The organism is Falsiroseomonas ponticola (assembly GCF_016805305.1).
In the GTDB taxonomy this organism is placed as follows: Bacteria; Pseudomonadota; Alphaproteobacteria; order Acetobacterales; family Acetobacteraceae; genus Falsiroseomonas; species Falsiroseomonas ponticola.
This window is the reverse complement of sequence record NZ_JAERQN010000008.1, coordinates 221,847-316,576: the sequence shown is the minus strand read 5'-3', so window position 1 is coordinate 316,576 and position 94,730 is coordinate 221,847. Positions and strand designations below refer to the sequence as shown.

Below are 94,730 nucleotides of genomic sequence, written 5' to 3'. Positions count from 1 at the left end.
ATCCCGAACTCGGCCGTGAAACACTCCAGCGCCCATGGTACTGCATCTCAAGATGCGGGAGAGTCGGTCGCCGCCGGGCCACCACGCCGGATCGTACTCCTCACCGTTTGAACACACACACACCACCGCGGGGTGGAGCAGCCCGGTAGCTCGTCAGGCTCATAACCTGAAGGTCACAGGTTCAAATCCTGTCCCCGCATCCCATGAATTAAGCCCTTAGATCATCGATCTAAGGGCTGTTTCGCGTCCACAACCCAACAACACAAACACGCTCTCACCCAGGCGCAAACACCCCGATCAGCTTGTAGCTCAGCCCCAACCCGTGCAGCCGCGCCGCACGCGCCGCCCGATCAACCCCGGCCCACGCCTCGCCAGGCCGCAGCCGCGATACCACCGCCTGCTGCGCCGCCAGCGGAAACGCCTCGATGCGGTCCGCCTCGCTCACCACCGTCTCCACATGCAGGCAGCGATAACCCGCCCGCGCCAGCAGCGCCGGCAGCGTCGCCGGGCTGAAGTGGCTCCAATGGCCGGTGCAGATCACCGAGCTCGCCTTGCCCTCCAGCTGCACCAGCAGGCTGTCCCAGTTGGGCACCTGCACGAAAAGCCGCCCGCCCGGCGCCAGGTGGCGCGCGATCACGCGCAGGAAGCCGATCGGATCCACGAAATGCTCCAGCACGTCGAGGATGGTGATGGCGTCGAAGCGCCGCTCCCCGGCGGGCAGATCGTCCGGGAAATAGCCCTCGATCACCCGGTCCCGCCCGGCCTCGCCCAGCCTTTCCCGCGCCACCGCGGCCGCGGCGCGGCCCGGCTCCAGCCCCAGCACCCGCCAGCCCCGGGCCTGCGCCTCGACCAGCGTCGTCCCCGTGCCGCAGCCGATGTCGAGCAGCGTGCCGGGCGCGCCCGCATGCTCCGCCAGGCGATCGAGGTAGTAGCGCGCGCGGGCCGTCTCCAGCTCCAGATAGGGGCCGGAACAGCGCAGGCGCATCGCCTCGATGTCCAGCTCCGAGGCCTGGTAGCGCGCCGCATCGGCGCTTTCCTCCATGACCTGCCGCGCATAGGCCAGCCCGCAGCCCGGGCAGCCGACGATGTCGATGCCGTGGTTGGTCAGGATCGCCTCGGCCGGGGCGGCCGTGCCGCAGGCGGGGCAGTCACGGTTGCGGTAGCGACCGAGCGAGCCCCCGGCCTCCGGCGGCGCGGCCTGCGCGATGGCGCGGGCCTCCGCGGCGCGGAACCGCGCATAGCCCTCCGCCAGCCTCTCCCGCATGCCGGGGATGAGGGCGGCGTCGAAGCTGTCTCGCGCGCTGGCCATGTCCGCAACCACTCCCATTCAGCGTCTCCCCAGGCCCAGCAGGCCCCTGACCCCCGCCAGCATGCGCCCGAGGCCCGGGCGCCGCTGCCGCGCATGCCGGATCGCGAGGTGCAAATCGGCTTCCAGCTCATCCTCGAAGGTCTGCACCGCGCTGAGGCGCCGGACCAGCGCGCCGGCGCGCGCCGAGGCCGCCGCATAGGCGCCCGCGTCCTGCAGCAGATGGACGGCCTTGTCCACGAAGCCGTCCCAATCCGCCGCCACCAGCTCCGCATCGCGCTGGCGGTGGATGGCCGGCATCTCCGCGCTGTAGCAGGTGATCACCGGCTTCGCCTTGGCCAGCATCTCCCGCGCGGAGACGCCGCCCGTCACGGGCCAGGTGTCCAGCAGCATCTCCAGGATATGGCCCCAGACATGGCCCGCGACCCAGCGTTCCTGGATCGCCATGCGGCCGCCGGCGGGGCTGGCCGCGATGAAGGCCTTCACATGCGCGGCATCCCCCGTGCCGCCCAGCACGAAGGTCACGCCGGGGCAGCGGAGCAGGATCCGTTCCACCGCCTGGAGGTAGGGGATCGTGACCTTGGAGAAGCGGCCATAGCTGCCGACCAGCCGCGTGCCCTGCGGCAGCAGCGCGCGTTCGGCGGCGATGTCGGCCTCCGGCACCGGCGGGTTCAGCGCGGCGGCGTCCCAGGGCGCGTCGATGCGCAGCATGGCGGCATCGCCCCAGCCGGCCTGGGCGGGGTCGAAGCCGAAGCTGTTGAAGACGGCATCGAGGTGCCGGACCGGCCAGGCGGGCATGCCCGCCTGCAGGAACACCTGCACCGGCGCCAGGCGGCGGGAGAAAAGCGCCGTCGGCACGCCGTTGTTCATGTCGGAGACGACGATGTCGGGCGGCACCGACCGCGCCTGCGCCTCGATCGCCCCGATGGTGTCGAGCGGCACGCCGCCCGTGAATTCATGCAGCGTGGCGCCGGAGGCCGCGAGATGGGCACGCATCGGATCGTCGATGAAGCGCCAGGCATAGACATCGAGGCGATGGCCCCTGGCCCGCAGCGCCGGCGCCACGGCGCGGAGCGCGATGCTCATCGGGTTGTCGCTTTGCGCGAACATGCCAAGCCAGGCGACGCGCAGCGGCCTTCCCTCCGCCGGCAGCGGCAGCTCCCGCCGCGCCGTCGTGCGGGCCAGGCCCTCGGAGGCCGCGCGGAGCGGGCCGACCAGGCGCGCGCATTGCCCGGAACTCGATTCCTCGAAGCACCAGACGAGGAAATAGACGAAATCCACCAGCTCGCAGAGCAGGCTGACGGGGGGCTGCGGCTCCGCCGACCAGCGCGCGATGGCGGCGGCCACGGGGTCGTAGAGCGCCGTGCCGCGCGGGTCCCACTTCCAGTAGTAGTAGGCGAAGCCGTGGCTGAGCGCGGCCTGGTGGCGCGCGAGGTCCGGGATGGCCGCGGGATCGGCCTGCAGCAGCGTCACCAGGCTGGCGGAGAACTCCGCATGCCGTTCCCGCGCCGCATCGCCGCCGAGGCTCGTCAGCGTGGCCAGCGCCACCTCAAGCGGCGCGGTCATGGCGTCCCCGCGGCGCGGGGGATGGTGAAGAAGGCATAGGCGGGCCCCGACGGCACGAACCCCATCGACAGCGCGGTGCGGATGGAGGGGAGGTTGTTGGTGAAGGCGTCCCAGACCGGCTCCAGCCCCGCGGTGCCGCAGGCGGCGATGAAGGCGCCCACCACCTGCCGCGCCAGGCCCTGGCGGCGGCAATCCGGGTCGGTCAGCACATCGATCTCCGCCCGGCCGCCGCCGGTCGCGGCGGCGTAGCAGAGGGCGGCGATCCGGCCCTCCCGGTGGATGAGCTGCGCCTGCGCGCCGCCGATGAAATCGGCTTCGCTGCGCCAGAAGCGCGTCACGATGCCGAAGCGGGCCTGCAGTTCGGCGGCATCCGCCGCGGTGGCGGGGCGGGCCTCCCCCGGCGCGGCCGTGGCGGCGGGCGCGGCCAGGCGGTAGCGCTGCCGTTCGGACCGCATCGGCTGGAAGGCGGGCGCCGCCAGGCAGGCGGGCAGCAGCGGCGTGTAGAGCCTGACCTTCTCGACCGGGAAGGCGCGGGCCGTGAGGTAGCCGGCCAGGGCGGCCTCGAATTCCGGGTTCGGCGCGCCGAAGGCCTGGGCGAAGCCGAAGCGGTGCTCGACATAGGCCTGGCGGGGATCGGCGGGGTCATCCGCCCACACCACGCCGTCCTGCCGCCCTTCCAGCACCGCCGCGACCAGCGGGAAGAAGGCGGGCTCCGCCAGGTAGCGCGGCAGCAGCCTGCGGGCATCGGCGGCGGGAAGCCTGTGCATGGTCAGATCGACAGCCCGCCATGCACGTCGAGCACGATGCCGTTGACGAAATCGTTCTCGACGAGGCTCGCGACGGCCTGCGCCACCTCCTCCGCCCGGCCGAGGCGACGCAGCGGCGTGCTGATCTCCACATGCTTGAGATGGGCGGGGGCGAGGGCGCTGCGGGTGGAGGGCGTGTCGATGAAGCCGGGTGCCACGGCGTTGCAGCGGATGCCGAAGGGGCCCCATTCCTTGGCCCAGGTCACGGTCATGGCGTTCACCCCCGCCTTGGCCGCCGCATAGGCCGTCTGCCCCGCATTGCCGCGCGCGCTGATGGAGCTGATGTTGACGATGAGGCCGCGCACGCGCTTGCGCGCCATCTGCTCCACCACGCCCGATGTCATGATGAAGACGGATTCCAGATTGGCGGCCAGGCAGCGCCGGAAGCGGCCGAGGTCATGCATCATCGCGTCGGGCCGCATGATGTCGATCATCGGCTCCGAATGGATGGCGCCGGCATTGTTCACCAGCACGTCGATGCGGCCATGCCGCGCCCAGATCGCCTGCACGCAGGCGGCGACGGCGGCCGGATCGGTGATGTCGAGCGTCGCTGCCTCGATCCCCTCGGGAAGGTTGGCCAGCGCGGCGGCGTCGATGTCGGCGGCGATGACGGTGGCGCCACGGCCCTGCAGATGCGTGGCGATGGCGAGGCCGAGGCCGCGCGCCGCGCCGGTGACGAGGACGATGGCGCCCTCAATCCGCAAGGTCGACTCCCTTGTCGGCCAGCACGGCGACGATGTTGGCGATGGAATCCAGGCGGATGATGTCCGCCAGCTCCAGCTCGATCCCGTATTCGCGTTCGAGCGAGGTGACGAGGTCCATCTGCTTCAGCGAATCCCAGCTCGCGATCGCCGATCGCGGCAGGTCGATCCGGATCTCGCTGGCGCGGAGGCCGAGCACATCCGACAGAAGGGTCCTGAGGCGCTGGTTCATGTCAGAATCCGAAATGGCGGGCATAGTCCTGGGCGCCGAAGCGGAACTTCTCCGCCGAGCGAGCCAGGTGCACCGTATCCGGCGCCACGTCCCGGGTGATGAGGGCGCCGGCGCCCACGATGGTGGCCGCGCCGACGGTGACCGCGTTCACGATGGTGGCGTTGACGCCGATGAAGCACTGGTCGCCGATCACGGCCTTGCCGGAGATGACGGCGCCGGAGGCGATCCAGGCATGGTCGCCGACCGTCGCGTGATGCGCGACGGTGACGTTGCCCCAGACCATGGTGTCGGCGCCGATCCGCGCCTCGGGCTCCACCAGCGCGCCGGGCAGGATGACGCTGCCCTCCCCGATCGGGTGGCTGGTGTGGATCAGGGCGTGCGGGTGCAGGTAGGTCTCGATCGCGTAGCCCATGGCCTTCAGCCGTTCGAACATGGACCGGCGATGCCCGTTCACCCCGCCATAGCCCATGGCCATGACGATGGCGCAGTCCGCCGCCGGGAAGGCCGCCGGGAGGCCCGAGAGGCCCACCACCGGCAGGCCGAAGGCGCTGCCGCCCCCGACCCAGGCGTCATCGACCGTCAGCCCCACCACCGTGTAGCGCGGATCGGCGCGGAGATAGGGGACGAGGATCTCCGCCGTGACGGCATTGCCCGCGAGCACGATGCGCTTCATGCCAGCCCGGCCCCCTCCCCGGTCCCCGCCTCGTCCAGCACCGCAAGGCCGAAGCCGGTCCTGCCGTAGCCGTTGCCGTTGTAGAGCATGTAGGTCCGATTCCCATGCTCGAAGACATAGGGGTAGCAGATCATCTCGCTGTCCCAGCCATCGGGCGAGACATCGATGCCGGCCAGGTCGTCCCGCCGCGTCCAGCTCATCCCATCCCGCGAATGGGCGAAGCCGATGCGGTAGGTGGGGATGCCCGGGGAGGCGCGGTGGGCGAACCACATGAACAGGATGCCGTCGCGCCGGATCACGGTCGGCCGGCCGAAGGCGTATTCGTGTTCGTCCTTGAAGGGCAGTACCAGGCCGGGGTCGCAGGTCCAGTCCACGCCATCGGCCGAATGGGCGTGGTGGATGCCGTAATGGTGCAGCCAGCCCGCTTCCGTCCGCGTCCAGCTGATGCCGGAATTGTACCAGGTTCGCCAGCGTCCATCCTCCACCAGGATGGCGGTGGCGGCGGCGAAAAGCGGGTTCGACTTGTCCCGCCCCAGCACGGGGCCCTGGAATTCGCGGGTGCAGGTCAGGTTGTCGAGGTCGAGGATCGCGCGCCCGGTGTCGCAGATCCACATGCCCTCCGGCAGGTTCTGCCAGCCGACGTAATAGAGGTAGGTCCGCCCGCCCTGCGGCACGATGCAGACGCCGATGACGCCGTCGCAATCGAAGGTGCCGGGCGCGCCATGCGTCATCACCAGCCTGGGCGTGCCCTCCAGCACCATCGCCCCGTCGCGGATGGTGGCGTGGGACAGGAAGGCCTGGGATCGCTGCTGCGCATCCCGGCAGGTGAAGGCGATGACGAAGCGGTCGCCCGCGTGGTGGATGGCGCAGGGATGCGATCCATGGGTGAAGCCGGGCATGTCCGGCGCATAGACGCGCCCCGCCTTCCGCCAGGCGAAGGGCCGCCCCGATTCCAGCGACCGCCGCAGCGGATGCATGCTCAGCGCCCCAGCGCGGCGCGCAGCGCCGTCTCGAGGAACTCGACCCGGCTGACGCCCTGGCGCTCCGCCTCCCGGTACAGCGCCTCCTTCAGCGCGGGATCGACGCCTTCCAGCTGCCCGGCGAAGCGCTTGCGGATGCTGCCGCCGCGGCGGCCGACATGCGGCACGTCGAGGTCGATGGGCAGCGGGCCGTCGCCCCGGGTGAAGTCGATGACGTAGAAGCAGTTGTGCAGCTCGAAGGAGAGGGTGACGTCGCGCGCCGTCTCCGGCAGCAGCGCCAGCGGCGCCTGGTGGGCATAGAGCGCGTTGTTGGCGATCAGCGCGCGGCCGAGTTCCGACTTCAGCAGCCAGGCGCCCATGCCTTCATCCGCGATGACGATGCGGCCGCCGGGCTTCACCACGCGGTCCATCTCCGCGATGCCGCGCTCGATGCTGGAGAAGAGGTTGATGCCGCCATAATGGTAGGCGGCGTCGAAGACGGCATCGCCATAGGGCAGGCGCGTGGCGTCGCAGACGGAGAAGCGGATGTCGATGCCCATGGCGGCGATCGCATCCCCGCAGCGCTCCGCACCCGCCAGCAGCATCTGGCTCGCGATGTCCTGCGCGTGGATGCTGCCCTGGCCGCCGAGCTTCTCCGCGATATGCGGCAGGTCGTTGCCCGCGCCCGCGCCGGTGACCAGCACGGATTGGCCGGGGCGCAAACGCAGCCGGGCGACCAGGCGTTCGCGCAGCGTCGCCTCATCCGTGCCGAAGGTGGCGAAGAGCCAGCGCAGCGCGTTGTCGTGGATCGCCGCGGCATCGACGATGGAGTATTCGCTGCTGCCGGCGGGCGCGTCCTCGAAGACCGGGATGCGCGTGCCGGGCGCGAAGGGGAAGGCATGGCCGGCGGCGCACACCAGGCCCGTGCCATCCGCGCTCTCCGCCAGGCTGGCGCCGCAGCCGGGATGGGGGCAGCGGAAGGCGATCATGGTCGGCATCGGCACGGTCCTATGTTCTGCGGCAGACGATCCAGAACAGCTTCTCGCCGATTCCGAAATAGTCGTTGCTGGCATGGCCGAAGGAGAAATCCTGGAAGGCCGGGCTGAAATAGGCCTCCAGCCCCGCGCGGTCCGCGAAGCCGTGCAGGCGGTAGCCGACGCGGTTGCCGTAATGGTCCTGCGCGATGCGGCAGGACCCGTCGGGCAGCGGCTCCGCCCCCTGGAAGATGTAGGAGGCGCGGTCGGCGACGGAGGCGATCAGCGTGCCGCCCGGCTTCAGCACGCGGGCGTATTCGCGCAGGTTGTCCTGCATCGTCTCGCCCTCGTCGCAATAGTAGCAGCAGGCGCAGGCCAGGATCACGTCGAAGCTGGCATCGGGGAAGGGGATGCTGGTGTTGCGCCCGACGCGGAGGTCGGCCTTCAGTCCGTGGGAGGCCAGGCGCGCCGTGGTCTGGTCCACGATGCCCTGGGTGATCTCGATGCCGGCGACGTCGAAGCCCTGCTCGCAGAGGAAGCCCGTGTTGCGCCCGTCGCCGAAGGCCACGTCCAGGATGCGCGCCCCCGGCGCGGGCTTCGCGAAGCGCAGCCCCGGATACTGCGCCAGGAAGATGCGCACGACGAATTCGGTGGGATAGGTCCGCGCCCCCGCGCGCTTCGCGTAGAAGCTCTCGAAATTCGCGTTGATGGCGGGTTCGTCAGCCATGCGGGCCTCGCATCCTCTGCCCGGCGCCGGTCAAACGGCCTGCTCCGCCAGCAGCGCCGCCAGATGCTGCCGGTCCACCTTGCCGTTCGGGCTTTTCGGCAAATGGTCCACCGGGATGATCCGGCTCGGGATCATGTAGTCGGGCAGGTGCTGGGCCAGCTGCCGGCGCAGCGCCGCTTCCTCCGCCGTGGCGCTGCCGGCGACGAAGCCGATCAGCTTGCCATAGGCCGCGTTGCTGCGGTGGTAGACCACCGCCGCCTGCACCACGCCGGGCAGCCGGGCCAGGCCGTGCTCGACCTCCTCCAGCTCGATCCGGTAGCCCATGTGCTTGACCTGGTTGTCCTTGCGGCCGACGAAATGCAGCCGCCCGCCTTCCTGCCGCACCAGGTCGCCGGTGCGGTACATGCGCTTCATGAAGCGCGCGGGCTCCGTCAGCGTGACGAAGGCGCCGGCGGTGCGGTCCGGGTCGTTGAAGTAGCCGGCGGCGACGTTGGGGCCGATCAGGCACAGCTCCCCCTGCGCGGCGGGCTGCCCATCCTCGTCCAGCACCAGATGGTCGAAATTGGGGTTCAGCCGGCCGAGCGTCGGCAGCCCCGCCATGTCGGCGAAATCGGCCTCGGTGATGTCATGCGCGCTGCAGATGCAGGTGCATTCGGTGGGGCCATAGACGTTCACCAGCGTCGCCTGGCCGCCATACATCCGGTGCAGCTTCACCAGCTCCGTCTTCGGGTAGCCTTCGCCGCCGAAGATGATGCAGCGGATGGCGGGCAGCGCCGCGGCGGTCAGCGCCTTCATCGTGGTGACGTAGATCAGCAGCGAGGGGACGGAGAACCAGATGGTGCAGCCCATGCGCGCGACATGGGCGATGAGGGCGGCGGGCGCCGTCAGCAGGCTGCGATGCACCGGCGCCAGCGCCGCGCCGTTGAACAGCCCGACATAGAAGTCGAAGACCGAATTGTCGAAATACATCGGGCTGAGATTGGCGAAGACGTCGCCCTGCCCGATGCCGAAGCGCTGCCTGCCCCATTCGATGAAGTGCAGGACGTTCTGGTGCGTCACCGCCACGCCCTTGGGCAGGCCGGTGGAGCCGGAGGTGAACATGATGTAGGCGATGCAGGCGCCATCCACCGCCGCCATCGCTTCCTGCTGCGCCGCGCGCTCCGCCGCCGTCGGCGCGGGCGCTTCCTCCGCCAGCATCAGGGCCGGGATGCCGGCGCTGTCCGCCAGCTCCCGCATGGCGGGCCCATGCGCCTCCTCATCCACGAACAGCGCGCGGGCGCCGCTGATGCGCAGGATATGGGCGTTGCGCGCGGCGGGGGAGGCGGTGTCGATCGCGACATAGGGGATGCCGAGGCGAAGCGCCCCCAGCATCAGCGCATAGGAGGCGGCGGCCTTGTTGTGGGCGATGGCGATGACATCCCCGCGCCCCAGGCCCTGGCGCAGCAGCAGGGCGGCATGCGCCTCCGCATCCCGCAGCAGGCGGGCATGGGCGATGTCGCCCCCGGGGTAGCGCAGCGCCGGGGCATCGGCGGCCAGCACCGCCCGTTCGGCGAACAGCGCGCCGAGGTTGTAGTGATAGCCGCCCATCCATCGCCACCCGGTGCCGTCCGCCGGGGCCATTCGGGCCGGCCGGCGGGGCGGCCAGCTTTACCGGCGGCCCGCCCCCAGCGCAATGACGGCGACCCCCCCCCGCCGGGCTGCAACCTTCGATTGACGGCCCATGACGGCTCCTCCATGTGTGCGGCGGCCGCGCCACGGGGTGGCGGGGGGTGCCTTGGGACCATGGACGGCTCGATGAAGGCCGCTGGACAGGATGGAGGAACTTCATGATCTCGCTCACGGTCAACAACCGCGCCGTCACGGTGGCGGCGGAGCCTGAGACGCCGCTGCTCTGGGTGCTGCGGGAGCATCTCGGCCTGACCGGCACCAAATATGGCTGCGGCGTCGCGGCCTGCGGCGCCTGCACCGTGCACCTGGATGGGGAGGCCGTGCGCTCCTGCTCCATCCCGGCCTCCGCCGCGGCGGGCAAGGCGGTGACGACGATCGAGGGCCTGCCCGGCGGCGCCAACCACCCGCTGGTGCGCGCCTGGGTGGCGGTGGAGGCGCCGCAATGCGGCTACTGCCAGACCGGCCAGATCATGCAGGCCGCCACCCTGCTGGCGCGCACCCCGCGCCCGACGCGGGACGAGATCCTGGCACATATGGACGGCAACCTCTGCCGCTGCGCGACCTACAACCAGATCGCGGACGCGATCGAGCAGGCCGTGGGGAGCGCCTGAGATGACCGACGGCATCACCCTTTCCCGCAGGGGCCTGCTGGGCACCGGCCTGGCCTTCAGCTTCGCCTTCGCGGGCCCCGGCACGGCGGAGGCCCAGTCCGCGGCTTCCGGCCCGGCCACCCTCAACGCCTATGTCGGCATCGCCCCGGACGGCACCATCACCATCCAGGCCCCGGTGCCGGAGATGGGACAGGGCTCCAACACCGCCCTGCCGCTGATCGTGGCGGAGGAGCTGGACGCGGATTGGGCCCGCGTCCGGATCGAGACCGCGCCGGTGCGCCCGGCCTATGACAGCCCGGTCTTCCGCAGCCAGTTCGTCGTCGCCAGCCTGTCGGTGCGCGGCTACTGGATGCCGCTGCGCATCGCCGGCGCCCAGGCGCGCCGCGTGCTGCTGGATGCGGTTGCCGCCCGCTGGGGCGTGCCGGTGGACCAGCTGACGACGGAGCCGAGCGTGGTGGTGCACGCCGCCTCCGGCCGCCGGATCGGCTATGGGGAGGTCGCCGCCTTCGCGACCGTGCCGGCCACCCTGCCGGAGATCACCCCCGCCGCGCTGAAGCCGGTCTCCGCCTTCCGGCTGGTCGGCCACGACGTGGCCCGCTTCGACGTGCCGGCCAAGGCGGCGGGCCAGGCGGTCTTCGCCATCGACATCCGCCTGCCGGGCATGCTGCACGCGACCGTCGCGCGCTCCCCCGGCCTCGGCGCCCGGCCGCAGTCGCATAACGGCGCGGCGCTGCTGGCCCGGCCGGGCATCACCCATGTGCTGCCGCTCGACCAGGGCGTCGCCATCGTGGGCGAGAGGGTGGAGGCGGTGCTGGCCGCGCGGCGCGACCTGGCCGTCACCTGGACCCCCGGCGAAGGCGCCACCCATTCCTCCGAACCCGCGCTGGCCAGCTACCTGGCCGATGCGCGGGACACCGCCAAGGCGGGCGTCGCCGTGGTCCGGGCCGGGGAGGCCGCGCAGGCCATCGCCGGTGCCGCGCGCGTGCACACCGCCGAATTCACCAGCGACTACACCTACCACGCGCAGATGGAGCCGCTGACCTGCGTCGCCCATGTCACGGCGGAGGCGGTGGAGGTCTGGGCCGGCACGCAATGGCCGAGCCTGGTGCGGGACGAGGCCGCGAAGATCGCCGGCATCCCGGCGGAGCGCGTGAAGGTCAACATGCTGACCATGGGCGGCGGCTTCGGCCGGCGCGCCGCCATCGACTACGCGATCGAGGCCGTGACCATCGCCAAGGCCGTCGGCCGCCCGGTGAAGGTGATGGCGACGCGGGAGGACGACATCGCCAACGCCCATGTCCGGCCGATGACCGCGCATCGCATCGATGTCGGGCTGGACGGGGCCGGGAAGATCACGGGCTGGCGCCACCGGCTGGCGGCGGATCTGGTGGTGCCGATCCTCTATGGCCGGGCGCGGCTGGATGCCCAGCGCGGCGTGGACCACATCGTCACCTACCACGCCAATGTCGCCCATTACGACGTGCCCGCGGCGCTGACCGAGCATGTGTACCGGGAGCATGGCGTGCGCACCGCCCCCTGGCGCGGCATCGGCGCCGGGCCCAACGCCTTCGCGGTGGAGGCGGTGATCGACGACCTGGCCCGCCAGGCCAATGCCGACCCGCTGGCCTATCGCGTCGCCCTGCTGAAGGACGCGCGCGCGAAGGCGGTGGTGGAGGCCGTGGGCGCCATGGCGGAATGGGGCCGGCGGCGTGAGGGGACGAGCCTCGGCATCGGCTTCGCCAAGCTCGGCCTGCCGCAGCTCGGCGAATCGCTGGCCGCCACGGTGGCGGAGGTGGCGGTGGACCGCGCCGATGGGCGGCTGCGCGTGCTGCGCCTGTGGTGCGCCGCCGATATCGGCCTGCCCGTGCAGCCCCGCAACGCGATGCGCCAGATCGAGGGCTCGCTGCTCTGGGGCGTCTCCAGCGCGCTGACGGAGCGCCTGACCTTCAAGGACGGCGCGGTGGAGCAGACCAATTTCGGGGATTACGAGGTGCTGCGCGCCGGCGACACGCCGCGGGTCCAGGTCCGGCTGATCCGGAGCGGCGAGACGCCGCTGCCGGCGGGCGAACTCGGCCTCGGCACCGTCGCGCCGGCGATCTCCAACGCCGTGCTGGCGGCGACGGGGCGGCGGCTCTCCGCCATGCCCTTCACGCGGGACCGGGTGCGGGCGGCGCTCGGCGCATAAGCCGGGGGCTTGCCCCGGCGGCGGCGGCGGGGCATCCGCTCCGCTCCGCCAGGGGACGCCTTTCCGCATGGACCAGACCGCCATCGACCTCACCCGGGTCCTGCCCGCCCGCATCCAGGGGGTCGGCACCAGCCAGATCGGGCTGGTCGCCGACCGGGGGCGGGACGACCCGGAGGTGGTCAAGCTCTGGATCGGGGAGGGCGACCTGCCCACCCCCGATTTCGTCGTGGAAGCCGCGCACCGCGCCATGCTGGCGGGGGAGACGCGCTACACCTATTCTCGCGGCATCCCCGCCCTGCACCGCGCCCTGTCCGACTACCACCGCCGCCATTGGGGGGTGGAGGTGGCGCCGGAGCGCTTCGCCATCACCGCCGGCGGCATGAACGCCATCATGCAGGCCTGCCAGGCGTTGCTGGAGCCGGGGGAGGAGGTCATCATCCCCGTCCCCGGCTGGCCCAACCTGGGCGAGGCGGTGCGCGTGACCGGCGGCGTGCCGGTGACGGTGCCCTACCGCCAGGGCGCCCATGGCCGCTTCAGCCTGCCGCTTTCCGACATCCTGGCCGCCGTCACGCCGCGCACGCGGATCATCGTGGTGAACTCCCCCTCCAACCCCACGGGCTGGGTGATGCCGATGGGGGAGATGGAGGCGCTGCTGGCGGCGGCGCGGGAGAGGGGGCTCTGGATCATCTCCGACGAGGTGTACAACCACTTCACCTACGGCAACGCCATCGCGCCGTCCTTCCTGCAGATCGCCACGCCGTCGGACCGGCTGATCGTCACCAACACCTTCTCCAAGAACTGGGCGATGACGGGCTGGCGGGCCGGCTGGATCGTCTATCCGGACGGGCTGGCCGCCACCTTCGGCAAGCTCGGCCAGTACAACACCACCTCCATCCCCACCTTCATCCAGCACGCCGCGGTGACGGCGCTGGAGGAGGGGGACGGCTTCATCCGCACCATGGTCGGCCGCTGCGCGGAGGCCCGCGCCATCATGGTGGAGGGCCTGTCCCGCCTGAAGGGCGTGACCGTCTTCCCGCCGGAGGGCGCCTTCTACCTGATGGCGCGGGTGGAGACGGGGGAGAAGAGCCTGGACCTGGCCTTCCGCCTGCTGCGGGAAGCCAAGGTCGGCGTGGCCCCCGGCACCGCCTTCGGGCCGGAGGGCGAGGGCTTCATCCGCATCTGCTTCGCCATCAGCCCGGAACTGGCGCGCGAAGCGGTGGCGCGGCTGGCGCGGGTGCTGGGCTAGACCGCGTCGCGCCGCTGGGCATACAGCGCCAGGCGCCGCGCCGCCGCGGGGCCGGGTGGCGCCTGGGGCGGTGGCAGCCAGGCCGGCAGTTCGGCCGCGCGCCAGCAGGCGGTCAGATGGCCGGGGGCACCGGGCAGGGGTTGCAGGGCGGGTTCCTCCCGCCGGCAGGCCTCCACCGCCAGGGGGCAGCGCGGGTGGAAGCGGCAGCCCTGGGGGATGGCGAGCGGGCCGGGCAGGTCCGCGGCGGCGGGCGCGGCGCCGGGCAGGTGGCGCTGGGCGGGGTCCGGCCGCGGCACGGCGGCCAGCAGCATGCGGGTATAGGGGTGGCTGGGACGGGCATAGAGGTCCTCCACCGGCGCGATTTCCATGATCCGCCCCAGCACCATCACCGCCACCCGGTCCGCCACATGCCGCACCACCGCCAGGTCATGCGCGATGAAGAGGTAGGAGAGGCCGAGCCGCGCCTGCAGGTCCTTCAGCAGGTTCACCACCTGCGCCTGGATGGAGACATCGAGCGCGCTGACCGGTTCGTCGCAGACCACCAGCGATGGCTCCACCGCCAGCGCGCGGGCGATGCCGATGCGCTGGCGCTGGCCGCCGCTGAATTCATGCGGCTTGCGGTCGGCGTGGTGCGCCGCCAGCCCCACCAGGGGCAGCAGCGCCTCCACCCGGGCCCGGCGCTGGCGGGCATCGCCCATGCCATGCACCAGCAGCGGTTCCGCCAGGATCTGCGCCACCGTCATGCGCGGGTTGAGCGAGGCGAAGGGGTCCTGGAAGACCATCTGCATGCGCTGCCGCAGGCGGCGCATCGCCTCCCCCTCCAGCCGCGTGATGTCCTGGCCCTCGAAGCGCAGCGTCCCGGCGATGGGATCGATCAGCCGCAGGGCGAGGCGGGCGAGGGTCGATTTGCCGCAGCCGGATTCACCGACCAGGCCCAGCGTCTCCCCCTTCGCCAGCGAGAAGGAGACGCCATCGACGGCGCGGACCAGGCCGGCGGGCCTGCGGCTGAACAGCCCGCCGCCGATCGCGTAGTGGCGGGCCAGGCCGGTCGCCTCCAGCAGCGGCGTCGTCATGGCGCATCCTCCACCGGGGCGCGGAAGCAGGCGACGCGCTGGCCCGGCGCGATGTCCCGCAGCGGCGGGGGCGCCGAGGCGCAGGCGGCATCCGCGAAGACGCAGCGGGGCGCGAAGCGGCAGCCCGGCGGCAGGGCGAAGGGGGGCGGGACCGTGCCCTCGATCGCCGGCAGCCGGCCGGGCCGGGCCTCGATGCGGGGGATGCTGCCGAGCAGGCCGAGCGTGTAGGGGTGCTGCGGGTCGTTGAAGATGGCGGCGGTGCTGGCCTGTTCGGCGACGCGGCCGGCATACATCACCGCCACCTCATCGGCCATGCGCGCCACCACGCCGAGGTCATGGGTGATGAGGATGATCGCCATCCCCGTCTCCGCCTGCAAATCGCGCAGCAGGTCCAGCACCTGCGCCTGCACGGTGACGTCCAGCGCCGTGGTGGGCTCATCCGCAATGAGCAGGTCCGGCGCGCAGGACAGCGCCATGGCGATCATCACGCGCTGCCGCATGCCGCCCGAAAGCTGATGGGGGTAGTCGTCGATCCGCCTTTCGGGGGCGGGAATGCGCACGCGCCGCAGCGCCTCGATCCCCCGGGCGCGGAGGTCGGCGGCGGAGGCGCCGCGGTCATGCGTGCGGATCGCCTCCGCGATCTGGGCGCCGATGCTGGCCAGCGGGTTCAGGCTGGTCATCGGTTCCTGGAAGATCATGGCGATGCGCCGCCCGCGGACCTGCCGCATCGCCCGCGCCGGCAGCGCCGCCAGGTCCTGCCCGCCGAACAGGATGCGCCCCGCGGCGATGCGGCCGGGCGGCGGCAGCAGGCGCATGATGGACAGGCTGAGGACGGACTTGCCGCAGCCGCTCTCCCCGACGATGCCGAGCGTGCGGCCGCGCGCGACCGTCAGGTCCACGCCATCGACGGCCGCGATCTCCGGCAGCCCGGCGGCGCCGAAGACCGTGCGCAGGCCCTCGATCTTCAGCAAGGGTGCTCCGGCGTCACTCAACGCTGCGGCCCACCAGGTAGAAGCCCAGCACCGTCAGCGCGACGGCGGCGCCGGGGGCCAGGCTGAGCAGCGGGTTGAGCGAGAGGTAGTCGAAGCCCGATTGCACCATGCTGCCCCAATCCGCCGCCGGCGGCGGCAGGCCGAGGCCGAGGAAGCCGAGGCTGGCCGCGGTGAAGATCGCGGCCGAGACGGCGATCGCCATCTGCGCCGCGACGATGCGCATGATGTTCGGCCAGATGTGCCGGAACAGCACGCGATGCGGCTTGCAGCCGATGGCGCGCGCGGCCTCGATGAAGGGGGTCTCCCGCAGGCTCATCACCTGGCCGCGCACCAGCCGCGCCATCTCCGGCCACATGACCACGCCGAGCACGAGCACGATGTTGAGCAGCGTGGCGCCGACCATGACGGTGATGATCAGCGCCAGCACCAGGTTGGGCAGCGCGATGAAGAGGTCCATGACCTGCACGAGGAACTGGTTGAGCCGCCCGCGCGCATAGCCCGCCAGCAGGCCGAAGGGCACGCCGATGATCGCGGCCACCAGCGCCGCGAGCGGGCCGACGAGGAGCGAGATGCGCGCGCCATGCAGCACGCGGGACCAGACATCGCGGCCGAGGTCGTCCGTGCCCATCCAATGCGTCGCCGTGGCGCCCGAGAGCACATCCGCGCCGGAGGCATTCGGATCGAAGGGCGCGATCCAGGGCGCGAGCAGCCCGGCCAGCGCGATGATCGCCACCAGGGCGACGCCCAGGCCGAGGCGGAAGCGCCGCGCCGTCACAGCCGGATCTGCGGGTTCATCGCCGCCAGCGCGAGGTCGGCCAGCAGGTTCGTCACCATGACGCCGACCAGGATGATGCTGCCGACCGCCAGCATCACGGGATAGTCGTAGCTGCCGATGGCCGTGACGAAGAGGCGCCCGAGGCCGGGGATGGAGAAGACCGTCTCCGTCACCACCGCGCCGCCGACGAGCTGGCCGAGGGTGAGGCCGACATAGGTGATGACGGGCAGCACCGCGCTCGGCAGGACATGGCGGAAGGAGACGGCGCTGTCGGACAGCCCCTTGGCGGCGGCGACGCGGACGAAGAGCTGGCGTTCCACCGCGCGGTATTCCGCGCGATAGACCATGCTGAAGGAGCCGAAATAGAAGGCGAAGAGCGTGACGACGGGCTGGATGAGGTGCTTGAGGTGGAGGCCCGCCCCATCCTCCCACGGTACCCAGCCCGTGGTCGGCAGCCAGCCCAGCCAGACCGAGAAGATGGTGATCAGCGTGGCGCCCAGCATGAAGTTGGGGATGGTGACGCCGATGATGCTGAAGCCCGTGCTGACGGCGCCGATCAGGCGCCGCGCCACCACCAGGCTGTTCAGCCCGACCGAGGTGACGACGGCGAGCAGGATGGCCCAGAAGGCGAGTTCGATGGTGACGGGAAAGGCCGGCGCGATCATCGCGGCCACGGGCTGCTGCGTGCTGTAGGAACGGCCGAATTCGCCGGTCAGCGCGCCGCCCGCCCAGCGGAGATACTGCACCACGATCGGATCATCGAAGCCGAAGCGGGCATTGAGTTCCGCGATGGCGGCGGGCGAGGCATCGGTGCCCAGCATCATCGCGGCGGGGCTGCCGAGCCAGCCGCTGGTGGTGGCGAAGAGCAGGAAGGTGAGGATGACGATGTTCGGCAGCACCCAGGCCAGGCGCCGCAGCGCGAAGCCGATCATGGCGCGGAATGGCCCGGGCGCTGCCGCAAGGCGTCAGGACGCCCGCCAGGCGTAGCGGAAGCGGGGGATCTGGTCCGGCGTCCAGACCCAACCCTGGATGCGGCGGCTGACGGCCGCGTATTCCGCCGCGAAGTAGAGCGGTACATAGGGCAGGTCCGTCACCACGATCTCCTTGGCGCGGGCGTAGAGACGCTTGCGTTCCTCCACATCCGTCGTGGCGCGCGCGGCATCGAGGGCGGCATCGAGGTCCGGGCTGTTGTAGCCCGTGGAATTGGCGAAGCCGCGGCTGTGGAACAGGATGAAGAACAACCCGTCGGGGTCGGCGCGCTGCGTCCAGGCCATGGGGGTGAAGTTGATCGCGCGCTGCACGGTGCGGGCGTAGTATTCGGACTGCGCGACGGGGGCGAGCGCCACGCGCAGCCCGACCGCGCCCAGCTGTTCCGACACCAGCTGCACGATCTGCCGCAGCAGCGGGTCGGAAGGCGCGGCCAGCGTGATCTCCGTGCCCGGCGCGATGCCGGCTTCCGCCAGCAGCTGCCGCGCGCGGGCGGGATCATGATTGTGCACGACGCTGTCGGGGGAGGACCACCAGAGCCCCGGCGGCACCGGCCCATTCGCGATGGTGCCGCGGCCGCCCATGGTGATGGCGTTGATGCGGTCCCGGTCCAGCGCATGGGCGATGGCGCGGCGCAGCAGCGGATTGTTGAAGGGGGGCTTGTCCACCTGCCATTGCAGCGAATACCAGCGCCCGACGCGGGCCTGCTGCACCACGATGCCGTCCCGGCCCTCCACCTGGCGGATATGCTCCGGCGTCAGGCTGTCCACGTAATCGACCTCGCCCACGATCAGGCGCTGCATCCCGATGATCTGGTTCGGGATGCTGCGGAAGACGACGCGGTCGAGATAGGGCCGGCCCGGTTCCCAGTAGTTCGGGTTGCGCTCCAGCGTGATGGAGGTGCCCTGCACCCATTGGCGGAAGGTGAAGGCGCCGGTGCCCACGGGGTTGCGGCCGAAATCCTGGCCCAGCCGCTCCGCCGCGGTGGGGGAGACCATGAGGCCGGCGCGATCCGCGAGGTCCGCCAGCAGGCTCGGATAGGGCGTGCGGAGATTGATGGCGACGACATGCGGCGCCACGACCTCGACACTCTCGATCACCGGCCGCAGCACGCTGCGCTGGGGCGAGTTCACGCGTTCGTCGAGCCGCCTGTCGAGATTGTACTTCACCGCCTCCGCGTTGAAGTCAGTGCCGTCATGGAACTTCACGCCTTCCTGCAGGCGCAGCACGTAGCGCCGGCCGGCATTCTCGATCGTCCAGCTGCGCGCCAGCTCCGGCTGGATGGAGAAGTCCGTGCCGATGGTGGTCAGCGTGTTGTAGATCAGGAACAGGACCTGGCGTTCGGAGAACTGGATGGAGAAGGTCGGGTCCATCGTGCGGGCATTGTCGTCGAAGCCCACGGTCAGCGTGCCGCCGCGGCGCGGCTCCGGCGCCTGGGCGGATGCCGGCAGCGCGGCGGCGCCCAGCAGCGATGTCCCGCCCAGTAACAAATGACGCCTGTCGATGCTCGTCATGGTCCCGGCTCCCTTGCTTCGTGGTTCGTTCAGCCCTTCGGTGTCGCGCGGATGTTCTCCCGCAGGGTGCGCCCGCGATACGCCTTGCGGAAGATCCCGCGGCGCTGCAGTTCCGGCACCACGGTGCGGCAGAACTGTTCCAGCGAGGCGGGGAAGACCATCTGGGAGACGACGAAGCCGTCGCAGGCGCGGCTTTCGAACAGGTCCTGCATCTGGTCGGCCACGGATTGCGGCGTGCCGTAGATCATGTCCCGGTGCGACTTCTGCACGGCCTGCTTGAAGCTCAGCCCTTCCTTCTCCATCACCGATTTCAGCCGGTCCATGGAGCCCTGCATGCCCTGCGTGCCGCGCTTCTCCGCGGCCTCGGCCACGTCTTCCACCTTCGCCGCGAGATCGACGCCGAGCGCGCTGGACTGCGCGGCCAGCACCAGTTCGGGATCGACGAGGGATTCGAGGAAGGAGGCCTTCTCCTCCGCGATCGATTCCGTCTCCCCGATCACCACCTCGATCTGCGGCATGATGACGCAATCCTCCGCCTGGCGGCCGAGCGCCGCCATGCGGGCATGGATGTCGGCATAGAAGGACTGCATGTCCGACTTGGTGTGCTGCGGGCAGAAGATCATCTCCGCCCAGCGCGCGGCGAAGGCGCGGCCGCGGGGGGAGGAGCCGGCCTGCATCAGCACGGGCCGGCCCTGCGGGCTGCGCGGGATGGTCAGCGGGCCGCGGGTGCTGAACCACTTGCCCTTGTAGTCGGCGTAGCGGACCTTGCTGGAATCGACCAGGATGCCGCGATCCTTGTCGGCGACGATGGCGCCTTCATCCCAGCATTCCCACAGCGCGCAGCAGGCTTCCACCACCTCATCCGCCATGTCGTAGCGGAGGTCGCGCGGCGGCAGTTCCGGCATGCCGAAATTGCGCGCTTCCTCGTTGCGGGTGGAGGTGACGATGTTCCAGGCGACGCGCCCGCCGGACAGGATATCCAGCGAGGCGAGGGTGCGCGCCAGGTTGTAGGGCTGGTGGAAGGTGGTGGAGAGGGTGGTGCCGATGCCGAGATGCGTCGTGGCGCGGGCCATCAGCGGCAGCACCATCATCGGGTCGAGGAAGCTGATCTGCCCGCCGAGTTCGAGGCGCGTGTGGAAGCCGCCCTTGTAGATGTCATGCAGGCCGAGGCCATCGGCGAAGAAGAGGCCATCGAAGAAGCCCGCTTCCAGCACGCGGGCGATGTGTTCGTAGCGCGCGGGGTCCAGCATGTCCCGCAGGTCCGAATCCGGGTGGCGCCAGGCGCCCATGTGGTTCGCGGTCGGCCCCGTCTTCAGATAGGCGAGGAGATGCATCTCACGCATGGACGGTCTCCGATACGGCGCTACGGGTCACGCGGGCAGGCCGGCGAGGCTGGGCGGCAGGGCGCTGCCGGTCGCGAGGCGCCCGAGATAGGCGAAGTTCGCGAGGATCATGCCCGGTGCGGACTGCGCCTCCCGCAGCAGCGCCACATCCTCCGGCGGGTATTCGGGGGCGGCGCCGCCCGCGGCCTCGATCAGCAGCTGGATGCGGCAGGCTTCCTCCAGCATCACGGTGAAGACGATCGCTTCCTCGATGCTGGCGCAGGCCATGACGAGCCCGTGGGACTTCAGCGAGACGGCCATGTGCGGGCCGAGGGCGCGCGCGACGGCGGCGCCCATGGCGGGGTCGCGGATCAGCTGCATGGTCGCGTCGAAGACCGGCAGGCGATCGGCGAAGATGGCGCCGCCCTGGCAATGCGGGCGGAGCGGCTTGCCGGTGGCGGACAACGCGATGAGGTGGACGGGATGCGTGTGCACCACGCAATTCACGTCGGGCCGCGCCTTCAGGATCTCCGAATGGATGAAGACCTCGCTGTGCTGCCGCGCCTGGCCGCGCTGCGCGACGCCATCGAGGCCGGTGAGGAGGATGTTCTCCACCGTCATCTCCTCCATCCCGATGCCGTTGGGCTTCATCAGGAAGAGGTCGTCGCGCCCCGGCACGCGGACGGAGACATGGCCGCGCGTCATGTCGCCCTGGCCCTGGTGGACCAGGATCTTCCCGGCCAGGATCAGCTTCTGCACGGCCTGGTCATGCGTCATCGCGGTTCCATTCCCCCTCACGGCAGCAGCACGAGCCGCCCGGCCACCTGGCGCGTGGCGAGCCGGCCGAGCGCTTGCGCGACATCCTCGAGCGGCATGGTCTCCATCGGCATCGGCCGCACCTTCCCCGCGCCATGCAGCGCGAAGATCGCGGCGAAGCAGGCGGCGACATCGGCGGGGCGGCGCTTGCGGTAGTCGCTGATCTGCAGGCCGCTGACCTCGATGTTCTTCACCAGCAGGTAGTTGGCCTTCACCTCCGGGATCCGCCCGCCGGCGAAGCCCACGACGACGAGGCGCCCGCGCCAGGCGAGCGCGCGCAGCGCGGCCTCGAAGTAGAGATCGCCCAGCATGTCGATGACGACATCGGCGCCGCCGCCCGTGGCTGCCTTCACCTGGTCCCGCAGGTTGTCGCGAAGGTCCGGCGCCGCGAGGTCGATGATGGCATCCGCCCCGGCATCCACCAGCATGGAGGCCTTGGCGGGATTCGTGATGCCCGCGAGCACGGTCGCGCCGGCGGCCTTGGCGAGCATGACGGCCGCATGGCCCACGGCGCCGGAGGCGCCCAGCACCAGCACCGTCTCCCCCGCCTGCAAGCGGCCACGTTCATGCAGCGCGAACCAGGCGGTGTCATAGGCCAGCGCCATGGCGGCGGCATCGGCGAAGGGCATGGCATCCGGCAGCGCATAGCACTGGTCGGCGGGCGCGAGGGCGTATTCGGCATAGCTGCCGATCTCCGCCATCGCCAGCACGCGGTCGCCGGGCTTCCAGGCCGTGACGCCCTCGCCCACGGCCTCGATGATGCCCGCGGGCCCCTTGCCCGGCGTGAAGGGCAAAGCGGGCTTGAACTGGTAGCGGCCGCTGATGACGACGAGGTCCACATAGTTCAGCGACACCGCCTTGACCCGCAGCAGCACCTCGCCCCTGCCGGGGATGGGACGCGGCAGCTCCGCCATCGCCGTCACCTCGGATGGCGTGCCGAAGTGGCGGACGATCGCGGCGCGCATCAGGCGCTGGCCTTGAAGCGCACCGGCACGGGCGAGAGGCGCCCGGCCTCCAGCTCCGCCTGCACCGCGCGCTTCAGGATCTTGCCGCTGGCCGTCAGCGGAATCTCCGCGACCGGCAGCCAGTATTCCGGCATGTCGTAGCGCGACAGCCCCGCGGCATCGAGATGCGCGAGCATCGCCTCCGCCTCCAGCGCCGCGCCCGGCTTCAGCATGACGGCGAGGCAGACGCGCTCCCCCAGCCGCTCATCCGCCACCGGCATCGCGGCCGCGCGCGCCACGGCCGGGTGCTGCATCGCGAGGCCCTCGATCTTGGCGGGGAAGATGTTGTGCCCGCCGCGGATGATCACGTCCTTCTTGCGGCCGGTGATGCGGATGTAGCCCTGCTCATCCACCCAGCCGAGGTCGCCCGTCATGAACCAGCCGGCGCGGTTGAAGCTGTCCTCCGTCGCGGCCTGGTCGTCGTAGTAGCCGAGCATGAGGCTGGTGCCGCGCCCGCCGATCTGCCCGACCTCGCCGGGGGCCAATTCGCGATCCGGATCGTCGCGGGAGAAGACGCGCACCTCATAGCCCGGGGCGCAGCGGCCGGAGGATCCGGTGATGAGGGCGGGCGGATCGCCGGGCAGGGTGTAGTGGGTGGAACAGGCCTCCGTCATGCCATAGCCGCTCTGCGGCGTGACGCCATGCGCCAGCAGGTCGGCCACCACCTTCTGCGGCGCGGCGGCGCCGGAGATGCGGAAGCCGCGAAGCGCGCCGACGCGGTTCTCCCCGCGCTTCCGGATCTCGGCCAGCAGGTCGATCGCGTGGGTCGGCACGCCGACGAGGAAGGTGGTGCCGGTGGCGATGACGCGGTCGAGCAGCGAGGCGCCGCGCGGCAAATCGGGCAGCACCAGTTCGCAGCCTGTCTCGCAGGCCATCACGATGCAGCCGAAGCCAAGGTTGTGCGACAGCGGGCTCAGCGTGCAGATCACGTCGCGGTCGGTCAGCGACCAATCCGCGATGATGGCGCGCGCATTGGCCAGCACCGTGTTGTCGCTGTGCATCACGCCCTTCGGCGCGCCGGTCGTACCGCTGGTGAAGGCGAGGTAGAGCACGCCATCCGGCGCGGCGATGGGCGCGGCATCCGGCGCCTCTTCCAGCACGGGCCCGGCCCAGGCACCTTGCGCGCTGTCATCCAGCGGCGCCAGGCGATGCACGCGCCGCAGCGTGGCGATGCCTTGCGCCACCGCGAAGATATCGTGGCGCTGCGCATCGGCGCCGTAGCCCGCCTCCGCGATCAGCGCGGCGGCGCGCATGCGGGTGCAGAGTTCCACGACCTCCCCAACCGTGTGGTCGCGATGCAGGGAGGGGCAGCAGACATAGCGGTCGCGCGAACAGGCGAGCAGCGCGACCAGCGTCTCCACCCGGCTCGGCAGCCAGACCGCCACGCGGTTGCCCGCGCGCAGCCCGGCGGCGCGGAGATCGGCGGCCAGCGCATCCGCGGCGGCGACCAGCGCGGCCCAGCTGATGGCGCGGCGGCGGTCGCGGATGGCGATGGCGCCCGGCGCGCGCGCGGCCTGCGCGGCGGCGCGGGCGTAGAGCGTCTCCTTGCGCCAGAAGCCGGAATCATAACCCTGGCGCAGCCGATCCGGGTCCAGCAATGTAAGCATTGTGTGGGCCATGCCGGTGGGTGTGCCGCCTGGGTTTCCTGAATGTCAGGACAATAGCGAGAGAGCGGGCAGGGCTGTCAACAGCCGGTTTCACCGCTTGACCACCCAGGATAACCTCCCTTCTAATGTCAGGACATTAGCCGGCAGGCCGGGAGACGATCATGGCGCCGCCGCGGCGGAGCAAGCAGGCGTGAAGGCGCCGCCCTTCGAATGGCATCGCCCCGCCACGCTGGCGGAGGCCATGGCGACCCTGGCCGAGGTGGCGCCGCTGGATGGCCGCATCCTCGCCGGCGGGCAGAGCCTGCTGCCTGCGATGGCGCTGCGCGTCGCGCGGCCGCCGCACCTCGTGGACATCAACGGCATTGCGGAGCTCGGCGATTTGCGCGTGGAGGATGACGCGCTGCGCATCGGCGCGCTGGTGCGCCACGCCGCCTTCCATCGCCCCGTCGCGCCAGGGCCGCTCGGCGCGCTGATGGCAGGCGTGGTGCGCCACATCGCGCATTGGCCCATCCGCACCCGCGGCAGCTTCGGCGGCAGCCTCTGCCACGCGGATCCCGCTTCCGAATGGCCGCTGGTGGCCGTCGTGCTGGGCGCGACGATGCAGGCGGTGTCGGTGCGCGGTGAACGCCTGATCGATGCCAGCGCCTTCCTGCGCGGCCCGCTGGAAACGGCGCTGGCGCCGGATGAGATGCTGCGCGCCGTGACCCTGCCCCTGCTGCCCGATGATGCGCGCTGGGGGTTCGAGGAAGTGGCCCGCCGCGCCGGCGACTTTGCCCAGGCCATGGCGCTGGTCGTGCTGCGGCAGGATGCGCTGGGCCGCATCAGGGACGCGCGGATCGGCATCGGCGGCGTGGAGGCGGTGCCGCGCCGCCTGGTGGCCGTCGAAGCACTGGTCGAGGGCCGCCTGCCCTCCCCTGCCCTGGCCGAGGAAGCCGGCCGCGCCGCTGCCGCCGCCTGCGATCCGATGGAGGATGCGCCCTATCGCCGCGCCCTGTTGCGCGCCGTCATCTCCCGCGCGCTCGCCGCCGCCACCATGACGCAGGCGCTGGCGGCATGAGCGACACGCTGCACAAGGTCCGCCTCACGGTGAATGGCCGCGCCGCGACCATCGCGGTGGAGGCGCGACGCACCCTGGCGGAGGCGCTGCGCGAGGATCTCGGCCTGACGGGCACGCATCTCGGCTGCGAGCACGGCGTCTGCGGCGCCTGCACCGTGCTGATGGATGGCGCGCCGGTGCGGGCCTGCCTGGTGCTGGCCGTGCAGGCGGAAGGTTGCGCGATCCGCACGGTGGAGGGCCTGGCCGCGCCGGATGGCACGCTGCATCCGCTGCAGCAGGCCTTCGCCGACCACCATGCGCTGCAATGCGGCTACTGCACGCCGGGCTTCCTGATGCTGGCGACCGCGATGCTGGAGGAGAACCCGGCGATGGAGGAGGCGGAGATGGTGGAGCGCCTCTCCTCCAACCTCTGCCGCTGCACGGGCTATGCCGGCATCCTCGCCGCGGTGCGGTCGGTGATGCGGCGATGAGCGTCATCGGCCGTTCCGTCCCGCGACTGGAGGATCCGCCGCTGCTGCGCGGCGAAGGCGCTTTCGCGGCCGACATCAGCTTCCCCCGGCAGCTGCATATGCGCGTGGTGCGGGCGGAGATGGCGCATGCGCGGCTCCTCGCCGTCGATGTATCCGCCGCACTGGCGCTTCCGGGCGTGGTCGCGGCCTGGAGCGGCGAGGATGTCGCGACCATTCCCCCCATTCCCTTCCGCGCGACGAAGCTCAAGGGGCTGGAGCCCTATTGCCAGCCCATCCTGGCGCGCGGCCGCGTGCGCTATGTCGGCGAACCCGTCGCCGTGGTCTTCGCGGAGGATGCCGCGCTGGCCGAGGATGCTGCCGACCTCGTCTTGGTGGAGCTCGAGGAACTGCCCGCGCTGCTCGATGCCGCGGAGACGCCGCGCGATTTCGACGCCGCGCATGCGACGGAGCCCGCCATCGTCCGCAAAGCCTATGGGGAGGTCGAGACCGGCTTCGCCGCGGCGCATGCCGTGCTGGAACTGGACCTGTCCATCGGACGCCATTCCGGCGTGCCGCTGGAGACCCGCGGCGCCATCGCCCGCTACGATGCGGCGACGGATACGCTGGAACTGCACGGCACCGCCAAGAAGCAGCACTGGAACCGCGACGAGATCGCGCGGCTGCTCGGCCGCTCCCCCACCTCCGTCCATCTGTTCGAAGGCCATGTCGGCGGCGGCTTCGGCGTGCGCGGCGAACTCTATCCGGAGGACCTGCTGGTCTGCCTGGCGGCGCTGCGGCTGCGGCGGCCGGTGAAGTGGATCGAGGACCGGCGTGAGCATCTGGTCGCGACGAATCATTCACGCCAGCAGCGGCACAGGCTGCGCGCGGCGGTGGACGGGGAAGGCCGGCTGCTCGCCATCGACAATGTGTTCTTCCACGACCAGGGCGCCTATGTGCGCACCCATGGCGCGCGCGTGGCCGACATGTCGGCGGGGCTGCTGCTCGGCCCCTATGTCGTGCCCGCCTATCGCGCCACCGGCCATTTCCGCCTGACCAACAAGACCCCCGCCGCCACCTATCGCGCGCCTGGCCGCTATGAGGGCACCTTCGTGCGGGAGAGGCTGATGGATACCATCGCCGCACGCCTCGGCATCGATCGCGTGGAAGTGCGCCGTCGCAACTTCGTGCCGGCCTCCGCCATGCCCTATGCGCGGCCGCTCGATGCGCTCGGCACCGATGTGGTGCTGGATTCCGGCGACTACGCGGCGCTGCTCGACAAGGCGCTGGCGCGCTTCGGCTGGGAGGCGCGCACCGCCGATGTCGCGCGCCGTCGCGAGGCCGGCGAATGCGTCGGCCTCGGACTCGGCTTCTTCGTGGAGAAGAGCGGGCTCGGCCCCTCCGATGGCGTGCGCATCTCCGTCGATCCGACGGGGGTGGTGGAACTGGTGACCGGCGCGGCCTCGGTCGGGCAGGGGGTGGAGACGGCGCTGGCGCAGATCGCGGCCGATGCGCTGGGCGTGGATTACCGCCGCGTGCGCGTGGTGCGCGGCCAGACCAACCGGATCGAGTTCGGCTCCGGCGCGCATGCCTCCCGCGTCACGGTCATGTCGGGGTCGGCGACGCACCTGGCGGGCCTCGCGCTGCGGGACCTGGCGCTGGAGACGGCGGCGACCTTGCTGCAGGCGCCGAAGGAATCGCTCTCCATCGCGGATGGCATGGTGTGCCGCGCGGATGGTCCGGCGCTGCCGATCGGGGAGGTCGCGCGCGCGCTTGCCGCCGGCACCAAGCTCTCGCGCGAACGCGCGGTGCCCGGGCTGACCACCGAGGGCTGGTTCCATTCCGACCACATGACCTACCCCTATGGCGTGCACCTGGCGCAGGTGGCGCTGGACCGCATGACGGGTGCGGTGCGCGTGGAACACTACCTCATCGCCTATGATGTCGGCCGCGCCGTCAACCCGAAGCTGGTGGAGGGCCAGATTATCGGTGGCTTCGCCCAGGGCCTCGGCGGCGCGCTGTTCGAGGAGTTCCGCTACGACGAACGCGGCCAGCCGCTCTCCACCACGCTGGCGGATTACCTGATGCCGAGCATCGCGGAAATGCCGCCACTCGACGTGCTGGTGACGGAGGATGCGCCGAGCCCGCTGAACCCGCTCGGCGTGAAGGGCGCGGGGGAGGGCGGTACCAATGCCGTCGGCGCCGCCATCGCCTCCGCCATCGATGATGCGCTGGGCAACAAGGGCCTCGTCACGCGCCTGCCGGTGACGCCGCGGGAGGTGTTGCGCCTGCTCGGGGAGATCGAGGCATGAAGCCGCCGCCCTTCGCCTATCACGACCCCGCGACGCTGGAGGAGGCGATCACGCTGCTGGCGACGCTGCCCAATGCAAGGCCGCTGGCGGGCGGACAATCAATGATGCCGATGCTGAACATGCGCTTCGCGCAGCCTGACCACCTGGTCGATCTGAATCGCATTGCCGGGCTGGATGGCGTGACGGTGGAAGCGGATGGCGCGCTGACGATCGGCGCCATGGCCCGCCAGCGCGTGCTGGAACAGCATCCGGAGGTGGCGCGTCGCTGTCCGCTGATGGTGGAGGCGCTGGCGCAGGTGGGTCATCGGCAGACGCGCAACCGCGGCACCATCGGCGGCTCGCTCTGCCACCTCGACCCCGCCGCGGAACTGCCGCTGGTGGCGGCGGCGATGGAAGCGGTGGTCCGGGTCGCCGGCCCGAACGGGCAACGTGACATCGCCTTCGCCGATTTCGCGCAGGGCTACATGACGCCGGGGATGGAGGCGGAGGAGTTGCTGGTTGCCGTGCGCATCCCCGCGCAGCTCGCCGGCGCCGGCCACTGCTTCCTCGAATACGCGCGCCGCCATGGCGACTTCGCCATCGCCTCCGTCGCCGTGATGCTGGTGCCGGATGCGGCGGGGCGGATCGCGGAGGCGCGCGTGGCGCTCGGCGGTGTCGGCGCCGTGCCGCTGCGGCTGCCGGAAGCCGAGGCCGCGCTGCGCGGCACCCCCGATATCACCCGCGCGGTGGCGGCCACGAGATCCCTGGAACCGATGGAGGATGCGCTGGTGCCCGCCTGGTATCGCCGCCACCTCGCCGGCGTGCTGCTGGGCCGTGCCATCGCGACGGCCCTGTCGCGGATGGGGCGCGCATGAGCATGGATCGAAGCCTGGCGCGCGAGGTCGCCTGCACGGTCAACGGCACCGCGCGATCGGCGACGGTTTCCGTCCGCCGCACGCTGGCGGATTACCTGCGCCAGGACCTCGGCCTGACGGGCACGCATCTCGGCTGCGAGCATGGCGTCTGCGGCGCCTGCACCGTGCTGGTGGAGGGCCGCGCCGTGCGGTCCTGCCTGATGCTGGCGGTGCAGGCGGAAGGCTGCGCGGTGACGACGGTGGAGGGCATCGCGCCCGATGCCGCCACGCTGCATCCCCTGCAGGCCGCCTTCGCGAAGCACCATGCGCTGCAATGCGGCTTCTGCACCCCGGGAATCCTGACGACGCTGCTGGAATTCCTGGGCGAAGTCCCGGCGCCGACGGCGGAGGAGGTGCGCATCGCCATCTCCGGCAATCTCTGCCGCTGCACGGGCTATGAGCCGATCGTCGCCGCCACGCTGGAAGCCGCTGCCGTCATGCGGGGCGCGGCATGAGCGGCGGCACCGCCTTCCGCGACGTGGCGCGGCTGGAGGATCCGCCCCTGCTGCGCGGCCGCGCGCGCTTCGTGGACGATATCCGCCCCGAGGGCGCACTGCACGCCGCCTTCCTGCGCAGCCCCTTCGCCCATGCGGCGATCCGCGCCATCGATGCCAGCGCCGCGCGCGCCCTGCCCGGCGTGCGCCTGGTGCTGACCGCGGCCGATCTCGACCCACACCTCGCGGAGACGCGGTTGAAGGTCGCCCTCCCCAGCCCCGCCTTCCGCCAGACGTTGGATCGCCCCGTGCTGGCGTCGGGCGAGGTGGTTCATGTCGGGGATGCCGTCGCCATCATCGTCGCGGATGACCGCTACATCGCGGAGGATGCGCTGGCGCTGGTGGAGGTCGATTACGATCCCCTCGATGCCGTGGCCGACTGCGTCGCCGCGCTGGCGGATGGCGCGCCCACGGCGCACCAGGGCGCACCGCACAACCTCGTCGGCGACTTCACCCTCGGCTTCGGTGATCCCGACGCCGCCTTCGCCAACGCGGCGGTTGTCGTGCGGGAAACCCTCTCGCAGCATCGCGGCGTCGCGCATTCCATGGAATGCCGCGGGCTGGTCGCCATCCCCGATCCCATCGAGGATCGCCTCACGGTCTGGTCCAGCACCCAGACGCCGCATGTCGCGCGGCGCATGCTCTGCGACATCCTCGGCCTCGCGGAAGATCGCGTGCGCGTGGTCACGCCCGATGTCGGTGGCGGCTTCGGCCCGAAGCTGGTCTTCTATCCCGAGGAAGCGGCGGTCGCCGCCGCTTCGCGGCTGCTCGGCCGGCCGGTGAAGTGGATCGAGGACCGGCGGGAACACTTCATCGCCGCGACGCAGGAACGCGACCAGGTCTGGGATGTCGAACTCGCAGTGGATGCGGAAGGCCGCATCCTCGGCGTGCGGGGCGAGATGATCCACGACCATGGCGCCTGGACGGCGCGCGGGCTGAACGTCGCCTATGGCGCGCTCTCCGCCATGCCGCTGGCCTATCTCGTGCCCGCCTATCGCATCCGCTCGCGCTCCGCCGTGACGAACAAGGTGCCGGTCACGCCGATCCGCGGCGCGGGGCAGCCGCAGGGCGTCTTCGCGATGGAGCGGCTGCTGGACCGCGCGGCGCAGCAGCTCGGCCTGGACCGCGCGGAGATCCGGCGCCGCAACCTCGTGCCCGCCGACCGCATGCCCTATGCCACGCCGCTGAAGACCCGTGGCGGCATGCAGGTCGTGCTGGATTCCGGCGATTTTCCCCGGTGCATGGCGGAAGCCTTGCAACGCGCGGATTGGGACGGCTTCGCGCAGCGGCAGGCGGCGGCGCGGGCGCAGGGCCGCCACCTCGGCATCGGTGTCGCCAACTATGTCGAGGGCACCGGGCGCGGGCCCTTCGAGCATGTCTCCGTCCGCCTCGAACCCTCGGGCCGCATCTTCGTGGCCACGGGCGCGGCGCCGATGGGCCAGTCCACGCGGACCATGCTGGCGCAGCTCGTCGCGGAGCAGCTCGGCGGCGACATGGCGAATGTGGAGGTCTCCGCGGGCGATACCGCGACCTCGCCCCTCGGCCTCGGCGGCTTCAACAGCCGCCAGGCGGTGATGGCCGGCACCTCCGCGCATGTCGCCTCGCTGAAGGTGCGCGACCGCGTGCTGCAGGTGGCGGCGACGCTGCTGGAGGTCTCGGAAGCGGACCTCGAGATCGCGGGCCGTGCCGTGCGCGTCACCGGCACGGGCATGCAGGTGACGCTGGCGGAGGTGGCGCGCGCCGCGGCCGGGCTGCCGGGCTTCGCGCTGCCCGGTGGCAAGGCGGGCATCGCGGCGGCGGAGGAGGTGGTGATCGACCCCATGACCTACGCCAATGGCAGCTGCGTGGCGGAGGTCGAGGTCGATGCCGGCACCGGCAACGTCGCCATCGCGCGGCTCAGCTTCGTGCATGATTGCGGCCGTGCGCTGCATCCGCGGATCGTGGAGGGCCAGGTGCTGGGCGGCATCGCGCATGGCATCGGCAATGCGTTGTTCGAACGGATGGGCTTCGATGACCAGGCGCAGCCCGTGACCACCAACCTCGCGGAATACCTGCTGATGAGCGCGACGGAGATGCCGCACGCCCTTTCCATCGGCCATCTGGAGAGCCCGACGCCGCTGAACCCGCTTGGCATCAAGGGCGTCGGCGAATCCGGCGTGATTCCCGTGGCGGCGGCCATCGCCTCCGCGGTGGAGGATGCGCTCTCGCCCTTCGGCGCGCGCATCAGCCGCGTGCCGATCGCGCCGCATGACGTGGTGGCGGCCATGCTGGGGGATGCCGCGCGATGAAGTTCGACAACAGCTTCGAGGTGCCGCTGCCGCCCGCCGAGGCCTGGGCCCTGCTGCGCGACGTGCAGCGCATCGCCCCCTGCATGCCGGGCGCCGAACTGACGGAGGTGATCGACGAGCGCAGCTTCAAGGGCCGCGTTGCCGTCAAGCTCGGCCCCGTCGCCCTGACCTTCGCCGGCACGGCGCGGTTCGAGGAACTGGACGATGCGACTCACACCGCGAAGGTCAAGGCGCAGGGGACGGACCAGAAGGGACGCGGCGGCGCCAATGCCGTGGTGGGCTTCGCGCTGCTGCCCGTGCCGACGGGCACGCGCGTGGACATCACCACCGATGTCACCCTCTCCGGCGCCGTCGCGCAGTATGGCCGCGGCGCGGGCATCATCCAGGCGGTGGCGGCGGAGCTGATCGGGCAATTCGCGGAACGGCTGCGCGCGATGATCGCGCGGGACGCGCCGGCGGCAGGGCCCGCGCCCGAAGCGTCGCCCGCGCCGCCACCGCAGGCGGCACCCATCGGCGGCTTCGGCCTGGTCTGGCGCGCGCTGCTGTCCTGGCTTCGATCCATCCTCGGCCGGCGCTGACGCGGCCGCACCGCACGGCACCACAAGCACGAAGAAAGCAGGGTTCGGCGACACAACCATCGGGGGCTTCCACCATGACGCATTCCATCACCCGCGCGGCCTTCCTGGCTGGCCTGGCGGCGCTGGCCGCGGCGCCGGCACGCGCGCAGCAGCGGCCGCTGCGCCTCGTGCTGCCCTACGCGCCGGGCGGCGTGGTGGATACGCTGGGGCGCGTCGTCGGCATGGCGCTGGCGGAGACCGCCGGCATCGCCGCGGTGGCCGACAACCGCCCCGGCGCGGGCGGCATGATCGGCACCGACCATGTCGCGAAGTCGGCGCCGGATGGCACCACGGCGCTGGTGATGGACCCCGCGGTGGTCATCAACCCCTCCCTGCAGGCGAATGTCCCCTACGACCTGTTCCGGGATCTCACCTGCGTCTCCATCATCAGCTCCTCGCCCCTCGTCGTCGTCGCGGCGCCGAACCAGCCCTTCCGCACGATGCGGGAGATCGTGGAGTTCGGCCGCACGCGCCCCGGCGCGCTGACCTTCGCCTCCGCCGGCGTGGGCACCACGCCGCACCTGGCGGGTGAGTTGCTGAACCTCCGCACCGGCATCGCCGCGACGCATGTGCCCTATCGCGGCATCGCCGCCGCCATGCCGGATGTGATGTCGGGCGCCGTGCCCTTCACCTTCAGCAGCATCGCCGGTGCGCGGGGGCTGATCGCGGATGGCAGGCTGCGCGCCATCGCCACCACCGGCACCACCCGCCCCTCCAGCCTGCGGGACGTGCCGACCATGGCGGAGTCGGGCTTTCCCGATTTCGTCGTCGATCTCTGGCTCGGCGTCTTCGTGCCGTCCGCCACGCCGGCGGCAACCGTCGCCTCGCTCCACGCCGCGCTGCAGACCGTGCTGCGCCGGCCGGAGACGGCGAATGCCTTCGAGCGCGCCGGCGCGGAGGTGCGCTTCACCACGCCGGCGGAGGCCGAGCGCACCCTGCGCGCGGAGTTCGAGATGTGGCGCAACCTCATCACCACCCAGCGCATCACCGCGGGCTGAGGAGACGGCCATGACCCTCCGCCTTCCCCGCCGCGCCGCGCTGGCGCTGCTGGCGCTGCCCGGCATCGCCCGCGCGCAATCCACGCGCGCCATCCGCCTGCTGGTGGGCTTCGCGCCAGGTGGCGCCGCCGATACCGTCGCGCGGCTGATCGCGCCGCGCCTCGGCGAGCATCTCGGCGCCTCCGTGGTGGTGGAGAACCGCGCCGGCGCCAGCGGCACCATCGCGGCATCGGCGGTGGCGCAGGCGGCGCCGGATGGCGCGACGCTGCTCTTCACCACGCTGAGCCACGCGACCAACCCCTTCCTGCTGAGTGGCCTGCCCTTCGACTATGCGACCGCCTTCGCTCCCGTCAGCCAGGTGGTGCTGTGGCCGCAGCTGCTGGCGGTGAAGAACGGCTTCCCCGCGCGCGACGTCGCCGCCTTCCTGGCGCATGCGCGCGCCAACCCCGTCAGCTACGGCACGCCCGGCAATGCCACGGCGCAGCACCTGGTGGCGGAGATGCTGCGCATGCGCACCGGCGCGCGGCTGGAACACATCCCCTATCGCGGCGGCGCGGATGCGGCGAGGGACCTGGCGGCGGGCGTGCTGGACGCGGCCTTCATGACCACCTCCACCGCGCTGCCGCTGCTGCAGGCGAACCGCGTGCAGATGCTGGCGGTCTGCACGCCCGAACGCCTGCCCTCCTACCCCGAGACGCCGACCATCGCGGAATCCGGCGTGCCCGGCTTCGCGCTCTCCGACTGGTGCGCGATGTTCGCCCCCGCCGGCACGCCGGAGGCCACCATCCGCCGCATCCATGCCGGCATCGCCTTCGCGCTGGCGCAGCCGGAGGTGCTGCGCCGGCTGGACGATCTGTCGAGCCCGCCGCTCGGCTCCCCGCCCGAGGCCTTCGCCGCCTTCCTGCGGGAGGAAGGGCCGCGCCTCGGCGAGGTGATCCGCAGCGCGGGCATCCGCGTCAGCTGAGCATCTCGGAGCCCGGCACGATCCCCTTGGGCAGCCCCGCCACATGCGCCGCCAGCGCCGCCGGCCGCGTGATCCACAGCCGGTCGCGATGCGCCAGGATGTGCTTCAGCGCATCGCGCAGCGGGCGCAGCCGGAAGGGCTGGCCGACGACGAAGGTGTGCAGCACGATGCTCATCACCAGCGGGCGATGGCGGGACTGGTCCAGCATCTCGTCGAACTGGTCCGTCACCATCTGCGCGAATTCGCGCCCCGTGTGATGGCGGAACACCATGGCGGGGCTGTCGTTCAGCTCGATGCTGTAGGGGATGGAGAGGATGGGGCCGGACCGCGTCGCCATCCAGAAGGGCTGGTCATCCGCCGGCCAGTCCATCATGTAGTCGAAGCCTTCCTCCTTCAGCAGGTCCAGCGTGTGCGCACCCTGGGACAGCCAGGGGCCGAGCCAGCCGCGCGGCGCCACCCCGGCATGGCGGGCCAGGCCGTCGCGGGATTGCTGGATCAGCCGGCGCTCATCCTCCTCCCACATCCCTTCCTGGCGTTCGGCATTGGTGCGGCCATGGCCGATGAATTCGTCGCCGCGCGCCACCAGGGCGCGGCCGATCTCCGGCATCAGGTCCAGCGCGGCGGAATTGCAGTTATGCGCGGCGGGCAGCCCGAGCTCATCCAGCATCGAGAGGATATTCCAGATGCCCACCCTGTTCCCGTAGTCTCGCCAGGCGTAGTTGCGCTGCGTCTGCGGCGAACCGGGCACGGTGCTGTCGCTGCCCAAACCCGTGCGGAAGGCATGATGCTCGATATTGGTGAAGATCTGCACGGCAAGCCGGCGGCCATCGGGCCAGCTGTAGTCGGGGCGGGAGACGATGGCGCTGGGCGCGTAGCGGGTCTGGTCGGGCAGCTTCATCGGACGGTCCTTCGCGACGGGTTGGCGGCATGATGCCCCCGCGCCGCGCGGCAGGCGAGGGGCGGGACGCCGCGCCACCGGCCCTCGTGCTGCAGCAATTGCCGCCGCTCGATCCCGCCGGCGCGCTGCCGCTGCACCAGCAGCTGGCGGAACGCCTGGCGGCGCCGATCCGGGGCGCGCAGGCGGCGCTGGCGGGCTTCGCCATGCCGACGGAAGCGCAATGCATGACGCATTTCGGCGTCAGCCGCCCGACGGTGCGCCAGGCCATGGCGCATCTCGTCGCCGCGGGCCTGGTCACGCGCGGGCGCGGCCGCGGCACCTTCGTGGCGCCGGAACGGCTCAACCACGATGTCAGCATGGCCTTCGAGGATGAGATGCGCGCCGCGCGCCGCAGCATCCGCTTCCAGGTCCTGCTGCGGCGGCAGGTCGCCGCGCCGGAGCGGGTGCGCCAGAAGCTCCAGCTGCCGCTCGGGCAGCAGGTGGAATATGTGGAGCGCCTGCGCTTCCTGGATGAGGAGGTCTTCGCCTTCGAACAGCGCTGGTTCCCGCCCGCCGTGTCCCGCCACGTGACGCAGGCGATGCTGGAGGAGATGGCGATCATCTCCCTGCTCGGCGCCGCCATGCGCGAACCGCCCGCCCGCATCGTCAACACCGTGCGCTGCCTGCCGGCGGATGCGCGGGTGGCGAAGCTGCTCGGCGTCGCCTCCCGCACCTCGCTGCTGGAGACGGAGCACAGCTACTACGCGGCCTCCGGCACGCCGCTGCTGCATGGCGCCGTGCGCTTCCATGGCGAACGCTTCGAATTCACGCTGGAATCGGCGCTGCGGCTGCCGGGGCGGGAGGGGGAATGAGCATCACCGGGCTGGACGCCGTCACGATCGCCGCGCGCATCGCGCAGGGATCGCTGCGCGCCGCGGATGTGGCCGGCGCGCTGCTGGACCAGGTCGCGGCGCGGGACCCGGTGGTGCGCGCCTTCGCGGCGATCGATCCGGATGCCGTGCTGCGCGCCGCGCGGGCGCTGGATGCGGGGCCGCGCCGCGGGGCGCTGCATGGCGTGCCCATCGCGGTGAAGGATGTGCTGGATACCGCGGACCTGCCGACCGCGATGGGGTCGGCCATCTTCGCGGGCCACCAGCCGCGCGCCGATGCCGCCTGCGTGGCGCTGGCGCGGGCAGCGGGGGCGCTGGTCCTCGGCAAGACGGTGACGGCGGAATTCGCCTATGTGGAGCCGGGGCCGACGACCAACCCGCATCACCCCGGGCATACGCCGGGCGGCTCCTCCTCCGGCTCCGCCGCCGCGGTCGCGGCGGGGATGGTGCCGATCGCGATCGGCACGCAGACCGGCGGTTCCGTGCTGCGCCCCGCGGCCTTCTGCGGCGTGGTGGGCTTCAAGCCGAGCTTCGGGCTGATCCATCGCGGCGGCCTGAAGCTGATGGCCGAAAGCCTCGACACCATCGGCCTCTTCGCGCGCGGCGTCGCCGATGTGGCGCTGGCGCTGCCGGTGCTGGCGGGCCTGCCCGCGCTGGCCACGGCCATGCCGCGCCCGCCGCGCATCGGGGTCTGCCGCGTGCATCCCTGGGCGCTGGCGGCGCCGGAGGCGCGCGCGGTGGTGGAGGAAGCGGCGGCACGCCTGGCTGAAGCCGGGGCGGAGGTGCAGGCGGTGACGCTGCCCCCCGCCTTCGACGCCCTGCTGGAGGTGCGTCGCACGATCAACGATTTCGAGATCGGGCGCGCCCTGGCCTGGGAATACCACGCGGAGCGCCCGCGCCTGAGCCCGCGCCTGGCCGCGGCGATCGAGGCCGGGCGCGCCACCCCCTTCGCGGATTATGCCGCCGCGCAGGCGGCCGCGACGGCCGCGCGCGCCGCCTTCCCCGCGGCGATGGCGGGCTGCGACGCGCTGCTGGTGCCCGGCGCGCAGGGGGAGGCGCCGGCCGGCCTCGCCTCCACCGGCGATTCCCGCTTCCAGGGGTTGTGGACGCTGCTGCATGGCCCTTCGCTCGGCCTGCCGGTGCGGCGCGGGCCGCCGGGGCTGCCGCTCGGCATCCAGCTGGTGGCGCCGGCGGGGCGGGATGCGGCGCTGCTGGCCTGCGGCGCCTGGGCCGAAGCGGCGCTTCAGCCCCTGAGCGCGGCGTCGCGGTAGGAGAGGTCGATGTAGCGGCCGGCATCGCTCAGCAGCCGTTCCGGCCGGGCATAGGCGGAACGCAGCCGCAGCACCGTCCCGATCCCCGCGGGATCGATGGACAGGTCGCGGCGCAGGCCCCGCCCGGGGTCGATGAACAGCGCGCAGGCCGCATCCGCGATCGCCGCCGCGCCGCCCATGCGGGCGCGGAACAGCGCGCCCACCGCCTCCCGGTTGCCGGAAGCGCCGATCCAATCGACCGCGTCGCGCCAGGCGCGGATGAAGGCCAGCAGCGTCCCGCGATTCGCCGCGGCCCAGGCGCGGGATGCATTGCCCGTCACGCCGGCATAGGCGCCGATCATCTCGGTGGCGCGCGCCAGCCTGCGGAAGCCCCGCGCTTCCGCCACCAGGTCGGGCGGCGTGGTCAGCAGCGTCGCGGCGGTGCGGCCTTCCAGCAGCGCATCGAGCCGCATGCCGTGGCCGCCAACGCGGAAGAAGGGCGTCTCGGCCTCCGTCAGGCCGGACAGGCGCAGCATCTCCCGCAGCACGAAGGCGTAGCCGGTGGTCAGCGCATCCACCGCCAGCGCCTGGCCGCGCAGGCCCGCGATGTCCGTGACGCCCGGCGCCGCCATCAGGCTCAGCACCGCGTCGTCGATGCCCATGAAGGCGAAGAAGTCGGTGCCGCCCTCGATCCCCGCCTCGCCCTGTCCCTCGACATAGGTGACGACGTTGTCGAAGGCCGTCAGCGCCACCTGGCGCCGGCCCGTGTGCAGGTCCCGCGCCAGTTCCACCGAATTCGGCGTGATGGAGAGCGTGACGCGCAGCCCGTGCCGCGCGAAGAAGCCCTGTTCCTCCGCCACCCACATCGGCAGGTTGGACGCGCCCTGGAAGGCGACCACGTCGAGGGTCTTCATCCTGCGTCGCTCTCCACTGCCGTCTTCTGCTCCAGCGCATCGCCCAGGACATTCGCGGTGTGCCGGTAATGCTTCTCCAGCAGCGCCGCGGCGTCCTCCGCGCGGCGCGCCAGCGTCACCTCGCACAGCGCCGCATGTTCCGCGGCGACGTCGCGCTGCGGATAGGCAAGGCTGTTGGAGAGGTTGCGGAAGCGCGTGCTGCGGTCATGCAGGTCCGCGCAGAAGGCCAGCAGGCTGGGCGCGCCGCAGGGTTCCAGCAGGGCCAGGTGGAAGTCCCGGTGCAGCGCATCCCAGGCGGGGTTGGGCACGAAGGCATCCGCTTCCAGCGACCGGGATGCGCGCGCCAGGCGGTGATGCGCGACCAGCACGCGTTCCTCCCACGCCGCATCGCCGCGCGCGATCGCGGCGCGCAGCGCCGCCGTCTCCGCCAGGCAGCGCGTCTCCACCAGATCGGCCAGCGCCGCCTGGTCGGCGCCCGCCACGCGGAAGCCGCGCTGGTCCAGGCGCTGCACCAGCCCCTCCGCCGCCAGGGCCGCGAGCGCTTCGCGCAGGGGCGAAGCGCCGACGCCATAGCGTTCCCGCAGCGCCTCCAGCCGCAGCTTCGCGCCGGGGCGGTGCACGCCATGCAGGATATCCGCGCGCAGCCGCGCTTCCACCAGGCGGGCCAGGGTCAAGCTGCTGTCCATGCCGGCAATTTAGCGATGTCGCGCCCTGAGGCAAGATTTTCACCGATTTGCCGGTTGCCTGATCCGGGAATTTCGACAAAATGCCCCGAACATCCAGAAGAAATATGCCGCTCCCCTCCCTTCCCGGGGTGGCGGTGCCTTGAGGGAGTGACGAGCCGATGAGCCATCCCAAGCCCCGCATCCTGCGCCCGCAGGCCGATTTCCGCTTCCCCGGCGGCGCGCGCGTCGGCGTGATCTTCAACATCGCCTATGAGGGATGGTCCCCCGGCGTGGTCCCCGGCATCGGCCCGATGGGCAACCCGCTGAAGCCCGGCTTCTACGATGCCAATGCGGCGTCCTGGGGCATGTTCGGCGCGGTGCGCGGCATCTGGCGGGCGCTGGAGATCGCGGCGCGCAACGGCGTGAAGGCCAGCGTGATGACCAACGGCGTGCTGGCGGAACAATGGCCGGACACGATCAAGGCCATCCACCAGGGCGGGCATGAGATCATCGCCCATTCCTACGGCATGGACATCATCCCCGTGTATCTGGACGAGGCCGGGCAGCGGGAGAACATCACCCGCACCACGGGCCTGATCAGCGACCTGACGGGCGAGAAGCCGATCGGCTGGATCAGCCCGCGCGGCACCGGCAGCCCGATCCATGTGCGCCTGCTGGCCGAAGCCGGCTACACGCATCACGGCGACTGCAACGACGACGACATGCCGCACCTCGCCATCGAGGCCTCGGGCCATGAGATCATCGGCATCCCGCTGATCATGGACATCAACGACCTGCCGAGCGCCATCCGCTACGGCAACAATGCCCGCGCGATGCTGGAGCAGTTCCAGGACGCCTTCGCGGCCTGCCTGGAGCGCGAGACGCGGCCCGTGACGCTCGACGTCACCATCCACACCCATGTCTATGGCCGCCCCGCCGGCGCCTGGGTCTTCGATGAGATCATGAAGATCGTGAAGGCGACGCCGGAGGCCTGGACGGGCACGCGCGCCGAGCTCGCGGCGCATATGCAGGCGCATCGCGCGGCGCTGGTCACCTGCGAGGGCAGCAGCCGATGATCGCGCGCCGGCTGCTGCTGGGCGGCGCGCTGGCGCTGCCCGCGATCGGCGCGCGGGCGCAGGCCGCCTGGCCGGACCGGCCCGTGCGCTTCGTCGTCGCCTTCGCGCCCGGCGGGCCGGCGGACATCATCGCCCGGCTTCTGGCGCAGGCGCTGAGCGAGGTCTGGCCGCATCCCGTCGTGGTGGAGAATCGGGGCGGCGCGGGCGGCAACATCGCGGCGCAGGCCGTGGCGCGCGCGGCGCCGGATGGGCTGACGGCGCTGCTGACCACCAGCGCCTTCGCGGTCAATCCGAGCCTGTCGCGCAATGCGGGCTACCGGCCGCAGGAATTCGCCGTCGCCTCCGTCGTCGCGGGCACGCCGAACCTCTTCGCCGTGCGCGGCGATGGCGAGGTGCGGACGCTGCGGGACCTGGTGGAGATCGGGCGGCGGCGTCCCGTCAACTTCGGCTCCGCCGGTATCGGGTCCACACCGCATCTCTCGGCGGAGAACCTGCTCAAGACCATCGCGAAGGTGCAGGCGGAGCACATCCCCTTTACCGGCGCGGGGCCGGCCATGACGGCGGCGCTGGGCGGGCAGATCGACATGGCCTCCGTCGCGCTGCCGGCGGCGGTGCAGATCGTGCAGTCCGGCCGCGCACGGGGCCTCGCCGTCACCAGCGCGCGGCGCGTGGCCGCGCTGCCGGATGTGCCGACGGTGGCGGAGGCGGGCTTCGATCCGATCGTCGACCTCACCTGGTGCTGCGTGCTGTTCCCGGCCGCGGTGCCGGAAGCGGTGCTGGAGAAGGTGAACGCCGACGTGAACCGACTGCTGGCGACGCCCGCCTTCCAGGCGCGGCTGGCCGCCACGGGCTTCGACCCGATCGGGGGTTCGCGGGCGGAGAACAGCCGCTTCGTCGCGGATGAATTGCAGCGTTGGGGCGAGGTGGTGCGCGGGCTGAACATCTCGCTTGACTGAGCCCGCGCGACGCGCGGGTTGCCTGGGAGGATAACAAGAATGACCATGATGTTCCCGCGGCGCCGGGCGCTGCTCGGCGCTGCGCTGATGATGCCCTTCGTCGCGCGGGCGCAGCCGGCCTGGCCGGACCGGCCCATCCGCTTCGTCTGCGGCTTCGCGCCGGGCGGGCCGGCGGATGTGGTGGCGCGCATCATGGCGCAGGCGCTGGGGCCGAAGCTGCCGCAGCCCATCATCGTGGAGAACCGCGTCGGCGCCGGCGGCAACATCGCGTCACAGCAGGTGGCGCGCGCGGCGCCGGATGGCCACACCATCCTCTTCGCCACCACCTCCTTCGTCGTGAATCCGGCGCTGTCGCCGCGCGCGGGCTACCGGGTGGAGGATTTCGTCGGCGCGGCCGTCGTCGCCTCCACGCCCCACATGCTCGTCACGCATCCCCAGGCGGGGCCGCCGGATCTGGCCGCGCTGATCGCACTCGGCAGGCAGCGGCAGCTGAACCTGGCGGTGCCGGGCGTGGGCACCACCGGCCATCTCTCGGCGGAGCGCATCCTGAGCGTGCTGGGCGGCGCGGATGTCCAGCCCATCGGCTTCCCCGGCGCCGCGCCCGTGGTCACCGCCGTGCTGTCGCGCCAGGTCGATGTCGGTACCATCGCGATGAACACGGGCGTGGAGCAGGTGCGCGCGGGCAGCGTGCGCGGCGTGGTGGTGACGGGGGCGCAGCGATCCGCCGCGCTGCCGGATGTGCCGACCGCGGTCGAGCTCGGATTCCCCGAAGCCGTCGATGCCACCTGGATCGCGGCCCTTTTCCCCGCCGCGACGCCGCGCCCGATCCTGGCGCGCATGAACGCCGAAGTGAATGCCGCGCTGGCGGAGCCCGAGGTACGCGCGCGCCTGCAGGCCACCGGACTCGATCCCGTCGGCGGGCCGCAGGAGGAAGCGGCGCGCTATGTCGGTGAGGAATTCCAGCGCTGGACTGGCATCGGCCGCGCCACGGGCATCCAGGTGGATTGATCGCATGACGATGATCGTGGAACGGGACGTGGCGATCCCCATGGCGGATGGCGTGGTGCTGCGCGCCAATGTCTTCCGTCCGGAGGGACCGGGCCCGTTCCCCGTCATCATGTCCATGGGCATCTACGGCAAGGACATCCACTTCGCCGATGGCTACACGCCGCAATGGGCGGTGCTGACGAAGCTCTATCCCGGCCTGGCGACCGATGGCAGCACGGGCCGCTGGCTGCGCTGGGAAGTGCCGGACCCCGAGCGCTTCGTCCCCGACGGCTTCGCGCTGGTGAACGTCGATTCGCGCGGCAGCGGCAAGTCGCCCGGCTACCTCGACCCCTTTTCGCCGCGAGAGACGCAGGATTACGCGGAGGCGATCGACTGGGCCGGCACGCAGCCCTGGTCGAACGGGAAGGTCGGTCTGCTCGGCGTCTCCTACCTCGCCATCAAGCAGTGGCAGGTGGCCGCACTTCGGCCGAAGCACCTGGCGGCTATCGTGCCGTGGGAGGGTGCCACGGACCTCTACCGGGACTGGAGCCACCATGGCGGCATCCTGTCCAATTCCTTCACCGAGGCCTGGTGGCCGCGCCAGGCGCTGGTGAACCAGCATGGCAGCGCGGAGACGCCGCACCGGGACCGCGAGACCGGCGAGCGCACGACCGGCCCCGCCGCCTTCAGCGCCGATATCCTGAAGGGCAGCCGGTCGGAGCATCCGCAGCAGATCGCGGAACATCCCCTCGACGATGGCTGGATGCGCGAACGCACGCCGGACCTCTCGCGCATCACGGTGCCGGTGCTCTCCGCGGGCAATTGGGGCGGCCCCGGCCTGCATCTCCGCGGCAATACGCTGGGCTTCGAGCGGGCGGGCACGCCCGACAAATGGCTTTCGATGCATGACGGCACGCATTACGAGAGCTTCTACCTGCCCGACTACGTCGCGATGCAGAAGCGCTTCCTCGGCCATTTCCTGCGCGGCGACGCGAATGGGTGGGAGAGCGAGCCGCGCGTGCAGCTCTCCATCCGCCATCCCGGCCGCCCCAGCCTGCGGCGCATGGAGCGGGAATGGCCGCTGGCGCGGACACACTGGACGAAGCTGTACCTGGGTGACCGAAGCCTGGGCTGGACGGCGCCCGGCGATGACGCCGTGCTGGACTACGACGCCTTCGGCGAGGGCATCGATTTCACCACCGCGCCCTTCGACACCGCGATGGAATTCACGGGCCCGCTCGCGCTGCGGCTCTGGGTCGCATCCAGCACGGTGGACATGGATGTCTTCGCGACGCTGCGCTGCTTCGCGCCGGATGGGCAGGAGGTCGTCTTCACCGGCGCGCATGAACCCGTGCCCGTCGCGCGCGGCTGGCTCCGCGCGTCGCATCGCGCGCTGGATGAGGCGCGATCCACCCCCTGGCGCCCCTGGCATCCGCATGACCGCGTGGAGCCGCTGGAGCCCGGCACCTTCGTGAAGCTGGACATCGAGATCTGGCCGACCTGCCTCGTCGTGCCGCTGGGCCATCGCCTGGTGCTGACCGTCGCGGGACGGGACTTCGAATACCCCGGCAGGCCCGGCCGCATCCTGCACAACCACCAGCGCGACCGCGACGCCACCATCTTCGGCGGCCGCAACAGTATCGCGACGGGTGGTGCGCGGGAGAGCTTCCTGCTGATGCCGCTGATCCCGGAGCGATGACGCCCGGGCAGTAACGAAACCAGAGCCGCGATAGCGGCCGGGAGGAGATGGCCATGACGAACCGTCGTTCCCTGCTGGCGCTGGCCGGCGCGGCACTCGCCCTGCCGGCCCGCGCGCAGCCCGCCTGGCCCGATCGCGCCGTCACGCTGGTGGCGCCCTTCACGCCGGGCGGGCCCGTCGATGCGCTGGCCCGGCTGCTGGCCGCGGGGCTGCAGGCGAAAATCGGCGTGCCGGCGGTGGTGGAGAACCGGCCCGGTGGCGGCGGCAGCATCGGCATCGCTTCCGTCGCCCGCGCGGCGCCGGATGGCACCACGCTGCTGGTCGCCGCCGCGGGCAACCTGACCATCAATCCAAGCCTGATCCGCAACGCGCCCTTCAATGTGGAGCGCGACCTGGCGCCGGTCGCGATCCTGGCCAGCTCGCCCAACGTCATCGCGGTGGGGCCGAACGTGCCGGCCGCGACGGTGGCGGAACTGCTGGCGCTGGCGCGGCGCACGCCAGGCGGCCTCTCCTACGGCTCCCCCGGCGCGGGATCGCAGCAGCATCTGGCCGGGGAGCTGATCGCCAGCCGCAGCGGCGCGGCGCTGACCCACATCCCCTATCGCGGCAGCTCCCATGCCGCGACGGACCTCGTCTCCGGCCAGATCCACTTCGTCATCAGCAACCTGCTGGCGGTGCAGCCGCTGCTGGCGGCGGGGCGGGCGCGGGCCATCGCGCAGCTCGCCACCACGCGCAGCGCCATGCTGCCGGAGGTGCCGACCCTGGCGGAGGCGGGGGAGCCGCCACTCGATGTCCGGTCCTGGTTCGGCGTGCTGGTCCCGCGCGCGACGCCGGCGCCGCTGGTCAACGCCATCCACGCCGCCTGCGGCGCCGTGGCGCGCAGCGAGGCGACGCAGGACGCCTTCCGCCGCCAGGCGCTGGAAGCGATGGATGAAAGCCCCGACGATTTCGCGACCCGATTGCGGGAGGAGACGTCCCGCTGGGCCGAGGTGATCCGCACGGCCCGCATCCAGCTCGACAACTGAGGAACGACGGACATGCACAGCTTCGACCTTCGCGCCGAACAGGTCTGGAACCCGCAGCGCCATGTGGAGAAGATCCTCGGCCGCAGCGCCGGCGGCGACTTCACCGTGGCCTGCTGGGAACCTGGCCAGGTCAGCCCCAACCACTGCCACCCCTGGGCGACGGAGATCTATTTCTGCTTCGAGGGCGGCGGCGTGATGTGGACGCCGGAGGGCAGCGTGGATGTCACGCCCGGCCGCTTCGTCGTGCACCCGCCGGGCGAGGTGCATGAATACACCAACGGCCCGCAGCGGACCTTGCTGTTCCGCGTCCGCTACGGCGAGGATGTGGCGACGCGCTTCGTGGACTGGCCGACCAATCCGGACTGGAAGCCGCGGCCCGTCGATACGGAATACTTCGCCGCCCATCCGGTCGGCGCAACGCCGCCGCGCTGACGGCGCAACAGGGGGGAACGGGAATGAGACGGGTATCGATCACGCTCGGCCTGCTGGCGCTGCTCGCGCAACCGGCCGATGCGCAGCCCACGGCGCTGCAGCGCTGCGAGGAGCTGGCGGGCCTCGCCATTCCCGCCGCCGCCATCGGCCTGCCGACCGGCGGTGCCGCCGTCACCACGGCGCGGCGCCTGGCGGAAACGCCACCACGCCCGCATCCCGATGGGGAGTTCGCGCAGGCGCTGCCCGTGCATTGCAACGTGCAGGGGGAGATCCGGCCCGTCGATCCCGCGGCGCCACGCATCCTGTTCAACGTCAACCTGCCGCTTTCCTGGAACGGCCGCGCGCTGCAATCCGGCGGTGGCGGGCTCGGCGGGTCCGTCATCACCGCGCCGGGCCAGAAGGCCTCCGCCCGCTTCGATCCCGTGCCGCTGACCGCGCCCTATCCCATCGCGCTGGGCTACGCGACCTTCGGCGGCGATGGCGGCCACCAGGGCAACGACGTCGCCTTCATGCGCAATGACGAGGCGATGCGGAACTGGGGCGTCGAGTCCATGAAGAAGACGCGCGACGTGGCGCTGCGCGTCATCGAGGCCGCCTATGGAAGCGCGCCAACCCGCGTGATCTTCAACGGCGAATCAGCGGGGGGGCGCGAGGCGCTGATGGTCGCGCAGCGCTTCCCCGATGACTATGACGGCGTCATCGCCGTCTCCCCGGTGCTGAGCTGGTTCTACATCCACCTGGCCGACAACCACATCCGTTCGCTCATGGTGTCCGGCTGGCTGGATGCGGCAGCGGTTCGGCTGGTGGCGGAGCGCACGCGGCAGAGCTGCGACGAGGCCGATGGCGTCAGGGACGGCATCATCGCCCGCTACCTGGAATGCCCGAACGATGTCGCGACGCTGCGCTGCCCCGATGGCGCGCGCGGCCAGGGCTGCCTGAGCGACGCGCAGATCGCCGTGGTGAACGCGATCCGGGAGCCCTGGTCGATGCAGGTGCCGCTCGCGCATGGCATCACGCGCTACCCCGGCTTCGGCGTGACGGGGGATGAGGACGCGCCGCGCTACCAGTGGCCCTTCTACGTCACGGGCGCGGAGCCGCCTTCCTTCCCGCTGCCGCCGGGGCGGGGGTTCGAGCCGCGCCGCGGCGCCGTGCTGAACTTCGCCGCCATCCTGGTGCGCCACGCCATCGTGCAGGACGAGGCCTTCGACCCCTTCCACTTCCAGGCCACGCGCCACGCCGCGCGGCTGCAATACCTCTCCACGCTCTTCGACGCGACGGACCCGGACCTGACGCGCTTCCGCGCCCGTGGCGGCAAGCTGATCCTGCTGCAGCCCGCCGCCGACAATGCCGTCGGCACGCCGATGGTCGCGGAATACTACCGCAGCGTGGTGGCGCGGATGGGCCAGGCGGAGACGGACAGCTTCCTGCGCTTCTACGTCACGGCTGGCAGCGGCCATAATGTCGTCGGCCCCTCCCAGTTCGACACGCTGTCGATCCTGGAGGGCTGGCTGGACGGCACCGCGCCGCCCGATGCGCCGGCCGCCTTCGACATCCATCCGGAGACGCTGCAGACCGTCCGCTCCATGCCGGCCTGCCGCTACCCCGCCTATGCCCGCTACAGCGGCAGCGGCGATCCCAACCGGGCGGAGAGTTTCACCTGCACCGCCCGGCCGGACCCGCTGGGGTTCGCGCCTGCGCGTTAGGCCTTGGCGTCGGGGGAGGGGGCCTCGTCCTCCTCCTCCGCCAGCTGCAGGATCTCCGCCGTGCTCAGCATCAGGATGCGGCGGTGGTCCAGGATCTGCGGCACCTGGTGCTGCAGCGTCTCCCACCGCGCCTCCACGGCATCCAGCGCGGCATCGAGGTTGTCGAAGCGCTCCTCCTCCGGCTGGGGGCGCCCGGCGCGCCAGCGCAGATAGACCGGGTTCTGTTGGGTCATGCGTGATCCTCCGGCATTGGTGGCGCCTGCTTACCGTGCCGGGCGCGAAGCGTCAGCCCTCATGGATCTAGACCGGCTCCGCCGGATGGATCGAGACCGGCTCCGCCAGCGTGGCCCATTCCTCGTCATCCGCGGTGGTGCCGGTGGTCCACATCAGCACGGCGAAGCGGCCGGGCCGGTCCAGCACCCGGACGGGGTGGTGCCAGGTGCCGGTGCGGTAGTTCACGGCCTGGTCGCCGCGGGCGAGGAAGGCGCGCAGCCCCGCCTCCGCCGGCCTTCCGCCGGCATCGGGCGCGACCAGGATCACCCAGCGCGCCACATCCATGGGCGCGAAGCATTGGGAGGAGCGGTTGTGCCGCTCCATCCGCGTCGCCTCCAGCGGCAGGGCCCAGGGCTCCGAGCAGCTGAAGGACAGGCGCGGCTGCGTCGCGCCATCGGTGCCGCCGATGGTCTGGTCGAGCAGGAAGCGCGCCCCCGGCGGCGGGGCTTCCACCACATCGCCGAAGGGGGCGAAGGCCGCCTGCGTCAGCGGTTGCAGCACCAGGCGGCGGGTCATGCGGTGGTCCTTCCAGCGAAGGCGCCAGCATGGCGGAAGCGCGCGGCCGCTCCAATGGCTGGCGCGGCGCGCGGCTTGCGGCATGATGGCGGGATGACCACGGAGCAGCGCCCATGTCCTCCGCCCTGACCGGCCCCTATGCCCGGGACCTCATCGGCTATGGCCGCAACCCGCCGCATCCCCGCTGGCCCGGCGGCGCGCGCATCGCGATCAACTTCGTCATGAACTACGAGGAAGGGTCCGAATACTCGCTGATGGATGGCGACGGATTCTCCGAGGCCACGCTGACGGAGAGCGCGGCCAATGTCGTGCCCGCCGGCGGCCGCGACCTGGCGGCGGAGGGCATGTTCGAATACGGCGTCCGCGTCGGCTTCTGGCGCATCATGCGGCTTTTCGCGGAGCGCAACTGGCCGATGACGATCTTCGCCTGCGCCCTGGCGCTGGAACGCCACCCGCCCGCGGCCGAGGCGATCCGGGAGGCCGGGCACGATATCTGCTGCCATGGCTGGCGCTGGATCGAGCACTACAAGCTGACCAAGGAGCAGGAGCGCGAGCATATCCGCCTGGCGGTGGAGAGCCTGCAGCGCACCATCGGGTCGCGCCCGCTCGGCTGGTATTGCCGCTATGGACCCAGCGTGCACACGCGCGGGCTTCTCGTGGAGGAAGGCGGCTTCCGCTACGACAGCGACTGCTACAATGACGAGCTGCCCTACTGGGTGCTGCAGGACGGCAAGCCGCAGCTCATCGTGCCCTATTCGCTGGTGACCAACGACAGCAAGTTCGGCCGCGGCGTCTTCGCGACCTCGGAGGACTACTTCCAGTTCCTCAAGGACCAGTTCGACATGCTGTATGCGGAGGGACGGACGCAGCCGAAGATGATGTCCTGCGGCCTGCATCTCCGCTCCATCGGCCATCCCGCGCGCGCGGCGGGGCTGATGCGCTTCCTCGACTATATCGGGAAGTTCGAGGGGGTCTGGGTCGCGCGTCGGGCGGAGATCGCGGAGCATTGGCGCGCGACCTTCCCGTACCAGCCGGGCATGGAGCAGATCGCGAAGGTCGGGCCCTAGGCCGCGAGGCTCATCAGGCTGGCATTGCCGCCAGCCGCCGCGGTGTTGGTGCTGATGGCGCGCTCCGCCACCAGCATGTCGAGCGAGGCGGCATCGCGGAGCGCCAGGACGGGTCGGACCGGCCCATCCAGCGCGGCGATGTGCTGCGCGAGCGTGACCAGTGCCGTGCCCTCCGCTTCCGCCAGCACGGCGGCACAATCCTCCGCCTGCACGGCCTCCACGCGCTCCACCAGGCCGGGCGGCAGGCGGAAGGAGGCGGGTGCCACGACACGCACCGCATTGCCGGCGGCGAGCGCGGCGGCCGCGAGACACCAGGCGCCATCTTCCGTGACGGGCACGCACAGGACGCGGCCGCGCGGTTCCACACGGTAGCGGTTGCTCTCGCCGACCGGGCCCGGCAGCAGCCGGTCCTCGCCGAGGCGCGAGGCCGCGATGGCATCGGCGCAGAAGGCGGCGGCCTCGTCATGGCCGGCGGCCTGAAGCCAGGCGAGAAAGCTCTCCGCCGCCGGTGTCGCCGCCGCACTGCGCGCATCCGGCGCGGCGCGCATCAGCCGCCGCAGATAGAGCGGCCCGCCCGCCTTGGGCCCGGTGCCGGACAGGGCATGCCCGCCGAAGGGCTGCACGCCGACGACGGCGCCGATGATGCTGCGGTTGACATAGACGTTGCCCGCCGGCGCGGCCTCCACCAGGCGGTCGATGGTCTCGTCGATGCGCGAATGAACGCCGAAGGTCAGCGCATAGCCGGTGGCGGCAATGTCGCGGATCAGCGCCTCCATCCCGTCGCGCCGGAAGCGCAGCACATGCAGGACAGGGCCGAAAACTTCCTTCGTCAGGGCGCTCACGTCGTCGATCTCGATCAGCGTCGGCGCGACAAAGTGGCCGTGGTCGCAGTCCGGCGGCAGGGCCAGCGCATGCATGGCGTGGCCGGCCTCGCGCATCGCCTCCACATGCGCCAGCAGCCCCGCCTTCGCCTCGGCGGAGATCACCGGCCCCACATCGGTGTCGAGGCGATCTGGCCGCCCCACACGCAGCTCCGCCATCGCGCCCTTCAGCATGGCGATGACGGTTTCCGCCACCTCCTCCTGCACACAGAGCAGCCGCAGCGCGGAGCAGCGCTGGCCGGCGCTGTCGAAGGCGGAGGCCAGCACATCCGCCACCACCTGTTCCGGCTGGGCAGAACTGTCCACCACCAGCGCATTCTGCCCGCCCGTCTCCGCCACCAGCGGCACCGGCAGCCCATCCCGCCCGAGGCGTTTCGCGAGTTCACGGTTGATGAGGCGCGCGACCTCCGTCGATCCCGTGAACATCACGCCCTGCACGCGCGGGTCCGCGACCAGCGCCGCGCCGACCGTGCCATCGCCCAGAACGAGGTGCAGCACGTCCCGCGGCACGCCAGCCTCATGCAGGATCGCGACGGCTGTTCCGCCGATCAGCGGCACTTCCTCGGCCGGCTTGGCGAGCACCGTGTTCCCCGCGGCGAGCGCGGCGGCGACCTGCCCCGTGAAGATGGCGAGGGGAAAATTCCACGGCGCGATGCAGGCGATGGGCCCGAGCGCACGTCCCGCCAGCCCGCGCGATTCCGCCGCGTAGTAGCGCAGGAAATCGACGGCCTCCCGCACCTCCGCGATGGCGTTGGGCAGGGACTTCCCGGCTTCCCGCACGATCGGGCCGAGCAGCGCCGGCATGCGCGCCTCCATGAGGTCGGCGGCGCGTTCCAGCATCGCGGCGCGGGTCGCGGCGGGTGTCGCTTCCCAGCCGGGCGCGGCGGCATCGGCGGCGGCGATCGCGGCCTGCACGGCATCGGGCGTCGCGTCGCGCACCGTGCCGACGATGTCGCGCGTGTCGGCGGGGTTCAGCACGGGGCGTGCTTCGCTGCCGGCATCCAGCGTGCCGGCGCGCAGCGTCGCGGCCAGCGCTTCCAGCCTGTCCTCATCCGCCAGGTCCATCCCCGCGCTGTTGGCGCGCGACGCGCCGAGGATCGCGCGCGGCGCCGCGATACCGTCATGCGGGCGTCCCACCGGGGTCAGCGAGGACGCCACCGCGACGGGATCCTCCAGCAGTGCTTCCACCGGCACGGCCGGGTCATGGATGCGGTTGACGAAGGAGGAATTGGCGCCGTTCTCCAACAGCCGCCGGACCAGATAGGCCAGCAGCGTCTCATGTGTGCCGACCGGCGCGTAGATGCGGCAGGCGCGGCCGAGCCGCCCCACCACCGCCTCATAGAGCGGCTCCCCCATCCCGTGCAGGCACTGGAATTCGTAATCCGCATCGGGCCCCGCCATGGCGTGGATGGCGCCGACCGTCATCGCGTTGTGCGTGGCGAATTGGGGAAAGATCGCATCCGGCGCCGCCAGCATCCGCTTCGCACAGGCGAGGTAGGAGACATCCGTATGGACCTTGCGCGTGAACACCGGGAAGTCCGCCTGGCCGTCCAGCTGCGCGCGCTTGATCTCACTGTCCCAATAGGCGCCCTTCACCAGCCGCACCATCATCCGCCGCCCGGTCCGCCGCGCCATGTCGGCGACGACGTCGATGACGAAGGGCGCGCGCCGCTGATAGGCCTGGATGACGAAGCCGATGCCGTTCCAGCCCGCCAGCGCCGGGTCCGCGCAGAGCGCCTCCAGCAAATCGAGCGACAGCTCCAGCCGCTCGCTCTCCTCCGCATCGATGTTCAGTCCGATGTCATGGCGCCGCGCCAGCCGCGCCAGGCCGAGCAGCCGCGGCAGCAGCTCCGCCATCACGCGGCCCCGCTGCGCGCGGGAATAGCGCGGATGGAGCGCGGAGAGCTTGATGGAGATGCCCGGACCCTCCATGATCCCGCGCCCGGCGCTCGCCTGGCCGATGGCGTGGATCGCGCCCTCATAGGCGCTCAGATACCGGGCGGCATCCGCCGCCGTCATCGCCGCCTCGCCCAGCATGTCGAAGGAATGGCGAAAGCCCTTCGCCTCCATGGCGCGGGCGCGCCTCAGCGCTTCCTCGATCGTCTCGCCGCGGACGAACTGCTCCCCCATCATGCGCATGGCCATGTCCATGCCGCGGCGGATCACGGGCTCCCCGGCCCGCGCCACCAGCCGGGTCAGCGCCGCGCCCAGCCCGCCCTCGGTCGCCGTCGCGCTCAGCCGCCCCGTCACCACCAGGCCCCAGGTGGCCGCATTGACGAAGAGGGAGGGCGAATGGCCGAGATGCGCCGCCCAGTCGCCGCCGCCGATCTTGTCGCGGATCAGCGCATCGCGCGTCGCGTCGTCGGGGATGCGCAGCAGCGCCTCCGCGAGGCACATCAGCGCGACGCCCTCCTCCGAGGAGAGCGAGAATTCCTGCACCAGCGCCTCCACCCCGCCGCGGCGGGGGCGGGCGCGGAGCGTCGTGACGAGGTCCCGCGCCAGCGCCGTCGCCTCGGCCTGGGCAGCGCCGTCGAGCCGCGCGGCCTCGATCAGCGGTGGCAGGCAATCCGTCTCCGCACGTCGCGTGGCGGCGGTGACGGTGCGGCGCAGCGCTTCGCGGGCAGGCGCATCGGCCAGCAGGTCGGCAAAGGGCGGGGTCATGGCGGCGGCTCCGTCTCGGCGCCCGAAGGCTAGGGGCCGCGACGCCGGATCACCATCTGGCGTTTTGTGCCGGTGGCCATAGGATCAATGGCCAGAAGCCCATAAACCCGAAGGATCACCGGTGCTGGACAGGATCGACCTCCGCCTGCTGGACATCCTCCAGCGCGACGGCCGCATCACCGATGCGGAGCTGGCCGAGCGCATCGGCCTCTCCCCCGCCGCCACCAGCGAGCGCTTCCGCCGCCTGGTGGCCCAGGGCTACATCCTGGGCTTCAGCGCCCGGCTGAACCCCCAGAAGCTCGGCCTCGGCCTGCTGGCCTTCGTGGAGGTGCTGCTCGACAAGACCACCCCCGACGCCTTCGCCCGCTTCGCGGAGGCCGTGACGCGCGCACCGGAGGTGCTGGAATGCCACATGGTCGCCGGCGGCTTCGACTACCTGGTCAAGGCGCGGCTCGCCGACATGGCCGCCTATCGCCGCTTCCTGGGCGAGGTGCTGCTGAGCCTGCCCGGGGTGAAGGAGACGCGGACCTACGCCGTGATGGAGGAGGTCAAGAATGATGGCCCGCTGCGCCTCCTCTGATTGCCCTCAGACGCCGGGCGCGGCCTCCGGCCGCTTGGCTTCGCGGCACATGCCGCGGGCCGCATTCCGGGACCCCATGCACGTTGTGAAGCAACGTGCATGGGCACCCGTCGCGGCCTCGGCCGGCTTTGCCGGCCGCAGGTCACTCCGCGCGTGCGGTGGAATCACTCCGCCGCCTTCGCCCCCGCATAGGTCCAGCCGCTCGCCCCGATCTTCGCCCCCGCGCTGGCAGCGACCGAGGCCTGGTCGATGGCCAGCTTGCCGGGGTTCAGCAGATTGTAGGGGTCCATCGCCCGCTTGAAGGCGATCTCCGTCTCATCGACCGGCTTCATGCCGTTCTCCCGCACCAGGAAGGTGTGGTTGTTGGCACCGATCGCGCCGTCTTCCTGCATCCCCGCCGTCACCGCGGCCAGCTGCGCCTCATCCTCGTAGCGGAACAGCGGAGAGCCCTGGAAGGACAGCGTGCCATCGAGGCGCTTCGCCTCCAGGTGGAAGGGGCCGAGGCCCGCGAAGCGCTTCACGGAGCGCGCGATCGACTCCACCAGGCCCGGATCGCGGTAGAGCCCGATGCAGTTCACCAGGCTGCGGTCCTGCTTGTTGACGTGGAAGCGCGTGTGCCCCCAGGCGAATTCATAGGCCGGCGCGCCATAGCTGCCCTGGCCCTCCGCCGCCGTCGCCGTGATGGTGCCGCCGAAATCCCGCGCCAGGCTTTCGAAGGATTCGAAGAATGGCGCGGCGACCATGCAGATCGCCATGTGCTGCCCCTCCCGCATCGCGCCCGCCAGCGGCGGGATGAGCGAGGGCAGGGGCCATTGGTGCAGGCAGATCAGCTTCTTGATGATGCCGTCGCTGACCGCCAGCGCATGGCCGAAGCGGACCGCCTGCATGAAGTCGGGGAAGCAGACCATCGCCTCCTGCCACGCCCAGGCGGGGGCGAGGGGCATCTCCGCCTCCAGGATCAGCCCGTTGGCGCCATAGGCGTGGTGCACCAAATTCACGTCCGGACCACGCAATTCGACGATGCGCGGCTCCTCCTCCACGCTCACCACCTGCAGCGCCAGGATGTTCCCGCGGTCGCGCAGGATGCCGTATTGGCAGCTGCCCACCCCCGCATGCCCGCCGCCGAGATAGCCGCCGAGCGTGGAGGCGCGGCGCGTCGAGGGATGCATCCGCAGCTCATACCCCGCCGGCTTTGTCGCGGCATCGAGGTCGATGAGCCGGATGCCGCATTCCGCCCGCACCACGGGGCCGCGATGCCACACCACGCTGTCCAGCGCCGTCATGTCCAGCAGCGCGCCGCCCCGCAGCGGGATGCCCTGGCCGAAATTGGCGGTGCCGGCGCCGCGCGCGATCAGCGGGACCTTGGCGCGCGCGGCGGCGGCGGCGATGCGCAGCACGTCCTCGCGGTTCCGCGGCCGCAGCAGCACATCGGCGCTGCGGTCCTTCGCTTCACGTTTGAGCACCGGGCTGAAGGCGCCGCTCATGTCCCGGCTGCGCTGGCGGACCAGCACGGGGTCGGTGATGGCCGGGATGTCGGCCAGCGCATTCAGGAAGGCGGGCAGGTCGGCTTGCATGGGCGATCTCCTGACGCCAGGAAGCATCGGCCGCGCGCGCCGGGAAGCAGCACTTTGCGCGCGGGGCGTTGCCTTCCGGGCAGCACCCCGGCAGGCTGGCGCCATGCGATCCCTGCACGGGCGGATGCTCCGCTACCTCGATGAGGTCGCGCGTCACGGCTCCATCCGGGGCGCCGCCGCGCGGCTTTCCGTCTCCGCCTCCTCCATCAACCGGCAATTGCTGGCGCTGGAGGCGGAGATGGGCGTGGCCCTCTTCGACCGCCTGCCGAACCGGCTAAGGCTGACGGCGGCCGGGGAGGCGCTGGTCGCCCATATCCGCCGGACGCTGGCCGACCACGAGCGCACGGCCGCGCTGATCGAGGAGATGCGCGGCAGCCATGGCGGAACGCTGACGGTCGCGATGATGGGCGGCCTCGGCCCCGAACTCATCGCCCGCACGGTGCTGGCCGCCCGCGCGGCGCGGCCGCGGATGCGCCTGGTCTTCCAGCGCCTGTCACTCGCGGACATCCTGGCCGCGGTGCGAGAGGGCCGTGCCGATCTCGGCCTGGCCTATGGCGCGGAGGGGCAGCGCGGGATCGCGACGCTGATGGCCTGGGAATGCCGCCTCGGCGCCGTCATGCCGCCGGACCATCCGCTGGCCGGCCACGCCTCGCTGCGCCTGGCGGACCTTCTGGCCGCCCGGCTGGTGCTGCCGGCGGAGGGCATGTCGCTCCGCCCGCTGGTGGAAGCCGGCCTCGCCCGCGGCGGCCTGCGCCCCGACCCCATCGTGGAGGCGAATGAGGTGGAGGTGATGAAGCGCATCGCCGTCCTCGCCCAGGGCGTGACGCTGCTGAACCGCCTGAACATCCAGCCGGAGGAAGCGCGCGGCGACCTCGCCTTCGTGCCCATCGAGGATCGCGCCCTGCCATCCCAGACGCTCCGCCTCTTCACCGCGGAACGCGCCGCGCAGCCCGTGCTCTCCGGCGTCTTCGCGGAGGCGCTGCGCGGCGTGATCGAGCCGATGCTGGCGTATCAACCCAGTTCGAACAGCGCCTCCACCTCGATCGGGATGTCGGAATAAAGCTCCGCCACGCCGATCGCGGAGCGGCAATGCCGCCCGCCCTCCCCGAAGACATCGACCATGAGGTCGGAGAAGCCGTGCAGCACCTCCGACGGCCGGTTGAAGCCGGGCGCGCAGTTGATGAAGCCCATGACGCGCACGCAGCGCACCACCGGATCCAGCGTGCCGAGGTAATGCCGCAGCGTGGAGAGGCAGCAGAGCCCCGTGATCCGCGCGGCTTCCCGCCCCTGCTCGATGGAAAGCTCGCGGCCGAGCTTGCCGACGACGAGCGGCACATTGCCCTCGCCCAGCGGGCCGTGGCCGCTCATATAGACATGGATGCCGGATCGCAGCGCGCGCACGCGATTCGCCTCGTCCCGGAAGGGCGGCGGCAGCGTGACGCCGAGTGCGGCCAGGCGTTCTTCGTTGGTGGCCATGCTCAATGCTCCTCCAGCAGCCGCCCGCAGCCCGCGATGCGGTCCGTGATCCCGTGGCTGCGCAGCGCGTGCCAGTAGGTGACGGCATTGATGGCCAGCACGGGCTTGCCGAGCCAGGCCTCCGCCTGCGCCGCCAGATGCATCATCGGCAAATTGGCGCCGAACTGGATGATGGCGCGGACTTCCGGCCGGTTCACCTCGTTGATGGCATCCCGCAGCGTGGCCAATGGCGTCAGCCCGATGCCGACCGGGGAGGGGCGCTGCAGATGCTTCGCGGCCACCACTTCGCAGCCGATCTCCGCGAGGTAGTTGACGAGGTGGCTGTGGGCCACGGGGAAGTAGGGCGTCACCAGCCCGACCGGCCCGGTGATGCCCAGCGCCTTCAGCGCGGCGGGCAGCGCATCCGCCGCCTGGGTGAAGGGCAGGCCGCCGGTCATGCGGTCCACCCGATCCTGGATGGCGCGGGCGGCGGCCAGGCCGCCGCCCCAGATGCTCTCGGCGGAGATGCCGAGCACGATGCGGTCGGGCTGCGCCGTCAGCACCCGTTCCAGTGCGGCTTCCAGCGCCGCATCGATGCGGCTGATCAGCGTGTCGAAATCCGCATCGCTGTTCAGCGGATCATTGGCGATATGCATCCGCGCGACATGGTTCGTGATGCCGCGCGGGCGCATCGTGTCGTATTCCGGCTGCACCACCGTGTTGGTGGAGGGCGTGACCACCCCGAAGCAGCCGCGCCACCCCAACACGTCCGGCATGTCAGCGCGGAACCCGGCCGGAGGCGACCAGGTAGGCGCGCTCGGCTTCCGCCATCTGCGCCACCGCGGCGTTCAGCTTCTCCGGCGTGTCCAGCGCCGGGTCGGGCAGCGCGCCGAGGGTGCGGAATTCCTCCACCAGCGCGGGGTCGGCGACGGCGGCGCGGAAGGCCGCGGCCAGCCAGGCCTTGCGATCCGCCGGCACCGCCTTCGGCACCGCGATCCAGCGGCTGACGCCCCAGTTCACGTCATCCCGCCCGATCACGCTGTTCACCGTCGGCGTTTCCGGCAGGAAGGCGGTGGGCTGGCGGCCCGTCACCGCGATGGGCAGCAGGCGGTTGCCCTGCATGTGGCCGCGCACCTCCGCGAAGAAGCCGAAGGCGAGGTCCACATTGTTGCCGAGCAGCGCCGTGATGCCCGGGCCGCCACCCTGGAAGGGCACCTTGAGGAAGCGCGACCCGCTGGCCTGTTCCAGCTGCTCGATCAGGTATTCGTAGTAGCCGCCGACGACGTTCGCGACGCGGATGGTGCCCGGCCGCGCCCGCGCCGCCTCCAGCAGCCCGCGCAGCCCGCCCGTCTTGAAGGGGCCTTCCGCATTGACCATCAGGTTCAGCGGCTCGGCGTTCAGATGCGCGATGTGGTCGAGGTCGCTGACCTGCCAGCGGCCCTGGGATCGCGCGGCGTCGGAGATGACGAGGTTCGCGATGATGCCGATGGCGTGCCCGTCATGCGGCGCCTGGGTCGCGAGCCAGGTATGGCCGACCAGCCCGGCGCCGCCGGTGCGGTTGTTCACGAAGCTGCGCTCGCCGGTCACACGCTCGAAGAAGCGCTGCACGACGCGGCCGGTGATGTCCATGCCGCCGCCGGCGGGATAGACGACGACCATCTCGATCGGCTCCCGCGGATAGCCCGCGGGCTTGATGGCATTGAGCGCGGCGCGCGCGGGATGCGCATCCTGCGCCAGGGCCGCGCCGGCGAAGGGCAGGGCGGCGCCGGTGGCAAGCAGGCCGCGTCGGGTGATGGTCATGCTGTTCCTCCCACAAGGGTTGTTGTTTTGCGCTTGAAGACGACCAGCAGAAGGATCCCGACGGCGGCGGCGATCATCACCGCCGCCAGCGGGCGCTGGAGGAAGATCATCGCCCCGTCGGGCGACATCACCATGGATTGGCGCAGCGACTGTTCCAGCAGCGGCGCCAGCACGAAGGCCAGCACCAGCGGCGCCAGCTCATAGCCCAGCTTGCGCAGGAACCAGCCCACCACGCCGAAGCCGAGCATGACCCAGAGGTCGAAGAGGTTGCGGTTGGCCGAATAGGTGCCGACCAGCGCCAGCAGCAGGATGGCCGGGAACAGCACGGCATAGGGCACGCGCAGCAGCTGCACCCAGAGCCCCACCAGCGGCAGGTTCAGCACCAGCAGGAAGACATTGCCGATATAGAGGCTGGCGATCACGCCCCAGAAGACATCGGCGCGGTCGATCATCATGGTCGGGCCGGGCTGCACGCCATTGATGATCAGCGCGCCCATCAGCAGCGCCGTCACCGCATTGCCGGGAATGCCGAGCGAGAGCAGCGGGATCATGCCGGAGGACACCGCCGCGTTGTTCGCGGCCTCCGGCCCCGCCACGCCTTCGATCCGCCCCTTACCGAAACTCTCCGGGTTCTTCCCGACGCGCCGCTCCACGGCGTAGGAGAGGAAGGACGCCGTGACGGGCCCGCCCCCCGGCAGCAGCCCGATGGCGAAGCCGAGCCCCGTGCCGCGCAGGATCGGTGCCCAGGACGCCTTCCAATCCGCGCGATTGGGCCAGAGGTTGGACAGCTTCGCCTTCACCGCCATGCCGCGCGCGGATTGCTCCACATTCAGCAGGATCTCCGACACGCCGAACAGCCCGATGACCACCGCCAGCAATTCGATACCGGCGGAGAGATCGACGCTGCCCGCGGTGAAGCGGAACTCGCCCGTGACGATGTCCATGCCGATCGCGGCCAGCCAGGCGCCGAGCCCGATCATGATCGCGCCCTTCAGCGCCGATCCCTGGATCATGAGGATGGTGCAGGCGAGGCCCAGCAGCATCAGCGCGGCGTATTCCGGCGGCCCCATGCGGATGGCGAAGGCGCCCAGCATCGGCGCCGCCAGGCACAGCACCACGATGCCGACCGTGCCCGCGATGAACGACCCCAGCGCCGCCATGCCCAGCGCCGCGCCCGCGCGCCCCTGCTTCGCCATCGCATAGCCATCGAGGCAGGTGACGACGGAGGCGGCCTCTCCGGGGATGTTCACGAGGACGGAGGTGATCGATCCGCCATACATCGACCCGTAGAAGATGGCACACAGCATCGCCACCGCGCCCACCGGCGGCAGCGCCACCGTCGCCGGCAGCAGCAGGGACAGCGCGGCCAGCGGGCCGATGCCGGGCAGCACGCCGATCAGGGTGCCGATGACGCTGCCGATGAAGATGAACTGGATGTTCTGCCAGGTCAGGATGACCTCGAACCCCGCCAGCAGGCCGACGATCGGGTCCATGCCTCAGAACCCGAGGGGGCCGCGCGGCAGCGGCGTGCCGAGGGCCACGGCGAAAAGCAGGTGCATGCTGCCCGCGGCCACGATGCCGGTGACGATGGCGGAGACCCAGGATTTCTCCGGCGCGATGACGCGGAACAGCAGCGGCAGGCCGAGCACGCCGGCCAGCGCGAAGCCGAGCCACGGCACCGCCAGGATCATGCCCGCGACGACGACGACCAGCACGAGGACACGGAAGGGCGCGCCGGGCGCTTCCCAGAATTGCGGCGCGATCTCCTCACCCGGCGCGGGTCGGCCGCCCGTGGCCACATGGCGCAGCAGCAGCCCGACGCCGCCGCCCAGCACGAGCACCCCCGCCAGGAAGGGGAAGAGGCCGGAGCCCGGGCCGCTCGGGTCGCTCAGGCCGAGCGAGCGCGAACTCCAGCACAGCGCGATGCCGAGCATGACCCAGAACAGGCTGACCGCTGCGTCGAGACGCGCCATGGCATTCCTGGTGTCGTTTCTTCCCGCTTCCAGCATCGCGCGATACGCACCGGTCGCGCAAGCTACCTTGTCCGTACAACCCGATGGCCATAGGGTAGCCCCAATCGGGAGGACATCCGGCGCATGGACGGCGGACACGTTCAGGCTTTTCCACGGCTGTTCACGCCGGTGCGGATCGGGCAGGCGACGTCGCGCAACCGCGTCATGCGCGTCGCCACCACCTCCAACCTCGCGGAGATGAACCGCGTGGGCGAGCGTATGCTGGCCTTCTATCGCAGCGTTGCCGAAGGTGGTGCGGGCGTCGTGGTCAGCGAAGCCGCGCGCGTGCATCCCGGGGATGCGGTGACGCCGCAGGCCATCCCGCTGTTCGACCGCGGGCCCATCCCGGGGCTGCGCAAGCTGGTGGGCCAGGTGCATGATGCCGGGGCGCTCTTCGTCTTCCAGCTCAACCATGGCGGCCGCCAGCATCTCGGCCGGCGCGTCGGCACCTTGATCGCGCCCTCCGCCATTCCCTGCCCGCGTTCCGGCGGCACGCCGCATGCGCTGACGACGGTGGAGGTGGAGCAGATGGTGGAGGCCTTCGTCTCCGCCTCCCTCAACGCCATGGAGACCGGCGCCGATGGCGTGGAGATCCATGGCGCGCAGGGCCATCTGATCGGCCAGTTCGTCTCGCCCTACACGAACAAGCGCGACGACCGCTATGGCGGCAGCCTGGAGAACCGGCTGCGCTTCCCGACCGAGATCCTGCAGGGCGTGCGCCGGCGCATCGGCCACCGCGCCATCATCGGCTATCGCCTGGCGGTGGAGGAATTCACAGCCGGCGGCATCGATGCCGACCAGGCCTGCGAGATCGCGGCAAGGCTCGCGCGGGAGGGGCTGTGTGACTACGTCTCGCTCAGCCAGGGCAACTTCAACACCATCGATACCCACCTGCCCGACCGCCACTGGCCGCAGGAGGCCTATCGCGGCATCCAGGCCGCGGTGAAGCGCGCGGTGGGCGATGACTGCGTCGTGGTGCAATCCACGCGCGTGCAGACGCCCGACCAGGCGGAGAGCATCATCGCATCCGGCGACGGGGACATGGTCGGGCTCTGCCGCGCGCTGATCGTCGATCCCGACTGGGCGAACAAGGCGCGGACGGGACGTGCCGCGGAAATCCGCCGCTGCATCGCCTGCAACCAGTGCTGGGACTGGATCAGCAGCGGCGAGCCCATCGGCTGCTCCACCAACCCCGTGGCGGGGCGGGAGCACTTCTTCGGCAAGCTGAAGCGGGCCGTCAGCAACACCGTCGTTGTCGTCGGTGGCGGCCCCGCGGGCATGGAGGCCGCGCGCATCGCGGCGGAGCGCGGCCACCGCGTGGTGCTGTTCGAACGCGATGCCGTCCTCGGCGGCAAGTTCCGCGACGCCAGCCACTTCCCGCTGGGCGGCGAGGTCCGGCACCTGACGCTGTTCCAGGAAGGCGCCTTGAAGCGCGCGGGGGTGGAGGTGCGCCTCAACGAGGAAGCGACACTTGCGACGATCATGGCGGAGCAGCCGCATGCCGTGATCGTCGCGGCCGGCGCGCAGGCGATCGCACCCTCGCTGCCCGGCGATGGCAGCGTGCCGGTGCTGGCGCCGACCTCCATCGGCGAATTGGCGTCGCTGCGTGGCGGGTCTGCGAAGCGCATCCTGCTGATGGATGAGGATGGCTACTACTGGGCCGCCGCCATCGCGGAAGCGGTCGCGCCGCTCGGCAAGCTCATGGTCACCACGCGCTTCTTCGAGCCCTTCCGCGAATTGCCGATGGTATCGCGCATCGCGACCTTGCGCGAACTGGACAAGGCCGGCGCGGAATACCGCACCTCCATGGCCCCCGTGCGGATCGAGGGCGGCGCCGTGGTGCTGCGCCACTACCTCACGGGGCGTGAGGGCTGGGTGGAGGATTGCGCCGCGCTGCTCTGGATCGGCCAGGCGCAATCGCGCAACGGCCTGGTGGAAGCGCTGAAGCGCGCGGGGGTGGAGCGCACGCATCTGGTCGGTGATGCCTATGCGCCGCGCCGCGTCGCCGTCGCGCTGGTCGAGGCTCAGATCGCCGCGCGGGCGGTATAGGGGGAACGCCAATGTCCATCATCAAGCGCAGCATCGATGGCGACACCGCGCAGCGGATGATCGAGGCCGCGGTCGCGAAATCGCGGGAGCTGAAGAAGGCGATGTGCATCGCCATCGTCAATGAATGCGGCCAGCTCAAGGCCTTCCACGCCATGGACGGCGCCGCGCACCTCGCCATCCAGATATCGCAGGACAAGGCGTGGACGGCGTCCTCCTTCGGCATCGCCACGCATGTCTGGTGGGACTTCATCAAGAACGACCCGCCGCTGCTGCACGGCATCACGCATACGCCGCGCCTGACCATCTTCGGCGGTGGCTATCCCGTGATGGAGGAAGGCCAGATGATCGGCGCCATCGGTGTCTCCGGCGGCCACTATTCCGATGACATGGAAGTGGCCCGCGCGGCGCTGGAGGCAGTGGGCGCGCCGGTTTCCTGAACCGGCTCCGGCGCCTCCTCCTCCTCATCCTCGATCGCCTCGGCGCGCAGCCCCTGCGCGTCGGGGCCCATGCAGAACCAGCACATCGCGATCAGTTCCTGAACAGGCGGGCGGAGGCGATCTCCGCGCCCTGGCGCATCGACTTCAGCTTGGCCCAGACCACGTCATTCGCCACGCGGCCGCGGCCCGCGGAGGTATCGAAGCCGCAATCCGTGCCGGCCTGCACACGCCGCGGATCGCCCATCACCTGCGCCACGCGCTCGATCCGGTCGGCGATCACCTCGGGGTGCTCGATGAAGTTGGTGGTGGTGTCGAGCACGCCGGCGACCAGGATCTGGTCCTCCGCCAGCGGGTGCTTCGCGAAGACCTTGTATTCATGCGCGTGGCGCGGATTGGCGAAGGGCAGCACGAAGCCGCCGACATTGGCCTGCGTGACGATCGGCAGGATGTCCTCCAGCGGCACGTCATGGTCATGCGGGCCCTCGTAATTGCCCCAGCAGACATGCAGCCGCACGCGGTCCCGTGGGATGGCCGCGATGGCCCGGTTGATCGCCGTGATGACGCGTTCGCAGAAGCCGAGGAAGTCACTCAGCGGCCGGTCGCGATAGGAACAATGCCGTTCCAGTGCCAGGTCGGGGCAATCCAGCTGCAGCAGGAAGCCCTGCGCGACGATCGCCTCATATTCCACGCGCAGCGCATCGCCCAGCGCCGCCAGATAGGCTTCCTCGCTGTCATAGTGCCGGTTCTGCACGATGGATCCGATGATGCCGGGGGAGGGCGCCGTCAGGAAGGCCTCCGCATAGCTGCCGGAATGCGCCGCCAGTGCCTGGCGGAAATCCGTGCATTCATCGTTGACGGCGGCGGGGTCGAGGTAGCGGACCTCCCCGATCGCGGCGGGCAGGAAATCCGTGTTGGTCACGGCCTCCTGCTTCCCCGCCAGCTCCTTCACCTGCTGCTTGTAGTCGGGATAGGCATCGAGGTCCGCCCAGCCCGTGCGGCTGCTGCTGTCGCCAAGGCCGCTGAGCCGGTGGCGGAGATACAGCACGAAGCTTTCCCGCTGCTGCTCGCCATTGTTGATGATGTCGAGCCCGCTTTCGATCTGCTTCGGGATCACGCCGAGCAGCGCCGCGCGGCCCTCCGCCTCGATCGCCTTGGGGTCCACCGCCTCCCCCCGCACGCGCCGCGCATAAAGCTTCGTCAGCGCCGCCGGGCGCGGCAGGCTGCCGGTATGGGTGGTCAGGATGCGCGTCTCGCTGTGCTTCATGGTCACGTTCCGTCCCGGGTGCTTGGGGACGACGCTACCGGATCGCGCGATCCTGTCGAGTAGGTCTGGACCCCCGCATGCCGGCACCCCACAACTATCGCATGACCGAGAACCCGCTCCTCGCCCCCTGGACCACCCCCTTCGGCGTGCCGCCCTTCGACCTGATCCGGGCCGGGCATTTCGCGCCGGCCTTCGAGGCCGCGCTGGACGCCCATCGCGCGGAGATCGCCGCCATCGGCGACAACCCGGCCGAGCCCGATTTCGCCAACACGATGGAGGCGCTGGAGCGGTCGGGCGCGCTGCTGACCCGCATCGCCTCCGTCTTCTTCAACCTGACGCTCAGCCAGGCGACGCCGGAGTTGCAGGCGGTGGAGCGGGACTGGGCGCCGAAGCTGGCCCGCCACCGCTCCGCCATCGCGCTGGATCCCGGCATCTTCCGGCGCGTCGCCGCGCTGCATGTGCGGATCGATGCCCTGGGCCTCGCCCCCGACCAGCGGCGCCTGCTGGACCGCCGCTACCAGGGCCTGCTGCGATCCGGCGCGGCGCTGGACCAGGCGACGCGCGACCGCCTGACGGAACTCTCCACGCGCCTTGCGACGCTCCACACCGCCTTCGGCCAGAACGTGCTGGCCGACGAGAATGACTGGACCCTGGCGTTGGCCGAGGACCAGCTCGGCGGGTTGCCGGACAGCCTGGTGCAGGCGGCGCGGGAGGCCGCGAAGGAGCGGGGGCAGGAGGGCTACGTCATCACCCTCGCGCGCTCCTCCGTCGAGCCCTTCCTGACCTTCTCGACGGAACGCGCGCTGCGGGAGCGTGCCTGGCGCGCCTGGGTCGCCCGCGGGGCGCTGCATCCCGACCGCGACAATGCATCCCTGGTGCGGGAGATCCTGGCCCTGCGGGCGGAACGCGCCCGGCTGCTCGGCCACACGGATTTCGCGGAGTACCGGCTGGTGGACACCATGGCCCGCACGCCGGAGGCCGCGGAGGGCCTGCTGCGCGCGGCGTGGGAGCCCGCCAAGGCCCGCGCGGCGGCGGAGCGCGAGGAGTTGGCCGCCATGGCCCGCGCCGCCGGCCACAACGACCCCATCGAGGCCTGGGACTGGCGCTTCTGGGCGGAGCGCGCCCGCCAGGCCAAGCACGAGATCGATGCCGGAGCGCTCAAACCCTATTTCGCGCTGGACGCCATGCTCGCCGCCGTCTTCGACACGGCGAAGCGGCTGTTCGGCATCCGCTTCGAGGAACGCGCCGACATCCCGCGCTACCACCCCGATGTCCGCGCCTTCGAGGTGACGGAGGCCGACGGCACGCATCGCGGCGTCTTCCTCCTCGACAATTTCGCCCGCGCGGGCAAGCGGTCCGGCGCCTGGATGAGCAGCTTCCGTGTGGCGGATGCGCTGGATGGCCGCGTCTCGCCCATCATCGTCAACAACAACAACGTGGCGAAGGCATCCCCCACGCTGCTGTCCTTCGACGATGCGCGCACGCTGTTCCATGAGTTTGGCCACGCGCTGCATGGGCTGCTCTCGACCGCGCGCTACCCGTCGCAATCCGGCACCGCGGTGCTGGGCGACTTCGTCGAATTCCCGTCGCAGGTGATGGAGAACTGGCTGAGCGTGCCGGACGTCCTGCGCCGCTATGCGAGGCACGTGGAGACCGGCGAGCCCCTGCCGGAGGCGGTACTGGAGAAACTGCTGGCGGCGCGGAATGAGGGGCAGGGCTTCGCGACGGTGGAATACGTCTCCTCCGCCCTCATCGACCTGGCGCTGCACCGCGTGGCGGCGCCGGAAACGCTCGACCTCGCCGGCTTCGAAAGCGACTTTCTCCAGTCGATCGGCATGCCGGAGGCGATCGGGCTCCGCCACCGCCCGATCCATTTCGGGCATCTGTTCGCGGGCGGCGGCTATGCCGCGGGCTACTACTTCTATCTGTGGGCGGAAGTGCTGGACGCCGACGGCTTCGAGGCCTTCGAGGAAGCGGGCGACCCCTTCCACCCGGACCTGGCCGCGAAGCTGCGGCAGGTCTTCGAGGCCGGGGATACGCGGGACCCGATGGAACTCTATGTGGGCTTCAGGGGGCGCAAGCCGGCGGTGGATGCGCTGCTCAGGAAACGGGGGCTGGCAGCGTGATTGATGGGGAAGGCTTTGCCTTCCCCATACCCCATCCACCAGGGGGCAGAGCCCCCTGGACCATCGTCAAAACAAGGGTTCCAAGGGCCCGCTGGCCCTTGGCAAAGGGGGTACGGGGGAAACGGCGTTTCCCCTGGGCAACAGGCTACACGTTGAACCTGAACAGCAACACGTCGCCGTCCTTCACGACATATTCCTTGCCCTCGACGCGCATCTTGCCGGCTTCCTTGGCGCCCTGCTCGCCGCCCAGCGTCGTGTAGTCGTCATAGGCCGTGGTCTCGGCCGCGATGAAGCCGCGTTCGAAATCGCCATGGATCACGCCCGCCGCGCCCGGCGCCTTGGTGCCGCGCACGATCGTCCAGGCCCGCGTCTCCTTCGGCCCCACCGTGAAATAGGTGATCAGGCCCAGCAGCTCATACCCCGCGCGGATGATGCGATCGAGCCCGCTATCGGCCAGGCCCAGCGACTCCAGAAACTCCGCCCGGTCCGCATCCGCCATCTGGCTGATCTCGGCCTCGATGGCGGCGGAGACGATGACGGCCTTGGCCCCCTGCGCCTTCGCCATCTCGAACACCCGCGCGCTGAAGGCATTGCCGCTGGCGGCGGAGGCTTCCTCCACGTTGCAGACATAGAGCACGGGCTTGGAGGTCATGAGCTGGAGGCGGCGCACCGCCTCCTCCTCCCCCTTCGGGATCGCCGTGCGGGCGGGCCTGCCCTCCTGCAGCGCGGCCAGGATCGGCTCGATCAGCGCCAGCTGCGCGCCCGCTTCCTTGTCGCCGCCGCGCGCGCGCTTCTGCAGCCCGATGCTGCGCTTCTCCAGGCTGTCGAGGTCGGCCAGCATCAGCTCCGTCTCGACCGTCTCCGCATCCCGCACCGGATCGACGCTGCCCTCGACATGGGTGATGTCGTCGTCCTCGAAGCAGCGCAGCACATGGACGATCGCATCCACCTCCCGGATGTTCGCCAGGAACTGGTTGCCCAGCCCCTCGCCCTTGGAGGCACCGCGCACCAGGCCGGCGATGTCCACGAATTCCAGGCTGGTCGGCACGATCTTCTGGGACTTGCCGATCTTCGCCAGCACGCCGAGCCGCGGATCCGGCACCGCCACGCGGCCCACATTCGGCTCGATCGTGCAGAAGGGGTAGTTCGCGGCCTGGGCGCTGGCGGTGGCCGTCAGCGCGTTGAACAGGGTGGACTTGCCGACATTGGGCAGGCCGACGATGCCGCAGTTGAAACCCATGGGAGATCAGCCTTCCTGAGCAAGCAGCGCGCAGAGATCGGCTGCCAGGGTGGAGGCGGCGATGCGCGCCGCCGCGTCGTCGGTGCGGAAATCCAGCGCCGCGGCGCGCAGCAGCGGCGCCAGCGTCGCCGGCGGCAGGCCGACGCGCTTGGCGGCATCGGCGATGCGGATGGCGTGTTCCTGCGGGCTGCGGTTCTCCGCCAGCAGGGCGGCCGCATCCAGCGCCAGCGCCGCGCGCAGCGCGGCCTCGCCGGCGGTGTGCAGCACCATGCGCAGGCGGCGCACGTCGGAGATCGGCTCGGCTGCCGCCACGCCGGGCGGGTTGGGGTTGCCGGTGGCGCGCAGCGCGGCGGCGGCGCCGGCCAGCGCCTGCGCTTCCCGGATCAGCCCCGCCGCCAGCGCCGCGGCGCCATTGGCGAAATCCTCGGGGCCGGGGCCGCCGAAATCGCCCCCGAACATGCCGTCCTCATCCTGCATCACGCCGGTCCCTGCTGCGTCAGAAGTGCGATGCGCGTCATGAAGTCCTCGGCCTTGCCCGCGGCCAGCAGCGGCGCGGCATCGGCCACCGCGTCCAGCAGCGGCTCCACCCAGGTATCGACCTTGGCGAAATTGCCGAGCACATGGCCATGGACGCGGTCCTTGTGCCCGGGATGCCCGATGCCGAGCCGCACGCGCCAGAAATCCGGGCTGCCGAAGGCGCGCTGCATGTCGCGCAGCCCGTTATGGCCCGCGGCCCCGCCGCCCTTCTTCACCCGCACCTTGCCCGGCGCCAGGTCCAGCTCGTCATGGAAGGCCCAGACATCGGCCGGCGCCAGCTTCAGGAAGGCCGCGGCCTGCTGCACGGAATCGCCGCTGGCATTCATGTAGGTCTCGGGCTTCAGCGCCAGCACCTTGGTGCCGCCGATGCTGCCCTCCGCCACCTGGCCCTTGAAGCGCTTCCGCCAGCTGGAGAAATTGTGGCGGCGGGCGATGGCGTCCATCGCCATGAAGCCGATGTTGTGGCGCTGCTTCGCGTGTTCCTGCCCCGGATTCCCGAGGCCAACCCACAACAGCGCCACGACATCCTCCGCAGCCCTGCGCAAGCCGGGCAGCACTGCCGCGCGGCCCGGCCCGGGCATCGATGATGGGGGCCGGCGCCGCTTCCCCGGGGGGAGCGGCGCCGGCGGTCACTCACTTCTTCTTGGCGGGCGCGGCGGGGGCCGCGGCAGCCTTGGCCGGGGCGGCGGCCTTGCCGCCCTTGCCCTTGGCCTTGGGGTCCGGCGCCGGGGCCGCGGCCACGGGGGCCAGCGACTCATCCGTGGTCGGCGCGGCGATGGTCGCCACGACGAAGTCGCGGCCGACGATCACCGGGCGGGCGCCGAAATTGTCCTTGATGGCGGACCAGCGCAGGCTCTCGCCCACCTTGGCGGCGCCGAGGTCGATCTGGAAGCCATCCGGCACCTTGTCGATCTCGGCCATCACCTCGACCTCGCGCCGCACCACGTTCAGCACGCCGCCGGCCTTGATGCCGGGGGAGGTGTCTTCGTTGAGGAAGGACACCGGGACGCGGACGCGGATACGCGCGCCGGGGGCGACGCGCTGGAAATCGACATGGACGGGGCGGTCGGTCACCGGGTCGAACTGCACGTCGCGCATGATGGTGCGCTCCGTCGGGCCGTCCTTCACCGCCACCTCATAGAGGTGCGACTGCCAGCCGCCCTTGGTCAGTTCCTTCATGACGTCGCGCGGGTCCAGCGCCACGAGGGTCGCTTCCTGCTTGGCGCCATAGACGACACCGGGGACAAGCCCCGAACGGCGGGTCGCGCGTGCTGCCCCCTTACCTGCGTGCTCGCGCGCCACAGCCTCGATCCGAACAGTCTGGACCATTGCCAGGCTCCTTTGAAAAGAAAAGCGCCGGCCTCCAGGGGTGCCGACGCGGGGCGACGCCTAGCGGATAGGGCGCCCGGACGCAAGGCTCCGCGCGGAAAACCGGCCTCGCGGGCCGGATTCAGCCCCCCTCCTAGCCCACCGTGACCCGCGCCTGGGCCCGGGCGCTGCGCCCCTGCTCATCCGTCCAGGTGAAGACCAGCTCGCTGGTCCGGTCCAGCTTCAGGAAGAAGACGTGGTAGGGGTTGGCGGAGGTGCCGTTGCGGAACTCCGCCTGGAAGGCCAGCGCCCCGTTCACGGAAACGGTCAGGCGCTGCAGCATGTCCCGCGGTGCGGCGCGCCCGCCTTCCTGGCGCAGCCCCGTCTCCATCGGGTGTTCCATCAGGGCGCGGATTTCCACCGCCTCGCCCGGCCGGGCGCTGCGGAGGACGCGGATGCGGGGGGTCGCGAGCGTCACGACAGGCACCCCCCGGTGGTCACGCGCAATTCGGCCACCGTCCGGCGCACCGTGCCGTCGCTCAGCTGCGCCACGGCGATGATGCGCTGGTCCTCCGCCAGGCGGATGCGCGTCTGCACCTCCGCCCGCGCCATCACCGGCGTCAGGCGGAAGCTGGCGACACCCGGCGTCGGGTTGCGGGTGGCGAAGACATGGATGGCGGTGACGTGGGCCTCCGCCGTCTGCGGGCTTTCCACCAGCACGGTGATGGGGACCTGGCCGCCATTCTCCGCGACGGGCGGCGCGCGCAGCGTGATCCCGCCCTCGGTCGCCGGCGTGTCGCCCACCTGCTCCCGGATCGCGGCCGCGACGGCGTCTTCCTGTGCCAGCGCGCCGCCCGGCAGCGCCAGCAGCAGCAGGCCGAGGCCGGCGCGACGGGTAAGGGCAGGGGCCATCAGGCGAACATGTCCTTCGTGATGCTCTCATACCAGCTATCGGCATAGGTCGCCTCCAGCCGCCGCTGCTCCGGCAGGTCGCCGCGGGGGGAGACGCCGCCGGAATTCGGCACCTCGACGATCGCCGTCCCCTCCGCATTCGGGCGGAAGATGCCGACGATGGAGATCCCGTAATCCTCCCCCACATGGCTGTAGCAGGTGTTGTAGTAAAGGGCCTGGGGAGGCGCCTCGCCCCGCAGCGACGCCACCGCGCTCGCCACCGCCTGCTTGGCCGTGGAATTCGCGATGTAGCCGGATTTCGGCATGGGGCCGGGGATGTTGGCGTCGCCGACCACATGGATGCCCGGTGCGGCGCGGCTCTCGAAGGTCACCGGGTTCACCGGCACCCAGCCGGACTGGTCGGTCAGCCCGGCCTCGATCGCGATGCGGGCGGCGGATTGCGGCGGGATGACGTTGGCGACCGCCACCCTGTGCCGCGTGCCGAATTCCGTCTCCAGCACCCGCTCCGCCGCATCCACCCGCGTCACGCGGCCATCGCGGTTGGCCGGCACCCATTCGATCAGGCCGGGATAGAGGGCGTTCCACCCATCCTGGAACAGCCCCTGCTTGCTGAAGGCATCCTTCGCATCCAGCGCCAGGATCTTGGACCGCGGCTTGTGGCGCTTCAGGTAGCCCGCGATCATGCTGATGCGCTCATAGGGGCCGGGCGGGCAGCGGAAGGGGTTGCCGGGGATCGCCAGCCCCACCACGCCGCCATCCGGCATCTCCTCGAGCTGCCGGCGCAGCAGCAGGGTCTGCGCGCCATCGCCGGGGACCCAGGCATGGGGCAGGCGCTCGGCGGCGGCCTCGTCATAGCCCTCGATCGCGCCCCAGCGCAGCGCGATGCCCGGGGAGAGGATCAGCCGGTCGTAGTCCAGCGTCTCCCGGCCACCCAGCCGCACGCGCTTTGCGTTGGCGTCGATCCCCGTCGCCCAGTCATGCACCACGCGCACGCCCCTGGCGCGCAGCCCGTCATAGCCATGGGTGATGTCACCCATCTGGCGCACGCCGCCGATGACCAGATTGCCATAGGGGCAGGTGACGAAGCGCGTCTTCGGCTCCACCAGCGTCACCGCCAGCTCCGGGTAGCGCCGGCGGGCGAAGGCGGCGGCGGAGGCGCCGCCGAAGCCGCCGCCGACCACCAGCAGCCGCGCCTGGCCCTGCGCGCGGGAAAGGGACGGGGTGGCGAGGATGGCGGCGGCGCCCAGCAGCGCGCGGCGGGAGAGGGTCATGGCGTGCATCCTCAGCGCGGCAGGCGGGCGAAATGGTCGGCGGCGGCGGCGATCTCGGCCTCCGTATAGCCGCGGGCGACGCGGCCCATGATGGTCGCGGGGCGCTCATTCGCCCGGAAGGCGGCCATCAGCGCCACCAGCTCCGCCCGGTCCCGCCCCGCCAGCGCCGGCACCCCGCTGGCACCCGCGCCGTTCGGGCCGTGGCAGCCGATGCAGCCTTCGGCCACCAGCGGTGCCTGCGCGCGGGCCCCGCCCAGCGGCAGCCCGGCCGCGAGCGCGGCGGCGAGGAGTGTCATGCGCATCATCGTTCGTTCCCCGGCGACATCAGGCGTCGTTCCGTGGATGTTGCTACAATGCACGAAATGATGGTGTCAAATGCCGCGAATCACGCGCGCCCCAGGCCGAAGAGCGGCCTGAGCCGCAGCCCCACCGCATTGCCCAGCAGCGCCGGCACGATCCAGACCCAGCCATGCAGGCTGCCGGAGGCGATGCCGCCGAGATAGGCGCTGATGTTGCAGCCCGAGGCCAGCACCGCCCCCACCCCCAGCAGCAGCCCCCCGATGACGGAGGCCGCGGCCTCCCCCGCCCGTGGCCAGCGCCAGCCCGCCATCCGCCCCGCCAGCGCCGCCGCCAGGAAGGCCCCCGCCATCAGGCCGAGATCCATCACGGTCGTGCGGTCCGCCAGCACGGGGCGCAGCAGCGCCTCCGTCCGGGTCGGGTCCTCCCAGAAAGGCCAGAAGGCCGGATCGTCCCAGCCCAGGGCCTCCACGATCTTGGAGCCCCAGAGGGGAAAAGCCGCGGTGATGGCCCAGGGCCGCCCCGCCAGGAACAGCGTCGCCACCGACAGCAGCGCCAGCCCCAGCGCCCCCCAGGCCATCGGCCAGGGCCCGCGCCAGAGGATGGCGGGGAAGGGGCCGCGCGGCCGCCAGCCCATCGGCTCCACCGCGCCATGCCGCGCCTGCTCGATGACGCGGGATGCGCCGAAGACCAGCGCGAAGGCCAGGAGGCTCAGCCCCACCGCCGGCCACAGCCCCAGCGCCCCGGGCAGCGACACCGCGCCGATCCCGGGCCAATCCGCCCAGGCCTCGTATTGCCAGGCCGCCAGCGTCGCCCCCGCGATGAAGGAAGCCAGCGTGATCCACATCCGCGCCCCTTGCCCGCCCGCCGCCGTGTAGAGCGTGCCGGAAGCGCAGCCGCCGCCGATCTGCATCCCGATGCCGAAGAGGAAGGCGCCCGCCAGCAGCGCGACGCCCACGGGGAAGACGAAGCCCCTGACCGGCGCGCCCGCCAGGCTGCCGGCCTCGATCGCCGGCAGCATCAGCAGCGTCGCCACCGCCAGCAGCAGCATCTGCGCGCGCAGCCCCGCGCCGCGGCCTTCCGCCAGCAGCCGCCGGAAGGCGCCGGCGAAGCCGAAGCTGGCCTGGAACAGCACGAAGCCCAGCGCCGCGCCCAGCAGCCAGAAGGCCGAATGCGGCGCCAGCCAGGCCGCGCCGCCCCCCACCAGCAGAATCGCCACCCCGATCACGCCCGCACCCCCGTCCCGTCCGGGGCCAGATAGGGGGGCCGGCGCCGCGGCGCTACAGGACGACGCTCGCCACCAGCAGCGCCTCCGCCTCCGCCTCCACCGGCGGGGCGGAGAGCAGGATGACGGCCAGCCAGCCCTAGATCGCGGCTTCCATCACGGGTGCATCAGCCCCAGCGCCGCCAGCGCCGCCACGGTGGCGCCCGCCACCAGCACGGCCCGCAGCGCCAGCGCGGCGGGGCCTTCGAGGAAGGCGAGGAGAGGGGTCGCGCGGGGCCTCGCGCGGGGGGAAGGATCAGCCATGGCCCGATGTTCCACAGATTCCACAGCGCGATCAAGGGATGCACGACATGACGTCGTTTTTAGCGGATCGGGGAATGGTTGGCGGTGGACTCGCGGTATCGGATCGGTATATCTCCATTCCACGAAGCCAAGGGGGTTTTCCATGCCGGGCCCAGGGACCGCGATCCACAGGCGCTGTTGACGCTCAGCGCCTGCCCTCGGCCCCGCCATCGCCTGCCCGTCCCCGCCGCCGGAAAGCCGCCTCCCGATGTCCTCGCTCCCCGCCGCCATCCTCCCCGCCCGCCCGGCGCCCCTCTCCGCCCGCGGCCTGGAGGCGCGCCCCCTGCACCCCGCCTTCGGGGTGGAGATCCTGGGCCTCGACGTCACGCGCGATCTGGATGAGGGCGCGGCCCAGGCGCTCCGCCAGGCGCTGGAGGCGCATGAGGTGGTGGTGCTGCGCGGCCAGGCGCTGGACCCGGTGCAGCAGGCGGGCTTCACCGCGCGCCTCGGCACGCTGTCCCGCCACCCGCTGACGCGCCTCGCCTTGCCCGGCCTGCCGGAGGTGGTGCTGGAGCAGGACGAGCCCGATGACCGCCACGCCCAGTGGCACGCCCACATGACCTGGGCCGAGGCGCCGAGCCGCTATTCCGCCCTCTTCGCCGCCGAGGTCCCGGCCGAGGGCGGGGTCATCGCCTTCGCCTCCCAGGTCGCGGCCTATGCGCGGCTCGATCCCCATCTGAAGGACCGGATCGAGTACCTCTCGGTGGAGCATGCCCATCCCCGCGGCCGCGCCGCCGGCCTCGCCCCGGTGGTGCACCCGCTGGTGCGGATCGACCCCGTGACGGGCCGTCGCGCCCTGGTGCTGGACCATGACACCACGGCGCGGGTGCGCGGATTGCCGGAGGCGGAGGGCGAGGCTCTGCTGCACCGCCTGCTGGCCGCGGCGACGGACCCCGCCATCACGCTGCGCCATCGCTGGCAGGCCGGCGACCTGGTGGTCTGGGACAACCGCGCGGTCCTGCACCGCGCCGCCTTCCCCGCCGCCTGGCGCCTGCACCGCACCATGGTGAGCGGCAGCCGCCCCCTCGGCCCCGCCGACCTCGTCACGCCCTGGGTTTCGGCGGGGTAGGCTGGCTGGTGATCCGGCGTGGGCGCTGGTGATGCTGGCAATCCCTTCCGGGTTGGCTATCCTTTGCCAGGCGCGCCGTGACACGGTGATATTCTCCCTGCCGTAGGACTGCCCGCCCGGGCGGGATCGCGATGTGAGGTTTCCGGGAGGCCTCATCGGCGCGCCGCTCCGCAGGATCCGGCCATTGTCGCGTCGCGTGCCGGCTTGGCGGCGACCGCGCCGCCGGTGACGCGGTCGCCGGTCAGTACGCGTTGGCCTCGGCCGGCGTCATGAAACCGAGCGCCACATAGTCGTTGAGCTGCGCATCCACGGCCGCCAGCAGCGCGCGCACGTCCTCGATCAGCATGGCGGCGACGTCCTCGGGCCGGTCGCCGGTGATCTTCACCAGGCGCGCCCTCGCTTCGTCATCCGCCACGGGCTCCTGTCTCGCCATGCAACGCCTCGCACATCATGACGGGCCGCCCGCCGCGGCGCCGTGGGCCATCGCGGTCGGGGGCGGGTCAGCGCGGCGACCCCCGCCCCCGCTGCGCTCAAACCGGCGCCAGCCCCACCGTCATCCCCCCGCAGACATACAGCACCTGCCCCGTCACGAAGCCCGCCCGCTCGTCCAGGAAGAAGTGGACGCCATGCGCCACATCCTCCGGCGTGCCGAGCCGCTTCACCGGCACCCCCTCGATGATCGCCCGCGTGCGCGGGCTGTTGTCCGGGTTGGCGCGGCGGAACAGTTCCGTCGCGATGGGCCCCGGCCCGATGGCGTTCACCGTGATGCCGTCGGCGGCCAGTTCCAGCGCCCAGGTGCGCGCCAGCCCGATCAGCCCCGCCTTGCTGGCCCCATAGGCGCTGCGCAGTTCCTTCCCCAGCGCGGCGCGCGACGCGATGTTGACGATCCGCCCGAAGCGCGCGGCGCGCATGCCGGGCAGCAGCGCCTGCGCCGCCAGCAGCGCGCTGCGCAGGTTCACATCCATCACCGTCGCCAGGTCTTCCGGCGTCGTCTCCTCGATGCTGGCGGGCTTCACCACGCCGACATTGTTCACGAGGCGCAGCGGCCCATGCCTGGCCGCCGCCTCCGCCAGCACGCCCCGCGCCGACGCCAGGTCGGCGAAGTCGCACTCGAAGAAGGCCTCGCGCGGCAGGGGCTCCTCGGGGGCGCGGAGGTCGAGGTTCACGACGCTCAGCCCCGCTTCCACCGCGCGGCGCGCGATGGCGCGGCCGATGCCGCCGGAACCCCCCGTGATCAGGACCGCGTCGCTCACTTCCAGCTTTCCTCCACCCAGGCCAGCAGGCGGTCCGCCAGGCTTTCCCAGCCCCAATCCAGCATCATCGCATGCGCCACGCCGTCCAGCAGCGCGAAGGGCGCGGCGTGCCAGGCGGCGGTGCGCACCACCGCATCGGGCGGCACCAGCGGGTCCCGCCGCGCGCCATAGACCACGGCGGGCTTGCCCACGCCCCAGGCCGGCGGCACGGGCTGCGGCGCCTGGGCTTCCAGCAGCGCGCTGCGGCTTTCGGACCCCATGCGCGCGATGTGGCGCAGGGCCAGCGCCTCCGGCATGGCGGGGCCGAACAGGGCGCGCCGCAGCAGCGCCGCCTGGGCGGCGCCGGCGCCGGGCTCCGTCATCCGCGCCACCGCGCGCCACAGCGGCGGGTCCGCCATGGCCAGCCGCCAATTGGCCCAGGCCAGCCCCTCCGGCGGCGCCGGCGCCAGCAGCGCGATGCCCGCCACCCCCGGCTGGTCCAGCAGCCGCTGCGCCACCAGCCCGCCCAGCGAATGGCCGACGATCACCACCGGCCGGTGGATGGCCGCGATCGCCGCCCGCGCATCATCCGCGTAATCCGCCAGCCCCGCCGGGCTCTGGGTGGAGCCGCGGTTGAAGCCGGGCGCGAAGACGGGGAAGCCCGCCGCGGCCAGGCGGGCGCCGAAGCCCTCCGCCCAGACCCAGGGGCCGCAGGCCGCGCCGTGCAGCAGCAGCAGCGCCGGCGCGCCGGGCCGGGGGACGGGCGGGTCCCAGGCCAGCATGGAGCCGCGGGCGAAGATCAGGTCGAAGGGGTCGGGGGCACGCATCCCGCCCATCGTGGCAAGGGGGAGCGTGATGGGCAACGGGCGTCAGCCTCCGCTATGGTCGCGCCATGCCCCATGGACCCGACCCGATGCTCGCGACCATCGTCGCCTGCATCCTGCTCGCCTTCCTCCTCGGCAGCGGGGCGCGGCTGCTCCGCATGCCCGCGCTGATCGGCTACATCGCCGCCGGCATCGTCATCGGCCCCTGGCTGCCGGGATCGCTGGCGGAACGGGGCATGGTCGCCGCCATGGCGGAAATCGGCGTGGCGCTGCTGCTCTTCGGCGTCGGGCTGCATTTCAAGCCGGCGGACCTGCTGGCGGTGTGGCGCGTCGCGGTGCCGGGGGCGGTGCTGCAGATCGGCGTCGCCATGGGGCTCGGCGCGCTGGTGGGGCAGGGGCTGCTCGGCCTGCCGCCGGGTGCGTCCCTCGCCTTCGGCCTCGCGCTCGCCATCTCCTCCACCGCGGTGGCCACCCGCGCGCTGGAGGAACGCGGCAAGCTCGGCGGCCCGCCGGGGCGGCTCGCGCTGGGCTGGCTGGTGATGCAGGACCTCGTCGTCGTCTTCGCCCTGGTGCTGCTGCCGGCGCTGGCGGGGGGCGGGGATGGGCATGGCCTGGCGCTGGATGTGGGCAAGGCCGCGCTCTCCCTCATCGCCTTCGCGCTGGTGATGGTGCTGGCCGGCCGCCGCGCGCTGCCCTGGGCGCTGGTGCGGGTGGCGCGCGGGGGCTCGCGCGAGCTCTTCACCCTGGCCGTGCTGGCGGCCGCGCTCGGCGTCGCGGTGCTGGCCTCCTCCCTCTTCGGCGTCTCCTTCGCCCTCGGCGCCTTCTTCGCCGGCGTGGTGCTGGGGGAAAGCGATGTCGGCCACCAGGCGGCGGCGGAGGCGACGCCGCTGGCCCGCATCTTCTCCGCCATCTTCTTCGTCTCGGTCGGCCTGCTGCTCGACCTCAGCGTGGTGGGGGATACGCCGCTGGCCGCCGTCGCGGCGCTGGCCGCCGTGCTGCTCGGCATCGGCGGCGGCGCGCTGGCCGTCATGCTGGCCTTCCGCGTGGCCCCGCGCGTCGCGCTGGTCGTCGCCGCGGGCATCGCGCAGATCGGCGAATTCTCCTTCCTGCTGACCGAGGTCGCGATCCGCCAGGGCCTGCTGCCCGATGCCGTGCGCGGCCCCGTGCTGATGGCCGCCGTCGGCAGCATCATCGCGACGCCCCTGCTGCTGAAGGCGGCGGAGGCGCTGGCGCCGTGGCTGGAGGCGCGCCTGGCGCGCCCCGAAGCCCGCCCCGCCCTGCCGCCGCAGCTTCCCTGGCCGGTGCTGGCGGACCACGCCATCGTCGTCGGCTCCGGCCGTGTCGGCAGCGTCGTCATCGCGGCGCTGCGCCGCCATCACCTGCCGCTGATCGTGGTGGAGGAGGATCGCGCCGGGGCGGAACGCCTCATCGCCCAGGGCATCCCCACCGTCTGGGGCGACGCCACGCGGCCGGAGGTCTTCCACGCCGCCGCCCCGGAACGCGCGCGCCTCATCGTCGTGGCGCTGCCCGATGCCCCCCAGGCGCGGGAGGTGCTGCGCGAGGCCCGCGCCGCGCGGCCCGGCATCCATGCCGTGGTCCGCACCCATAGCGACGAGGAAGTCGCCTGGCTGGAGCAGGAGATCGCCGGCACCGGCCTGGTGCTGATGGGGGAGCGTGAGACGGCGCTCGGCATGGCGGACTACGCCATGCAGCGCCTGGGCGTCGCCGCCTCCACCGCCCAGGCCACGATCGACGTCCTCCGCCGCCGCGCGATGGAGGACATCGCCGGAGGGTGAGTATTCTTGCCCTCAAACGCCGGGCGCGGCCTCCGGCCGCTTGGCTTCGCCGCATAAGCGGCGGGCCGCGTTCGCGGCCTCGGCCGGCCTGAGGCCGGCCGCAGATTGCTCTTCTTCGGGGCCCGCCTACCCCCTGGGCATCTCCTGCTCCACCAGCGTCGCGAAGTAGCTGGCGCCGACCGGCAGCAGGTCGTCGTTGAAATCGTACTGCACCGTGTGCACCGGCGCCGATCCCTTGGCCCCCGCCGCCTGGCCGAGCTTGAGATAGGCACCCGGCCGTTCCAGCAGCATGAAGCTGAAATCCTCGCCGCCCATCACCGGCGGCATGTCGCGCCGCACCTTGCCCTCGCCCAGCACGCTGGAGGCCGCGCGCGCCGCGCGGCGCGCCTGCTCCGCATGGTTGATGGTGGGGGGATAGCCGCGCTGGTAGCTGAACTCCGCCACCGCGTCATGCGCCGCCGCCGTCGCCTCCACCACGCGCCGCATCGCCGCCTCGACCAGATCCTGCACCTCCGGCTTCAGGGTGCGGACCGTGCCGCAGAGCGTCGCCTCGTCCGGGATGATGTTCGTGGCCGTCCCGGCATGGAACTGCGTGGTGGAGATCACGGCCGATTCCAGCGGATCGACCCGCCGCGCGACGATGGTCTGCAGCGCGGCCACGATATGCGCGCCCACCACGATGGGATCGATGCCCCCATGCGGCCGCGCCGCATGCCCGCCCTGCCCGCGCACCGTGATGAAGAAGGTGTCGCTGGCCGCCATCATCACGTCGTCCCGCACATCGGCCTCGCCCAGCGGCAGCGACGGATCATTGTGCACGCCATAGACGGTGTCGCAGGGGAAGCGGGCGAAGAGGCCCTCATCCATCATCACCTTGGCGCCGGCGCCGCCTTCCTCCGCGGGCTGGAAGATGAAATGCACCGTGCCGTCGAAGTTGCGCGTCTCCGCCAGGTACTTCGCCGCGCCCAGCAGCATGGTCGTGTGCCCGTCATGGCCGCAGGCATGCATGCGCCCCGGGTTCTTGGAGGCATAGGGCAGGCCCGTCGCCTCCGTCATCGGCAGCGCGTCCATGTCGGCGCGGAGCCCGATGGTGCGGCCGGAATTGCCGGTGCCGCGCAGCACGCCGACCACGCCGGTCCTGGCGATGTTGGTGTGCACCTCGATGCCCCAGGAGGCCAGCAGCTTCGCCACCTGCTCCGCCGTCCGGCTCTCCTCGAAGCGCAGCTCCGGATATTCATGCAGGTCGCGGCGCCAGGCCTCCATCTCGGGCTGCAGGGCGGCGATGCGGTTGATGATGGGCATGGCTGTTCCTTCAGAGCGCGATGGCGTTGTCGGGGTCGATCACGCGGACGACATAGGCATCGACCAGCGGCGCATATTCCTCCCACAGCGCGCGCAGCGCGGGGATGGGCTTCGCATGGCCATCGGCGCGCAGATCGACCAGCGCGAAGTCGTGCTCACCATAGACCAGCAGGCTGGCGGAGCGCACCTCGCCATGCTCGCCGCCCGCTTCCTCCCCCGCTTCCAGCCCGCGCAGCAGGCGTTCCGCCAGCGGCAGGTCCGGGTCCGCCGCGAAGGCCGCCGCCATGGCATCCGGCACGCGGCTCGAGGACAGGATGTTGCCGATGGCGACGACATCCGCGCCGTGCGCCGCGCCGTGTTCCGGCTTCACCCGCGCGCCGTGGAAATGCGCCGTGCGCCCCGCGGCGTCGATCGCCGCCAGCTGCCGCCATTTGTGGTCAGGCGTGGAGGCGACCAGCGCCGCGATGGTCTCCGCCGCCGTGCAGCCGGACCGCAGCAGCCCGATGCCGCGCGGGCCGAGGCGCGGATCCGTCCGGTGCTGCGTCAGCACCGCCCCCACGCCGGGCGCCACCGCATGCACCCGCGCCCCCACGGCCAGCGAGGAGGTCGTCGCCGCCGCCCCGAATTGTCCCGTGCGCGCGCAGCGCCCGATCAGCGAAAAGGTCATAAATCCAGGCCCTCAGACGGCGGGCGCGGCCTCCGGCCGCTTGCCTTACGCGCCTACGCGCTGGGGCGCCTGGCGGCAAGGGTGCCCTGCGCGCGGGGGCCGCCTTGCGGCCCCAAGAACAAAGTGGGTGGCGCTGTCAGCGCCGCGCCACCGCATGGTCCCAGTAGGTGAAGGTGAAGTCCTGCTGCGCGCGGGCGCCCAGGTGGCAGCCGAAGCAGGAATTCAGCGGGATGTTCCGCCGCTGCCCCGCCCCGTCGAAGGCCGCGTATTCCCAGTTGCCGTTGCGCTGGTCCGGGCCGTAGCCCTCGCCCCAGCCGGCCTCCTTCTGCTGCACGCCGATCGCGATCCAGCCGGGCTCCGGGATGAAGCGCCCGGCGGTATCCAGCAGCGGCCTTCCCTGCGCATCCAGCCTGGCGCGGGTATCCGCCATGATGATCAGCGTCCCCTCCGGCGCCGGCTGCCCGGCCCGCGTCGCCGCATAGGCTTCCGGGTTCACATACATGTGCCGGATGATCTTGCGATCCTCCTTGTCCACCGTGGCGTAGCGGATGAAGCGGGCCTGCCAGTCCGCCGGCAATTCGATATTGTGCGGCCCGGGCGTATAGGGCGCGCGCGGCTGCGCGCCTGCTGCGACGGACAGAAGGCCGATCGCCACCGCGCCGGCCAGCATCGAAACCCGCATGGAACGCTCCCCCTGACATTCTGTCAGGGCGCATCAGGCCATGCCGGGCCGTGGCTGGCCAACTATCCTTTCCGTCACCATCAATCGAAGGCGGGAACCTGGCGCGCCATGCCGCCATGCAGGTCCAGCATCCGCTGCCGCCAGGCCTCCACCGGGTCATCGGCCTCCAGCAGCCGGAAGGGGCTGACGCAGCGCGCCCATTGGAAGCAGCCCATCACGATGGCATCGGCGTAGAGCGGCGCGCCGCCGGCCAGGAAGGGCTGCGCCCGCAGCACCATCCGCAGCGGATGCAGCGCCTGGCGGAACGCCTCCACCCGCGTGTCCCGGTCCGCCTGCGCCGCTTCCAGCGTCATGCCGAAGCGCTTCTCCCGGCTCGCGCGGAAATAGGCGCGGTCCCGCTCGTCGATCACCGCGTCGATATCGGCCACCACCAGCCGTGCGATCCCGGGCACCACCACCGCATCGGCGAAGGCATTGACGAAGCGCGCCAGCGCCCGGCCGGGATCGGCGCCGAACAGGCTCGGCCGGTCGGGATAGGCATCCTCCAGGTATTCCGCGATCGCCCAGCTGTCGGCCACCACGCGGTCGCCATCCACCAGCACCGGCACCTTGTCGCTGCCGAAGGGCGCGATCACGTCCTTTTCCGTGAAGCGCCAGGGCACCGCCTCGAAGGCCAGGCCCTTGGCCGCCAGCGCGTAGCGCAGCCGCCAGCAATAGGGGCTGAAGCGCCGCGCCGGGTCGGCGCCCGCCAGGTCGTAGAACCGGATCGTCATCGTCCATCCCCCGTGTCGTTCTCGCCCAGCTCCGCCAGGCGGCGCGCGATCTCGCGCCGGTCCTCGCCCGGCATCGCCGCGCGGGCGCGCAGCGCCGCCACCAGCTCCGCCCGCCTGCCCTGCCGGGCCAGCATCGCCTCGAATCGCGAGCGCCAGCCGGCGCCCAGCGCCTCATCCGCCAGCCGCGCCAGGGCGGGCCGCGCCTCCGCCGGCGCCGCGCCCATCACCAGGAACAGCGCGGCTTCCTGCTGCGGGCGGGCCAGCCGCGGCAGCAGCGCGCGCAGCGCCGCCTCCCCCTGCGCCGCGCCATCGGCCCGGTACACCGCCAGCACCTGCGCGGGGCCGAAGCGCGCCGGCTCCGCCTCCGCCCGCCGGGCCAGCAGCGGCACCGCGTCGCGCGGCGACAGCACCGCCAGCAGCGCCAGCCGCGCCGTCGTGCCTTCCCCCTGCGCCTCCGGCCCCGCCGCCTCCGCCTCCCGCCGCAGGCGCCGCAGCGCGGGGTGCTGCGCCACGGTCGGCAGCTGCGCCGCGATGGCGCCGATCTCCGGCACCGCCGCCAGCAGCAGCACGATGCGGTTGCGCGCCTCCTGCTCCGACGCCCAGTCCAGCATGTCGAGCGTGAGGCCGAGGCTCCCGGTGCCGAGCGGCCGGGCCAGCGCCGCCGTCACCCGCGCCTCCTCCGGCGTCCAGCCCTCCGGCCAGTCGCGGCGGGATCGCAGCGCCGCCAGGGCGGCATCCGCCAGGCCGGCGTCGCGCCGCCGCGCGGCCAGGGCCAGCGCCTCCACCATCGCGCCGGCGCTGGCCGGCCCGCCCTCGGCCAGGAAGCGCGCCGCCTCCTCCCCCCGCTCCTCCGCCAGGGCGAGCCGCAGCCAGGCATCGGCGGCCGCGGCGCCATCCGCCCGGTGGCGGTCCAGCAGCGCCAGGCCCGGGCCGCTGCGCGCCGGCGCCATGGAGAGTTCCGCGAAGAGCCGCAGCGCGCCGGGATCGGGCCGGGGGCCCTGCAGGTCCCGCCGCAGCCGGTCCCAGGCCGCCTGGTCCTGCCCCCCCTCCCGCAGCACCAGGGCGAGGCCCCGCGCGCCCTCCGCCGCGTTCGGCGGGCGCGCCAGCGCGGCCTCCGCCAGCCGCCGCGCCGCCGCGCGGTCGCCCCGCGCCAGCGCCAGCTGCGCCGCCACCTCGGGCCGCGCGGCCAGGCGCTGCGGGTCGATCCGGCGCAGCAGATCCGGCCGCTGCGCCTGCCGCGCGGCTTCCGCCAGCCGGGCGGGCAGGGGGGCGGGCCAGGCCTCCGCCGGCAGCAGCGCCGCGACCTCGAAGGCCTCCTCCAGCCGTCCCTCCCGCAGCGCGAGGTCCACCAGCAGCGCGCCGGCGCCGGCGGGCAGGCCATCGGTGGCGCGCAGCGCCAGCAGCCGCGCCAGCGCCGCGCCGCCCCAGCCCGCCCGCGCTTCCGCCTGGGCCAGCGCGAAGGCGGTGGCGGGTTCCGCCTGCGCGGCCGGCGGCAGGCCTTCCAGCAGCAGCAGCGCCAGGTCGGGCCGCGAATCCCCCATCAGCACGCGGCGCAGCGCCTCCAGCAGGTCCGGCGCCTGCGCCGCCAGCGTCGTGCCCAGCGTGCGCAGCGCCACCCCCGGCTCCGGCAGCCGCAGCGCGGATTGCACGGTGCGCAGCGCCAGTTCCGGCGTCGGCCCGCGCGCCAGCGCCTGCATCAGGCCGGACACCGCGCCGCTGGCATCCCCCGCATCCATGCGCAGCGCCGCCAGCCGCAGCGCCTCCGCCTCCGTCGTCGCGCCGATGGCCGAGAGCCGGTCGAGCGCCGCCCGCGCCGCCGCCTGGTCGCCGAGATCCGTGCGCAGCTCCATCGCCTCCCGCAGCGGCGCGGGCTCCCCGGTCAGCGCATGCAGCCGTTCCAGCGCGATGGCGAGTTGCAGGGGCCGGTGCGTGCTGCGCAGCTGGTCGGCCAGGCGGCGCAGCGCCTCCGCATCCATCGGCCGGGCGGCGGAGGCGCGTTCCAGCGTCGCCGCGGCCCGGTCGGCCGGGGAGGGTGGGGCCTCCACGAAGCGGGCCGGGCGCGGCGCGCTCGGGGCCGGCAGCAGCGCCATGGCCGCGATCGCCGCCAGCGACGCCGCCGCGAAGGCCAGCGCGAATCGCCGGCCCTCGCGGCGCGGCAGCCCCTCGGGGCCAGGGATGATCGCGGCGGGCGCGGCGGTGGCGGACATCGGACCCTGATCGGTAGCCCTCAACACCTACCCGCGCGGCCCCGCGCCCACCAGGGGGAAAGCCTGTGGGGGGAAAGCAGGGGGGGGGGCGAAGGGGCCCCCGGCCCTGGCGCTGGCCCAGCCTTCCCGATAAGGACTCCTTCATGCGACGCTCGTGGCCCTGCCGCGGGCCGGACGGCGATCGGGGCAGGCGGTCGGGGCTCGGATGAAGGCACAATCGGGGATGGTGGCGGGGACGCTGGCGTGAAGATGCCGACCGCTTCGGCTGGCCGCCGCCGGGACCCGCCCCCGCTGGACAGGGCGGATGATGCGGGCCCCGCCGCGCGCCCCCGCATCGCCCCCGCGCCGGATTCCGGCCGCGGCGCCCGCCAGGCCGCGGCGCGGGAAGAACCGGCCGAGCCCATCATGGCCCCGCGCGGCAAGCTTTCCGGCGCCGATCCCTGGGCCGCCCATGCCGCCATGGCGGGGCTGGAGGGGGCCGGTTCCCCGGTGCCCGCGCGCAACGCCGCCACCACGCCGCCGCCGCGCGCCACGCCGCTGATCCGCCCCGAACCCTCCCCCCGCCAGGCGCCCGCGCCGCCGCCCGCCCCGCCGGCCCCGCGCCCCGCGCCGCCGCGCGCCGCGGACCCCCCATCGAACGCCCCGGCGAAGACCCTGGCGGACATCCCCGCGGAGCCGGCCGCGGAGGCCCCGCGCCGCCGCCGCCTGCCCTGGTCCCGCGCCCCGAAGCCGGCGGAAGCCGCGGCCGAGCGGCTGCGGGCCCTCGGCACCAAGCAGCCCCGCCTGGCACCGCCGGAGCCCGCGCCGGAAGCCCCGGCCGCGGAGGCCCCGCCCCCCGCCGCCAGCGGCGGCGTGGACCTGCCGCTCCGCCCGCTGCTGGAAGGCTTCGGCGCGCTGGTGGCGCTGCTGCTGCTCGACCTTGTCATGCGCGGCAACGGCTTCGGCGGCTGGCCGGTCTCCCCCTTCGCGCTGCCGGTGCTCTATGTCGCGGCGCGGCACGGGCTGGCCCCCGGCCTGGCCGTCGCGCTCACCGCCGGGGTGCTGCGCATCGGCATCGCGCTCTCCACCGAATCCTGGACCGCCAATGCCTGGGTGGAGCCGCTGGCCTGGCCCTGCGCCGCCGCGCTGGTGGGCTTCTTCACCGACCGCGCCCGCCACCGCGCCGTGGCGGCCGAGCGCGCCGCAGCCGGCGCGCTGGCGGACCGCGCCGCCATCGCCGAATCGAATGACCGCCTGGCCGCCCGCGCGCTGGAACTCGATGCCCGGCTCGGCGCCCGCCTCCAGGCCGCGACGGCGGTGTTCGAGGCCAGCCGCGCCCTGGGCCATGGGACGGAAGGCGTGATCCGCGGCGCCACCGGCCTGCTGCGCGCCGCGACCGGCTGCACCGCCTGTTCCTTCTGGCTGGCGGAGGACCGCACGCTGCACCTCGTGGCCTCCGAGGGCTGGCCCCCCGATGCCGCGCTGTCCCACCACTTCCTGCGCGGCCCGCTGGTGGATGCGATGGAACGCGGGCGCGGCGCCCTCGTCGTCACCCGCCCGTCGGACCGCCTGGCCCTGGGCGGGGAAGGCATCCTCGCCGCCCCCGTGCTCTCCCCCTGGGACGGGCTCGTGCTCGGCATGGTGAAGGTGGAGGATATCGGCTTCGCGGAGCTGGCGCTGGATACCGTCGCGGCGCTGGAAGCGGCGGCCGGCTGGCTCGGCGCCGCGCTGGCCGATGCGCGGGCGCGGGAAGCGGCGGATGCCGCCGCCGCGGCCTCCGGCGGCGCGCTGGCCGGCGGCGGCATGATGGTGGCCGGCGAGGATGCCGCCCGCGCCATCGCCGCCACCACCAGCCTGGCGCGCCGCGTCGGCTTCGACCTGGCGCTGCTCTCCGCCGAGATCCCCGCCGGCCCCCGCGCCGCCGCGGCACTGGAGGCGACGCGCGCCGCCATGGCGGAGGCCTTCCGCGGATCGGACGTGCTGCTGGAAGCGCGGCTCGATGAACGCCGCCTTTCCGTGCTGCTGCCCGCCGCGGGCCTCGGCGGCGCGACGATGGCGGCGGCGCGGCTGCGCGCCCTGCTGGCGGAACGCGCGCCGGCGGCGACGCAGCAGGTCATCGTCGGCGTCGCCCAACTGCACCACGGCGCGGCGCCGCATGGCTGACCGCGATGGCTGACCACGATGGCTGACCGCGATGGCTGACCACGATGGCTGACCGGCGCGTCATGCCCCGCCGGCCGGTGGGGGAGGAGACGCGGGGGGAGGAACGCCGCGCCGCCGACCGCCGCGCCTGGCCCCGCATCGCCCCCCGCACCGCCGCCACCCGCGGCGCGGAGACCGCCTTCCTGCTCCTGCTCGGCATCGCGCTGGCGCAGGCGCTGGTGGCGGCCGCCCTGCTGCTGGGGTGGTTCCATGGCGCGCTGCTGCTGCATGGGCCGGTCTGCCTCGCCCTCCTGCTGGCGCGGCGGCTCGATCCGGCGCCCAGCGGCTGGCCCGGCGCGGTGCTGCGCGTGACCATGGCGCTGCTCCCCGCCCTCGGCCCGCTGGCGGCGCTGGGGGGCGTGCTGGCCGTGGTGATGGGCGCGCCCCGCGGCTTCCGCCTGCCGGAGGGCCCGCCGCCCGAGGACCCGCTGGAGGCGCGGCTTTCCGCCATCGCCGCCGCCCCCGGCGTGCCGGACGGGCTGCTGGTGGAGGCGCTGGGCGACGTGCTGCACTGGGGCACCGCGACGCAGAAGGCCCGCGCGCTGGACATCGCGCAGCAGGCCCTGCGCCCGGGGGGGGAGGCGCTGCTGCGCGTGGCGCTGGGGGACCCCGACCCGGCGGTGCGCGACCGCGCCGAACAGGTGCGCCCGGCGGTGGAGCGCCGCCTGCTGGCGCGGGCGGAGGCGCTGCGCGCCGCGGCGCGCGCCGGCCGCGTGGCGGATCGCCGCGCCCTGGCCCGCCACCTGGACCGCGCCGCCTTCTCCGGCCTGCTGGACCCCGCCCGCGCCGATGCCTGCCGGGCGGAAGCCGCGGGGCTGTGGCAGGCGCTGGGGGAGGCGATGCCCGAGGATGCGGAGGCGCAGGCCGCGCTGGGGCGGGACCTGCTGGCGCTGGGGGACCTGGCGGCCGCGCGGCTGGCGCTGGAAGCGGCGCTGGCGCGCGGCGTCGCGACCCCGGCGGTGATCGGCTGGCTGGCCGAATGCCTGTTCCGCCTGCGCGACTACGCCGCGATGGATGCGCTGGTCGCCCGCTGGCGCCCGGTGCTGGAGGAGGAGGCCGCGGGCATCGGCGCGCTGGCCGCGCCCTGGCGCCTGTGGCTGGCGGAACCGGCCGCGCCCGCCTGGGCGGGATGGCGCGGATGAGGCCCGGCGCGGGCATGATCGCGGCCGGCGCCTGGATCGGCCCCTTCCTGGCGCTGGCGCTGGGGGCCGCGCTGCTGCGCCTGGCCGGGGGCGGCGACGTCGCGCTGCTGGGGCCGGTCATCGCCGCTTCCGTCCTGGCCGGCGTCCCGGCGGCCATGCTGGCGGCCTTCCGCGGCGCCGTGGCGGTGCCGGCCGGCGCCGCCGCGCTGGCCGGGGCGCTCGCGGCGCTGTCGCTGCTGCTGGCGGATGGCGCGGGCCTGGCCACCGCCACCGCCGGCGCGCTGGCGGCCGGGGCGCTGGTGGCGCTCTGGGTCGGGCTGGTGGCGGCGCGGCTGGCCAGCGCTTCCCTGCTGCTGCCCGGCGCCATCGGCACGGCTGCCGCCCTGGCCTGCCTGGCGGCGGGGCCGGGGCCGGGCGTGGCGCTGCTGGCCCTCGGCCTCGGCGCCGCGCTGGCCGCCATGCCGGGCCTGGCGGCCGGCGCCTTCGCCCCCGTGAAGCTGCGCGCCGGCGCCGGCCCCGCGCTGGCCGGCATCGCCATCGCGCTGGCCGTGGTGGCGGGGCCCGGCGTGGCGCTGGCCGGCGGCGGCCCGGCGGCCGCGCTGGCGCTGGCGCCGCTGGTGGCGATCCCCGGCCTGGCGCTGGTGGCGGCGCTGGATGGCCCGCCCCGCGCCGGGCTGCCACCGCTCCGCCTCGCCACCCTGCTGATGGCGCTGCAGGCGCTGGTGGTGGTGCTGGCCCTGGCGGCGGAAGGCGCGCCCGTCGCCGCCGGGCTGATGCCGGCCGAGCAGCTGGAAGCCTTCCGCGCCGCGCTGCTCGGCGCCGCCTTCCTGCCGGTCTTCGCGGCGATGCTGGCGGTGCTGCTGGCCGCCGACGCCTTCGGCCGCGCCACGCTGGCCGCGCTGCTGCTCGCGGGCCTGGCCGCGCTGGCGAGCGCCGCGGGCTTCCCCGCCGGGATGCTCCTCGCCCCGCTGCTCGCGACGGCGGTGGCGGCCCGGCTGGCGGCCCGCCTGCCCATCCCGGGCTCCGCCCCCCCGGCCGAGGAACCGCCATGACCGAGACCCTGCTGCTGGCGATCGACCAGGGCACCACCTCCACCCGCGCCATCCTGCATGGCGCGGACCTCGCGCCCCGCGCCGTGGCGCAGCAGGCGCTGCCGCAGCACTACCCATCGCCCGGCTGGGTGGAGCATGAGCCGGAGGATATCTGGTCCGCCACGCTGGCCACGATGCGCGACGCGCTGGCCAAGGGCGGCGCGGAGGCCCGGCAGCTGGCCGGCATCGGCATCACCAACCAGCGGGAGACGACGCTGCTCTGGGACCGCGCCAGCGGCCGCGCCATCGCCCGCGCCATCGTCTGGCAGGACCGGCGGACGGCCGCCGATTGCGCGGCGCTGGTGGATCGCGGCGCGGCGGCGCTGGTCACGGCGCGGACGGGGCTGCTCTGCGATCCCTATTTCTCCGCCACCAAGCTCGCCTGGCTGCTCGACAACGTCTCCGGCGCCCGGGCGGCGGCGGAGCGCGGGGACCTCGCCTTCGGCACCGTCGATTCCTTCCTGCTCTGGCGCCTGACGGGCGGGCGGGTGCACGCGACGGATGCGACCAACGCCGCGCGCACCATGCTGTTCGACATCCGCGCGGGCGACTGGGACGAGGATCTGCTGCGCCTGTTCCGCATCCCCCGCGCCGTGCTGCCGCGGGTGATGGACAATGCGGCCGAGTTCGGCACCACCGCGCCCGGCCTGCTGGACGCCGCCGTGCCCATCCGCGGCATGGCGGGCGACCAGCACGCGGCCATGCTCGGCCAGGCCTGCTTCGAGCCCGGCATGGTGAAGTCCACCTACGGCACCGGCTGTTTTCTCCTGTTGAACACCGGCTCCGAGGCGGTGGTCTCGAACAGCCGCCTGCTGACGACGCTGGCCTGGCAGCTGGGCGGCCGCCGCACCTATGCGCTGGAAGGCGCGATCTTCATCGCCGGCGCCGCCGTGCAATGGCTGCGCGACGGCTTGCGCATCATCGCCGACGCGGCGGAGAGCGGCACCCTCGCCGCCCAGGCGGACCCCGCCCAGCGCGTGCATTTCGTGCCCGCCTTCGTCGGCCTCGGCGCGCCGCATTGGGATGCGGAGGCCCGCGGCGCCATCCTCGGCCTGACGCGCGGCACCGGCCCCGCCGAGATCGCCCGCGCCGCCCTCGAATCCGTGGCCTTCCAGACGCGCGACCTGGTGGAGGCCATGCGCGCGGATTGGGGGGCGGAGGGCCAGCCCGTGCTGCGCGTCGATGGCGGCATGACGGCGTCGGACTGGACCATGCAGTTCCTGGCCGACCTGCTCGGCGCGCCCGTCGATCGGCCGGAGGTGCAGGAGACGACGGCCTTGGGCGCCGCCTATCTCGCGGGCCTCCAGGCCGGGCTGCTGCCGCCGCCTGGCCCGGCCGTCGCGCATTGGCGGCTGGAGCGCCGCTTCACGCCGCGCATGGCCCGCGCGGAGGCCGATGCGCTGCATGCGGGCTGGCAGGGCGCGGTGAAGCGCGTGCTGACGCGATGAACATCTACGAGACGCTTGGCGTCACGCCCATCATCAACGCCGCTGGCACCAACACCCGCCTCTCCGGCGGCATGATGCATCCGGAGGTGCGCGCCGCCATGGCGGAGGCCGCCGATTGGTGCGTGGAGATGCATGACCTCCAGGCCGCCGCATCCCGCGCCATCACGGAAGCGACGGGCGCGGAGGCCGGCATCGTGACCTCGGGCGCCGCCGCGGCGCTGACGCTCGGCGCGGCCGCCTGCGTCGCGCGCTTCGACGTGGCGCAGATGCACGGCGTGCCCATCCGCACCGACCGCGACCAGTTCATCATGGCCCGCAGCCACCGCAACATGTACGACCGCGCGGTGCAGTCGGCGGGCTGCTGGATCGAGGATGTCGGCATCCCCGACCGCTTCAGCGGCGCCGGCATCCGCGACGCCGATGCGGAGGATTACGCCAGTGCCTTCGGCGCCCGCACCGCGGGCGTGCTCTGGGTGGCGCAGCCCTGGGCGGAGCCGTCGCTGGAGGAGGTGGTGCGCGTCGCGCATGAAGCGGGCGTGCCCGTGATGGTGGACGCCGCGGCCCAGCTGCCGCCGCGGGCCAATCTCCGCCGCTTCCTGGAGGCCGGGGCGGACCTGGTCTGCTTCTCCGGCGGCAAGGCCATTGGCGGCCCGCAGGCCAGTGGCATCCTGGCGGGGCGGCGGGACCTGGTGGCCTCCGCCCTGCTGCAGATGCTGGACCTCGACCTGCCGCCCGCGCAATTCGCGCTGCCGCCCGAATTCGCCTGCGACGACGCGCCGAAGCAGCTGCCGCGCCACGGCGTCGGCCGTGCCTGCAAGGCGGGGAAGGAGGAGATCGTCGGCCTCATCGTGGCGCTGCGCCGCTTCGTGGCGGAAGGCGATGCGCCCCAGGCCGCGCGCCTGCGCGCCGTGCTGGACGCCGTGCGCGCGCCGCTCGGCAATGCGCCCGGCGTGAGCATCACGGAAGGCCCCGTGCCGCTGCTGCTGCTGGCGATCGGCAGCCCCGCCGCGGCCCGCGCGGCGGAAGCGGCGCTGCGGGCGCGCCACATCCATGTCGGCCAGGGCAGGCTGCGCGACGGCGTGCTGGTGGTGAACCCGCTGGCGCTGGCCGAGCGCGACGTGGCGCCGCTCGGCCAGGCGCTGCGGGACGTGATCAGTCCGCGGTAACGTTGGCGGCCCGCGCTACGGGCCCCCACATCGCATCCTGGTCGCGGATGGTCTGCGCGAGTTCGGCGCGCGTCGAACCCACCGCCTCCGACGCCAATTCCCGCAGCTTCGCCACCACGCCAGGATCGCGCGCGATGGCGATGGCGGCGGCTTCCAGCCGGGCGGCCAGCTCCTCCGCCATGCCCTTCGGCCCCATCAGCGCCAGCCAGGTCTCGGCCTCGAAGCCCGGGATCGTCTCCGCCACTGTGGGCACGTCGGGCGCCAGCGAGGATCGCGTGCGCGACGCGATGGCCAGCGCCCGCGCGCGCCCATCCCGCGTCGGCGGCAGGCCGGTGACGACCGTGTCAGTATAGACCTGGATGCGGCCATTCAGCAGGTCCGGCAGCGCCGGGCCCGTGCCGCGGTAATGCACGATGGTGCAGTCGAGGTTGCCGAGTGCCCGCAGCAGCAGCATGTCCGCCAGGTGCTGCGTCGTGCCCGCGCCAGGGGTGCCGCAGGCCGCGGGCCTGCCGGCCCGCAGCCAATCCGCCAGTTCCGCGACGGTGCGCGGCGGGAAGTCGTTGGCCGCCAGGATCACGACGGGGATGGCGGCGAAGCGGCTGATCGGCGTGAAGTCGGCGAGCGGGTCGAAGGGCATGGTCCGGTAGATGTGCCGGTTGATGACCAGCGGCCCCGCGGGGATGGAGCCCAGCACGCTGCCATCGGCGGGCGCCCGCGCCACGATCTCCGCCGCCAGGTTCCCGCCCGCGCCGGCGCGGTTCTCCACCACCACGGGCCGGTTCAGCCGCGCCTGCAATTCCGTGCCCAGCACGCGCGTCAGCAGGTCGATCCCGCCCCCCGGCGGGAAGCCGACGACGAGCCGGATGGGCGTGCCCTGCGGCTGTGCCACCGCAGGAAGGGCCAGGGCGCACAGCGCGAGCGTGGCCAGGAGGAAACGCTTCATCGCCTCAGCCCCCCGCCACGCCCTGGGTGTTGACGTAGAGCGAATAGAGCGAATGCGCCGCCGCCATGAACAGCCGGTTCCGGTGCCGCCCGCCGAAGCAGACATTCGCGCAGCGCTCCGGCAGGTCGATGAAGCCGATCGGCGCGCCGGCGCTGTTGAACACCTTCACCCCATCCAGCCCCGGCCCGCCCATGCCCCAGCCGCACCAGAGATTGCCCTCCACATCCACGCGGAAGCCGTCCGGCGTCTCGCCGGGCTCTGTGCGGATGAAGACGCGGCGGTTCGACAGCGTCGCGCCGTTGACGTCATAGGCCAAGATGTTCCGCGGCTCCGACCGTGACTCCACGACATAGAGCACGCTCTCATCCGGGCTGAAGGCCAACCCGTTCGGATGGTCCACATCGTCGCAGACGCAGCTGATCGCCCCGGTCTGCCCATCCACGCGATAGACATTGGTGTGCGGATGCTCCGGCGTGAACTTCTCACCCTCGTAGAAGCCGCCGATGCCGAAGGGCGGGTCGGTGAACCAGATGCTGCCATCGGACTTCACCACCACGTCGTTCGGGCTGTTCAGCCGCTTGCCCTGGTAGCTGTCGGCGATGACGGTGATGCTGCCGTCATACTCATGCCGCACCACGCGGCGGCCGAGATGCTCGCAGGCGACGATCCGCCCCTGCCGGTCCCGCGTGTGTCCGTTCGCGTTGTTCGACGGCTTGCGGAAGACCGAGACGGCGCCCGTCTCCTCCTCCCACCGCAGCACGCGGTTGTTCGGGATGTCCGACCACAGCAGGCAGCGCTGGTCGCCGATCCAGACCGGCCCCTCGCCCCATCGGCTGCCAGTCCACAGCCGCTCCACGCTCGCCAGCGGCAGGCGCAGCCGGTTGAAGGCGGGATCGAGCGACCGAACGCTCGGGTCGGGGTAGCGCAGGCTTTCCTGCCAGCTCATCGGGGCGTCTCCTCTCGGCATCTTGGCGCCGGGCTTCCTCCCCCCCATGCTGGCGCGATTGGGGCGGGAGGGGAACATGGGCGATTGGCCGGCGCGCATCACCGACGAGGCGATGCTGGAAGACGTGATGTCCCGCCCGGACCCCGCGCTGGTGGCGGATCTCGCCAAGGTCCCGGGCGACATCCTGGTGCTCGGCGCCGCCGGCAAGATGGGCCCGACCCTCTGCCGCCTGGCGAAGCGCGCCGACCCCGCGCGGCGCGTCATCGCCGTGGCGCGCTGGTCCGAGCCCGGCCTGCGGGAGCGCATGGAATCCTGGGGCATCGAATGCCTGACGGCCGAGCTGCTGGATGATGCCGCGCTGGCCGCGCTGCCTGATGCCCCCAACGTCATCTTCATGGCCGCCCGGAAGTTCGGCAGCACGGGGAACGAGGCGCTGACCTGGGCCATGAATGTCCAGCTTCCCGCCCGCGTCGCGGCGCGCTGGGCGACGTCCCGCATCGTCTTCTTCTCCACGGGCAATGTCCTGCCGATGTGGCCGGTGAACGGGCCGGCGCCGGATGAGGATGCGGCGCCATCGCCCATCGGCGATTACGCGGCCAGCTGCCTCGGCCGCGAACGCGCCTTCCAGCACGCGGCCGCCACCCGCGGCACGCCCTGCTTCGGCATCCGGCTGAACTACGCCATCGATTGCCGCTACGGCGTGATCCACGACATCGCGACGAAGGTCTGGCACGGCACGCCGGTGCCGCTCGCCATGGGTCACGCGAATGTCATCTGGCAGGGCGATGCCAATGCCTGGACGCTGCGCGCGCTCGCCCGCTCCGACGCCGCCTGCCCCATCCTCAACGTGACGGGGCCGGAGACCGTCTCCATCCGCTGGCTGGCGCAGCAGCTCGGGGCCCGCATGGACCGGACGCCGGAGTTTGCCGGGGAGGAAGCCCCCACCGCGCTCCTCTCCAACGCCGCCCGCGCCTTCGCCAGTTTCGGCTATCCGACCGTGCCCCTGCTGACGCTGATCGACTGGGTCGCGGATTGGGTGGCGGCGGGCGGCCGCGCGCTGGGCAAGGCCACCAAATTCGAGGTCCGGGATGGTCGCTTCTAGCCCCCGCGCACCCCTCTCGGCGCGGGCCACCGCGACCCGCCAGCGCATCCTCGACGCCGCCCTGGTGGAATTCGCGGAAAAGGGCCTGGCGGGATCGCGCGTGGATGAGATCGCGGCCCGCGCCGGCGCCAACAAGCGCATGCTCTACGCCCATTTCGGCAGCAAGGAGGAGCTGTGGCTGGTGGTGCTGGAAGGCGCCTATGCCGCGAAGCGGGAGGAGGAGCGGCAGCTCGACGTCGCCAGCCTGCCGCCGGCCGAGGCCATGACGCGCCTCGTTGCCTTCAACCTCCGCTACACCAGCCGCCACCCCGAATTCGTCGCCCTGCTGAACCAGGAGAATTTGCACCGCGCCGCCTACCTCAGGCGGTCGGAGGATGTGCCCGCGCTCTATTCGCCCATGCTGGAGGCGCTGAAAGCCGTGCTGGAGCGCGGCGCGCGGGAAGGCGTGTTCCGCGCCGGCGTCGATGCGATGCAGCTCTACATCTCCATCCTCGGCCTCGGTCACTTCTACGTGGCGAACCGCCACACCCTCTCCACCATCTTCCACACGCCGCTCGACACCGAAGCCGCCATCGCGGCGCGGGAGGCGCATATCTCGGAAGTGGTGCTGGGCTTCCTGCGGCCTTGACCGCGGCGCCATCCCGCCGGTAAGTAACCACCCAGTTACCTGGGAGGGGACGGGCGTGGGACTGCGGTGGCAGGACTGGCCGGCAGGCATGGTGGATCGGCTGCGCGCGGGCTGCGCCATCCCCGCCCATCCGCTGGCGCTGAACGCGAAGCGGGAGATGGACCCGCGCCGCCAGAAGGCGCTGTCCCGCTACTACCTGGCCGCGGGCTCCGGCGGCCTCGCCGTCGGCGTCCACACCACGCAATTCGCCATCCGCGATGTCGGCCTCTACGAGCCCGTGCTGACCATCGCGGCCGAGGCCGCGGCGGAAGTGCAGTCCCAGCCCGTGCTGGTGGCCGGCGCCATCGGCCGCACGGAGCAGGCGGTGAGGGAGGCGCGGATCGCCCGCGGCCTCGGCTACCACGCGGTCCTGCTCGGCCTCGCCGCCTTCAAGGGCGCCAGCGAGGACGAGATCATCGCGCATTGCCGCACCGTCGCGGAGGAGATGCCGATCTTCGGCTTCTACCTGCAGCCCGCCGTCGGCGGCGTGCCGCTCGGCGCCTCCTTCTGGAAGCGCTTCGCCCTGATCGAGAACGTCATCGCCATCAAGATGGCGCCCTTCAACCGCTACGCCACGCTGGATGTGCTGCGCGGCGTGCTGGAAGCTGGCGCCGCTTCGCGCATCGCGCTCTACACCGGCAATGACGACCACATCGTCGGCGATCTGCTGACGCCCTTCGCGCTGCGCGTCACGGGCTGCGAGGCGCCGCTGCGCGTGGTCGGCGGGCTGCTCGGCCATTGGTCGGTCTGGACCCAGGCGGCGGTGCGCCTGCAGCAGGAATGCGCCGCGGCGGCCGGCGGCCCCATCCCCGCCGCCTTGCTCGCGAAGGACGCGCAGGTGACGGAGATGAACGCCGCGATCTTCGACACCGCCAATGCCTTCGCCGGCTGCATCCCCGGCTGCCATGAGGTGCTGCGCCGCCAGGGCCTGCTGGAGGGCATCTGGTGCCTCGACCCGCATGAGGATCTCTCGCCCGGCCAGGCGGAACTCATCTCCGCCGCCGCACTGCGCTACCCCGAACTGACGGACGACGATTTCGTCCGCGCCAACCTCAACACCTGGCTCTCCTGAAGGAACCGACGACCATGGCGGAACGCCGCATCGGCATGATCATGAACGGCGTCACCGGACGCATGGGCATGAACCAGCACCTCATCCGTTCCATCGCGGCCATCCGGAAAGATGGCGGCGTGATGCTGAAGAACGGTGACCGCGTGATGCCCGACCCGATCCTGGTCGGCCGCAACAAGGAGAAGCTCGAAGCCCTGGCGAAGGCCCATGGCATCAGCCGCGTCTCGACCGACATCGATGCCTGCCTGGCTGATCCGAACGACACGCTGTTCTTCGATGCCGCCACCACGCAGTTGCGCGCCGGCC

General features: G+C 72.2%; 90 protein-coding genes, 1 tRNA gene and 1 rRNA gene (1 of these 92 only partly in view). 40 read left to right on the top strand and 52 right to left on the bottom strand.

Going from position 1 to position 94,730, the window contains the following annotated elements:
- Positions 1-79 (top strand): 5S ribosomal RNA (rrf, locus tag JJI54_RS33185); the annotation flags it as partial.
- A gap of 47 nt (positions 80-126) precedes the next feature.
- Positions 127-200: transfer RNA gene (locus JJI54_RS22495), tRNA-Met, on the top strand.
- Positions 201-274: 74 nt separating this feature from the next.
- Here the strand turns inward: JJI54_RS22495 and JJI54_RS32825 are convergent.
- The 10 genes from JJI54_RS32825 to JJI54_RS22445 are packed head-to-tail and all read right to left on the bottom strand — an operon-like array spanning position 275 to position 9,531.
- The gene (locus tag JJI54_RS32825; RefSeq protein WP_203075318.1) at positions 275-1,309 is read right to left on the bottom strand and encodes a class I SAM-dependent methyltransferase; all 1,035 of its coding nucleotides are present in this window, start codon (positions 1,307-1,309) and stop codon (positions 275-277) included.
- Positions 1,310-1,327: 18 nt separating this feature from the next.
- Positions 1,328-2,872: a tetratricopeptide repeat protein gene (locus tag JJI54_RS22485; protein ID WP_203075316.1), complete on the bottom strand. Its 1,545-nt coding sequence runs from the start codon at positions 2,870-2,872 to the stop codon at positions 1,328-1,330.
- Positions 2,869-3,639 carry a GNAT family N-acetyltransferase gene (locus tag JJI54_RS22480; protein ID WP_203075314.1) on the bottom strand — a complete coding sequence of 257 codons (771 nt, stop codon included), beginning with the start codon at positions 3,637-3,639 and terminating at the stop codon, positions 2,869-2,871. The genes JJI54_RS22485 and JJI54_RS22480 overlap by 4 nt, the downstream gene beginning before the upstream one ends.
- A gap of 2 nt (positions 3,640-3,641) precedes the next feature.
- A complete protein-coding gene (locus JJI54_RS22475) occupies positions 3,642-4,382 on the bottom strand; it encodes an SDR family NAD(P)-dependent oxidoreductase (RefSeq protein ID WP_203075312.1) in 741 nt (246 codons plus the stop codon).
- A complete protein-coding gene (locus JJI54_RS22470; protein WP_203075310.1) occupies positions 4,372-4,611 on the bottom strand; it encodes an acyl carrier protein in 240 nt (79 codons plus the stop codon). Before JJI54_RS22470 ends, JJI54_RS22475 begins: the two co-directional genes overlap by 11 nt.
- 1 nt (position 4,612) lies before the next feature.
- Entirely contained in the window at positions 4,613-5,284 is a 672-nt protein-coding gene (locus JJI54_RS22465) for an acetyltransferase (RefSeq protein ID WP_203075308.1), read from the bottom strand.
- Positions 5,281-6,261 (bottom strand): glycoside hydrolase family protein, encoded by a 981-nt coding sequence (locus JJI54_RS22460; protein WP_203075306.1) that lies wholly within the window; start codon positions 6,259-6,261, stop codon positions 5,281-5,283. Before JJI54_RS22460 ends, JJI54_RS22465 begins: the two co-directional genes overlap by 4 nt.
- Positions 6,262-6,263: 2 nt before the next feature.
- Complete coding sequence (locus tag JJI54_RS22455) at positions 6,264-7,241, bottom strand: methyltransferase domain-containing protein (RefSeq protein ID WP_203075304.1); 978 nt, start codon at positions 7,239-7,241, stop codon at positions 6,264-6,266.
- A 10-nt stretch (positions 7,242-7,251) separates the two neighbouring features.
- Positions 7,252-7,944 carry a class I SAM-dependent methyltransferase gene (locus JJI54_RS22450; RefSeq protein ID WP_203075302.1) on the bottom strand — a complete coding sequence of 231 codons (693 nt, stop codon included), beginning with the start codon at positions 7,942-7,944 and terminating at the stop codon, positions 7,252-7,254.
- 30 nt (positions 7,945-7,974) lie between these two features.
- Complete coding sequence (locus JJI54_RS22445) at positions 7,975-9,531, bottom strand: amino acid adenylation domain-containing protein (protein WP_203075300.1); 1,557 nt, start codon at positions 9,529-9,531, stop codon at positions 7,975-7,977.
- Positions 9,532-9,770: 239 nt separating this feature from the next.
- Here JJI54_RS22445 and JJI54_RS22440 point away from each other — a divergent pair, with 239 nt between their 5' ends.
- From JJI54_RS22440 to JJI54_RS22430, 3 genes are all read left to right on the top strand, one after another.
- Positions 9,771-10,223: a (2Fe-2S)-binding protein gene (locus JJI54_RS22440; protein ID WP_203075298.1), complete on the top strand. Its 453-nt coding sequence runs from the start codon at positions 9,771-9,773 to the stop codon at positions 10,221-10,223.
- Position 10,224: 1 nt separating this feature from the next.
- Entirely contained in the window at positions 10,225-12,408 is a 2,184-nt protein-coding gene (locus tag JJI54_RS22435) for a xanthine dehydrogenase family protein molybdopterin-binding subunit (protein WP_203075296.1), read from the top strand.
- A 67-nt stretch (positions 12,409-12,475) separates the two neighbouring features.
- Positions 12,476-13,654, top strand: a complete 1,179-nt coding sequence (locus JJI54_RS22430; RefSeq protein ID WP_203075295.1) for a pyridoxal phosphate-dependent aminotransferase — start codon at positions 12,476-12,478, stop codon at positions 13,652-13,654.
- Here JJI54_RS22430 and JJI54_RS22425 read toward each other — a convergent pair.
- Genes JJI54_RS22425 through JJI54_RS22385 form a run of 9 tightly spaced genes read right to left on the bottom strand, consistent with a single transcriptional unit; the run spans position 13,651 to position 23,744 of the window.
- Entirely contained in the window at positions 13,651-14,727 is a 1,077-nt protein-coding gene (locus JJI54_RS22425) for an ABC transporter ATP-binding protein (protein WP_203075294.1), read from the bottom strand. The genes JJI54_RS22430 and JJI54_RS22425 overlap by 4 nt on opposite strands.
- Positions 14,724-15,698, bottom strand: coding sequence for an ABC transporter ATP-binding protein (locus tag JJI54_RS22420; RefSeq protein WP_226381992.1), 975 nt, complete (start codon positions 15,696-15,698; stop codon positions 14,724-14,726). The genes JJI54_RS22425 and JJI54_RS22420 overlap by 4 nt, the downstream gene beginning before the upstream one ends.
- Before the next feature lie 13 nt (positions 15,699-15,711).
- A complete protein-coding gene (locus JJI54_RS22415; protein WP_203075290.1) occupies positions 15,712-16,494 on the bottom strand; it encodes an ABC transporter permease in 783 nt (260 codons plus the stop codon).
- The gene (locus JJI54_RS22410; protein WP_203075288.1) at positions 16,491-17,426 is read right to left on the bottom strand and encodes an ABC transporter permease; all 936 of its coding nucleotides are present in this window, start codon (positions 17,424-17,426) and stop codon (positions 16,491-16,493) included. The genes JJI54_RS22415 and JJI54_RS22410 overlap by 4 nt, the downstream gene beginning before the upstream one ends.
- A gap of 33 nt (positions 17,427-17,459) precedes the next feature.
- Positions 17,460-18,995, bottom strand: a complete 1,536-nt coding sequence (locus JJI54_RS22405) for an ABC transporter substrate-binding protein (protein WP_203075287.1) — start codon at positions 18,993-18,995, stop codon at positions 17,460-17,462.
- Between the two features lie 29 nt (positions 18,996-19,024).
- On the bottom strand, positions 19,025-20,338 hold the full coding sequence (locus JJI54_RS22400) for an LLM class flavin-dependent oxidoreductase (RefSeq protein ID WP_203075285.1): 1,314 nt from the start codon (positions 20,336-20,338) through the stop codon (positions 19,025-19,027).
- Between the two features lie 27 nt (positions 20,339-20,365).
- A complete protein-coding gene (locus tag JJI54_RS22395; protein ID WP_203075284.1) occupies positions 20,366-21,094 on the bottom strand; it encodes a class II aldolase/adducin family protein in 729 nt (242 codons plus the stop codon).
- A gap of 17 nt (positions 21,095-21,111) precedes the next feature.
- Positions 21,112-22,098: an NADPH:quinone oxidoreductase family protein gene (locus JJI54_RS22390; protein WP_203075282.1), complete on the bottom strand. Its 987-nt coding sequence runs from the start codon at positions 22,096-22,098 to the stop codon at positions 21,112-21,114.
- Positions 22,098-23,744: a class I adenylate-forming enzyme family protein gene (locus JJI54_RS22385; RefSeq protein ID WP_203075280.1), complete on the bottom strand. Its 1,647-nt coding sequence runs from the start codon at positions 23,742-23,744 to the stop codon at positions 22,098-22,100. The genes JJI54_RS22390 and JJI54_RS22385 overlap by 1 nt, the downstream gene beginning before the upstream one ends.
- Positions 23,745-23,934: 190 nt before the next feature.
- Here JJI54_RS22385 and JJI54_RS22380 point away from each other — a divergent pair, with 190 nt between their 5' ends.
- The 9 genes from JJI54_RS22380 (at position 23,935) to JJI54_RS22340 (ending at position 33,813) form a co-directional block, all read left to right on the top strand.
- Positions 23,935-24,801 carry an FAD binding domain-containing protein gene (locus JJI54_RS22380; RefSeq protein ID WP_203075278.1) on the top strand — a complete coding sequence of 289 codons (867 nt, stop codon included), beginning with the start codon at positions 23,935-23,937 and terminating at the stop codon, positions 24,799-24,801.
- Positions 24,798-25,271 carry a (2Fe-2S)-binding protein gene (locus JJI54_RS22375; protein WP_203075277.1) on the top strand — a complete coding sequence of 158 codons (474 nt, stop codon included), beginning with the start codon at positions 24,798-24,800 and terminating at the stop codon, positions 25,269-25,271. Before JJI54_RS22380 ends, JJI54_RS22375 begins: the two co-directional genes overlap by 4 nt.
- Complete coding sequence (locus JJI54_RS22370) at positions 25,268-27,559, top strand: xanthine dehydrogenase family protein molybdopterin-binding subunit (protein ID WP_203075276.1); 2,292 nt, start codon at positions 25,268-25,270, stop codon at positions 27,557-27,559. Before JJI54_RS22375 ends, JJI54_RS22370 begins: the two co-directional genes overlap by 4 nt.
- On the top strand, positions 27,556-28,413 hold the full coding sequence (locus JJI54_RS22365; protein WP_203075274.1) for an FAD binding domain-containing protein: 858 nt from the start codon (positions 27,556-27,558) through the stop codon (positions 28,411-28,413). The genes JJI54_RS22370 and JJI54_RS22365 overlap by 4 nt, the downstream gene beginning before the upstream one ends.
- Entirely contained in the window at positions 28,410-28,907 is a 498-nt protein-coding gene (locus JJI54_RS22360) for a (2Fe-2S)-binding protein (protein ID WP_226381990.1), read from the top strand. Before JJI54_RS22365 ends, JJI54_RS22360 begins: the two co-directional genes overlap by 4 nt.
- Positions 28,904-31,234, top strand: a complete 2,331-nt coding sequence (locus JJI54_RS22355) for a xanthine dehydrogenase family protein molybdopterin-binding subunit (RefSeq protein ID WP_203075273.1) — start codon at positions 28,904-28,906, stop codon at positions 31,232-31,234. The genes JJI54_RS22360 and JJI54_RS22355 overlap by 4 nt, the downstream gene beginning before the upstream one ends.
- Positions 31,231-31,812 carry an SRPBCC family protein gene (locus tag JJI54_RS22350; RefSeq protein ID WP_203075272.1) on the top strand — a complete coding sequence of 194 codons (582 nt, stop codon included), beginning with the start codon at positions 31,231-31,233 and terminating at the stop codon, positions 31,810-31,812. Before JJI54_RS22355 ends, JJI54_RS22350 begins: the two co-directional genes overlap by 4 nt.
- A gap of 74 nt (positions 31,813-31,886) precedes the next feature.
- Entirely contained in the window at positions 31,887-32,849 is a 963-nt protein-coding gene (locus JJI54_RS22345) for a tripartite tricarboxylate transporter substrate binding protein (protein ID WP_203075271.1), read from the top strand.
- 10 nt (positions 32,850-32,859) lie between these two features.
- Positions 32,860-33,813 carry a Bug family tripartite tricarboxylate transporter substrate binding protein gene (locus JJI54_RS22340; protein ID WP_203075270.1) on the top strand — a complete coding sequence of 318 codons (954 nt, stop codon included), beginning with the start codon at positions 32,860-32,862 and terminating at the stop codon, positions 33,811-33,813.
- Here JJI54_RS22340 and JJI54_RS22335 read toward each other — a convergent pair.
- Positions 33,806-34,711, bottom strand: coding sequence for a polysaccharide deacetylase family protein (locus JJI54_RS22335; protein WP_203075269.1), 906 nt, complete (start codon positions 34,709-34,711; stop codon positions 33,806-33,808). The two genes, JJI54_RS22340 and JJI54_RS22335, sit on opposite strands and share 8 nt — an antisense overlap.
- A gap of 29 nt (positions 34,712-34,740) precedes the next feature.
- Here JJI54_RS22335 and JJI54_RS22330 point away from each other — a divergent pair, with 29 nt between their 5' ends.
- Together JJI54_RS22330 and JJI54_RS22325 are read left to right on the top strand one after the other, a co-directional pair.
- The gene (locus JJI54_RS22330) at positions 34,741-35,562 is read left to right on the top strand and encodes a GntR family transcriptional regulator (protein ID WP_203075268.1); all 822 of its coding nucleotides are present in this window, start codon (positions 34,741-34,743) and stop codon (positions 35,560-35,562) included.
- On the top strand, positions 35,559-36,851 hold the full coding sequence (locus tag JJI54_RS22325; RefSeq protein ID WP_203075267.1) for an amidase: 1,293 nt from the start codon (positions 35,559-35,561) through the stop codon (positions 36,849-36,851). The genes JJI54_RS22330 and JJI54_RS22325 overlap by 4 nt, the downstream gene beginning before the upstream one ends.
- On the opposite strand, the gene JJI54_RS22320 is transcribed toward JJI54_RS22325, so the two are convergent.
- Together JJI54_RS22320 and JJI54_RS22315 are read right to left on the bottom strand one after the other, a co-directional pair.
- Positions 36,824-37,744, bottom strand: coding sequence for an ABC transporter substrate-binding protein (locus JJI54_RS22320; protein ID WP_203075265.1), 921 nt, complete (start codon positions 37,742-37,744; stop codon positions 36,824-36,826). The genes JJI54_RS22325 and JJI54_RS22320 overlap by 28 nt on opposite strands.
- Positions 37,741-38,430: a GntR family transcriptional regulator gene (locus tag JJI54_RS22315; RefSeq protein WP_203075264.1), complete on the bottom strand. Its 690-nt coding sequence runs from the start codon at positions 38,428-38,430 to the stop codon at positions 37,741-37,743. The genes JJI54_RS22320 and JJI54_RS22315 overlap by 4 nt, the downstream gene beginning before the upstream one ends.
- A 158-nt stretch (positions 38,431-38,588) precedes the next feature.
- On the opposite strand from JJI54_RS22315, the gene JJI54_RS22310 reads away from it, so the two are divergent.
- Genes JJI54_RS22310 through JJI54_RS22280 form a run of 7 tightly spaced genes read left to right on the top strand, consistent with a single transcriptional unit; the run spans position 38,589 to position 46,287 of the window.
- Positions 38,589-39,485: a polysaccharide deacetylase family protein gene (locus JJI54_RS22310; RefSeq protein WP_203075263.1), complete on the top strand. Its 897-nt coding sequence runs from the start codon at positions 38,589-38,591 to the stop codon at positions 39,483-39,485.
- On the top strand, positions 39,482-40,441 hold the full coding sequence (locus JJI54_RS22305) for a tripartite tricarboxylate transporter substrate-binding protein (protein WP_203075262.1): 960 nt from the start codon (positions 39,482-39,484) through the stop codon (positions 40,439-40,441). Before JJI54_RS22310 ends, JJI54_RS22305 begins: the two co-directional genes overlap by 4 nt.
- A 39-nt stretch (positions 40,442-40,480) precedes the next feature.
- Positions 40,481-41,449 (top strand): Bug family tripartite tricarboxylate transporter substrate binding protein, encoded by a 969-nt coding sequence (locus JJI54_RS22300; RefSeq protein WP_203075261.1) that lies wholly within the window; start codon positions 40,481-40,483, stop codon positions 41,447-41,449.
- Positions 41,450-41,453: 4 nt separating this feature from the next.
- Positions 41,454-43,127, top strand: a complete 1,674-nt coding sequence (locus tag JJI54_RS22295) for a CocE/NonD family hydrolase (protein ID WP_203075260.1) — start codon at positions 41,454-41,456, stop codon at positions 43,125-43,127.
- Positions 43,128-43,180: 53 nt separating this feature from the next.
- The gene (locus JJI54_RS22290) at positions 43,181-44,152 is read left to right on the top strand and encodes a tripartite tricarboxylate transporter substrate-binding protein (RefSeq protein ID WP_226381989.1); all 972 of its coding nucleotides are present in this window, start codon (positions 43,181-43,183) and stop codon (positions 44,150-44,152) included.
- 12 nt (positions 44,153-44,164) lie between these two features.
- Positions 44,165-44,584, top strand: coding sequence for a cupin domain-containing protein (locus tag JJI54_RS22285; protein ID WP_203075258.1), 420 nt, complete (start codon positions 44,165-44,167; stop codon positions 44,582-44,584).
- A 23-nt stretch (positions 44,585-44,607) separates the two neighbouring features.
- Positions 44,608-46,287 (top strand): tannase/feruloyl esterase family alpha/beta hydrolase, encoded by a 1,680-nt coding sequence (locus tag JJI54_RS22280; protein WP_203075257.1) that lies wholly within the window; start codon positions 44,608-44,610, stop codon positions 46,285-46,287.
- Here JJI54_RS22280 and JJI54_RS22275 read toward each other — a convergent pair.
- Both JJI54_RS22275 and JJI54_RS22270 read right to left on the bottom strand, forming a co-directional pair.
- Positions 46,284-46,520, bottom strand: a complete 237-nt coding sequence (locus tag JJI54_RS22275; RefSeq protein WP_203075256.1) for a hypothetical protein — start codon at positions 46,518-46,520, stop codon at positions 46,284-46,286. The two genes, JJI54_RS22280 and JJI54_RS22275, sit on opposite strands and share 4 nt — an antisense overlap.
- 67 nt (positions 46,521-46,587) lie before the next feature.
- Positions 46,588-47,076: an ureidoglycolate lyase gene (locus tag JJI54_RS22270; RefSeq protein ID WP_203075255.1), complete on the bottom strand. Its 489-nt coding sequence runs from the start codon at positions 47,074-47,076 to the stop codon at positions 46,588-46,590.
- A 113-nt stretch (positions 47,077-47,189) separates the two neighbouring features.
- On the opposite strand from JJI54_RS22270, the gene JJI54_RS22265 reads away from it, so the two are divergent.
- Positions 47,190-48,143: an allantoinase PuuE gene (locus JJI54_RS22265; protein WP_226381988.1), complete on the top strand. Its 954-nt coding sequence runs from the start codon at positions 47,190-47,192 to the stop codon at positions 48,141-48,143.
- Here the strand turns inward: JJI54_RS22265 and putA are convergent.
- Positions 48,140-51,685: a bifunctional proline dehydrogenase/L-glutamate gamma-semialdehyde dehydrogenase PutA gene (gene putA / locus JJI54_RS22260; RefSeq protein ID WP_203075254.1), complete on the bottom strand. Its 3,546-nt coding sequence runs from the start codon at positions 51,683-51,685 to the stop codon at positions 48,140-48,142. The genes JJI54_RS22265 and putA overlap by 4 nt on opposite strands.
- Positions 51,686-51,806: 121 nt before the next feature.
- Between putA and JJI54_RS22255 the strand changes: the two genes are divergently transcribed.
- The gene (locus JJI54_RS22255; RefSeq protein WP_456305609.1) at positions 51,807-52,265 is read left to right on the top strand and encodes an Lrp/AsnC ligand binding domain-containing protein; all 459 of its coding nucleotides are present in this window, start codon (positions 51,807-51,809) and stop codon (positions 52,263-52,265) included.
- Between the two features lie 164 nt (positions 52,266-52,429).
- Here the strand turns inward: JJI54_RS22255 and JJI54_RS22250 are convergent, their stop codons facing one another.
- The gene (locus tag JJI54_RS22250) at positions 52,430-53,839 is read right to left on the bottom strand and encodes an FAD-binding oxidoreductase (RefSeq protein WP_203075253.1); all 1,410 of its coding nucleotides are present in this window, start codon (positions 53,837-53,839) and stop codon (positions 52,430-52,432) included.
- Positions 53,840-53,942: 103 nt separating this feature from the next.
- Here JJI54_RS22250 and JJI54_RS22245 point away from each other — a divergent pair, with 103 nt between their 5' ends.
- Positions 53,943-54,899: a LysR family transcriptional regulator gene (locus tag JJI54_RS22245; protein ID WP_203075252.1), complete on the top strand. Its 957-nt coding sequence runs from the start codon at positions 53,943-53,945 to the stop codon at positions 54,897-54,899.
- Here the strand turns inward: JJI54_RS22245 and JJI54_RS22240 are convergent.
- From JJI54_RS22240 to JJI54_RS22220, 5 genes are read right to left on the bottom strand one after another with little or no spacing between them, the layout of a single operon-like run.
- Complete coding sequence (locus JJI54_RS22240) at positions 54,851-55,315, bottom strand: RidA family protein (protein ID WP_203075251.1); 465 nt, start codon at positions 55,313-55,315, stop codon at positions 54,851-54,853. The two genes, JJI54_RS22245 and JJI54_RS22240, sit on opposite strands and share 49 nt — an antisense overlap.
- A gap of 2 nt (positions 55,316-55,317) precedes the next feature.
- Positions 55,318-56,070 (bottom strand): maleate cis-trans isomerase family protein, encoded by a 753-nt coding sequence (locus JJI54_RS22235; protein WP_203075250.1) that lies wholly within the window; start codon positions 56,068-56,070, stop codon positions 55,318-55,320.
- Between the two features lies 1 nt (position 56,071).
- Positions 56,072-57,094 (bottom strand): Bug family tripartite tricarboxylate transporter substrate binding protein, encoded by a 1,023-nt coding sequence (locus JJI54_RS22230; protein WP_203075249.1) that lies wholly within the window; start codon positions 57,092-57,094, stop codon positions 56,072-56,074.
- Positions 57,091-58,587, bottom strand: a complete 1,497-nt coding sequence (locus JJI54_RS22225) for a tripartite tricarboxylate transporter permease (protein WP_203075248.1) — start codon at positions 58,585-58,587, stop codon at positions 57,091-57,093. Before JJI54_RS22225 ends, JJI54_RS22230 begins: the two co-directional genes overlap by 4 nt.
- Positions 58,588-58,590: 3 nt before the next feature.
- Positions 58,591-59,067, bottom strand: a complete 477-nt coding sequence (locus tag JJI54_RS22220) for a tripartite tricarboxylate transporter TctB family protein (protein ID WP_203075247.1) — start codon at positions 59,065-59,067, stop codon at positions 58,591-58,593.
- A 123-nt stretch (positions 59,068-59,190) separates the two neighbouring features.
- Between JJI54_RS22220 and JJI54_RS22215 the strand changes: the two genes are divergently transcribed.
- Positions 59,191-61,155 carry an oxidoreductase gene (locus JJI54_RS22215; protein ID WP_203075246.1) on the top strand — a complete coding sequence of 655 codons (1,965 nt, stop codon included), beginning with the start codon at positions 59,191-59,193 and terminating at the stop codon, positions 61,153-61,155.
- Positions 61,156-61,166: 11 nt separating this feature from the next.
- Positions 61,167-61,592, top strand: a complete 426-nt coding sequence (locus JJI54_RS22210) for a GlcG/HbpS family heme-binding protein (RefSeq protein ID WP_164696434.1) — start codon at positions 61,167-61,169, stop codon at positions 61,590-61,592.
- Positions 61,593-61,683: 91 nt separating this feature from the next.
- On the opposite strand, the gene JJI54_RS22205 is transcribed toward JJI54_RS22210, so the two are convergent.
- Positions 61,684-62,856, bottom strand: a complete 1,173-nt coding sequence (locus JJI54_RS22205) for a cobalamin-independent methionine synthase II family protein (protein ID WP_203075245.1) — start codon at positions 62,854-62,856, stop codon at positions 61,684-61,686.
- Between the two features lie 77 nt (positions 62,857-62,933).
- On the opposite strand from JJI54_RS22205, the gene JJI54_RS22200 reads away from it, so the two are divergent.
- A complete protein-coding gene (locus JJI54_RS22200) occupies positions 62,934-64,982 on the top strand; it encodes a M3 family metallopeptidase (RefSeq protein WP_226381987.1) in 2,049 nt (682 codons plus the stop codon).
- A gap of 145 nt (positions 64,983-65,127) precedes the next feature.
- On the opposite strand, the gene ychF is transcribed toward JJI54_RS22200, so the two are convergent.
- From ychF to JJI54_RS22150, 10 genes are all read right to left on the bottom strand, one after another.
- The gene (gene ychF, locus JJI54_RS22195; RefSeq protein WP_203075244.1) at positions 65,128-66,222 is read right to left on the bottom strand and encodes a redox-regulated ATPase YchF; all 1,095 of its coding nucleotides are present in this window, start codon (positions 66,220-66,222) and stop codon (positions 65,128-65,130) included.
- A gap of 6 nt (positions 66,223-66,228) precedes the next feature.
- The gene (locus JJI54_RS22190; RefSeq protein WP_203075243.1) at positions 66,229-66,699 is read right to left on the bottom strand and encodes a hypothetical protein; all 471 of its coding nucleotides are present in this window, start codon (positions 66,697-66,699) and stop codon (positions 66,229-66,231) included.
- On the bottom strand, positions 66,699-67,274 hold the full coding sequence (pth, locus tag JJI54_RS22185) for an aminoacyl-tRNA hydrolase (RefSeq protein ID WP_226382015.1): 576 nt from the start codon (positions 67,272-67,274) through the stop codon (positions 66,699-66,701). The genes JJI54_RS22190 and pth overlap by 1 nt, the downstream gene beginning before the upstream one ends.
- Before the next feature lie 118 nt (positions 67,275-67,392).
- The gene (locus JJI54_RS22180) at positions 67,393-68,088 is read right to left on the bottom strand and encodes a 50S ribosomal protein L25/general stress protein Ctc (RefSeq protein WP_203075241.1); all 696 of its coding nucleotides are present in this window, start codon (positions 68,086-68,088) and stop codon (positions 67,393-67,395) included.
- A 133-nt stretch (positions 68,089-68,221) separates the two neighbouring features.
- A complete protein-coding gene (gene soxZ, locus JJI54_RS22175) occupies positions 68,222-68,545 on the bottom strand; it encodes a thiosulfate oxidation carrier complex protein SoxZ (RefSeq protein ID WP_203075240.1) in 324 nt (107 codons plus the stop codon).
- Positions 68,542-68,979: a thiosulfate oxidation carrier protein SoxY gene (locus JJI54_RS22170; RefSeq protein ID WP_203075239.1), complete on the bottom strand. Its 438-nt coding sequence runs from the start codon at positions 68,977-68,979 to the stop codon at positions 68,542-68,544. Before JJI54_RS22170 ends, soxZ begins: the two co-directional genes overlap by 4 nt.
- A complete protein-coding gene (locus tag JJI54_RS22165; RefSeq protein ID WP_226381986.1) occupies positions 68,979-70,250 on the bottom strand; it encodes an NAD(P)/FAD-dependent oxidoreductase in 1,272 nt (423 codons plus the stop codon). Before JJI54_RS22165 ends, JJI54_RS22170 begins: the two co-directional genes overlap by 1 nt.
- Before the next feature lie 11 nt (positions 70,251-70,261).
- On the bottom strand, positions 70,262-70,546 hold the full coding sequence (locus JJI54_RS22160) for a c-type cytochrome (RefSeq protein WP_226381985.1): 285 nt from the start codon (positions 70,544-70,546) through the stop codon (positions 70,262-70,264).
- 89 nt (positions 70,547-70,635) lie between these two features.
- Complete coding sequence (locus JJI54_RS22155) at positions 70,636-71,766, bottom strand: YeeE/YedE family protein (RefSeq protein WP_318987555.1); 1,131 nt, start codon at positions 71,764-71,766, stop codon at positions 70,636-70,638.
- A gap of 162 nt (positions 71,767-71,928) precedes the next feature.
- Entirely contained in the window at positions 71,929-72,075 is a 147-nt protein-coding gene (locus tag JJI54_RS22150; RefSeq protein WP_203075235.1) for a hypothetical protein, read from the bottom strand.
- A 247-nt stretch (positions 72,076-72,322) separates the two neighbouring features.
- Here JJI54_RS22150 and JJI54_RS22145 point away from each other — a divergent pair, with 247 nt between their 5' ends.
- The gene (locus tag JJI54_RS22145) at positions 72,323-73,183 is read left to right on the top strand and encodes a TauD/TfdA dioxygenase family protein (RefSeq protein WP_203075234.1); all 861 of its coding nucleotides are present in this window, start codon (positions 72,323-72,325) and stop codon (positions 73,181-73,183) included.
- Positions 73,184-73,424: 241 nt separating this feature from the next.
- Here JJI54_RS22145 and JJI54_RS22140 read toward each other — a convergent pair whose 3' ends face one another.
- The 3 genes from JJI54_RS22140 to JJI54_RS22130 all read right to left on the bottom strand — a co-directional run bounded on the left by JJI54_RS22140 (position 73,425) and on the right by JJI54_RS22130 (position 75,242).
- Complete coding sequence (locus tag JJI54_RS22140) at positions 73,425-73,616, bottom strand: hypothetical protein (RefSeq protein ID WP_203075233.1); 192 nt, start codon at positions 73,614-73,616, stop codon at positions 73,425-73,427.
- 97 nt (positions 73,617-73,713) lie between these two features.
- Positions 73,714-74,436 (bottom strand): SDR family NAD(P)-dependent oxidoreductase, encoded by a 723-nt coding sequence (locus JJI54_RS22135; protein WP_203075232.1) that lies wholly within the window; start codon positions 74,434-74,436, stop codon positions 73,714-73,716.
- Positions 74,433-75,242, bottom strand: coding sequence for an alpha/beta hydrolase (locus JJI54_RS22130; protein ID WP_203075231.1), 810 nt, complete (start codon positions 75,240-75,242; stop codon positions 74,433-74,435). Before JJI54_RS22130 ends, JJI54_RS22135 begins: the two co-directional genes overlap by 4 nt.
- 65 nt (positions 75,243-75,307) lie before the next feature.
- Here JJI54_RS22130 and JJI54_RS22125 point away from each other — a divergent pair, with 65 nt between their 5' ends.
- Positions 75,308-77,035 carry a cation:proton antiporter gene (locus tag JJI54_RS22125; protein ID WP_203075230.1) on the top strand — a complete coding sequence of 576 codons (1,728 nt, stop codon included), beginning with the start codon at positions 75,308-75,310 and terminating at the stop codon, positions 77,033-77,035.
- 126 nt (positions 77,036-77,161) lie between these two features.
- Here JJI54_RS22125 and JJI54_RS22120 read toward each other — a convergent pair whose 3' ends face one another.
- The 5 genes from JJI54_RS22120 to JJI54_RS32820 form a co-directional block, all read right to left on the bottom strand.
- Positions 77,162-78,337: a M20 aminoacylase family protein gene (locus tag JJI54_RS22120; protein ID WP_203075229.1), complete on the bottom strand. Its 1,176-nt coding sequence runs from the start codon at positions 78,335-78,337 to the stop codon at positions 77,162-77,164.
- A 10-nt stretch (positions 78,338-78,347) separates the two neighbouring features.
- Positions 78,348-79,004: a DUF1028 domain-containing protein gene (locus JJI54_RS22115; RefSeq protein WP_203075228.1), complete on the bottom strand. Its 657-nt coding sequence runs from the start codon at positions 79,002-79,004 to the stop codon at positions 78,348-78,350.
- A 136-nt stretch (positions 79,005-79,140) separates the two neighbouring features.
- Positions 79,141-79,686, bottom strand: coding sequence for a cytochrome P460 family protein (locus JJI54_RS22110; protein WP_203075227.1), 546 nt, complete (start codon positions 79,684-79,686; stop codon positions 79,141-79,143).
- A gap of 80 nt (positions 79,687-79,766) precedes the next feature.
- Positions 79,767-80,459, bottom strand: coding sequence for a glutathione S-transferase family protein (locus JJI54_RS22105; RefSeq protein ID WP_203075226.1), 693 nt, complete (start codon positions 80,457-80,459; stop codon positions 79,767-79,769).
- Entirely contained in the window at positions 80,456-82,666 is a 2,211-nt protein-coding gene (locus JJI54_RS32820; RefSeq protein ID WP_203075225.1) for a hypothetical protein, read from the bottom strand. Before JJI54_RS32820 ends, JJI54_RS22105 begins: the two co-directional genes overlap by 4 nt.
- Before the next feature lie 243 nt (positions 82,667-82,909).
- On the opposite strand from JJI54_RS32820, the gene JJI54_RS22095 reads away from it, so the two are divergent.
- From JJI54_RS22095 to JJI54_RS22075, 5 genes are read left to right on the top strand one after another with little or no spacing between them, the layout of a single operon-like run.
- Complete coding sequence (locus JJI54_RS22095) at positions 82,910-84,808, top strand: hypothetical protein (protein WP_203075224.1); 1,899 nt, start codon at positions 82,910-82,912, stop codon at positions 84,806-84,808.
- Positions 84,809-84,852: 44 nt separating this feature from the next.
- The gene (locus JJI54_RS22090; RefSeq protein WP_203075223.1) at positions 84,853-85,989 is read left to right on the top strand and encodes a hypothetical protein; all 1,137 of its coding nucleotides are present in this window, start codon (positions 84,853-84,855) and stop codon (positions 85,987-85,989) included.
- Complete coding sequence (locus JJI54_RS22085) at positions 85,986-87,041, top strand: hypothetical protein (protein ID WP_203075222.1); 1,056 nt, start codon at positions 85,986-85,988, stop codon at positions 87,039-87,041. Before JJI54_RS22090 ends, JJI54_RS22085 begins: the two co-directional genes overlap by 4 nt.
- On the top strand, positions 87,038-88,528 hold the full coding sequence (gene glpK / locus JJI54_RS22080; RefSeq protein WP_203075221.1) for a glycerol kinase GlpK: 1,491 nt from the start codon (positions 87,038-87,040) through the stop codon (positions 88,526-88,528). The genes JJI54_RS22085 and glpK overlap by 4 nt, the downstream gene beginning before the upstream one ends.
- Positions 88,525-89,694, top strand: a complete 1,170-nt coding sequence (locus tag JJI54_RS22075; protein ID WP_203075220.1) for an aminotransferase class V-fold PLP-dependent enzyme — start codon at positions 88,525-88,527, stop codon at positions 89,692-89,694. Before glpK ends, JJI54_RS22075 begins: the two co-directional genes overlap by 4 nt.
- Here JJI54_RS22075 and JJI54_RS22070 read toward each other — a convergent pair.
- Together JJI54_RS22070 and JJI54_RS22065 are read right to left on the bottom strand one after the other, a co-directional pair.
- The gene (locus JJI54_RS22070) at positions 89,681-90,637 is read right to left on the bottom strand and encodes a Bug family tripartite tricarboxylate transporter substrate binding protein (RefSeq protein WP_203075219.1); all 957 of its coding nucleotides are present in this window, start codon (positions 90,635-90,637) and stop codon (positions 89,681-89,683) included. The two genes, JJI54_RS22075 and JJI54_RS22070, sit on opposite strands and share 14 nt — an antisense overlap.
- Before the next feature lie 4 nt (positions 90,638-90,641).
- Entirely contained in the window at positions 90,642-91,583 is a 942-nt protein-coding gene (locus JJI54_RS22065) for an SMP-30/gluconolactonase/LRE family protein (RefSeq protein ID WP_226381984.1), read from the bottom strand.
- A 76-nt stretch (positions 91,584-91,659) separates the two neighbouring features.
- Here JJI54_RS22065 and JJI54_RS22060 point away from each other — a divergent pair, with 76 nt between their 5' ends.
- The 4 genes from JJI54_RS22060 to JJI54_RS22045 form a co-directional block, all read left to right on the top strand.
- The gene (locus JJI54_RS22060) at positions 91,660-92,685 is read left to right on the top strand and encodes an NAD-dependent epimerase/dehydratase family protein (RefSeq protein ID WP_226381983.1); all 1,026 of its coding nucleotides are present in this window, start codon (positions 91,660-91,662) and stop codon (positions 92,683-92,685) included.
- On the top strand, positions 92,672-93,313 hold the full coding sequence (locus tag JJI54_RS22055; protein WP_203075217.1) for a TetR/AcrR family transcriptional regulator: 642 nt from the start codon (positions 92,672-92,674) through the stop codon (positions 93,311-93,313). Before JJI54_RS22060 ends, JJI54_RS22055 begins: the two co-directional genes overlap by 14 nt.
- 88 nt (positions 93,314-93,401) lie before the next feature.
- Positions 93,402-94,424: a dihydrodipicolinate synthase family protein gene (locus JJI54_RS22050; protein ID WP_203075216.1), complete on the top strand. Its 1,023-nt coding sequence runs from the start codon at positions 93,402-93,404 to the stop codon at positions 94,422-94,424.
- Positions 94,425-94,438: 14 nt separating this feature from the next.
- Positions 94,439-94,730, top strand: the 5' portion of a protein-coding gene (locus JJI54_RS22045) for a Gfo/Idh/MocA family protein (protein WP_203075215.1). It continues 863 nt past the right edge of the window; the window shows 292 of its 1,155 coding nt (coding positions 1-292); its start codon is at positions 94,439-94,441; the stop codon falls past the right edge of the window.

What these genes read in the sequence shown, in the direction of transcription:
- JJI54_RS22370 (WP_203075276.1), top strand. Translation starts at nt 25,268, where the DNA reads ATGAGCGTCATCGGCCGTTCCGTCCCGCGACTGGAGGATCCGCCGCTG.
- JJI54_RS22480 (WP_203075314.1), bottom strand. Translation starts at nt 3,639, where the DNA reads ATGCACAGGCTTCCCGCCGCCGATGCCCGCAGGCTGCTGCCGCGCTAC.
- JJI54_RS22230 (WP_203075249.1), bottom strand. Translation starts at nt 57,094, where the DNA reads ATGACCATCACCCGACGCGGCCTGCTTGCCACCGGCGCCGCCCTGCCC.
- JJI54_RS22250 (WP_203075253.1), bottom strand. Translation starts at nt 53,839, where the DNA reads ATGCAAGCCGACCTGCCCGCCTTCCTGAATGCGCTGGCCGACATCCCG.
- JJI54_RS22290 (WP_226381989.1), top strand. Translation starts at nt 43,181, where the DNA reads ATGACGAACCGTCGTTCCCTGCTGGCGCTGGCCGGCGCGGCACTCGCC.
- JJI54_RS22305 (WP_203075262.1), top strand. Translation starts at nt 39,482, where the DNA reads ATGATCGCGCGCCGGCTGCTGCTGGGCGGCGCGCTGGCGCTGCCCGCG.
- JJI54_RS22105 (WP_203075226.1), bottom strand. Translation starts at nt 80,459, where the DNA reads ATGACGATCCGGTTCTACGACCTGGCGGGCGCCGACCCGGCGCGGCGC.
- JJI54_RS22340 (WP_203075270.1), top strand. Translation starts at nt 32,860, where the DNA reads ATGACCCTCCGCCTTCCCCGCCGCGCCGCGCTGGCGCTGCTGGCGCTG.
- JJI54_RS22140 (WP_203075233.1), bottom strand. Translation starts at nt 73,616, where the DNA reads ATGGCGAGACAGGAGCCCGTGGCGGATGACGAAGCGAGGGCGCGCCTG.
- JJI54_RS22215 (WP_203075246.1), top strand. Translation starts at nt 59,191, where the DNA reads ATGGACGGCGGACACGTTCAGGCTTTTCCACGGCTGTTCACGCCGGTG.
- JJI54_RS22220 (WP_203075247.1), bottom strand. Translation starts at nt 59,067, where the DNA reads ATGGCGCGTCTCGACGCAGCGGTCAGCCTGTTCTGGGTCATGCTCGGC.
- JJI54_RS22365 (WP_203075274.1), top strand. Translation starts at nt 27,556, where the DNA reads ATGAAGCCGCCGCCCTTCGCCTATCACGACCCCGCGACGCTGGAGGAG.
- JJI54_RS22285 (WP_203075258.1), top strand. Translation starts at nt 44,165, where the DNA reads ATGCACAGCTTCGACCTTCGCGCCGAACAGGTCTGGAACCCGCAGCGC.
- JJI54_RS22310 (WP_203075263.1), top strand. Translation starts at nt 38,589, where the DNA reads ATGAGCCATCCCAAGCCCCGCATCCTGCGCCCGCAGGCCGATTTCCGC.
- JJI54_RS22075 (WP_203075220.1), top strand. Translation starts at nt 88,525, where the DNA reads ATGAACATCTACGAGACGCTTGGCGTCACGCCCATCATCAACGCCGCT.
- JJI54_RS22160 (WP_226381985.1), bottom strand. Translation starts at nt 70,546, where the DNA reads ATGACACTCCTCGCCGCCGCGCTCGCGGCCGGGCTGCCGCTGGGCGGG.
- JJI54_RS22410 (WP_203075288.1), bottom strand. Translation starts at nt 17,426, where the DNA reads ATGATCGGCTTCGCGCTGCGGCGCCTGGCCTGGGTGCTGCCGAACATC.
- JJI54_RS22085 (WP_203075222.1), top strand. Translation starts at nt 85,986, where the DNA reads ATGAGGCCCGGCGCGGGCATGATCGCGGCCGGCGCCTGGATCGGCCCC.
- JJI54_RS22440 (WP_203075298.1), top strand. Translation starts at nt 9,771, where the DNA reads ATGATCTCGCTCACGGTCAACAACCGCGCCGTCACGGTGGCGGCGGAG.
- JJI54_RS22150 (WP_203075235.1), bottom strand. Translation starts at nt 72,075, where the DNA reads ATGGCTGATCCTTCCCCCCGCGCGAGGCCCCGCGCGACCCCTCTCCTC.
- JJI54_RS22450 (WP_203075302.1), bottom strand. Translation starts at nt 7,944, where the DNA reads ATGGCTGACGAACCCGCCATCAACGCGAATTTCGAGAGCTTCTACGCG.
- JJI54_RS32820 (WP_203075225.1), bottom strand. Translation starts at nt 82,666, where the DNA reads ATGTCCGCCACCGCCGCGCCCGCCGCGATCATCCCTGGCCCCGAGGGG.
- JJI54_RS22280 (WP_203075257.1), top strand. Translation starts at nt 44,608, where the DNA reads ATGAGACGGGTATCGATCACGCTCGGCCTGCTGGCGCTGCTCGCGCAA.
- JJI54_RS22170 (WP_203075239.1), bottom strand. Translation starts at nt 68,979, where the DNA reads ATGGCCCCTGCCCTTACCCGTCGCGCCGGCCTCGGCCTGCTGCTGCTG.
- JJI54_RS22235 (WP_203075250.1), bottom strand. Translation starts at nt 56,070, where the DNA reads ATGCCGGACGTGTTGGGGTGGCGCGGCTGCTTCGGGGTGGTCACGCCC.
- JJI54_RS22090 (WP_203075223.1), top strand. Translation starts at nt 84,853, where the DNA reads ATGGCTGACCGGCGCGTCATGCCCCGCCGGCCGGTGGGGGAGGAGACG.
- JJI54_RS22385 (WP_203075280.1), bottom strand. Translation starts at nt 23,744, where the DNA reads ATGCTTACATTGCTGGACCCGGATCGGCTGCGCCAGGGTTATGATTCC.
- ychF (WP_203075244.1), bottom strand. Translation starts at nt 66,222, where the DNA reads ATGGGTTTCAACTGCGGCATCGTCGGCCTGCCCAATGTCGGCAAGTCC.
- JJI54_RS22485 (WP_203075316.1), bottom strand. Translation starts at nt 2,872, where the DNA reads ATGACCGCGCCGCTTGAGGTGGCGCTGGCCACGCTGACGAGCCTCGGC.
- JJI54_RS32825 (WP_203075318.1), bottom strand. Translation starts at nt 1,309, where the DNA reads ATGGCCAGCGCGCGAGACAGCTTCGACGCCGCCCTCATCCCCGGCATG.
- JJI54_RS22330 (WP_203075268.1), top strand. Translation starts at nt 34,741, where the DNA reads ATGATGCCCCCGCGCCGCGCGGCAGGCGAGGGGCGGGACGCCGCGCCA.
- JJI54_RS22395 (WP_203075284.1), bottom strand. Translation starts at nt 21,094, where the DNA reads ATGACGCATGACCAGGCCGTGCAGAAGCTGATCCTGGCCGGGAAGATC.
- JJI54_RS22210 (WP_164696434.1), top strand. Translation starts at nt 61,167, where the DNA reads ATGTCCATCATCAAGCGCAGCATCGATGGCGACACCGCGCAGCGGATG.
- JJI54_RS22165 (WP_226381986.1), bottom strand. Translation starts at nt 70,250, where the DNA reads ATGACCCTCTCCCGCCGCGCGCTGCTGGGCGCCGCCGCCATCCTCGCC.
- JJI54_RS22050 (WP_203075216.1), top strand. Translation starts at nt 93,402, where the DNA reads ATGGTGGATCGGCTGCGCGCGGGCTGCGCCATCCCCGCCCATCCGCTG.
- JJI54_RS22225 (WP_203075248.1), bottom strand. Translation starts at nt 58,587, where the DNA reads ATGGACCCGATCGTCGGCCTGCTGGCGGGGTTCGAGGTCATCCTGACC.
- JJI54_RS22390 (WP_203075282.1), bottom strand. Translation starts at nt 22,098, where the DNA reads ATGCGCGCCGCGATCGTCCGCCACTTCGGCACGCCATCCGAGGTGACG.
- JJI54_RS22245 (WP_203075252.1), top strand. Translation starts at nt 53,943, where the DNA reads ATGCGATCCCTGCACGGGCGGATGCTCCGCTACCTCGATGAGGTCGCG.
- JJI54_RS22145 (WP_203075234.1), top strand. Translation starts at nt 72,323, where the DNA reads ATGTCCTCGCTCCCCGCCGCCATCCTCCCCGCCCGCCCGGCGCCCCTC.
- JJI54_RS22430 (WP_203075295.1), top strand. Translation starts at nt 12,476, where the DNA reads ATGGACCAGACCGCCATCGACCTCACCCGGGTCCTGCCCGCCCGCATC.
- JJI54_RS22375 (WP_203075277.1), top strand. Translation starts at nt 24,798, where the DNA reads ATGAGCGACACGCTGCACAAGGTCCGCCTCACGGTGAATGGCCGCGCC.
- JJI54_RS22345 (WP_203075271.1), top strand. Translation starts at nt 31,887, where the DNA reads ATGACGCATTCCATCACCCGCGCGGCCTTCCTGGCTGGCCTGGCGGCG.
- JJI54_RS22180 (WP_203075241.1), bottom strand. Translation starts at nt 68,088, where the DNA reads ATGGTCCAGACTGTTCGGATCGAGGCTGTGGCGCGCGAGCACGCAGGT.
- JJI54_RS22405 (WP_203075287.1), bottom strand. Translation starts at nt 18,995, where the DNA reads ATGACGAGCATCGACAGGCGTCATTTGTTACTGGGCGGGACATCGCTG.
- JJI54_RS22335 (WP_203075269.1), bottom strand. Translation starts at nt 34,711, where the DNA reads ATGAAGCTGCCCGACCAGACCCGCTACGCGCCCAGCGCCATCGTCTCC.
- JJI54_RS22125 (WP_203075230.1), top strand. Translation starts at nt 75,308, where the DNA reads ATGCCCCATGGACCCGACCCGATGCTCGCGACCATCGTCGCCTGCATC.
- JJI54_RS22315 (WP_203075264.1), bottom strand. Translation starts at nt 38,430, where the DNA reads ATGGACAGCAGCTTGACCCTGGCCCGCCTGGTGGAAGCGCGGCTGCGC.
- JJI54_RS22455 (WP_203075304.1), bottom strand. Translation starts at nt 7,241, where the DNA reads ATGCCGACCATGATCGCCTTCCGCTGCCCCCATCCCGGCTGCGGCGCC.
- JJI54_RS22070 (WP_203075219.1), bottom strand. Translation starts at nt 90,637, where the DNA reads ATGAAGCGTTTCCTCCTGGCCACGCTCGCGCTGTGCGCCCTGGCCCTT.
- JJI54_RS22240 (WP_203075251.1), bottom strand. Translation starts at nt 55,315, where the DNA reads ATGGCCACCAACGAAGAACGCCTGGCCGCACTCGGCGTCACGCTGCCG.
- JJI54_RS22400 (WP_203075285.1), bottom strand. Translation starts at nt 20,338, where the DNA reads ATGCGTGAGATGCATCTCCTCGCCTATCTGAAGACGGGGCCGACCGCG.
- glpK (WP_203075221.1), top strand. Translation starts at nt 87,038, where the DNA reads ATGACCGAGACCCTGCTGCTGGCGATCGACCAGGGCACCACCTCCACC.
- JJI54_RS22460 (WP_203075306.1), bottom strand. Translation starts at nt 6,261, where the DNA reads ATGCATCCGCTGCGGCGGTCGCTGGAATCGGGGCGGCCCTTCGCCTGG.
- putA (WP_203075254.1), bottom strand. Translation starts at nt 51,685, where the DNA reads ATGACCCCGCCCTTTGCCGACCTGCTGGCCGATGCGCCTGCCCGCGAA.
- JJI54_RS22055 (WP_203075217.1), top strand. Translation starts at nt 92,672, where the DNA reads ATGGTCGCTTCTAGCCCCCGCGCACCCCTCTCGGCGCGGGCCACCGCG.
- JJI54_RS22270 (WP_203075255.1), bottom strand. Translation starts at nt 47,076, where the DNA reads ATGACCCGCCGCCTGGTGCTGCAACCGCTGACGCAGGCGGCCTTCGCC.
- JJI54_RS22275 (WP_203075256.1), bottom strand. Translation starts at nt 46,520, where the DNA reads ATGACCCAACAGAACCCGGTCTATCTGCGCTGGCGCGCCGGGCGCCCC.
- JJI54_RS22435 (WP_203075296.1), top strand. Translation starts at nt 10,225, where the DNA reads ATGACCGACGGCATCACCCTTTCCCGCAGGGGCCTGCTGGGCACCGGC.
- JJI54_RS22425 (WP_203075294.1), bottom strand. Translation starts at nt 14,727, where the DNA reads ATGACGACGCCGCTGCTGGAGGCGACCGGCCTGGCCCGCCACTACGCG.
- JJI54_RS22325 (WP_203075267.1), top strand. Translation starts at nt 35,559, where the DNA reads ATGAGCATCACCGGGCTGGACGCCGTCACGATCGCCGCGCGCATCGCG.
- JJI54_RS22130 (WP_203075231.1), bottom strand. Translation starts at nt 75,242, where the DNA reads ATGCGTGCCCCCGACCCCTTCGACCTGATCTTCGCCCGCGGCTCCATG.
- JJI54_RS22065 (WP_226381984.1), bottom strand. Translation starts at nt 91,583, where the DNA reads ATGAGCTGGCAGGAAAGCCTGCGCTACCCCGACCCGAGCGTTCGGTCG.
- JJI54_RS22465 (WP_203075308.1), bottom strand. Translation starts at nt 5,284, where the DNA reads ATGAAGCGCATCGTGCTCGCGGGCAATGCCGTCACGGCGGAGATCCTC.
- JJI54_RS22120 (WP_203075229.1), bottom strand. Translation starts at nt 78,337, where the DNA reads ATGCCCATCATCAACCGCATCGCCGCCCTGCAGCCCGAGATGGAGGCC.
- JJI54_RS22295 (WP_203075260.1), top strand. Translation starts at nt 41,454, where the DNA reads ATGACGATGATCGTGGAACGGGACGTGGCGATCCCCATGGCGGATGGC.
- JJI54_RS22350 (WP_203075272.1), top strand. Translation starts at nt 31,231, where the DNA reads ATGAAGTTCGACAACAGCTTCGAGGTGCCGCTGCCGCCCGCCGAGGCC.
- JJI54_RS22200 (WP_226381987.1), top strand. Translation starts at nt 62,934, where the DNA reads ATGCCGGCACCCCACAACTATCGCATGACCGAGAACCCGCTCCTCGCC.
- JJI54_RS22320 (WP_203075265.1), bottom strand. Translation starts at nt 37,744, where the DNA reads ATGAAGACCCTCGACGTGGTCGCCTTCCAGGGCGCGTCCAACCTGCCG.
- JJI54_RS22190 (WP_203075243.1), bottom strand. Translation starts at nt 66,699, where the DNA reads ATGCAGGATGAGGACGGCATGTTCGGGGGCGATTTCGGCGGCCCCGGC.
- JJI54_RS22355 (WP_203075273.1), top strand. Translation starts at nt 28,904, where the DNA reads ATGAGCGGCGGCACCGCCTTCCGCGACGTGGCGCGGCTGGAGGATCCG.
- JJI54_RS22445 (WP_203075300.1), bottom strand. Translation starts at nt 9,531, where the DNA reads ATGGGCGGCTATCACTACAACCTCGGCGCGCTGTTCGCCGAACGGGCG.
- JJI54_RS22060 (WP_226381983.1), top strand. Translation starts at nt 91,660, where the DNA reads ATGGGCGATTGGCCGGCGCGCATCACCGACGAGGCGATGCTGGAAGAC.
- JJI54_RS22110 (WP_203075227.1), bottom strand. Translation starts at nt 79,686, where the DNA reads ATGCGGGTTTCGATGCTGGCCGGCGCGGTGGCGATCGGCCTTCTGTCC.
- JJI54_RS22470 (WP_203075310.1), bottom strand. Translation starts at nt 4,611, where the DNA reads ATGAACCAGCGCCTCAGGACCCTTCTGTCGGATGTGCTCGGCCTCCGC.
- JJI54_RS22115 (WP_203075228.1), bottom strand. Translation starts at nt 79,004, where the DNA reads ATGACCTTTTCGCTGATCGGGCGCTGCGCGCGCACGGGACAATTCGGG.
- JJI54_RS22300 (WP_203075261.1), top strand. Translation starts at nt 40,481, where the DNA reads ATGACCATGATGTTCCCGCGGCGCCGGGCGCTGCTCGGCGCTGCGCTG.
- JJI54_RS22205 (WP_203075245.1), bottom strand. Translation starts at nt 62,856, where the DNA reads ATGAAGCACAGCGAGACGCGCATCCTGACCACCCATACCGGCAGCCTG.
- JJI54_RS22265 (WP_226381988.1), top strand. Translation starts at nt 47,190, where the DNA reads ATGTCCTCCGCCCTGACCGGCCCCTATGCCCGGGACCTCATCGGCTAT.
- JJI54_RS22360 (WP_226381990.1), top strand. Translation starts at nt 28,410, where the DNA reads ATGAGCATGGATCGAAGCCTGGCGCGCGAGGTCGCCTGCACGGTCAAC.